A 91,627-nucleotide genomic window follows, 5' to 3' on the forward strand; every position below is an offset into this window, starting at 1 on the left:
ACACTTTCTAAAGGAACTGGAGGAGTATATAWATTACTACAATAATATTAGAATAAAGACTCATTTAAACGGATTGAGTCCGGTAAAATACCGAACTCAATATCATTAACTTATTTTATAACCGTCCAATATTTGGGGTTCACTTCAGATAAGTAAATGGCTTCCTTTTATCTTTTTAATGGCTTAGAATCCCAATCCGAATTTTCCCCAATATTCATTTTCAAGCTCTTTCCAACGTAACATTGTTGCACCGGTAAAATCTTTTGTAAACTTATTCAAAAGCTCTGTTGCTTCTTCTTTCTTTCCTTCTTTCAGAAGTTTTTCGATTTTCGCCTCGAAATACTCAGCATCATCAAAACCTTTGTCTTCAAAGTAAGCAACTTCTTCCATCATGCCTTTTCTGGTATTCTGCCACTGCAAGGTAGCCAACTTATTGGCTTTACGATATTGCCAGATGGCTGCATCTTCGCGATAACGTTTTTGTCCACAATAGTTAAAGCTCTCAGGTAATTCTGTTGTACCAGAATAGATAGGTACACGTGGACTTTGGCCCGGGTTATCGAATGAGAACCAAGCTCTACCACCAATTTCATCAGGCAACCAACCTCTTAACTGAATAATGTGTGAATAAGAACACCATGCAACAGCAACCGTTCTCTGATACTCAACACTACCCTCTTTCAGGTAATTGTTCAAGTTTCTGGAATCTCTGGTTGGCCAAGGGTGAGCATTAGGAGCAATTACTGTATCGGCACCAATCTCTTCTTTCTTATCGTTGTATTTTTTCTTAATAACCTTTAAGTTTTGAGTCATATCATACTCAGTTCCTTCATATGTTTCACGATACAGCGCAATTACGTCACGTACAGAAACTTTTTTATCCGGTTTAACCGAGAAAGGAAGTTCGTCTGCCTCAAAATCTAAATTTAATGATGGTGCCAAAGCATTTAGAATGAAAAATTCACGAATCTTGAATGGTTTTTCAACCTTACCATATGCTTTCCAGAATTTAAATTCTTCTTTTCCATCCCATCTTCCAAGCTCTTTAGCTACAGAAAAAACATTATCGGAATACATGAAATAATCCTTGTTCTTCTTATCGATTTTTCCAATTCTTGCAATATTTGCCGATACCCCAACATGATCATCCGGAATACGCTGAGCAGCCCAAACACCCCCGATATTATCAGGACCTTCACCGAAAATCTCCAACTGCCATACTTCATTTTTGTCGGCTATGGTGATACACTCACCCCAATCGCCATATCCATATTCCTTAATCAGTTCACCAATTAGTTTGATGGCATCGCGAGCAGTTGAACAACGCTGTAAAGCAATTCTTTCCAACTCTTCAATCAGGAACATTCCTTTTTCGTTTACAAGTTCTTTTGGACCAACAATAGTAGTTTCGCCAATTGCCAGCTGTTTTTCATTTAAACATGGGTAAGCCGTATTTAAATAAGCAAAGGTCTCTTTTGCTTGTGGAATGCTTCCGACTACGTTCATTTTTCGTCTGTCCCAGGCGGTTTCTGTTTTCAAACTTCCTTTGTAAACATCCATGGTAGTATCGTTCTCAAACTTTTGCCCTTTCTCTACTTCCAACCATGTTCTGTATCTTCCGTCGCAGGTATGACTTGTAATGACAGAACCGTCGGTTGAGGCTTTCTTACCTACCAAAATACTGGTACAACTTTCTCCAAAAAATGGATCGTTTACCTGATCTAATACTCCTTGCGCAACAATACTTGCCGGGTACATTGTTAGCAAGGCAAATACTGCTAATAATAACTTCTTCATTGGTTTGTTGTTTTAATGTGTTCTTATACGACTTTATACCCTATTATACATCTTCGTATAATCTCGATAGTTTGCTTACACTCAATCAAAAGAAAAGCTTCGAATGATTCATTTGGCAAGCCATCGATATCAGATTTAAAATTGAGTCCTAAAATTAATTTATTCTGCGATATTATATAGAAAATGTGAACTATTTAAAAACAGTAAAGAAAGCAATCGCTCTTTCATCCATGTAAAAATCAGTTTGTACCTTTGAACACAAATTCAAAATTGATGTCGAAACACAGGTATTTTTTCCATATCGCCTATAAAGGCAGCGAATACAGAGGTTGGCAAAAGCAAGTTAATGCCAAAAGTGTACAGGAAACCATTGAGGAGGTCCTTAGTAAATTCCTGAAAGAGAAGGTTCATTGTATTGGCTGTGGGAGAACCGATGCTGGTGTTCATGCCTCGCAATACTATTTTCACATTGATGTGAGCAGGGAAATTTCTCAAAATCTACTTTTTGCCTTCAATCGAATGTTGCCACCAGATATTTCTATTTTCGACTTCAGAAAGGTAGAGGCAAAGAATCATGCCCAACACAGTGCAAATTTAAGAACCTACAATTACTTTATTCACATCAGTAAAAATCCTTATTTAGGTGATATCAGCTCCCTTTATTCGCTCGATCTGAATTGCGAAAAAATGCAAGATGCAGCAAATCTACTGGTAGGCGAGCAAGATTTTCGAGCATTCTGTAAAACGCCCGACCGCCACAATCATACTATCTGTAAGATGGAGAAAGTTCAGCTTTATCAAACCATCGATCGTCAGTTTTTTCGCATCGAATTCAAAGCCAATCGTTTCTTAAAAGGAATGATTCGAATTATTGTCCATCAATTATTGGAAGTAGGACAAGGTAAATTGAGTGTAGAAGAGTTTAAAAATCAGCTCAATCGTATGATCACACCCAAGCCATTGGTTTTTGCTTACCCACAAGGCTTGTATCTTTCAGAAATTAAATATCCATTTATTTCGAATGAATGTGTAAGCAACCAGTGCTTACTGCTCGATTTAAAAGAGTGGATTGCTGTATCAACTAGTTCGCATATTTCTCCAACTTCAGATACAACTCTTCCGGGTTAATTGGCTTAGTCACAAAATCAGTCATGCCTGAACCAATTACCTTAGCTCGAATTTCGTTAAATGCCGAGGCTGTAACAGCAATAATAGGTATTCTTTTGTACTTCTCATCTTTAAGTTTTCGAATATTCTGAGCAGCATCGTAACCATCCATTACAGGCATTTGCAAATCCATTAGAACCATATTGTAATCTTCTTCTTGCACTTTCTCTAATGCAATTTTCCCATTTTTTGCAATTTCATAAGTTACATCCCATTTTTTCAAAAATTGCTTGATGATCAGTACATTCATAGGATTGTCTTCGGCAACCAATACATGCATGCCTTTAATTCTTTCACAATCAGTAAAGTGTTCATCGGTAAAGGTCACTTTTGGTTTTGATTGGATACTGATTTTTAGGTCAACATTTACAAAGAAAGAAGTTCCTTTACCCGCTTCGCTTTCCACATTAATATTACCATTCATCAGCTCCACCAGTTTTCCTGTAATGGCAAGTCCTAAACCTGTTCCACCATACAAACGTGTGGTATTGGAATCTGCCTGTGAAAATGATTCAAAAATCTGATCTTTTTTATCCAATGGTATACCAATTCCGGTATCGCTAATTTCAAACTGAAGTTTCACTCTGTCATCTGAATTTCCTTTAAAATCAGCTTTCAATGTGACTCTTCCCTGATCGGTAAATTTGATAGCATTGCAACAAAGGTTGGTGATAACTTGTGATAGCCTGGTAGGATCACCTGTGAGGTGAGCCGGAATTTTTGGATCAACCTCAACAATAAAATCCAGATTCTTCTCTTTTGCTTTCATGTAGAATCCCGCAGTTATATTGTTGATGAAGTTTCTAAAGTTAAAATCGATATTCTCTAACTCAATTTTACCGGCCTCAATCTTACTAAAGTCTAAAATATCATTTATCAAAGTAAGCAAGTTATCAGCCGAAAGCTTTAAAATATTTAAATTGCTCAACTGGTCTTCCCTTGGATTATTTTCTGACAACAAGTGAGTTACCCCAATTACAGCATTCATTGGAGTACGAATTTCATGCGACATGGTAGAAAGAAACTGGGCTTTGGCTTTGGTAGCTTCTTCGGCTTTTTCCTTGGCCATAATTAACTCCGATTCTACCCTCTTTCGTTCCGACAAGTCGTTTAGAGCAACAAAAAGGATATTCCCTTCGGCCAACTGAACTGGATTCAAACTCACCTCTACAGGGAATTCGCTTCCATCTTCCTTAATATGCATCCAGTCGAATTTATTGAAACCCTTATCGCGAGCTTCACGAATCACTTCCATTGCTTTGTCCGATGATTTCATTCCATCGGGCTGAAATTCCGGTGAAAAATCACGTACAAACTTTCCGATAAAATTTTCACGTTTTTCTACGCCATACAAATCCAGACAAGCCTGGTTACAATCCAGGAATCTTGATTCTTTGATAATTAAATAAGCCACCGATGATTTCTCAAATATCAATCTAAATTTTTCGGCCGTTAAATTCTTTTCCTCTTCAAGGCTTTTGCGTTCCGAAATGTCTTTTATAAATCCTGATAATCCCGTGGCTTTACCGTCTTCACCAATTATTAATCGTTCTTCAATCTCGCACCACTTGTAGCTTCCCGATTTGGTTACAAAACGCACTTCGAAATGATTGGTTTTTTCCTTGTGCTCAAGCAAATACCTTAATTTTAATTTGCACAATTCAATATCGTCGGGGTGCACAAATTCAAAAACATTGGTACCAATACTCGACCACAAATCAAAGCCGGTAATCTTTGTCCATGCCGGATTCAGATACATCCATTCGCCTTCGATATTTGCCTGAAATATAATTTCATTAATATTATCTACTATTGATTCCAATCTGGAACTGGTAGATTCTATTTCACGACTTTTAGATTCGATTCTACGTTCGAGCTCCCGATTTGCATTAAACAATTCCTGTGAGCTCTCTTCCAGAATATTTTCAATTTGCTTGATATCAGAATCAAAATCAACATATGCATCATTGATCACCTCAAGAAAACCTTTCATTTTTTCCTGATCATCTTCTGATAAAAACTTACGTATTTGCCTTTTTAATAATCGATGCATACACTTACTTTTCAGAAATTGTTGTGATTGTCATGGTCTGATTATGCAACATACATGGCGTATTTTTGCGGAATGGAGAAATTTCTCCATAAGAGTAAAATCCGGTAATACATACATCATTACCTATCACATCAGAAACAGCCTCTACTTCTTCTTCTATCAGTTGTTTTAGTACAAGTTTACGTCCAACGCAGCTAATTAATATGGCCAACTCAGCCTTGCCTTTAGGCAGTAATTCCGTAGTGGTTATGGCCGAATTTTCGGCTCCGTTAATCAATCGGTCAACATTAGCTTTCATTAACTTCACATAGGAACCTTCCGGGATATTTCCTGCAAAAGTCATAGACTGATCTTCTTCATTCACTCCTAAAATGGTACGCACAACTGGTTCCTGTACTCCATTTTCTCTAAGGCTTAAAGGAAATAACAAGCCTGCCGCCGGTAATCCTTCCGCCCTTTCTCCTAAAAATTGTTTGTACAATTGCAATGCTGGTTTTCCATCTAACTCGTATAAAATATTGGCTTTCGATTTTGTCACCAATCTTTCCAGTCCGAAGCTATCCCAACCTCCGTTTGATCCGTAACCAACAGAGATCCTGTCACCATAAAATCCCAAAGCAGCAATACAATTCTTTATGGCTTTACCATGTCGATCGAACACAACTGTTTCGTTAAAATCGGTTCCATCTCCTGCCAAACCACCTGTAATGGTTACTCCTTCTGGTAACTCATCATCTAAACCTTGTACCAATTCAGCACCGTTAATATTTAAACCATCCGATAAAATCATAACATGTTTTAGTTGCTCTTTATCGAATTGTTCCAATAAACTTGATCCCAACTGATGATCATCAATTTGATTATCGATTGAAATGGATTCCATTTTTACTTCGGAACACTCCAATTCAACCGCGGTTAAAACAATACTGTCGTCTACCACTTCGACATCCGAAATTTCTCCTGACGATGAGCAGCCAAATAAGATTGCACCCGGAAAAGTATCAATTAGCATTTCTGATAGGCTATTCTCTACCAACATGTTTCTCGACCCAAAGAGAAAAATTAAATTCGGTTTTATCCGGATATTTTTTATGCGATCAAATTCCTCTTTCGATTGTAATAACAGTTTGTCAATTTTCATATGTCAGTATATAAGTAGTAGTCGTTTAAATCAATTTTTTATTTACTGATAGAATTTTATCAGCTATTCGTCAACAGTTTAATACGATTCATAACATATACTGTTACATAATTCGACGAGTTTTTTAGAATTTATGCCTATTTTTGAATACTATAAATATAAATTCGACGAGTTTCATATAATCTTTGAAGTAATTATTCGTTGATAATAGAATACCACCTTTTATATACAGTATGGTAAAGTCAAGAAAAACAAGTAACAAAAAGACAACATCAAAGAAAAAAGTAGCGAAAAAACGGAAATCAAAAAAAAGAAGCTTCAAATCTTATATCATTCGCTTTGGTTTGCTGTCGATAGCACTTCTTGTTGTTGCGCTTGGATTATTATTCTCTAGCGTTTATTTAGGTTTCTGGGGCAAATTGCCCGATTATTATACACTCAGAAATATTAAAAATGCCGATGCTTCAGAAATTTATTCAGAGGATGGTGCCATATTGGGTCGGGTTTATTCCGAGAACAGAACCAATGTTAACTTTAAAGATATTTCGCCCAATGTAATCAACTCGCTAATTGCAACCGAAGATGCCAGGTTTTACGAACACCAGGGTGTTGATCAGAGAAGCATGTTACGAGTTCTCGTAAAATCGTTGATTATGGGCGACAGAAGTTCTGGTGGTGGAAGCACATTAAGTCAGCAATTGGCTAAAAACTTATATCCGCGTAAGCGTTATGGTGCATTAACAATGCCGATTAATAAAATTCGCGAAGCCATTACAGCCTCAAGACTGGAAAAAATCTACTCTAAAAAAGAGATTCTTCAATTGTATTTAAATACGGTATCTTTTGGGGAAAATGTGTTTGGAATTGAAAGTGCCTCGCGACAATTTTTCAGTAAACCGGCATCGGCATTAAAAACTCATGAATGTGCCGTTTTAATAGGAATGCTGAAAGCTCCAACCTACTATAACCCGCGTTTACATCCAGAAAGATCAAAGCAGAGGCGAAATGTGGTCTTGAACCAAATGGCCAAATATGAATACATTTCGGACAACAAAGCCAAGCAGTTAAAAAAATTACCTTTAGGATTGCAATACAATAACCAGGCTTCAAGAGTTGGCCTGGCGCCTTACCTTAGAGAAAAAATCAGGATCGAAGCCAATCGTATTCTAAAAGATTATCCAAAGGAAGATGGAAGCTATTACGACATTTATAAAGATGGTTTAAAAATTACTACAACACTTGACTCCAAGTTGCAGGCTTATGCAGAACAATCGGTTGGCGAACATCTGAAACAATTGCAAAATTTATTTTACAAGCACTGGGGAAATTCCAAACCCTGGGACAATAAAAAGGAGATCTTAAGTGATGCCAAACGCAGGTCGGAACGATATAAAAAGTTGAAAAAGGCAGGCAAATCGGAACAGGATATCAACAAAATTTTCAATAAAAAGGTAGACATGAAAATTTTCACCTGGGCAGGTGAGAAAAATGTAAACATGTCGCCCAACGATTCGATCAAACACTACGTTCAGTTATTGAACACTGGCTTTTTAGCTATGGAGCCAAAATCAGGAAAAATAAAAGCCTGGGTCGGAGGAATCGATTTTAATCATTTCAAATACGATCATGTAACTGCTAAAAGACAAGTTGGTTCTGTGTTTAAACCTGTGGTATTTTCGGCAGCTTTAGAAGAGGGTTTATCGCCTTTTGAGTTCTTCCCCAATGAGAGGAAAATTTACGAAGAATACGACAATTGGTCGCCTCGTAATGCCGACAATATGTACGAAGGAAGCTATAGCATGGAAGGTGCCCTGGCCGAATCGGTGAATACCATTGCGGTGGATGTATTGTTGCAAACCGGAATTAGAGATGCCATTGTTCTGGCAGAAGAAATGGGCGTTGAAAGTAATTTGCCTAAGGTTCCATCTTTGGCACTGGGAACGGCTAACATTTCATTGCTTGAAATGATGCAAGTATATGCCACTCTTGCCAACCGCGGAGTTCATGTTGATCCTTATTACCTGGTAAAAATTGAAGATAAGCGTGGTAATCTTATTGCGGATTTATCGAAAGAAAGAGAGGAAAACAGGTTTGTGATGTCGCCTCAAAATGCGGATATCATCAATCACATGTTACAGTCGGTGGTGAACCAGGGAACAGGAAAAACCTTAAGAAATATTTATGGACTGGAAGGTGATTTAGCTGGCAAAACAGGAACAACCAATTCTCATGCCGATGGCTGGTATATTGGCTACAATTCTCAATTGGTTGCCGGTGCCTGGGTTGGTGCAGACGATATGCGGGTTCATTTCCGTTCGCTCACATTAGGTCAAGGCGCGAGCATGGCTTTGCCGATTTACGGTAAATTTATGAAGAAAATCAGCAGAAATCGAAAATATACAAATTACAGCTATGCCAGCATTACCAAACCCGATCGTGAGATTCTTGCACAGTTGAATATTCCTCATTATGTACCCAAAGATTCGGGCTTCTTACAAAAAATGTTTGGTGTTCAGGCCAGAGATCGAGATAAACTTATGGAACGTAAACTAAGACGTGAAAAAAGAAAATCTGAGAGAAAATCGATTTATCAGCGAATTAAAAACATTTTTAGAAAGAAGAAAGACAAGAATTAACTCTTTAAGAAGTTGGTTAGCATTTGTTGTTTAAAACTCTTAACGAAAGCATTCTTTTCGCTTCTGTTTTTATTTTTGATTTCACGAACCAATGATTTAAATTCTGGATTTGGAGCAAACTTTTGAATTTTGGCTAGCTTCTTATCCAGAACATCCCTATCGTGCCAATCGCCCAAAATGGTTTCGGTGTCGTTTACAATTTTGTATTCTCTTTCCAAATCAGGAGAGGTTTCAACAGCAATTAACAATTGAAGCAATGATTTAATAATTTTAAAAAACTTGCGGATATCATGGTAGTGTTCCTCTCCTCGCGATGAGGCCCACAATTTGTAAATCAAATCAAGCTCATCATGGATAATTTTATCTGCTTTATCCCTTAAGTCAGGCGGTGTAATTTCATCTAAAACCTGGTACAGTTTAGCAATTCTTTTTTGAAATTTTTCAGGTTTGAATTTCTCCATGGCCAAAACAAATTCCTGGGAAACCTGATCTTTGGTTTCTTCAAGAATCTTAACAACCTTCTCTTGATTTTTAATATCGTGTTGTTCCACCAGTTTTTTACACACCTGTATCGTTCTTAAACGACCAGAATATTTAAAAATGGGTCGAAGTTGTTTTAATAATTTACCTACGATATTGGCCCCCAAATTTAATGCGTCTACCAACAAAAGCAGACTACGCATATTTTTAATATCAACACGTAATTTGTGAACATTCTCTTCATCCAGATTTTTGGCCTCTGTTAAGTGCGTTAAAAATCCATCAAACCTTTTCTTGTAAAATGCGCTTAATTTATTCATATCACTACTATAAATCCCCTAACAATCATATACAAGATACACAAAATCAAATTATTAGTAAAATGTAATTTAAGAAAAGACTTTTTGTTTAATTTAAAATAATATTATTAAAATGATACAAATAAAAAGGCCACCCATAATGAGTGGCCTCAGCATAAACAATGTATGTATTCACTTGGAGAGATCATCATCACTCTCCTTTTCTTCTTTTAATCTTCCAGCGTCCTTAAGTGCTTTATTCAGAATCCATTCGATTTGACCGTTTGTACTTCGAAATTCATCAACAGCCCATTTTTCGAGCTTCTTAAACATCTCGGGACTTAAACGCAGAACAAATGATTTCTTTTTTGTCATATTCAATCTATTATTGATACAAACTTCCGGTATTTAATACTGGTGTTGCATCCTTATCTGAACAAAGTACTACCATTAAATTGCTTACCATGGTCGCTTTTTTATCTTCATCCAAATCTACAATATCTTTATCGGCAAGTTCTTCCAAAGCCATTTCAACCATGCTTACCGCACCCTCTACAATTTTGTAACGTGCCGCAACTACTGCAGTAGCTTGTTGACGACGTAGCATGGCTCCAGCAATTTCAGAAGCATATGCAAGGTAATTAATTCTTGCTTCCATCACTTCAATTCCAGCAATTGCCAATCGGTCGGTTAGTTCCTGCTCCAACAATTCGCAAACTTCGTTTCCACCAGATCTTAAAGTAATTTCGGCCTTTTCATCTTCGAAATTATCGTAAGGATATGCGCCAGCCATGTGACGAATTGCCGCCTCCGATTGTATGGAAACAAAGTTCTCATAGTCGTTCACATCAAATGCTGCTTTATAGGTATCCTTCACTCTCCAAACCAAAACAACACCAATCATGATCGGGTTACCAATTTTATCGTTCACCTTAAGTGGGTCGCTGTCCAGGTTTCTTGCACGCAAAGATATCTTCTTTTTTACAAATAACGGATTTACCCAGAAAAAACCGTTGCTTAAAATGGTTCCCTTGTAAGCCCCAAAAAGAATTAATACCATCGATTGATTTGGATTTACCACCGTAAAACCCGGCAGACAAATCACAAATGTAAAAATGAGGAGCACAAAAATTGGGTTTCTTAGAAAAATGATACCAAGTACTCCTGCCGATAAAAGCAGAAAACATACAAATACCATTGCAAAACCCGAGATTGCCGAAAAACTTTTTTCCTGTTTCATACTATAATTATTTTGATATTATTTTGATATCAATTTACAATTAAATTTTAACACAGGCAAAAAAAAATCGGAACGATTATCGCTCCGATTGGAATTAATTCAACATCAACTCCCGTATATCCGGGATTCTAAGATCAACATTAAGGGTTGATCGATTAAAAGTTTGTATGCGCTCTACCAATTCACCTGATGCTTTAATTTTGAATTCATCTAATAATTGGTATAAATCCGATGATTCAAATAGGTTTAGATCCGAAATTGTATCAAGCAAGCTAAGCATCTCGTCAGGTGAAAATAAAACATCATGTTGTAATAAAGAGTAAATTTCATTCATAGGCATTTTTTGCTGATTTATTTTACTCTAAAACGCCGCTGAATTTGTTTTAGTATCTCAAAAACAAAAAAAGCCGGAAAATAATTCCGGCCTACTAAAATCAAATAAAAAACTACTGAAAAGTTAAACTCATATTTCGCTCTTCGATAATCTTTCTCATGTTAATTAAAGCATATCGCATCCTGCCCAAAGCTGTGTTAATACTAACATCAGTCTGGTCAGCGATATCTTTAAAACTTAAACCTTTATAGTGTCTTAATATCACCACTTCCCGCTGGTCTGGAGGCAATTCCTCCACCAATTCCCTGATATCATCATGAATTTGATCCCGAATCAGATCATCTTCACAATTCCCTTCACAAAATTTATTGGAATTGAAGATGTCCAATTCATAATCATCTTTCGAGAAAGTATTATTTTGCTTTTCTCTCCTGAAATGATCAATGATCAGATTGTGTGCAATTCGTAACACCCAGGCTAAAAATTTGCCATTGTCTTGATATTTGCCTAAACGCAAAGATCGGATCACTTTAATAAAAGTGTCCTGAAAGATGTCCTCGCTAAGCTGATGATTTTTTACGATAAGATAGATGTAGGTATAAATTCTATCCTTATGACGATTGATTAAAATATCAATACTATCATGATTACCATCAATATACTGCTTCACGAGATCATAATCGGTAGGATTTTGTCTCAACTTCACAACTATTTATTTTTTAAACAGCGTAAATTTTTTCTATAAGCAGTATCTCCTTTTGTTTGGGTTTATTAATGGTAACTGTATGCAATAAACTAATTTTTCCTGAGATTTGAAAATCTTTAGAAGTTAAATAACTTTGGAAATTCATTTTCAAGATATAAATTCAACTCCAATTTGGAGCAGATATAATACAAATGGCAGAGAAATTTTCAGAAGATTTTATTCATATAAAAGGTGCAAGAGTTCACAATTTAAAGAACATCGATTTAAAGATTCCTCGTAATCAGTTTATTGTAATTACGGGACTTTCAGGATCGGGGAAATCTTCGCTTGCATTTGATACTTTATATGCCGAGGGACAAAGAAGATACGTGGAAAGTTTATCGGCCTATGCACGCCAGTTTTTGGGCAGGATAGATAAACCTGAGGTTGATTTCATCAAAGGAATACCTCCGGCAATTGCCATTGAACAAAAGGTAAACACCCGAAACCCAAGATCTACTGTAGGAACATCTACCGAGATTTACGACTACCTAAAGCTTTTATTTGCAAGAATTGGGAAAACTTATTCGCCTGTTTCCAATACAATGGTAAAGCGTCATAGCATTACCGATGTTGTTAATTTTATTTTACAGCAAAAGGAAGATCTGCCAGTAATGATTTTGGCAGAAATGCTAAATGGCGAAAGAAGCAAAAAAGAGCAATTGGAGGTATTATCGAAGCAAGGTTTTTCCAGAATAGAAATTGATGGGAAAATTCATAAAATTTTCGATGCCCTCGAAGCTCCCGAAATTATTCCTGCCGATAAAGCCATTCATATCGTAATCGACCGAATTCGTGTTTCTTCGGATGAAGATACTCAGAACAGGATGGCCGACTCCTTACAAACTGCATTTTACGAAGGAAAAGGTGAATGTTTGGTCATGTTTGATGGTAAAACACATCGTTTCTCAAATCGCTTCGAAGCCGACGGAATAGAGTTCGAAGACCCGAATGTCCATACTTTCAGTTTTAACAATCCGGTAGGAGCTTGTCCTAAATGTGAAGGTTTCGGAAAAGTGATTGGAATTGATGAAGATCTTGTAATTCCTAACAAAACCATGAGTATTTACGATGACGCAGTGGTTTGTTGGAAGGGTGAAAAAATGCAGGAGTGGAAAAACCAATTGATTTATGCAGCCGATCAGTTCGATTTTCCGATTCATCGACCTTATTTTGAACTAAGCGATGAGCAAAAACTACTGTTGTGGACCGGAAATCGTCATTTTAAAGGCTTAAATGCATTCTTTAAATACCTGGAATCAAAACAATACAAAATCCAATATCGCGTAATGCTATCGAGATACCGTGGTAAAACTACCTGTCCCGATTGTCGCGGAACCCGATTAAAGAAGGAAGCTGGTTACATTAAAATTGCAGGCAAAAACATTCAGGATTTGGTATTAATGCCAATTGTGGAACTCAACAATTTCTTCCAGGACCTGGAGCTTAGCAAAACCGAAGAGCAAATTGCAAAAAGACTCTTAGTTGATATTCGAAACAGACTACAATTTCTTTCTGATGTTGGCTTGGGATATCTTACCTTAAACCGATTATCGAGTAGTTTATCTGGTGGTGAATCGCAACGAATTAACCTGGCAACCTCATTGGGAAGTAGCCTTGTAGGGTCATTGTATATTCTCGATGAACCAAGTATTGGCCTTCACTCGCGCGATACCGATTTACTAATTAAAGTATTGAAACAACTTCGAGATCTTGGCAACACGGTAATCGTGGTTGAACATGATGAAGATATAATTCTTGCTGCCGATCATGTGATCGATATTGGTCCACATGCGGGAAGACTTGGTGGTGAGGTAGTATTTCAAGGAGATCTGCTTGAATTGAAAAAATCAAACGAAAGTTTAACTTCCCAATACATCTCGCAAGAGAGAAATATTCCTGTTCCTGATAAAAGGAAAAAATGGAACAATTTTATCGAAATTGTTGGTGCCAGAGAAAATAACCTAAAGGGTTTAAATATCAAGTTTCCACTTAACGTGATGTCGGTAATTACAGGTGTGAGTGGTTCAGGAAAATCATCACTGGTAAAAACCATACTATATCCAGCCTTAAAGAAACACTATGGTGGATATTCCGATAAAAGTGGTCATTTCGACCTTCTGAAAGGGGATTTGCAATTGGTAAAAAATATCGAGTTTGTCGATCAGAATCCGATTGGTAAATCGTCCCGTTCGAACCCGGTTACCTATCTTAAGGCTTATGATGAAATCAGGAAACTTTATGCCGATCAGAAAGCATCGCAATATGCAGGTTTTAAGGCATCGCATTTTTCATTTAATATCGATGGCGGAAGATGTGATGAATGCCAGGGAGAAGGGATCATTAAGGTTGAAATGCAGTTTATGGCTGATATTTACCTGCAATGCGAAAGCTGTAAAGGCAGAAGGTTTAAAGACGATATTTTAGACATACGTTATAAGAATAAAAACATTCATGATGTACTGGAAATGACGGTAAATGAAGCCACCGAGTTTTTTAGTGAATCGAAAGGCAATATCGAAAAGAAAATTGCCCAACGTTTAAAACCATTGGTTGATGTTGGTTTGGGATATGTCAAGCTGGGACAATCGTCGAGTACATTAAGTGGTGGCGAAAGTCAAAGGGTAAAATTGGCTTCTTTCCTTGCTAAGGAAAAGGCTGAACCTTGTTTGTTTATTTTCGATGAACCAACAACGGGTCTTCATTTTCATGATATCCATAAATTAATGGATGCTTTCAATGCCTTAATATCAAGAGGTCACACTTTAATTATTATTGAGCACAATATGGAAATTATTAAGAGTGCCGACTGGTTAATCGATCTTGGTCCTGAAGGAGGTAATAAAGGAGGTGAAATTGTTTTTGAAGGTACACCAGAGGGTGCTGCTAAATGCAAACAATCATACACAGGAAAATACCTGAAAGAAAAGTTATAATCAAAAAAAGGCTCCTTAAAAGGAGCCTTTTTTATATCGTGGCATTTACATTTTTAATCCAAATAATATCACAACACAGCCATTCATACTTTTGTCGTAATCTTCACCGTCGTTAACAAATTTCATAGATATAATTAGTGTTTCCGATTTTTCCAACTCAAAATCATAAGTATTGGCAAATCCAGCCTCCTGATTATCGTAGAGCACTTCAAAATCCGAGTTAAGAAGCTTAAAATGAATGGGAGGAAGATAATCTTCCCGGCATACTACCATTCTATATTTTTGCCCACCGAAAAAGGCCTTGTGTAGTTCCACATCCTCATCGATGTTTAAAACAACTCCGTTGTAATTCCCATCATGCATATAACCTTCGAGCATAGGTTTACATTCATTCTTGGCAAATTCCTTGCATTGCGAAAAAACAGTATTCGAGCTGGAAAAAAAGAATAGAACAGTAATAAATAATAAGATTCTCATGTATAGATTTTAGTTGTTAATCGACTAAGTAATCTCTTATATCGTTTACTTTCAAAATAAGTTGCTCAAAACCCACTAAATTTATTTTATCGTAGAAATCGAGATCTTTATTTTCTGATACAAGCGATTTTTCAAATAATCGCTCTAAATGTAATAAATCTTTGTAAATAGGTTGTATCACTGGGTGAGATTGATTCTCGCTAAGTACAGCTTTAACACTTTCGAGTGACAATTGTTGATCTAATATTCGTTCGATTAAAATCTGGTGCCTTACATCGTTAACCTGTACACTTTGAGTGGCCAAATACAAACTTTCTACCCATCCTCCAATCATCATTAAGGAAGCAAGCATGTATCTATCCTGCTCCCTTAACTGTTCGTGCGATTCCATATAAATTTCGGAAATAACATCTACGATTAACTCTTTATTGGTCAGGTTTTCTTCTAATAATTTGATCTTTTCAGGATCTACAGCCTTTAAAATCCCTAAAGATTCCGCCAGGTTTCGAGCAACGTTTAAATATTCAATCGAGGTTTGATATTGTTCATTTAAGCCTGAATAACTTAAATCGGCACAATATACACCCAATGCAATGGCTCTTGAAGTGCTTGTGGAATAACCTGCCAGGTTTTCGGTAGAGTTTAAAAGATCTTCACGAAATACAACCCCTGTTTTTTTTATCAACAATGAAGTTTCGATTGGACTCGGTAAAACAAAAAAGATTCTCTTCATCTTATTGGTATTTTCAGCCATAAGCTGATATTCAAGATGATTAGATCTTACCTCTTTTTTTTTCTTATTGGAGGTATTCCAACTGCAAGAAGCAAAAAGAGCAACAAGTAGGATGCAAATGAAGTGCTTTCTCATAAATAACAATAACGAGTTAATATTTATAGTCGTATTGAAAATACAATTTTTTATCTATTCCGTTAGGCGATTTAGGACATTAATTGGCTCCAAACTCCCTGTTCATACAAGAAATAAGTTTAATTATTATTAAAAAAGTATTTTTCATCAAAGACTAAATAAGATCGAACTTAGCCTAAGTATAAGCGTAGTTTTTTTTAATTTTGCGATGAACAAAAGGAATTAAAATGACCGATAAAGCAAAAAAAGCATTACACGATAAGCTGGTATCAGGTTTACAATCTTCGGATCCTAAAACTGTTACCGACTCAATTAACCAGTTGAGAGAAGAAGGGCAGTTAGACGACATTGTTATTCTCTTTGACTTGCTTGTAAAAAGCGATGATGATTCACTAAAAGATACCATTCTTAAATTCCTGGCAGACATTAAGGATAAAAAAGCAGATGCTATTTTTATTGATGCCATTTTGAATGAGAAATACAAAAGTATCAGAAAGGATTTAACAGGTATTTGCTGGCAATCGAGCATCGATTTTACAAATCACGTAAGTGTATTTACCGATTTATTGGTGGAATCTGATTTTGAAACTGCCTTTGAAGCCTTTACCGTAATTGAGAATTTTACGGGAAAATTGGAAGAAAATAAAAAGATTGAAGAACAAGATAAACTGAAAGATGCAATACCAAATGCAGCTGAAGAAGTGAAAGGAATGATTCATGAATGCATTCACATTCTGGATCAATTTTAAAAAGAAAGGCTGAATCAATTGATTCAGCCTTTTTTATTTTTAGATCATTACATCTTTTTCATTATTCGAAAAGTACTTCATGAACTGAGCTCTTTCGTACATTGCCGAATCAGGAATGTTACCATAATTCAGTTTTCCTCTGAACTCATCAACCGATTTGAATTCTTTTCTACTCATCCACTCCGAAATTTCTTCCAGAATTTTTGTTACCTGATCGAAACCATGTTCGTAAACTGTAGAACAAATTTGAACAGTTTTAGCTCCTGCCAATAATTGCTTGATAGCCGCTTCGCCACTATGAATACCTGTCGATGCAGAAACATCCAGGCCTCTGATTTTATCAGTGATCATACCTACCCAACGTAAAGATCTGCGAATATCGCCAGCATTACTTAATACTTCTGCACTTGTAATATTCATTTCTTCGATATCAATATCAGGCTCATAGAATCGGTTGAATAAAACTACAGAATCGGCACCATCAGCATTTAATCTGTTTGCAACTGAGAATAGGTTGGTAAAATACATCCCCAACTTCATCGAAATTGGAATATTTACTTCCTTTTTAACTGCATTAAAAATTTCATAATACAACTGCTCATACTCTGTTGAGCTCATATTTCTATCGTTAGGAACTACGAATGCATTCAGTTCAATTGCATCGGCACCAGCCTTTTCAATTTCCTTTGCAAAATGAGTCCAATCCGAAGATGAAACACAGTTAATACTTGCAATAATAGGAATCGAAACTGCTTCTTTAGCTTCCTTAATTAATGTCAAATAATTTGAAACCGAGTTCCCCTTAATATAGTTTTGGATGTAGTCCTCAGCTTCAGGGTATCCAACATTTGTAGGATCTTTACTAATCAAATGGCGAGCTTCGTTAGTAATCTGTTCTTCGAATAAAGATTTTAGAACAACAGCACCAGCTCCCTTTTCTTCGATAATCTTTATTTTTCTTACCGAATTGGTTAAACCAGAACTACTAACAATCACGGGATTCTTTAGAGGCAATCCCATATAAGTGGTTTCAAGATTTATCATAGTATTTTGATTTTATTGTATTTCAAACGTTGACGAACAAATATAATCATTTAAAAATATAATTGCGATTCATCAACAAAGGACTTTCAGCAATTCTTATTTATTTGCATAGTTTCGGGCTCCAAAGATGGTACTACCCACACGAATCATTGAGCTTCCCTCTTCTATGGCTAAATTGTAATCGCCTGACATTCCCATCGATATTTCGGCAAACCCATCCTCATCGGCATAGTATTCTTCTTTTAGCGTCGAATAAATGCTTTTAAGGTTCTTAAATTCCGATCGAATCTGAGTTTCGTCATCGGTATAAGTTGCCATTCCCATCACGCCAACTATGCGAATATTTTGCAGATTTTTATAGTCGTCAGAATTGAAAATTTCCCTGGCTTCATTAATATCCAAACCAAATTTTGTTTCCTCATCGGCGATATGGAACTGCATTAAACAATCGATTACTCGTTCATTTTTTGCGGCTTGCTTGTTTATTTCCTTCAGCAACTTAAAACTATCAACAGCATGAATCAAACTCACAAAAGGTGCAATGTATTTTACTTTATTGCTTTGCAAGTGACCAATCATGTGCCATTTTATATCCTTTGGCAATTCGTTGTATTTCCTTGTTAACTCCTGTGGTTTATTTTCACCAAAAATACGATACCCGCTATTATATGCTTCCAAAATATCCTCATTAGGCTTGGTTTTGGACACAGCTACAAGTGTAACATTTTCGGGAATAGTATCTAAAATTTCTTGTATTCTCTGAGGTATGCTCATACCAATCTTGTGTTTTGAATTGTAAAATCCAAAATTACAATTTTTCAGGTTTAAGTCTTAGCAAGATTTTAAATTAATTGTCATCCGATAAGATAAAACCTACCCCATGAACATTTTCGATTTTTACTTGTGGATCGGGCTTTAGGTGTTTTCTTAATTTGGTGATAAAAACGTCCAAACTTCTGCCCATAAAGTAATCATTTTCGCCCCACACTTTTACAAGGATATCTTCGCGGCGCACAACATTATTCTTCGATTGAAGTAACATGAAAAGCACTTCCCCCTCCTTCTGGGTAATTCTCGATTCCTGTCCGCTAATATTTAAGGTGAGATTTACATGATTGTATACAAAATTACCAAGTTTATATTGTAGTTCCGACACATCGGAAACCACTGCTGTTCTTTTTAAAATGGCATTTATTCTTCGAACCAACTCATCTTCATCAAATGGTTTGGTAATATAATCATCTCCACCTAAGTCGAAACCTTTAAGCTTATCTTCCTTTAAGGATTTTGCGGTGAGAAAAATGATAGGAATATCCTTGTCCTTTTTTCGAATCTTTTTCCCTAATGAGAATCCATCCATTTTTGGAAGCATCACATCCAGTAGACAAATATTAAATTTTGATTTTGAGAATTCTTCAAATCCCGCTTCTCCATCGCGGGCAAGTGTCACATTGAAACCTTCCAGTTCAAGAAAATCATTTAATACCTGGCCTAAATTCGGATCATCTTCGACCAGCAATATATTTTTAGTAGTAAGTGTAGACATAAATTTATGATTGTGGAATTATAACGGTAAAGGTACTACCATAATTTTTCTTGCTCCAAACATTTATTGATCCTTTATGTGCATCAATAATCATTCGTGAGTATGATAAACCTATCCCAAATCCTTTCACATCATGGCGATCGCCCGTAGGAGCACGGTAATATCTCTCGAATACATGCTTTTGCTCTTCTTTATTCATGCCAATACCTTTATCGGATACCAAAACATGTAAACTGCCATTTATATTTTTTGTTTCGATTGATAATTCTGGTTTTCCTGGAGAGTACTTAATGGCATTATCGAGTAAATTGAGAAATACATTTTGGATCAATTCCCGATCACCTGTAATTAAATCGTTCGAGGCCTTATTATTTATTAATAGATCTCCTTCCCTTTCAGAAATACTTACCGATAAAGTTTCGATACATTCCGAAAGTAAATCGTGAACTTTAAACTGATTAGAATTCAGTTGCAACTCTCCTCTATCGATGCACGATAACTTTAGCAATTGATCGATTTGCTTTTTTAACCTGTTATTTTCAGAGGTGATTACATTGGCATAATGTTTCACCTGCTCACTCTGAGAATATACTTTTTCGCGACCCAACATTTTCCCCGCCAAAGCAATGGTAGCCATAGGAGTTTTAAATTCGTGGGCAATATTATTAATCAAATCTGTGGTGCGTCCCAGTATTTTCTTATCCTTAAATAAGGAAAGAACTGTAATCCCAAAAAACACGAACAGGATCAGGATTAATATCATCGATAGAATAAACATACTGCCCATACTATCAAGAATGCTTTGTTCCCTTTTTTGAAAATATACATTCAGCACAGCCTTGTCGTGACTTAAGGCCTTTCGTAAACTATAATAGAAACATTTACTTCTGGGTTGCTCGTCGGCCGAACTTAATACCTCAATATTATACGGCGATTGAATTTGGTAATTTTTAAATTGTTGCTTAATAATGGAATCCAAACGCTCCACCTCGCTTTCCAATTGTGCACTGTCGTTGGCATCGAATTTCGACTTGTTCATACAGGCACTCATGGTTTCGCAACTCTCCCTGTCTTTCATGAATTCATCCACCGATTCGTGCAATGCCATACCAACCCTATGATTAAATTGTTCTTCATTTAAATCACGGGCCCGGTTAATCCATCTTATCTGTATTAAAAGAAGAGTAATAAGAACTACAATCGATACTCCAAGCAAGATTTGGATTCGATAATGATTAATTCTGTTAATTAATGTTTGAACTTTTTTTCTCATTCAATTTCTTCTGTACTCCTTTAGTTTTCGGTCAATTAAACACCTCAAAGGTAATTTATTTTTTAAAAAATTAAACTTCTTTAACAATTCATTAACAGCAGATAAAAAGATCTTTTACGTTCTTTATCATACAATTCAATTAAAACAAAACGGATTAATTAACATTTTAAATTTAAAACGATGAAGAAATTATTATTGAGCCTATTATTTGTTTTCGCAATTAGCGCGGTGAGTATTGCAAGTGTACCAGTTAACATTACTGTAGATAACGATATCGTACTTACTCAGGATTTCGATCAGGATCAGGAACAAGATAAGAAGAAAGTTAAAAAAGAAGCTAAAGCTGATAAAAAAGCATGTTGCTCTGATAAAAAAGCTTGTTCTGATAAAAAAGAATGTTCAAGCAAAAAAGAGTGCTGTAAAGGCAAAAAAGAAGCTAGCGCTAAAAAATGTGGTTCTGACTGCAAAAAAGGTTGTAGCAAAAAAGAAGCTAGCGCAAAAAAATGTGACGGTAAGTGCAAAAAAGAAGCAAGCGAGAAAAAATCATAAGTTTTTATCAATTTACTGCTAAACCCTTCGAAAAAACCGAAGGGTTTTTTTATGCAGTTTGGTACAATTTATGTTGCCTTCTTTTCGTTCAGATTAAAAATGCTATCCATAATGAAAACAGCAATAATTGTACTCGTAAATGTTCTACTGACCTTTGCACTGCAAGCTCAAAATGTAGAACGCTATATGAAATATCACGACAAGGGAAGAATGTTAATTCTGGAAGGAAAATACAATGATGCCATTCCACAGTTGGATACTGCAATTCGCATTATGCCATATTACCCAACAATATTTCAGGACAGAGGCTATGCCTACATGCAGCTAAAAAAATACGATAAAGCCATTCTCGATTTCGATCATGTACTGCAAAAGAAACCATATATGACCGAAGTTAGACTTCAAAGAGGCATGGCTTATTACCATTTGAATCGATTAAATGAATCGGAACAAGATTTAATTGCAGTTGCCAATTCAAACCCTCAAAAAAGCAGGGAGGCTCTCATTTACCTGGATAATATCAGGAAAGAAAAAGAGTTGGCCTATATCGAAAACCAACAACAGCTTGAATATCTGCGCTTGCAGGTGGAAAATGAAAGGCTCCAGAGAGCCCGTCATCGGGAGGAAGTGATTTGGAATACCGTTGTTCCCCTGGCATTTTGGACCACTGTTTTTCTAACCTGGTAAATCAGTATCAGGCTTGATCTGCCTTCTTCTGAATGAAATTGTTTTCCCGGCAAATCGTATTTTTTTGAAATCAGGTGTATCTGTATTTTCCAGTTTCAGCCTTAATTTATCTATACTATCAATCGATCCAACAACCGTTAATACATCACCCAGTCTTAACCTGGTAAAACCTGTAGAAATTAATGTATTCTGATTGCGTTTGGTAGCCAGAATAATTAAATCTGTAGGCATTTGAATATCGCGAATGGCAACTCCATGCAATTCTGAGTTTTGCATTTCAATATCTACAGTGTCCTGATTTTCTTCCATACCTAGAAGTAGCGATGTAGCAACTGGTGAACGCACCAGGTGGTCCATTAAACTTACCATTACAGTAGATGGTTCTACAATTAAAGCTCCCAACTCGTGGAATTTCTTAATGAAACTTCTGTCGTGAACCCTAACAACAATATCTCTTGTTCCAAAGTGCTCGTAGGCAAGCTCACATACCATTAAATTTTCTTTGTCCTTATTCAATAGAATCAATGCATCAACTTTATGGGCATTTGCCTTTTGAAGTTCTTCCAAATTGTATTCGGGAACATGAATTACATCTACCCCATGATATTCAAGTTTCGATTTCTCTAAATCTCGCGTAACCAGTTTTACTTTCCAGTCGTGATCGCTAAGCTGTCGTGCCAAAGCCAATGATTGTCCTTCAAGGCCAAAAATGAAGGCTTTTTGCACTTTATTTTCATGCTGAAGCTCTCTTTGTTTATGGCTCTCTCCTACCAACAAAATAGACCATTTAAATAATGGTGGGCCAAAAATTTCATTGAGTACGATTACCGCAATCAAAATGGTGGCAAACTCATCGCCCCAGCCCGGGTATTTTGCCGAAACTACCGAAACGAGTCCCAATGCAACTCCTGCTTGTGTAACAAATGGCATCCACGATATTCTATTGTATCTTAATGGATCGCCACCTAGCGTACCACCAATAAAAGCACCAATAGCCATACTTCCCAATCGCACAACAAAGAAAAGCAATGCAATAGACCAAACATTTTGCAGGATATCAATTTTTACAGAAGCTCCTGTTAAGGTGTAGAAAAGCACATATATTGAGGGAACTACAAGCTCGATAATTCGATTGAACTCTCTGCGATTTTTCCCAAAATTAACCACCACAAAACTGCCCAGAATACAGATTAATAAGGGCTCAATATACAAGTCAAATCCAAACCATTCGATACTTTTATGATGCACCAAACTGGCCAGTAAGTATACACTATATCCCGTAAGGACAATAACCACAGCTTTTATCTGTGTGTAAAGGCGAATTGCCAAAATTACATTTAACAAATACCCCAGAGCGAATCCAAGTAATACCGACAAACAAAGTTCTCCAAACAAAATAACCACCAACCAGATATCGAAAGGGATCTTGGAGATTAATGCATCAGCAACAGCAAAACAGATGGTAAAGAGAATAATTACCAAAACATCTTTAATTACTGTTACGCCAATGGCCATTTGTGTAAAGGGACCTTTGGCTCTCATTTCATTAATTACTGCAATGGCCGAAACGGGAGACCTGGTAACAAACACGGTTCCAATTAACAGAGCAATGGCTAATTGGTATTCGAATGACATTTCGGACAAAAACTGAATTCTCTCGGAAACCAGCAGAACAAAGGATACACTGATGCTAAAAGTAAAAACCAACTGACCAAAAGTCATCCACTTAATGCTTTTCATCCTGCCTTTCAGCTCTTTGAGAAACAATTCAGCTCCAGCAGCAAAAGCAATAAAGGCCAATGATACTTCGTTCACAAAGCCAAGTTTTTCGATCGAACTTTTAGGCAAAAGGTTTAGCACATAAGGCCCCGATAAAATTCCAATAAACAACAAACCTGTAATGATTGGTAATTTTATTTTCGGAAAGTAGAGTGAAATTCGATTTGCACCAACTGCAATAATTAAAAATCCCACCACTACCATTACTATTTCAAGGTATCCATTCATTCAGTTTAATTTTAGTGTGTTGCAGAAACGACTGATTATAAAACATATCAAAGCAACATGTTTAAATAACATTATTTAAGATACAGAATTCTCTTATTAGTTCCAATTTGTCTGCTTGCTGTTAAATAAATGTAAACACTGCACACTAACGAACACCAACTGTACGACATGAAACAATAATTACTGATTTTCAATCGTTCACAACTCACCCTACAACACTATTAATGTGACTATTACAACTCTTGGCATAATAACTGATTATAAACTCATGAACCTATTAACCAAAGACAAGATGAATACCATAAAGAATATTGCAATTGGGGGAGCAATTTTTATGATGAGCATCGCGAATTCTCTCGCAGGCAATCAAATTGAATCTCCAAGAGACATCAAATCTATTTTTGATGAAACCAAAGAGCTTTGCTCTAAAGACAATGGGCTTTTGTGGGGACATAGCCTTGATGTTCCAATTCTCTTTATCGATGAAGAAAATGGTGTAATTTATTCCAATAAAAACAGTTCAAAACTAGAGCTTACCGAAGAGAACAACATGTATGTTGGTGCGCTTCCAGATTTTATTGAAGTAAAAAAAGGCCCACAAAAAATCGACAAAAGAAACTGGGCCGTAATACCTCTTCCATTGCCTGAAAATAAAATTGAACAACAATGCCTGATTCTTCATGAAGCATTTCATTGTTTGCAACCTCAAATCGATTTAAAGCCATTACCATACAATAACAATCATATGGAAGAAATGGAAGCACGTTTGTGGTTAAAACTAGAATGGAAAGCTCTTGAGTTTGCCTTACAAAGCGAAGGTGAAGATAGAAAGCAGGCCATTATTGATGCGATCTGCTTTCGAAAATATCGAAGAGCTTTATTCTCAGATTGCGATGGTTGTGAAAACCGATTTGAAATTCATGAAGGAATGGCAGAATACACTGCTAATAAAATCTGTAGAACACCAAATGAGTTCAAATCGTATCTTCAAACAAAATTAACTGCACTTTGGGAAAGCAAATCGTATGTAGACTGTTTTGCTTATTATACCGGACCTGTATATGCCTACCTTCTTGATGAAACGGAAGCAAACTGGAGAAACCAACTGGGTTCGAAAGATGATATTTCCATTTTGGTTCAGACTGCATATAACATAGCGCTGCCATTTGATGTGTATATGGAAGCCGAAGAAAGATCCGTCTTGTACAGCGGTGCAAAAATTATGGGAGAAGAGCTCGATCGCGAAATTGCATTATAATTTTTTTATATATCTGATATCAAATCATTACAAAAGGATGGCCCGAGGCTGTCCTTTTCTATTTACATTACAATTTTGTTTCCTTAACTTTATATATCAAAAAAGAAAAATATGAATATTTTATTGGAACAAGGCTGGAGCGAAATTGATAGTAAACTGGTAAAAAACTATGTCTTATCAGGTTTTAAGCAAGCAGTTCATTTTATCAACCTGATTGCAGAAGATGCTGAAAAAGCTGATCATCACCCCGACATTAAATTGTATAAGTACAAAAATGTCAGAGTGATTTTAACAACTCATTCAAAAAGAAGAATTACCGAGAAGGATATCTCCCTGGCCAAAAAAGTGGATCAAATTTTTGACTCCCTAAATCAGAATTAGCGGATTTCGATACCCTTGTTGTAAGTCCCTAAGATTTTCATCCCCCTGGCCTTTTCAGAAATTTTGTTCATGGCATTTTTAAATTGCAATGGCGTTTCGAACTCTAAATCCACATGGAAAAAGTATTGCCAATTGACACCTGGAATAGGGTGTGATTGAATTTTTGAAAGGTTAATTCGTTCTTCAGCAAAACATTCTAAAATATAAGACAGGCTGCCAGGCTCGTGGCTAGTACTAAAATAAAGCGATGCCTTAGTATATCCGCCATTCGGACCAACATCCTTTTTGCGCTTTAAAAGAAAAAACCTGGTTTGATTATTCTTAATGCTCTCTATCTCTTCAGCCAGTATTTCAAGCTCGTACAAACTTGCTGGCAAATCGCCGGCAATGGCTCCAATTCCATGCAATTCTTTTTCACGAATGTTTCTGGCACTAATGGCGGTATCTTCAGTTTCGACCAGGCGTATGTGTGGGTATTTGCGAAAAAATGCTCTACATTGGTTTATTGCCATTGGATGTGAATGCACCTCTTTCAAATCTTCGATTTTCTGCCCTGGCAAGGACATTAAATTTTGTTTTACTCTAAGGAAAATTTCACCTTCTACCACGAGTCCTGAATCTTGAAGAAGTCCATAATTTTGAAGTATACTTCCAGCAATGGAATTTTCTATGGCCATGATGCCCGCATCGCAAACACTTTCATCATTCACAAGGTCGACCAGTTTTGCAAAGTTTTCTGCCGGAATAATTTCAACATCTTCTCCGTAATAGGCATTGGCAGCAATATGATGAAAGCAGCCTTCCACTCCCTGAATTACAATTCTTCTTTTATCCATTTTATTTTGGTTTTTGTTAGATTTTTATCAAAAAAAAAGTCCTGATTAATCAGGACTCTCATTTACTTTATGCTGTATTTAAACCATAAGAATCCTGTCCTTCTCGTCTCCAAAAAAGAAAAAGCTAAAAAAGAAGCTAAAGAAAAATATGGTTCTCATTTTATCGTAAAAAAAAAGAGCCTTAAAAAAGGCTCAGTTAATATTTTAGATTACACAAAACCTTCTTAGCATGATCTGCTAAAAAAGAAAAAAAACTGATTTGTGTAATTTCTGTTCATCATCTATAATTTGCTTTGTTTGAGTCAAAGGTAAAAAAATATTTTAAAATCCGACTTTCCCGCAATATTAATATTGAGTTAAGAACATCAATTTTCATTTAACAATTCTTAGTTTTAAATCAGTTTCTCACACTTTTTTAATATCTTTTATGCTCATTCACCATACTTTAAGAGGAAACCACATGAGAAGAAACATCCTATTACTTTACTTATTGTTATGCTGCAGCATGATTTCTGCTCAAAATGGCAAGGAATATTCCATTGCAATTTTGGGAGACAAATACATCCACGATACCGATTCTATCCTGAATCGTCTGCAATCGGAGATAAAATCAGTAGTTGCACAGGAAGCAAAAGTTGTATTCAAAGAACAGTATTTTCTGTTGAACGAACTCAACAAAGAAAAAGCAAAACAGAATTACGAAAAGGCAATTCAAGCCAATGATGTAGATTTAATTCTATCCTTTGGCTCTATCAATAATTTTGTAATCGCCCAATCAAATAACTTCCCAAAACCAGTGGTATTATTTGGTGTAATCAACGATGATTTCATCGAGTTTCCCGAAGGTCAGAAAAGTTCAAAAATTGAGAATCTAACCTATATTCTTACCCCACAATCTTATCAGAAGGATTTAAGTGAATTTCGGGAAATGTATCCCTACAAGAAGGTTGGAATTATTGTAGATCAATATTTAAGCGAAATTTATCCTGTCGAAGAAACTTTAGGCAAAATTCTCAAAGATAGTAATGCTGATTTCAAACTTATCTCACTCTCTTCTGTTGATGATTTGAGTTCAGAGCTTGATGATGTAGATGCGGTATACCTTTCTGGTGGACAATTTTATTCTGAAGAAGATCAGCAAAGAATGATCAACATGATCAATGACCGAAAATTACCATCCTATACATCCATGGATCAGAGATTTTCCGATTTTGGTATACTATTCAATTCTCAACCCGTGAATGAGCTCGATCAGTTTTTCAGAAGAATTGCCCTTACCATTGAAGCGGCTGTGATGGGAAAGAAATTATCCGAACTTCCTATTTATTTGGATTTTGAGTCGAAACTTTTACTCAATATCGAAACATCGTTTAAAATTGAGTTTCCATTAAAATACAGCTTTCTGATTCGTACCAATATCGTAGGTAGTGCTCAGAATATTCCTTTCCAAAAAAAATATTACCTCGACGATGTGGTTTATCAATTATTGGAGAGTAACCTCAGTTTAAAGGCAAGTAAATACGATGTTGATTTGGCAAAAAAAGATGTTAAACTTGCAAACAGTGAATATTTGCCTAACCTATCTTCTTCTCTTACGGGTTCTCATATCGATCCGGATCTTGCCAAAGCTTCCAATGGATCAAATCCAGAATTTTCGACCAGTGGAAATATTAGCTTGGAACAGGTTTTATTTTCGGAACAGGCAAGTGCCAATATCAAAATTCAGAAAGAACTGGAACAGGCTAGCCAGGAAAACTACAATGCAACAGAAAAGGATGCCATTTTGGATGCTGGTATCACCTTTTACAATGCGCTTATCGCGAAAGCAAATTTTCTGATAAATGATGAAAACCTAAGGGTTACCCGAAAGAATTTTGAAATCGCAAAACAAAACTATTCCGTAGGACAAACCGGAAAATCTGATGTTCTAAGATGGCGAAGTGAACTTGCCCTGGCCACCCAAAACATTGTAAATGCCTATACCAACTATGTGCAAACCATACATGCACTAAACCAGGTTTTAAATAATCCTATCGATTTTAAAATTGATATTGCCCACGCTCTTGTTGATGAAGAAGCTGTAGATCAATTTGATTACAAAGGCTTGATTCAACTGATTGACGATCCGATTCTAAGAAGCAAATTGCTAAACTTCCTGGAGCAGGTTGCAATTGAAAATGCTCATGAGTTAAAATCACTTCAGTTTAATATTTCGGCAAGTGAGCGTTCGGCCAAACTGTACCAACGCAGTAAGTTTTTGCCAACAGTGGCATTACAAGGAGCTTATAATCATACGTTCACACGCGACGGAGAAGGCAGTTCATATCCTACAGGTTTTACTGCTCCTCCTGATGGATATTACAATGTAGGCGTTCAGCTGAGCCTGCCTCTTTTCAATAAAAATCAGCGTAATATCAATCGCCAAAAATCCCTAATTCAACAGGATCAGTTAAAACTACAGAAAGAAAATACCGAAAGTATAATTCGCCAGAATGTTAATGATATCGTTTATTCCATTTTGAACCTGTACACCAATATAGAATTGTCGAACCTGACAACCAAAACAGCAAAGGAAAGTTTGGACTTAATGCAAATCTCTTACCTAAATGGTGCCGTGAGTATTACCAGCTTAATTGATGCTCAGCAAGCTTATTTTCAGGCTCAACAGCAACAGGCAAGTGCTGGTTATAACTTTTACCTAAGCCTGTTACAAATGGAAAGAATTTTATCCTATTATTTCTTCCTGAACCCTGATGAAGAGAATCAAAACTTTATTCAGAACCTTCAGAATTATCTTATATCAAACAATCAGTAAAGAAAAACCATATCATTATGAAATCATTATACACATTTCCAATTGCACTATTATTCGTTCTGTTTAGCGCATGCTCTGGTGGCGAAAAGGATCAAAAAACAGAGCGATTCCGACCCGTAAAATACCAGGAAGTAAACTATTCCGGAATTGGCCAGGTTCGATCCTTTAATGGTACCGCCCGATCTGACAAGGAAATCAACCTTAGCTTTAGAACAGCCGGAATTCTTACTGTTTTAAATATTGCCAATGGTCAAAGCGTAAACAAAGGCGATTTATTGGCCAGAATCGATAACTCGGAAGCCCAGCTATCTTTGGAACAGTCTATTTCAACCTTGAGTAGCTCAAAGGCCAATTTAAATACGGCCACATCAACACTGGAACGAACCAGAACCCTTTTCGAAAAAGGAAGTGCCTCGCTAAGTGATTATGAGAACGCAAAAGCATCTTATGCTTCGGCCGAAGCCAATTATGAATCGGCCAAACGAAGTGTTGAAATTCAGGAGAAGCAAGTGGGATATGGTATTATTAATGCGCCGGCCAATGGAGTAATTGCATCCAAAAATGTTGAAAACAACGAGAATGTAAGTGCCGGACAAATTATTGCCGTTCTAAATGCAGGAAGCTTTATGGAGGTAAGCCTGGGACTGCCCGAAAATGTAATCAACAGGGTGAATAAAGGGATGAATGTTACGGCTACTTTTCCAGCACTTCAAGGAAAAGAATATGAAGGAATTGTAAATGAAGTTTCTCCATCCATTAGTGAAGGTTCTGCTACCTATCCGGTACGAATCAAATTAACTGGTGAAACATCCGAAGTAAAATCGGGAATGGCTGCACACATTAAATTTAAATTTGGTAAAACCGATAAAGGCGATAGTCTTATTGTTCCGATATCAGCCGTAGGCGAAGATAGCAAAGGAAATTTTGTTTTTGTAATTGTAAAAGAGAACGAAAATGTTGGAGTGATTAAAAAGCAACATTTTACGGTTGGAGAACTTTCTCCCGTTGGATTTGAAGTAAAAAGTGGTTTAAAACCAGGTCAACTGGTAGCAACTGCTGGTTTACAAACCCTGCTCGACGGACAAAAAGTTAGCTTAAAATAGTATTCACCCCTTAACAATGCAATTATGAACCTTACAAAATTTGCTATTGAAAAAAGCCGAATCACATTTACATTGCTAGCTGTGGTGGTGATACTAGGTTTGGCTCTATACGAAACATTGCCCAGGGACAGTATGCCACCTTATACCGTAAGAGTTGCAACTGTGGTTTCATCTTTTCCTGGTGCCGGGCCAGAACGAGTAGAACTTTTGGTTACAGATAAAATTGAAAAGAAAGCCCAGGAAATTCCTGAGGTAAAAGAAATCAACAGTACATCAAGAACAGGATTATCGGTGGTTACTGTAACACTGAAAGATGAAGTTGCGCCGGAAGATCTTCAATCCATATGGGACAAGCTAAGAAGAAAATTAAATGACTTGCGTGACCTTCCACAAGGTGTTAATCCGAACCTTAACGACGATGATGTTGGTGTGGTTTATGGTATAATGGTTGGCCTGATAAGTGATGGTTACTCCTATGTTGAAATGAAGGAGTTTGCCGATGATTTAAGAGATGCCTTAATTAAACTTGATGATGCTGCCAAAGTAGAACTTGGCGGCGTTCAGGACGAAAGGGTATTTATCGAGTTCGATGAATCCCAATTAAAAGAATATGGATTAACATCCTCCATGCTTCAAAATATTATTGCTTCTACAAACATTTTGGATTCGGGAGGTGAAGTGAACCTGGAATCGGAAAGAATTATACTTGAGCCAACCGGGAACTATGAATCACTGGAAAGCATTGAAAACACCCTGATTCCTGTAGGAGATGGAAGCCAGGTGGTACAATTAAGAGATATTACCAGCATCAGGAAAGCTTATGTGGAACCTGCCAGCACCATTGTGCATGTGAATGGGCAACCTGCCATCTCTTTATCGATTTCACTAATGGATGGAGCCAATATCATTAAACTTGGCCAAGATGTAGATAAGGTATTAGCAGATTGGAACGAACGCTTGCCTATTGGCCTCGACGTTCAAAGATTGACTTCCTTAGATCACTATGTAGATAAAAGTATTGATAACTTTATCGGCAACCTGGTTCAATCTATCGTAATTGTATTGGTTGTAATGCTGATATTTCTGGGTTTGAGAACCGGTTTGATTATTTCCAGTCTGATACCAATTGTTACCATTATGACTTTAATGCTAATGGGTTTAATCAATATGGGTTTAAACCAGGTAACTTTAGCAGCTTTAATCATGGCGCTTGGAATGATGGTTGATAATGCCATCGTGGTTTCTGAATCTATTATGGTAAAAATGGAAAAAGGCATGTCGGTGAAAGATGCTGCTGTTTCTTCCTGTTCGGAGTTAATTGTTCCACTTCTGATTTCGACATTGACCACATCGGTAGCATTTCTCTCTTTCTATTTGGCCGAATCGACCATGGGTGATATTGTTGGACCTATTTTCGTAGTCATTACACTGGCGTTGATCTCATCATGGATTGTTTCGCTTACCATTATAACGATGCTTTGCTATTATTTCCTTAAGGTGAAACCTAAGGACGAGTCGAAGCCTAACTTCATGGATCGAATTTTTGGTACCCTAAAAGTATATTACAAATCGATTATTCTCTCGGCTCTAAACCGAAAAGGAATGGTAATTGGTGGCATTGTACTCTTATTTATTTTATCCTTAAAGGGATTTAGTTTGGTACCTTTCATTTTCTTCCCCGATAGTGATCGAAACATGATTACCGTTGATATCAACCTGCCATTGGGTACAAAGATTGAACAGACCGAGAAGGTGGTTAAAAGAATAGAAGGTTATATCACCAGTGATTTATTGGTGAACAATGATAGGGATAAAGGCATAATCGACTGGTCCTCCTTTATCGGTCAGGGTCCGGAATCTTATGACCTGGGTTACTCTCAGGATGAAGCAAATTCGAGCTATGCCCACATTCTTGTTAATACCAGCTCCTTCGAAGAAAACGCCGAAGTAATTCGAAAACTGGATGAATTTAGCTACCAAAGTTTCCCAAATGCTGATGTAAAAGTATCTGCCTTAGGATCGGGAGGTAGTGGCACTCCTATCGAAATAAAGGTAAAAGGAAATAATCCTGATATTCTTGCCGAGCTATCTGAAAAAATAAAATCGAAACTTTCACAGGTTCAGGGAACCAAAAATGTAAAGGACGATTGGGGTCCAAAAACCAAAAAGTTTGTGATCAATATTGATCAGAACAATGCACAAATTGCAGGAATTACAAACCAGGATATTGCCACATCTTTAAAAACCGTGTTGGATGGTTTCCAAACGGGTGAATATCGCGAAGAAGATAAAAACATTCCAATTTTATTGAGAGGTTTCTCCAGTCAGAATCAAAGCTATGAAACCATAGAAACCATGAATGTATTTTCGCAGAGCTCTGGAAAGAGTGTGCCGCTTTCGCAGGTAGCCAGCATTATTCCGCAATGGCAATATGCCAAAATTAAGCGACTGGATTTGGCCCGAAGCATTAATGTTTCCAGTGAAATAACCGAAGAGGGAAATGCATCTGCAATTATGGACGAAGTATTGCCATGGCTGGAAGAAGATGTAAAAACCTGGCCTGCCGGTTACAACTATGAGCTGGGAGGTGAAAGTAAGAATACAGCTGAAAATATGGGTGCTGTAATTGCTTATTTACCATTGTCGGCATTTTTAATCCTGCTTCTTTTGGTGATCCAATTCAATTCATTCCGTAAAACCACCATGGTGGTTAGTACCATTCCTTTGGGTGTAATTGGTGTGGTTATTGGTTTAATAGCCCTTCGCTCCTACTTTGGCTTTATGGCCTTTTTAGGTGTTATTTCTCTTGCCGGAATTGTAATTAACAATGCCATTGTATTAATCGACAGAATAGAAATTGAACTTACCGAACTCAAACGGACTCCACAAGATGCAGTGATAGCAGCTTGTTTGCAGCGTTTCAGACCAATTCTTTTAACTACCTTCACTACATCATTAGGATTAATTCCATTGTATCTTGGAGGTGGATTAATGTGGGAACCAATGGCTGCATCAATCATGATAGGGCTCCTGTTTGGTACAGTAATTACATTAATATTTATCCCTGCTTTATATAGTGTGTTCTATAAAGTAAATTACAAGGATTATGAATTTAACGAAGCTCTTTTAAGCGACTAAATAATTTACAAATTAGAAGCCTGTCACAAAACGACAGGCTTTTTCTTTATCCCATTTTTAACAAATCAATAACAAGCCAGATTATTCTGTTTCAACGATTAATGGTATATTTAATACTCACAAGTCTTATTTGTACATGATGATGAAACAACGATTATTTTACTTGTTGATTGTTTTAATATCCATTAGCCTAAATGGCAATTCCCAGGATTTTAAAACCATGGATTACGAAGCTTTAAAGCCAAGTTTTCATCAACAAAACGATACCACATATGTTATTAACTTCTGGGCCATGTGGTGTAAACCATGCGTGGAAGAACTTCCCGAATTTGAACACATCAGAAAATCTTACGAAAACAAAAAAGTAAAAATCCTACTGGTAAGTTTGGATTTTGGTTCGAATGTAAAGGAACGTCTCACAAAATTCCTCAAGAAAAAAAACATCAATGCCGAAGTGGTAATCCTCGATGACCCCGATTCAAACGCCTGGATCGGTAAAGTTGATCAAAGTTGGGATGGTGCATTACCGGCAACGGTTGTTTATAAAAAAGAAAATCGAAAATTCTTTGCCGGAAAAATTACCTACTCAGAACTGGCAGAGACCATTGATAATTTTAACAGATAAAATTTTAGTATTAACCAATTTTTATAAAAATGAAAAAAGTATTATTACTATGCTTCCTACTCATATCATCTGTAGCAATTATGGCTCAGGGATATAAAGTTGGAGATTCAGCTGAAGATTTCAAGCTGAAAAACATCGATGGCAAACACATTTCTCTTTCAGATTACTCTGATGCCAAAGGATTTGTAGTAATCTTTACCTGTAACCACTGTCCATATGCAGTGGCTTATGAGGATCGAATTATTGATTTCGATAAGAAGTATAAGAAAAAAGGCTTTCCTGTAATTGCAATTAATCCAAACGATCCTGCTGTTGTTCCAGGAGATTCGTTTGAAGGAATGCAAAAAAGAGCAAAGGAAAAAGGATTCACATTTCCTTATTTATTTGATGCAAAACAGGAAGTTTACAAGAACTTTGGTGCAACTAAAACTCCTCATGTTTACGTATTAAGTAAGGATAAAAGTAAATTAACTGTTGAGTATATTGGTACAATAGATAATAATTACAAAGATGCTTCTAAAGTGAGTACAAGGTATTTAGAAGATGCAGTTAATTCTCTGTTAATGAACAAAAAACCTGAAGTGACTTATACAAAGGCAATTGGATGTTCCATTAAGACAAAAGGATGAGTATAGAGTATTCTTAATAATAAAAAAAACACAGCCAATTAGCTGTGTTTTTTTGTCTTTAAATCCGAAACTTACTCCGTAATTTTCAACGACAATTTTCCAACTACTCTGCCCGATTCGCTATATTGATGCGCTTTTGCAATATCGTCTAACTCATAAGATTTATCGATATGGGTTTTTAATAAACCTGCATCCACAAAATCGGCCAATAGTTCAAGGTCTTTTTTGCTTTCCTGCACAAATATCTTTTTCATTTTCTTAGAGCTAACCATGTTATGAATAGAACCTAGTAAAAGAATATTAAATGAAGGCAAAGTTGTAACATAAACACCGCCACGTTGTAACAAGTGTTTTACTTTCGAATATTCAAGATTTCCAACAACATCGAAAAAAATGTCGTATTCTTCCTGTATTTCAAACAGATTCTCGTTTTGATAATCGACTACCCTATCGGCTCCCAACTCTTTTGCAAATTCTAGATTTTTCGTGCTACACACTCCTGTTGCCTTACACTGAAAAGCTTTTGCCAACTGCAAGGCAAACGAACCAACTCCTCCGGAACATCCATTCACCAATACACTCATTCCCTTTTTAATGCCGCCCATATCACGCAAAGCTTGTAAGGCTGTTAAACCTGCCAAGGGTAAAGTTGCTGCTTCCTCAAAATTCATATTCTGCGGCTTAAGAGCAAGATGATCGGGTGTAGTGGCAACATATTCGGCATATGCACCATTTTTAATGATATCTACCTTACCATACACCTCATCGCCAACACGATAAAACTGCACTTTTTTACCTACTTCCAAAATTCTGCCTGCAATATCGCCACCTAAAACACAAGGTAATTTTTTTCGCATGAACAGTTTCAGCATGCCTTTTCTAATCTTCCAATCAACAGGATTAACCGAAGATGCGTATACCTCTACCAATACCTGGTTGTCTTTTATTTTGGGTCGATCCAGATTTGCAATTTCCAACACATCCGGAGAACCATATTTCCTCATTACAATAGCTTTCATCGTCGTTTTCTTTCAGTTAGGTTGAATCTTTTGTAAGTATAAAACTCACTATTCAAGTTACGACAAGTTTGGCTCAATTTCAAGGCGTTAGAAGAACGCAAGCTTATTGTGTATCTAGCAGAAGATATGTGATTTCAACATGGTCCGTAAGAACAATAGGATCTGGATTTGTGAATGATTGTGCCCCAGTGTATCCGGCCTTATCCATTCTCATTTCAGCCATATGCTGTTTAGGACCGTAAATGGTTTTTACCGTTCCGTAATTAATATTCTGAATGCTTCCCAATTGTACTTCTGCTGATTCGGCCAGCACCTTAGCTTTTGTTTTAGCATCCTTTACGGCCAATGCAATCAACTTGGCTTCTGTCGATTTAATCAATTCAGGACTTAGGCCATAGTTGGCATTATAATTCAAATCAACATTCGCCGATTTTAGGACTTCAAGGCATGAATGAATGGTTTTAGGCTTCGCTTCCAACTTCAGCTTAAGGCTGTAAATAACCCGATAGCCATCTGGTATTTGTCTGCCCGACTGGTAGGTTCTCTCTTCATTTACTCTCTGGCCTGAGTCGAAAATTTTCAAACTTTTAATTTTAGCAGATTCCAATGACTTTTTCAAACCATCCACATCAGAAAAGTTTTTATTTAAACAAGCCTCATATTCACTGGCCTTTGTACTTATAGTAAGCGATATTTCAACAATATCAGGCTGTTGAAAAATCTTACTTTCCCCTTTCACATGAAGTGTTGGCATTTCTGATTGGGCTGCAGCAGCAATCGCTATAAATAGCATAAATACAATTGGAATTAACTTTTTCATCTCTTATTTTTTATTGATTTATTGCCTCATTATCGAAGTCAAATGAATTATTACATAAAAAGCCACATCAATTAAAGATGTTTTAGTCTTTTTTTCATTATCTTGCGCCTTCTTTAATTCAAAATCACGATTGAATTAAAATTGATAGAAAATATCACATAAATTATCAGCAAAAAAGGCTCTTCTTTGGAGAGCCTTTTTTATTTATCTCATTTTCTCCCAATCGCCATCAAACAACAATTGGGCCAGATTTTTTCTATCGCGTGTTGGCGATTCCATTTCCTTCATACTATCAGGTAGTTGATCAGGATCACCCAAGTACCCAACAGCAATCATGGTAACAGGCTCAAAATCCTCAGGAATATCGAACACCTCTCGCGCTTTTTCGGTTGAAAAACCAGCCATCTGATGCATATACAAATCCATACTCAAAGCCTGTAGTGACATGTTGCCAATTGCCAGGCCTAAATCGTGTCGGGCATGATCGTTCGGATTTTGATTTCGCCCAAACTTTTTGGAAACAACGGTTAAAATAATCATTGGAGCGGTCTTCACCCACATCTGGTTAAACTCGCCCAAACATGAAAACAGCTGATCGTATCGTTCCGGATAATCTTTTGTAGCGTATACAAAACGCCAAGGCTGCTCGTTGAAACATGATGCAGCATAAGAGGCTGCCTGAAATAGTTTTTCTATTTTTTCCTCATCAATGGACTGATTCGAAAATGCTCTCGGACTCCATCTTTTATCGATTAATTCGTGTATTTGTTGTGTCATATGAATTGATTTAATGAAATCTACTCGGTTTTTTATAAACAAATCACAATTGCCATTTGTTTCAATCTTAAAATCTATTTTTTGTTGCCCGATAATGAATATAGCTCTTTTTTAACAATTATTAAGGACTAGGTAGTATTTTATTCTATATATTTGGAGCTGATTTAGAACAGATTGAAGGAATCTTTGAAACAAGAATGAGAGCAAGCGTTTATTTGTTAATACCTCTACTATTATTTATGCTGCTGGTTGATATTTATACCTATCGTGGCATAAAACCTCTGATTGCAAGAATTAAGTATTCATTTGCACGACACACACTAACTGCTTTATTTTGGGGCATATCGGTTTTTATTTTTGCAGCATTTACCACATTCATGTTTGGTATTAAACATGTACAAAAATCCGAGGCCTACATTTATTCAGGCTACCTGGTAGCAGGCTTTGCCTTGTTCTATTTTCCAAAGTTCATATTCATATTTTTCGTCTTAATAAAGGATATACAAGGGGCGATAAGAAGAACCATTTCCTGGTTCAGAGAGAGAAAGAATAAAAGTGTACCACAGTTTAATTCGAAGAGAAAGATGGAGAGATCCGAGTTTTTGTACCAAATGGGATTGATATTGGCTGCCATTCCGTTTGCATCTATCCTTTATGGAGTAACCAAAGGGAAATTCAATTATCGGGTAATGCGCGAAAGAATTAGTTTCAACAATCTTCCGAAAGCATTTAAAGGATTAAAAATTGTTCAGATATCTGACATGCACCTGGGAAGTTTTAACAAGAACTTCGAGAAGGTAGAAAAAGCCGTTGAGTTAATTAATGAACAAGAACCAGATTTGATTGTTTTTACCGGCGACCTTGTAAATAATTTTGCCGAAGAAACCGACGGATGGGCTCCTGTTCTGGGCAAGATGAAAGCTAAAATTGGCAAATATTCCATTTTGGGAAATCACGATTATGGCGATTACTCCTATTGGCGATCGGAAGAAGATAAGGCCAAAAACCTTGCTGCCATTAAGCATTTTCACAAGCAAATGGGTTTTCGCTTGTTGCTGAACGAAACAGAAACGATAAATATTAAAGGTGAAGAAATTGCCCTGGTTGGTGTCGAAAATTGGGGTAAACCTCCATTTCCGCAGCATGGCGATTTAAACAAAGCAACCGAGGGCAAAGAGCATTTGCCTTTTAAAATATTATTAAGTCACGACCCTTCGCATTGGGACGAAGAGGTAATTAAAAATTCGGATATCGACCTAACCTTCGCAGGACACACACATGGAATGCAGTTTGGAATTGAGCGTGCCGGAATCAAATGGAGTCCGGTACAGTACAAATACCCACGCTGGGGCGGATTATATCGCGAGGGAGATCAGTACCTCTATGTAAACCGAGGCTTTGGATACATCGGTTTCCCGGGTAGAATAGGAATGCCACCGGAAATTACTGTGGTAGAATTGGCATAGGAAATAAATAAATTAGATAGAATAAGGACACGTTTTTTCGTGTCCTTTTTTTGTACCATCCCTTTCTTTTAGAAACTACAACACTCTTATTTTTAATGATAATGAATTAGCTCTACCATTATTACAGTAAATATTTTATAGTTAAATTTAACTGTATTAGTTCCTAATCCCTATCCAATGAAAACAATCACATTTTTATTATTACTAATTTCAACATCATTAATTGGACAAGAATATCAACCTAAGCTTATTGTATTGGATCCATATGAAAAAGTTATAGATGAAAAGTTCGAAAAGGAAATTAGAAAATATGAAATGAAACTAATTACCACTCCCGAGTACGATGAAAACATTCTTTCTTCAATAAAACAAAAAGCCAAGCAGGAAAATGAAGTTGTAATGGAATACAAAGACTATCTTTTTGCTAAAGAGATGAATTATTTCTCTAGAGTTAGTATTGGATTTTCGGGCTTTATCACTTATAAACTTTACAATTACAATTCTAATTGCCTGGTATTCTCAGTTCATGAATCATCGAATGAAAGTATCGAAAACTATAAAAACATCACCAAAAAACACAAGGTAGATTGGCTGATCAATCCTATTTTGGTGAGAACATATATTGACGAAGGACAAACGTACACCGATATCCGAATCCAGCTTTACAATCGAAAAAAGAATAAAATCCAATTGGATTGCACTTATACGGGTAATTCAAAAAATCCTGGTTTTGAATGGGCATGTGAAGATGGATCGATTAATTGTACAGTAAATAATGCCCAAGCCCAAGCTATTAATGAAATCATGAAATTTTTAATAAATAAATAAATAAATGTGGCTTACTGATAAGATCATTCATATCTTGAGTTCCATTATCCCAGAATACAAAATAGAGCATCAAATTTTGGGAAAGAAAGAATCATGCCATTGTAAGAGTGGTGATCTATATTGGCACTGTTGTCATGATCGCGATACCCAAAAAAATGTTAAAGCTGTAATTGTTATCAAGACAAATATCAGGACAAATAATTCCAAGCAAACAGTCAAATTATTCCCACTTCCCAGAAGAGGTATATTACATGTAAAAAAAGGTGATATTAACCCTCTTAACAAAAGAGGGAATTATCAGCAAATTGGAATAGATAATGATTATTGATAATGTACCAGCAAATCAGATTTGTAATTGTAAACTTAATATGCAATAAACTCCATTTGTAACTTTTACCCCAAAATCTATGAAACGTTTTTTTTACCTACTTCTACTTTTCTCTGTATTATTCAGTTCCTGCGATGAAGGTTGCGATAAAATTGACCTGACATTAGTCAACTGGAACGGATGTGGAGACTTTATCGTTTTTGATACGATCACACTTCCAAATCATGAGTTTACCTATATCAATGTGACTGTTGACCGGGAAAAATTGAATTTAAGTGGCAACTATAAGTCTTTCGAGATTCATCAAAACGAACACATCTTTTCGGATATTACGAAGTACAATAAGCAAAGTCATGATTTCTGTAAAGATTACCCGGTGGACGGACTAGAAGTAGAAAACCTATGGTGGACCAAAGAAGGTACAGTTGAAATCAGGATTGTTCACGACAAAAATGAGTGTGAAGACAACTATGTCGTCACTTTAATTCTTAAAAATGTGACCTATATCGATTCTAATGGCCATGAAATAATCCTTAAAGAAAAAATAATTGAAAATGTTCTTGCAGGATATAAAGTTGGATAAGCCCCTTTTACCAATGCATCAAATCAACTTCAAAACCTTCGAACTGATAGCCATTATCCTCACCGTATTGGGAAAATTCCTGTTTATGGATTACCTAAACTGGCGTTTCCCCTTTGTGTTGAGTGCAACGATATTGTGGTGCGCCTACATTTGGTACCGAAGCAAAACAAATAAAGGCATCTTAAAATACTGGGGCTTCCGAACCGATAATTTTACCAAGGTATTAAAAGTGGTTCTCCCCTTTGGTTTAACTGCAATTCTTGCATTCTTTGTGATTGGTGGAATTCAGGGAAGCATCAATCCTACCTGGCACATCATTCCAGTTTTGTTATTTTATCCTCTTTGGGGCAGCATACAACAATTCCTGTTGATTGGTTTGGTGGCTGGAAATCTGTACGACAATCCCAACAGAAAGCTTAGTAAGCATGCAATTGTTTTATTTGCCGCTGTTTTGTTTGCCTTGGTTCATTATCCCGATTATTGGTTAATTGGTGGCACTTTTATACTTGCCATCTTCTATGGCTATGTATACCTAAAAGAGAAAAATTTATACGTATTAGGAATTTTTCATGGCTGGTTGGGTGCACTGTTTTACTATACGGTCTTAGATCAAGATCCTTTCCTAGAAATCTTTGGAAAACTTTTGAATCTATAGATGTTTAGTATTTGTAAGAATTAAAGGTTTATTTTCTCTTTTAATTCTTTTCGATACGACCTCCCTATTGGTAAAGCAATATCGCCAAGAGAAAGTGTATTGCCTGATATCGATTCTATTTTTCCTATTGGCACAATAAACTGTCGATGAATACGAATAAAACGATCGGAAGGAAGCAGTTCCATTAAATGAGACATGGTTTCACGACTAATGTATTTCGTATCATCACACCTGCAGATGGCGTAATCTCCAAAACTTTCGAAATACTTAATTTTATGCAAGGACAGACGCACAATCTTTTTATCTACTTTTAAATTAATTACCTCTTCGCTAGGCGAGCAACTACCTTCAGTAAAGCCATTTTCCCGATAACGGTCGTGATAACGATTTACGGCCCTCGCCATTCTCTCGAGCGAGATGGGTTTCATTAAATAATCAACTACATCTAAATCAAAAGCCTCAACAGCATAATTTCGATAAGCAGTGGTAAAAATCAGTGCAGGTGGATTTTGTAATGATTTCAGGAATTGCAAACCATTTATCTGCGGCATTTCTATATCAGAAAATATCAGATCAACCTCGTTCCCTCTCAAAAAACTCATTGCTGGTGGTGCAGAATGAAAACATCCAACTACTTCAATTTCGGGGAAGTTTTCCAGGTGTCTTTCAATAATTCTGATGGCAATGGGCTCATCATCCAATAACAAACATTTTACCTTTTGCATGTCTTTTAATTTAATATCATCAGGCTCAATTCAACCTCGTAATCTTGTTCGCTTTCGCGGATTTCCAAGCCATATTGCTCAGGATAAATCAGATCCAGGCGCTTCCTCAAATTGTCAATTCCAATTCCTCCATTTTTTTGACTCTTTCTTCCCAATCCAAGGGGATTTTTAATCTGAAATATCAGGCTGTTATCTACTTTCATACGAATTGATATTTTGCTTGCCTCATTCTCTTTACGGGCAGCATATTTAAAACAATTCTCAACCAATGGAAGAAAAAGCAATGGTGCAATCGAGAGATTCAATTGCCTGGCTTCATGCATATCAATTTCTATGTCGAAGGAGTTAGCAAACCTTCCCTTCTGTATGGCCGCATAATTCTCTATTAATTCAATTTCCTGATTCAGATCTACAAAATCGGAAGAACAACCATAAAGCGTATAATCTAAAATCTCGGAAAGCAGCATGATCATTTTTGGAGTTTCTTCCGATTTTTCAAGACTCAATCCGTAAATACTGTTCAAAGAATTGAACAAAAAATGAGGATTTACCTGTGCTTTTAATAAACTCAATTCTGCCTCTTTTAATCGAAGCTCTGTTTCCACTTTCATTTTATCCTGAAGCTCGCGCATTCTTTGTTCATTTAATATTCTCTGAAGTTGTCGGTAGGCTACTCCTACAATAATAATAAAGTACAAGCCAACCAGCAGAAAGCGAATATCCATTGTTGCCGGGTCGATTCCTACAAGCGAATAATCCCAAACCAATATAAAAAGCCCGGCAATAATTAAAGTGGCAAGCCCAAGGCTAGCGCACAAAAGATAAAAAAGGAACAGCCAAAACCTGAAATATCTCTTTTTGAGTAGGTATTTGGGTATCAGGAAATCGTTTAAAAAACGGGTACAAACATAAGCTAGTGGCACAAAACACAAGCAGAACACAAAGGCCGAGTAGTAATCCTGACTCGAAAGTCCAAAAAATACAGTGACAAATAAAATTGCCATAGACCAGCTCGAGATCGGTAGAATGATCTTCCTCCAGATTTTTGCTGCTTTTATTGTAAGTACCGTGTTTTGAGTCATAATCATTACGAAAATAAATAAATTAAAAATAAGCACACCTCTTTCTTTTTGATATACGATAAACAGTTCAAATAATGCGATAAATGACCATATGTTTTTGCTTCACAAGACAAATCTTAATATCGTTTCTACTGATATAACAGGCATTTAGAAGCATAGCACAGAAACTTTCCAAAGAATGAGATCTTTGTAATGATCATTGAACTGAAATCCCCTGTCGTTTATCGCAAGTATAGATCTACTTATCGCATTTAATTTGAAAAGAAAAGAACAGCTAATAAGTTTGATTTGTATTTTTGTTTAACCAAAACCTATTAAAACATGTTTGATTTTATTATTGAAGGTGGTGTTATTGGAATGAGCACCGTTATGATATCGGGATTAGGAGCAATTGTGTGGTCAATTATTTCGGCTGCAAAATTTTCGAAAGCAGGTTGTATCACCAAAAGACACCTCGATGCCATTCTTTTTTTGGGAAGCTTAAGTTTTTTCTTAGGAGTACTATGGCAAGGTGTTGGACTATCCCAAGCCTTAAGCGTTATCCAGGAATATCCAGGAATTTCGCCTGCAGCCATTGCCGGAGGAATTAGGGTAAGTATGATTTCACCACTTACCGGGGCGGTTCTGTTTGCCATTTCCGGAATTTTCTGGATGAGCCTTCGTTATATGAATGCAAAAAAAGCTGAATCTTAAAATGATATTTGTCTTGTAATACCTATAAAGCCACAACCTCTGTTTAGAAATTGTGGCTTTTTTATTGTGATAAAATGACTTTAGTAAGCTGTAAGACTAAACGAAATCAGGAAGTCAGCAAAAACTCCTTTACTTTGATTTTCATAACCAACACGAACCCCCAAATCAACAGGAGCTGAAAATCGCAAAACATGCAAATCAGTTCTTAATTCAAGTCCACCAGATATAAAGTCATCTTTAAACTGGAACAGTCCTTCTTCGTTTTCTATCCTTCTGTCCTGATATCCATAATCGATAAAGGCATTCATTTTTAAACGCTTAAAATATGCCAATGGTCCAAGGTTCCAGTCCGGATAAAAAAGTGGCATGGCATAATCGGCACCAAGTGTTCCGATGTGTTTTCCGTACAAATCAAACATCCCTCTCGGACTTTTAATACTATTGGAAAATCTTGAGTTGTTTAGCGATCTGTACTGATACCCTCCATACAATTTAATTCCATGATGCTTTACAAAGCCCGGGAAATACAAGTGAGCTTCTGCCGACCAGGTATTGCCCAAATCTCTATCTCCCCAAGGAGTATTACGATAGTTCAGCTCAAAAATTTGCGCCCATTGGTACTGCACATCTCTGGGTGCTGTTCGGGCAATATTGTATCCAAAAAGCTGGTACTCCATAATTTCCTGCGTAAACGACTCATCGATAAAATTGTAATTGCCCAATCCTAATGAATTGTTTGGAGTTGTTGCCAGGGCACGCGTATTTAAATCGGCAAATTTTACAAGACTGTAGGTGAATTTTGGAACGAGTTTTCTGCTATACTGCCCACTCGAAAAATTAAATGGCAAACTAATGCTGTTTTCCCACTCCCATTGTCTCCACTCTGTATTTACCTGTAGGGTATCAACCTGCTCAGGCTGCTCACGTTGTGCCAAAGTAAGATAAGTACTGTTTCGGTCGCCAATAGAAAATTTCGAATCGACAATTGGAAACCATCCACGATAGGAAAGGTTGGCATACAATTGTCCGTTATCGAATCCCTCTTCACGCTTGTACCCAATCGTACTAAACAAAGTGCTTAATTTATTCTGGCTTGCAATGGATACACCTATATCGGCTTCAGCCTCCAATCCATCGATAAACACTGGTGCCCATGAATGGAAGTGAAAAAGGTTTGCAAGCTTCGAGTAGTTTTTAACTTCGAAACGATCCAGATTACTCGTATCAGCCTTCAATTTTCCCTCTTCTTGTTCAGAAAGTTTTTCCGCAATTGGATACTCATAATAGTCACCATTCCATTCTTTCCAATTCTCTTGATTGACAACAGTTTTTGCGATAAGATAACCATCCGATGTATAATCAGAATAATACAGCTGCTGATCTTCTCCGACAAAAGCATCTCTTGCTCCAAATCGCGAAGAGCTAAGCTGATAAAGCTTATTTGAACCTAGTTGCAATGCAAACAGGTTATCAATACCAGCAAATGAGGCATTAAAATAAATGGTATTGCCATTAGGCACAGGGCGCGACATATCGGCAAAACCCGAACTAAAAAGCACTTCCTTTTTTTGAGTGTTCAAATTCATTTTCACCAGGTGTTTTCCCTGCTGATTCAACAAAATTAAAACCACATGCTCATTATCTATAAAGCGAGGCGATTGATAATATTCATTTTTACCCGCCAAAATCCTTTGCCCAATTAATCCAGTTTCGGTGTCAATGGTCAATAAACTGTTATCGCCTTTATGATCGGAACCTACAGCTACAATCTTTTTCCCATCTCTGCTAAATGAGGGCGAGAAAAGAGAGATATTATGCTGATATGTCCTCCTCTCTTTTGAATTGATATTGTAGCTTACAACAACACTCTTGTCAGCATGTTCCCATCGGATATCTTGTTTGTATTCGGCCCACAACAAATGATCTTTTCTTGCGTCGAAATCAGTATTCGATAAATAGCCTGGCGTAAACAACTTTTCTGTTTTTCCATCAGGAGAAAGCATTTCGAAATGCATCTCATCCGATAGACCTTGTTTTAAATATATCAGTTTACCTTCGCTTATTGAAGTAGGAATACGCTTGTTTGTATAATACTTTTCTCTCTCGCTTAACAGTTGTACTTCTGACAATTGCAATTCAGAATCTTTTATTTTCCATTCAAGCAATAACTCCTTCATACTATCGAAATAGAGCATCAATTTGCCATCGCTATACTCATTGGTATACTGTAGCGATTTTAAATCGATACCTTCAATCTTAAACTTCGCAGATTCCAGTTTCTCCTGCATTTTCAAATAAACTTTCTCTCTTTTATTTGTCATACTTTCTTTAATACCATTTGAAAAAGAGACAATGCCAAGAGGTTTACGAGCAACATTTGTAAGTGTCTTCTCCCAAATCTGATCGCCATAATTAATTCTGGCTTTAGAAACCAAATAATATCCCAACTTATATCGGTCTGTGACATAATTTTTATAGGACCCATTTATGGCCTTATCGTATGAAAATTCACCTTTCTCCAGCAACTGAGCTCTTAGCTCCTGTTCAAATTGCGGCAACCTGCCCCTTCCCGAAAAACTCAAAGATGTTTCAAGACCAACTGCATCGCCTTCCAAAAACCACGGAGGAAGATATAAACCTACAACAACAGCAGTTGCCTGCTGACCAAATATATAGTTTAATACTCGTGTAAAACCTTGTTCGATTTTATCCAATTGTACCACATGACGATATTCATGAGTAGCAAGGTGGTCCAGCCAAATCTGTGCATCATTATCTGCCGATGATGTTGTATACAACTCTATACGCTTTGGAGCCCAGGCCACAAGACCATTTGAAGTACTACTATGAGTATGAAGTACAACTGAAAATCTTTTTGGCTTTCTTTGAAGACTTTCTCCACCTTTTTCCATTAAATCTTCGAATAGTGCTGCCACATAACGTGCCTTTTCTTCCGATTCTTGTGGGAAAATAATTTGAAAATCGTCGGTTTTGATTTGTTTCCATTTGATGGAAGCAGGATCTTGCCCGGTATTGAAATATTGCGAATATCCAATGAGAGATAACAGTGTTAACAATACTGATATGGTCAAACTTTTAATCATAAATTCAGTTTTTTATTGAACGCCTTAAAATACCAAACTAATACACTGTAAACAAAATTAATTTACGGATGTTTTATACCTGTAATTTGATAAGTAATTTTCCATTTGCAAAAGTCAATTGCAATGCAGACCTTTGCCTCCTTAATAAAATTGATTAAATATATCTGAATAGATTTACACTATGGGTAAAATTGTAATCAAAACACCGGAACAAATTGAAGGAATCAGAAAGAGTTCCCAATTGGCCGGTAACACTTTAAAATATATCAGTAATTACGTTGAAGAAGGCGTATCAACACTTAAGCTTGATCAATTAATCGAAGAGTACATTCGTGATCATGGAGCCATTCCTGCTCCATTAAATTATCATGGGTTTCCCAAATCGTGCTGTATCTCATTAAACGATGTAATTTGTCACGGTATACCGGATGAAAAAACCATCCTGAAGGAAGGCGATATTTTAAATATTGACGTAACTACCATTTTGGATGGCTATTACGGTGATACCAGCACCATGTTTACCATTGGTGATATTAGCGAAGAAGCTGCACGATTGGTAGAAGATACCGAACATGCTTTGTATTTGGGCATTGAACAGGTTCGACCGGGCAATTACTTTGGAAACATTGGCTTTATGATTGGTCGTTTTGCGCAATCGAAACGATACAGCGTTGTGTATGAATTTTGCGGTCATGGAATTGGTTTAGAATTTCATGAAGAACCACAGGTAGAACATATTGCAGCAAGAAATTCAGGTCCAAAAATGAAAGAGGGCATGATTTTTACAATCGAGCCAATGATAAACCTTGGCAAGGCACGTGCTGTAGTTGACGAAAACGATGGATGGACTGCCAGAACCATTGATCAAAAGCTTTCGGCTCAATTTGAGCATACCATTTTGGTAACAAAAGATGGGTACGACATCTTAACAGATGTTGGTGATTATGAAATCTTCAGATAGATAAAATTTCCCACTTATTGGAATATAGACCGTCTTAAATAAAATTTGGGACGGTTATTTTTTTTCACTTTCGCAATGAAAGAATTTGTATTAATTTAGCTCATCACTAAACTTTAAACTATGAAGAAGGTTGCAGTTCTGTTGGCAGGCGGAAGCGGTAAAAGAATGGGAAGTGCTCTACCGAAACAATTCCTTACAATTGGAGATAAGCCAATTATTCAACACAGCATTGAAGCATTCGAAAAGCACGATAATATCGATGAAATTTGCATTGTAATTCATGCCGATTATCATTCTGAAATAAACGAATTAATTTCCAAATACAACTACTCCAAAGTTCGCTATGTTTTAAGCGGTGGCAAAGAGAGAAGCGATTCGAGCCTGGCTGCAATCAATGCATATGAGCGTGAACAAAATGTTTACCTCATCTTCCACGATGCTGTTCGTCCATTTGTGTCATCTCGCATTATTAATGATGTAATTAGCGAATTGCAATCAGGCAAATCAGTCGCTGTTGCGATTCCAACTACCGATACCATCTTCTGTCTTACTCAGGATGAAACCATCGAATCGGTCCCGAATCGTAATTTATTAAGAAGGGCGCAAACTCCGCAGGCTTTTTCGTATAAGGTCATAAAAAGAGCGTACGACATAGCCATGGCCGATGAAAATTTTGTGGCAACAGATGATTGTGGCGTTGTGCTTAAATATCTACCAAAAGAAGCCATTCATATTGTTGAAGGTGATGAATCGAACATCAAAATTACTTTCGAACAAGATTTGCTGCAAGGCGCACAAATTGCTGATAAAAAATAGACCTTTCCCCACAATTTCAGGATTAAAGCCAGAGCCTGGTTTAATTTTTGGTAAAAAAAAGTACCTTTACGCCTATTAATCAACAAACAGATAGCAGAGATGGGCAAAAATCAGATAATCGTATATACATCAGGCACTTTTGACATGTTTCATAGCAATCATTTAAAAATGATTAATTATGCCAAAGGACTAGGTGATGTTTTAATTGTAGGCGTAAGTACCGATGAGTTGGTAAGTTCGTATAAAGCTCCTCCTATTGTACCATTCGAAGAGCGTCTGGCCATTGTCGAGGGACTTAAAAATCCTGATATTGTAATCCCGCAAAGATCTTTAGATCACAAGGAAATCGTCAAAAAATTGCATATCGATATTTTTGTTGTTGGTGACGACTGGACAGGAAAGTATGACTATTTGGAAGAATATGGAGTAAAAGTATTCTATTTTCCATATGGAGCAGGAACCAGTTCAACTGCACTAAAAAAGAAAATCTACGATAGTTATGCCGAGATTAAAAAACGCATTGATAATCATGCAAATCCGGACATAGTTCCAAGTAACGGACAAACGAAATAATTAGATCACCTCATAATACACAGCATATGAAATACGCTTTTGTTAGCGGTTCTACCAAAGGAATCGGAAAAGCAATTGGTGTAAAACTTTTAAAGGAAGGATATTTCGTTTTATTCAATTACTCGAATTCAGAAGAAGCTTCAAATGCCTTAAGAAAAGAATTGAATGTCGACTTCCAAGGTCGTTTTGAAATTTTAAAGGCAGACTTGTCGGATGTACTGAAAATAAAAGAAGTAGGCAATCAAATTAGCGAGATTTTGCCACAAATAGACCTTTTGGTTTTTAATACAGGCCTAACCGATAGATCCCTTTATGGAGAAATAGAGATTGAGAATTGGATGAAAGTTTTCAATGCCAATTTAAATGTTCCATTCTTTTTAATGCAGGAACTAAAAGAGAAAATGACGAATGGTTCCAACATCGTTTTTATAGGTTCGATGCTAGGAAATATCCCACACTCGGTTTCTATTGCCTATGGTGTCAGCAAAAGTGCAATCCACTCCTTGGTGCAAAACATGGTTAAATTTCTGTCGAAAGATCAGATTCGAATCAATGCCATTGCTCCAGGCTTTGTAGATACAGATTGGCAAAAAGATAAGCCTGACTGGTTGAGAGATAAGATAAAAGGAAAAATTGCCCTGAACAGATTTGCAGAAGAAAATGAAGTTGCCGAACTCTGTTGGCACATCACGAATAATCAATATCTAACCGGACAAATAATTCAAATGGATGGTGGATATTGCAGTGCATAAAAAAAGAGGGCTAAACCCTCTTTTTTTATGCTCTTATTTCATGTTGCTTCATCTTAGATGCATTTATCGAATGAAGATTTTCCAATAAATCCACCATTCGAACCGACACCTTTCCGTCTACAGGGCCAATAATTTCATGAGTACATTCTGCTCTTCGATCCTTGTAGTTACAAGGATTTATTAATTCCTCTTCAACAGCTGCCTTTAGGTCTTTATAACGCCAGATGTTCTCGCCCAAATTTCGAAACTGATCCATAGCTGGTTCCATTCTTTTCTTGAACTTACGTTGTCCAAATAATCTATATGTAAGTCGTAATTTCAAGAAACGATTCAGAATCACAGGTTTATCCAATGCTGCAAATTCAAATACCACCGAAGACTCATCAGAAATCAACAGGTCTGCCAATGCATAAAATGGTACAATATTGTAATCGTCGAATCCAGCCACATAAACATTATCATACTTAGCCCAATGCTCCAGCTTTCTTCTTTGGTTCTTATATTTTTTGCGAATATAAGAGAAGAAATGAGGTTTAATAATCAGGTTATAGTCTTTAAATTGCTCAGGAAAGTTATCAGGCATTTTTTCCAAAGAGCTTGGATAAAAGGTAGGAGCATAAAGAATCGTCTTTTTGTTCTGGTCTAAACCGTAATGATTATACAGTTTCTTAATTTCACCAGGTTTGTATGCCAAAACATCATCCAGCTTTGAAAAACCAACATTCTCCCATATGGTTTTTGCATCGGGGTAGAGTTCATTCAATCTTCTTAAACGAAAATCTCCTTCAACAAATCGAATATCAAATTTATTTTTCTCTTCGGTAAAAGCACTTAATTTGGTTCCAATACCATGAACAATTAGAACTGATTTTTTGTACGAAATATCAACATTTGGGTGTTCATCTCCCCCACATATTAGATATTCAACATTTGCATTCTCTAATCCTTTTGTTCCAAGTTGAAAAGGCTGATTCTCAAGTTCGCATATCTTTACAATTTTACTGTTCTGATCAAAGATGTCTCTACTGGTAGTTCCCTTCAAAACAATTAAATATGATAAGCCTCGCCTTTGCAACTCTTTAGCCACAGGTAAAAATTGTGGCAAAAAGTAAATTTGCTCAGTATAAAACACTGCAAAATACTTTGTCACACTCATAAATACGTTAATTAGTTGTAAGTAAGCGATCTTTCTACAAAGCATTCAGTATTAAATTCATAAGTAGTCGGATCGGCCCAAAGATAAACAACTGATTGAATATATTACATTTTTGTTTCCTTTTTATTGCTCTATGGCCTTAATTCAATCGGATTTTAAATTAAGAAACTGTCTCGATAAGTTATTTATAGAAGGCTTGCGGAGTTTAATAATTAAATTTTGAGATTGGAATTATTAATTAATAAATCACTTATATTTGCAAGCTTTAACACGACAAACATAAATTGTATTTAACAGAATTACATTCGCATATGAATAAAAATATTAGCGTATCACTTTTAATTACCACCTACAATAGCCCAAAATTTTTAGACCTGGTTTTTAGAAGCATTCTTAAGCAAACTGTTCAGCCTGATGAAATTGTAATTGGTGATGACGGATCGAAGGAAGACACAAAAGAGTTGATTGATTCATACCGAGAAAAGTTCAGCTGTAAATTGAAACATGTATGGCAGGAGGATGATGGCTTCCAAAGGTGCAGAATCTTAAATAAAGCAATAGCTGCGGTTAGTTCTGATTATATCCTTCAGCTCGATGGAGATGTAATGCTCCACCCTCAATTTATCGAAGATCACCTAAGTGTTGTTCAAGAAAAGCAATTTGTGTGTGGCAACAGGTGTTTTGTATTAAAATCTAAAACCGAAAAACTGGTGGCAGGTCCTTCTGATATTGGTTTAAACCTATTTAATATCAAAAAAAGAAAAAGATTTTTCAGAATTCCTGCCCTGTCACCTTTATACAGAAATAAACGAAACAATACCTCCAGAAAAGGGAATGTGGGATGTCATATGGCTTATTGGAAAAAGGATATGGTTGCAATAAATGGGTACAACGAAGATTTTGTAGGCTGGGGATATGAAGACATTGAAATGGTGGAAAGATTGATGAATTCAGGAGTTAAAAAAACAACATTATTGATGATGGCTCTTCAATATCATTTATGGCATCCAAAAAGTTCACGTGCTTTTTCTGCCAAAAACAAAAGCATGTATTACGACTGTAAAAACAATAAACTAGCTCATTGCCCAAAAGGAATTGACCAGTATTTATAAAGTAAATAGAATTAAAAAAGCGCTCCAAGGAAGCGCTTTTTTTATGTCTTTTGCTCAATAATGAGAACATCTGTTGGGTGAATTAAAACAAAGGCTCATCCCAAAAATTAGATGATCTTTTACCCTTTCCATAAACATGAAAATGCTGATTTTCGAATAATCGATGTCCGCTAATTCTCTCAAACCACATTAAAAATCGCTCTTTCGACTTGTAGTTTTTTATTTTGGGATTGATATCGACTTTCCAGTCGATTTGCTTCATGCGATCTGTCATTACCGAAGGGTGTATTCCATCATATTCCACCACACAATCATAATCCCTACTAAAATCGAATTCGCTTTCCTGTACCTTTCCTTTTCCCCAGAATCTCTTGTTCCAAAGCGAATTGTTTACCTTTTTCTTCATCAGTTTAGGCGATCGTACCCATCCATAATGATATACAAAAGCCTTTAATGGAACACCTATTGGTTTTTCTCCATCAACTTTTCGAAAGCCCTGTGCATCGTGCCACGAACGCACTTTTTTGTTGTTTCTAATGATTCTGGTATCCCTGCGATACCACTTTCGTCCGTAAGCCAGGTAATCGTAACTTCCCCAAAAATGCTTCCAATTGAATAAGAATCCATCTACTTCTAAATCATCTTTGTATTTTTCCATGGCTTCCCTGATTTCCGAATAGTCATCTTCATGAAGTACCTCATCGGATTGAAGATAAAGACACCAGGTATAATCATCGCTAATGCGATCTAAAGCTTTATTGGTTTCATCGCCTAAAAAGTGACCATTTTTATTATTGGTAGGCCAAACCGAATAGATGTATTCAATTTTATCTGACTGAATGCTGCGAATTAATTCTTCAGTTTCATCATCGCTATCCCCAAGGGCAACTACGAATTTATCTACCAATGGCAAAGCCGATTTTATCGATTCCAATACCGGATAATCATACTTAACTGCATTCTTAACAATTGTAAATCCGCAAACTTTCATAGGGGGTGTGATTTTAGGGTAAAACTTCTTCTTTCTGCTTATGCACTATCAACGATAATTCATGTATTATTTGAGTCGGTGATATCTGAGATATAAATTTATCAACTTCAATTAAACTGTTTTCATTCTTTAGAAATCTGCCAAAATCCACTTTGGGTTGAACCGTGCAAAACGGACTGGTTGAACGTCCTAATAAAACTATAAATGGGATATTACACGCTGCAGCGATGTGCATTCCGGAGGAATCAACAGTAATTAAAGCATCTGCTGCCTTGATAAGATTAATGTGAGTATCCACATCGGTTTTGCCAGAGTAATTTCTCACATATTTTTTATCTTCAACAGATAAATTAGATTCGTACTCATTGTTCCTTTCTGCATCTTTTGCATCTCCAACAAATACCAAATTGTATCGCCTGCTCTTTACCAATTGCTGAATTAATTCCCAGGACAGCTTTTGGGGATAGGCACGATTCATCTGTGCATCATTTCCTAAGCTCAAGGCAATTACCGGTAAATTATTGTCAAAATCCCATTTTTTAACCTCTCCTCCATTCCAAACGCGAAGAGCCGGTAACTTTTTGAATTTATTATTAAGATAATTATTTACAAGACCAGCAAATCTATTGATATAGTGAATATTGCGATCCAATACAAATGAGCTATCTAAAAGAATGCCTCGAAGATCATTTTTATAGCCCACTAAGTTTCGAATTCTGCAGAAGCGAAATATAATGGCATTGGCAAGGCTATTTTGAAAGAGAATTCCAAGCTCGTATTTATTTTTTCTTATTTCTTTGATTAAACGAATGGCTTTAAAAATTCTATTTCCACCATTTTTTGTATCGTCAATAATTACTCTTTCCAGATTGGGTAATTTCTTAAAAACATCCTTTATTGGAGCTTTACAAACCAGGGTCAGACTTGCATTTGGATAATTCTCTAACAACAAGCGTATTGCAGGGGTAGCCATAATCGAATCACCCAGAAAATTAGGAAGTCTGATAATAATTTTATTTGCGCTATGTAATGGTTTTTTATTGCCCATTGCTTTTTTTCGAGTTTCGTAGTTTTGCTTTCAAAGCCAGTTTCTTGTTAATTTTGGCTTTGTGCTCCTTATCAAACTGGATTAATAGTCTTACGGCTTCCTCTTCATCTTTATCATTCAGTTTGGCATATTCTCGCGCCACAACCTCTAACTCCTCTTCACTTGCCCATATTTGAGAAAAATTCTTAAGCCCTTTAAGATAAGGCATCTTCTCAAACTTCATTCTATTAATGTCAACAACACTAAATCCATATCCATCTTCTTTTTTTGATATCAGGATATTACCTCTGGAATAGTCCAAATGGTGAATGCTGTTTTTGTGTAATTTCTGATATGTATATTCAGCAAAATATTTCAGTATATTGTCCTTATCCGGGAACTCAAATCCTATTAAATCACGAATGGTAAAGTCATATTCATGATGAATACTCACATAATAACTTCTATTAAACAATCCATTTTTAAGAGTTTCAACACAAGCTACAGGCTCTGGTGTATCAGCTCCCAGGCGGATCATTTTCATGGCATACTCAAATGAATGCTTTGCCTTCGATCCCCTAATCCAGGCATAGGCAATTTTGTTAATCAAATGTGGAATTTTAAAAGACTTCACATTCAATTTTATCCCATTGCAATGGAAAACCTTTATTTCGTTTCTTCCTTTGTAAATCGACTCACCTGTATTTTCAAAGTTTTCAGGCAAATTTTTCACAAAAGATTCCAGCGATTTATATTTAGGGTTAAGTACTATTCTCATTATTGCTTTGAATTTACAAAAGCTTTCACAATTTCTTTCATCGACACAGAACCAATCTCATTCAATGGAATTTCTTCTGGCTGATAAAATTCGAAAGCAGAAATATCATCTTTGGCTTGTATGCTCTCAAAAGAATCGATTTGGCAGATAAAAGCCAAATCTGTTGTGAAAACCGATAAACCACCAAAGACATATTCATTTGGAAATGACATAAAATAATTCATCTCCCTGATCTTTAGATTTAATTCTTCCTTTATTTCTCTATGTATTGCGTTCTCCGCTGTTTCCATTACGTCTACAAAGCCCCCTGGCAAATCGAGCATACCAAACTGTGGCTCGATGGCTCTGCGGGTTAGCAACAACTCTCCTGCTTCATTTACAATTAAGGCAGCAACCGCTGCAGCTGAATTAATGTACAGGTGAAACGAACATATACCGCACAAAAAGGAGTTATCCCTATTAAAATTAAAATCGATACTCCCACATTTAGGACAATATCTTATTACTTTTTGCGGAAATGTTGGACTCATAATTAAGTTTGTTACTGTGGAACAGAATGTTAACTTGACTGCACAACCTAAAATTCATCTATCCTAATAAATTCAGGCATACAAAGAAAAAGCAAATCTAACTTATTGTGATTTCTTTCCCAATATTCAGTCCTTAATTTTAACAGAAATCGATAAACATCGTGAATTATTCTTGCCAAAACAGTACTCAAATTTAGTGTTCGAGCTTATTTGGATTAATCCCAAATTACCTTTTAAATCGATTGCAAGACTTTGATTATACCAAAATCTTATTACTTTTAGTGCCGAAGCAAATAACAATGGGTAGGGCTAAGCTTAACAATCAAATATCCTGACGAAAAAAAGCTTATATCTTATTCAAATCAAATGGTCGCTAATTTTACTTGAACAAGGTATCCAGGCCTCCCATTAATTTTGATTCTAACCCAAATACCATATATAAAGAGAGGCATTTCGAAATGAAATGCCTCTTTTGTTTTTAGTATCCACTTGCCTTGCTATCCTTGTGTCGAAGTGTATCGGCCGCTCCAATTCGTATTTCTCCTGGTTTTACGGAGATATTTGCCATCATACCAATCCTGGACTGATCGGCAATTTTATGACCCGCTTTTATCAGCTGATTTCTGACCGAATCAGTTAATAAATCCTTTTCGGCATATATTTTATCGGGTAGCCATTGTGAATGAACTCTTGCTGCATTCACACACTCCTGTGGCGACATTTCAAATTCAATGGCATTTATCACATTTTGAAATACCGAGGTAATAATTGTTGAGCCTCCCGGTGATCCGGTAAGCATAAAAAGCTTGCCATTTCTTTCAATAATTGTTGGGGTCATACTGCTCAACATCCTTTTTTCGGGTTGAATGGCATTGGCCGTTCCCCCTACCAAACCATATTGATTAGGAACTCCAGGTTTAATGCTGAAATCATCCATTTCGTTGTTCAGGAAAAATCCTCCTCCGGCTACAATTACCTTACTGCCATAATTCCCGTTTAAAGTCGTAGTGATTGCAATTGCATTTCCCCAACGATCTACCACCGAAAAATGAGTTGTTTCAAAGCTTTCAATAATTTCAACATTTCCGGCTTTTATATCCTGAGAATCCGATTTTTTTTCTAGACTGATATCCGAAAATCTTTCATCTAAATATTCATTGCTCAATAGTTTTTCGCATGGTACACAGCAATAATCGGGATCGCCAAGCCAGGTTGCTCTATCTGCATATACTCTTCTTTCCAGCTCTACCATTAAATGAATGTGTTCAAATGATCCAAACTCATATTGACTGAAATTAAATTTCTCTGCTCCCTTTAACAATTGAATCAAGGCTATTCCACCACTCGAAGGAGGAGGCATTGAAATGATTTTACAGTCGCGATATTTTCCATTGATTGTAGGGCGCCATACAGACTCATATTGCAATAAGTCTTCTTTAGAAATTAAACCCTTTCCTTTTTGCATTTCGTTTAGAATAAGCTGGGCGGTTTCTCCTTCATAAAAACCGCTTCTGCCTTCCTCTTTAATTCGTTCTAATACTTCAGCCAATTCGGTGTTAACAATCAACTCTCCTTCTTCAAAATCTGATTTGCGCACATAGCAACAGCCCTCTTTATTGGCGTTTACTTTGTAAATTCTCTCCCTGTAGGCATTCAGTTTCTCAGCTTCCAGTTTGCTTAAGCGAACACCTTCCCTGGCTAATTTTACTGATGGTTGAACAAGATCTTCCCAATTCAATTTGCCATATTTTTTGTGCAAGTTTACCATTCCATCAACACTTCCGGGAACTCCTACTGCCAAATGACCAGTTTCGCTCAAATCCTCAATAACATTTCCCTTACTATCTAAATACATCTTCTCCGATGCTGTTTTTGGTGCTTTTTCTCTAAAGTCCAGACTCGTTGTTTCGCCACCGGCAGTTCGAATTACAGCAAAACCTCCTCCACCAATATTCCCGGCTCTAGGATATACCACCGCCAGGGCAAATTGCACAGCAACTGCTGCATCGAAAGCATTGCCTCCTTTTTGTAAAATTTCATTTCCAACTTCGGACGCTACAAAATGTGCTGTAACTACAACGCCATTCTTAAAAGCATTTTCCGACTTCGATTTGTTAGGTTGGGTACATGCTACAAAGAATATCATAGCAAGAAGTACCGTAAGAGTTTTGTTTAGCTTCATGGGTTTTAAGTTTGTGAAGCATAAAGATAGAAAAGATCAACTTATGTATACAAAAAAAGCGGCTGCAATTGCAACCGCTTTCTATATTTATCTGAAATGATTTTAGTTAAAAATATAACGCAAACCTATTTGTAACTGCCACTTCGATCTTACAGAAACATCATCAATGTATGAATCCTGTAGGTTCTTATCGAACTGCATCCAAGGTGTACCGTTATTGTCAACTCCGTTAACTGTAATTGGACGAGTTGTAGTTGCAAACTGACGAACTCCCCAATCAGAGCTAATCATATTTCCTAAGTTCAGAACGTCAATTGAGAATTGAAGTGTATTCTTCTTGCCTCCAACTTCAAAATTATAATCCTGCATGAAACGGAAATCTAATTGTCCGTACCAAGGTAACATTGCACCGTTTCTTTGGGCATATTGTCCTCTGCGATCTTTCAGGTAATCATCCTGGCTAATGAAAGCATCTAATGCCGCCCATTGTTCAGCTGCATCAGCAGCTTCAATACCATTTCCACTACCATCCAGTGTACCAAAGTTGATATCTGCAGAGTTTCTCGGAACATAAATCAGGTCATTATTGCTAATTGCATCGCCGTTTACATCGCCTGTGTAGGTATAAGAATAACGATTTCCTTTACCTGCTTCGTAGAACATTGCAAACGAAGAAGCAAATTTACCATAGTTCACTCTATACATTGCAGAAGCAATAACTCTGTGCTTTAATCCGTAACGAGACCATGAGTAAGCAGGGTTGTTAGGATTGCCTACAACAGGATTTCTTTGGAAAGCATCTGCAGCAATTTCTGCAGGAATAGAGGTTAAATCTTTTGCGTTCAAATAGGTATAGGCCACATCTGCCGATAGTCCCCAATCCCATTTCTTGGCCAATTTACCTGTCATTGTAAATTGATATCCTTTACTTGTGTTATCCATTACAATGGCACCAGCATCAAGAAAGGCTTCAGAACCTGGATCTGCAGAATAAATATTTACTTCGTTAAAACCTGCGAATCGCTGGCGGTTGTCACCAGTACCCGTTAACTGACCTGTTGGAGGTAGCATGTTATAGTTTCTATGAACTACAGCATTTACATCTTTCGAATAAATTCCCTCAACAGTTGCCAACCAACCATCGCCAAATTTCATATCCATAGCCACATTGTTTTTCCAAACTTGTGGGAATTTGAAATTATCAGCCGTAGCGTTTAACTGGAATTCATAACCTGCATCAATTCTCGCATTCGACGATTGGTTTCCTAACCATACAAATGGGATACGACCAGTAAAGATACCAGATCCACCTCGCAATTGCATGGTGTTATCGCCTTTTACATCCCAGTTGAAACCAAATCTTGGAGACCACATTACTTTTGAATCCGGCCAGGTTGCAGGATCCAGTCTTACAGAGTTTCCTTTTTCATCAACCCATCCGTCGAAGTCTCTACCTCTGTTGGTAGCTTCGTCTTGTGGAATATCATTATAGTATTTAGGAAGATCTACACGCAAACCAAGAGTCAATTTTAAATCGTCGTTTACCTGGAATTCATCCTGGGCGTAAAACGCGATTTGTGCCACATCAACATCCGACCATGCATATGCATTCTGGTTCGCATCTGTAACATCCTGATTCAGATCATTAGTAGGGTTTCCTACGAAATAAGCAAAGTTATCATCCAGGAAGTTCTGAGCACTAAATGCTGTAACCCAAGGATAGTAGAATAAATTAAACGAGTTTTCGAACTTGAATCTTTCATAGTTAAAACCAACCGTAATGGCATGACGATCTGAATAGTAAGTCAGGTTATCGGAAATTTGCCATACATCCTGGTTCAATCGGTTGTGAGTAGAGAACATTTCAGAACCAGCTGTTAATGCTACATTTCCACTTGCATCAAGAATATCAATTACTGGGAATGGTTCTGAATGAGGATTACGCTTATCGCGGAAAGCGGTAAAACCAACCATTAACTTGTTTGATATTTTACTTGAGAACATAGAGTGCAATTCTCCAACCACCGAATGAATTTTATTAAAAATTCGATAGGATGAGTTCTCGAAAGGCAGACGGAAACTTGTTGGTCCACGACCACCTACTGCCTCAGGGTGAGGAAGAATATCTTTCCAGGCATCCAACATGTTGTAACGAATTACCATATTGTGTTTTCTGGATAAATTTGCATCCAGTTTAATCAGGAATTTATCGTTAGAAGTTTCATGATTGTATCCCTGGTAAGCTCCCGGATCGTAACCCCAACGGTTAATCAAGTGTTGCTGAACTGCAATTGCATCAGCTTCCGAAACGCTGGTTGTATTTGAGTTTCCAGTATTCGATCCGTTATCGGCAACAAAACCATGAGCCAATTGATCTCTTCTTTCCTGCTCGTAATTCACGAAGAAGAACAATTTATTTTTAATGATTGGACCTCCAAGACTAATACCATATTGCTTGGTGCTAAAATCAAGATTTTCAACTTTCAGTCCACTTACTTTATCTCCAATCATATTTTCGTTACGGAAATAATAGTAGGTAGAACCTTTAAATTCGTTGGTACCCGATTTTGTTACAGCATTTACACCAGCTCCGGTAAAACCACCCTCGCGAACGTCAAATGGAGCAAGAGATACCTGGATTTGATCGATTGCATCCAGCGAAACTGGCTGAGCGTCGGCCTGACCTCCAGGAGTTGCAACATCCAATCCAAAGGAGTTGTTGAAAATCGAACCATCCAGTGAGAAGTTGTTGTACAAGTTGTTTCTACCACCAAAGCTGTTTCCATCCGACTCAGGAGTTAACCTGGTCATGTCCGACTGACTTCTGGAGATGGTAGGTAAAGCAGCAATTCTTTCACGATTCACATTGGTTTGTGCACCTGTTCTGTCCTGACTGATCACATCGTTTTTATCGTAAACAACAGTGATCTCATCAATTTGAACATTGTCTTCGTGAAGAATTAAATTGATTTCCGCAGATTTATTCAACTGCAAGTAGATGTTCTCCTGCTTGGTTTCTTTATAACCAATAAAAGTAACTGTTACAGTGTAAGGCCCACCAATTTTCATGTTTCGAATATCGAATCGGCCATCATCTTGCGTAATGGTACCATATTGTGTACCTGTTGGTGTATGTGTTGCCACAACAGTTGCCGCAAAAACTGGTACATTCTGAGGGTCAACAATTTTTCCGCGCATAGACGAAGTTGTTACCCCCTGTGAAAAGGCATTGGGCAAATAGGCTGCCAATGCCATTACAAGAAATAAAAATTTTAATTTCTTCATTTGAACAAAGATTAGATTATAATTAGGTAGGCCTCAAAAATAGAAAAAATCGAAAAACAAACCTAAAGGTCTGTTAAGCAAATTTATTAACAATCAACACAATAGAGGCTTCTAGGATTATCTTATTGTTCAATTTGTAGATTTTTCAAAAACAAAAATGTTAAAATTTGTTAAAGAAATCAGCGCATTACAAGACATGAACTTATCTTAAGTATAAGTTCAAAATTTACATACTGTTATATGTATTTTTTTTAATTCAAATCCAGAAAAATATTTGTAGCATTTCGATTATTCCGACCAAATTTTGCTTTCCTGATTGATGTACCAGTTTTTTCCACTTTCACCTTTAATGGATATTAAAAATTGTCTGCTGGTGGTTTCTATGCTAATCTCATGATCCGAAGTAATCTTATCGAAGTACTTGCCATACTTTTTAAACATTTTTTTCTCTAGATAGTACAGCCTTATCAACTCCTTCTTTGTAGGATAATCCAAATCTTTTTTGGGAGACATCGATTTTTCCCCAACAGCCTGGTCCGAAAACTCTACATACCCCCAGGTTTCTGGCTGATGCATAGCTATTACCCCTTGTGGCGACCACACCCAATTGTGCTCGGGATAGGCTTTGCCAGTATCTGGATTGATTTTTTTCTGATATTTTCCATCTACAATTTCAATATCCCAGTTCACACGGGAAAAGTTCACTCTCCATTGCTCCCCCGATTTTGGCTTTCTTCCCTGGTAGGCACATTCTTTAAGCACCTGCCATGGAAATGCCATTTCGATGCACCATTTTTTATCCTTATCCGAAGGGTCGTTAAGCGTACCATAAACTTTTACAGCCGATTTCATCCCTTTAATATCCCAGGCATTAATGGCTGGAGCACCATCTCTGTATGGCTTGGCAATCAACAAATCCCATATGGTATTTAAGGCATTTACCTCAAACTCATAATAGTTGTGGTTATCTCCTTGCGGATCAATAAAAACCTCAAAATCGTTATCGTAAAAAATCACGGTATCTCTTTGCTTTAGTTTGGCCCAAATATGAGGTTCCTCAAGTTCCGCTGCGATATAAAAGTAGTCCTCATCCCACAGCATTTTTACCCTGGTTTTATAGGTAGGCTTGGGCTTGGCATCTCCTTCAATATCTACAAATTTATTTGACCACTTTGCTTTTCCCCACTCTTCCTGCGAAAGCAAACCATCAATTTTCATTTCGGTATTGGTTTTAAAACACATATAAGATTCGGGATAATCTTGTGCACAAACACCAAAGGCAACAAGTATCAAAAACATTGAGAAAAAGCGCTTCATAAGTCTATTTTTTATCAGATTTAGGATAAAAATAATGAATATTTTCTCTTCTCTGTCATGAGACATTGCCATAGAAAGATGTATTTAGAACATACGATTTCTGTACCCTTAAAACTAAACAGGTTTAGTTTATATTTTTTATTTTTGAAATGATTTAAAAGAAAATTACCATGCTTGATATATTATACAAAAGAAGAAGTGTAAGAAGGTTTACATCTGAAGAAGTAGAAAAAGAAAAAATCGAAAGAATTTTACATGCAGGCCTACTGGCTCCATCGTCAAAAAGCAAATATCCATGTGAGTTTATTGTTTGCGATCAAGCTGAGCTTAATCAGAATTTGGCTGCAAGCAAACCCGGTGGTGCCAATTTCTTAAAATATGCACCTGTATCGATAGTAATTACCGGCGATGAGGAAAAAAGTGATGTGTGGATAGAAGATTGTTCCATTGCTGCCGCATACATGTTGCTTCAGGCAGAAAAGGAAAATCTGGGTGCCTGTTGGGTGCAAATCAGAGAACGAAAATACGACGAAGATCAGTTGGCGGAAGCTTACATCAGGGAAGTACTTCAAATTCCAGAAAACCAGAAGGTATTGGCCATTATTGGTTTGGGAAAGAAGGATGGTGAGAAAGAAGGCAGAGATGAATCATTCCTGATGAAAGAAAAAATTCACTGGAATAAATTCTAAAGGCAAATATTATAAAAGTAAAGCTTGTGGAAACCGTGTTTTTCACAAGCTTTTTTTTATGAATTTATTGTTTGGATCTTTTCAATAAGGGTAGATAAAGGGTAAAGTGTGATACTTGATAGGAAAGTAAAATATGAAAAATAAAGAAGTTCATAGAAACACAATATCGCAGTTCAACACCTAAACCAATCAAATCATTTTTCTCATCTGTATGATTTTTCATTAAAATTATTTATTTTGAGTGTTCAAATTTTCTTGCAGCATGATCCGAATAAAGCTCCTGATATTTACACTCTTTTCCCTTATCATTGCCATTTCTTGTTCAAGAAAGAAAAGCGATATTTTAACCTTTAAAGAGCGTCAGTGGCTGGAAGATAATCCGCATGTAACAATTGCCATTTCTTCAGTTTTCCCGCCTTTTCAATATCTCGATGATGAAGGAAAACCAGTTGGAATCTCCATTGATATCCTAAAACTATTAGAGGAAAAACTCAATCACAATTTCGACAAAATTGTATTCGACAATTGGAAAAACATTTTGCAGGCTGGCTACAACAAAGAAGTTGATATCATACTGGAAATTCAGGAAACTCCCGAAAGGCGCAAATACTTTTTCTTTACTGAACCCTTTATATCGATCCCACATGTGATCTTTATGCGTGATGATGCACCGGATCATGTTAAAATTGAGGACCTGGAAAATTTAAAGGTTGGCGTGGTTGACCATTACGCCATACAAGAGCACCTAAAAGTGATGTACCCAGAGCTAAGTTTGGTACCAGTAAAAGATGATTTAGAATGTCTTCAACAACTATCTGCAAAAAAAATTGATGCGGTAATTACCCAGCAAGGATATGGTGTACAAATTATACACAACAAATTAATTCCCAATGTAAAAATTGTTGGCGATGCTAAATACGACAACAAACTTGGCTTTGCCGTAAGAAATGATCAACCCATGCTGGCCAGAATCATTTCTAAAGGCCTTGCTCAAATTACTCCTCAAGAACAGAGCCAGATTTACAATCATTACATCCAAATTAATTCCAGACCATTTTGGCAAAAAGCAATATTCTGGATTGTGATTGGAATTGTTGTTTTGATACTTGGTTTAAGCCTCCTGTTTATGTGGATATGGAACAAAGCCCTTAGAAGAAATGTTGCCAAACAAACCAAAGAACTGCAGGAAGCAAAAGACAAAGCTGAGGAGAGCAACAAATTAAAAAGTTCATTTTTGGCCAATATGTCTCACGAAATCAGAACTCCTTTAAACGCCATTCAAGGTTTTTCTGAACTTTTAACAGCCAAAGATTTAAATCCTGAAAAGACAGAACTTTTTGCAAATATTATTAAGACCAATTGTCATGATTTAACCCATTTAATCGACGAAATCCTTGACCTTTCAAAAATTGAATCCGGACAGATCAACCTGATCAAACAAAAGTTTGATCTCGTTCAGTTAATCCATGAAATTATTGAAGTACAAAGTAAAAACATCCCTGAAAATAAAGAGGTTAAGCTTTTATTTGTGAATCAGCTGAATGAAAGTGAATTTTATATGACTGCCGATCCGATTCGCTTGAAGCAAATTTTTAACAACCTGATTGAAAACGCTATTAAATTTACAGCAAACGGAAGCATTAAAATTTATGCCAATTACAACAGCAGCAGAGAGCTTATTTTTTGCGTAGAAGATACCGGAATTGGAATAGAAACTTCTTCTTTAAATTTTATTTTTGACAGGTTCCGTAAGGTAGAAATTGACAAAACTGTTCTCTACCGTGGCTCAGGTTTAGGATTGAATATCTGTAAAAAATTACTGAATATTATGGATGGACAAATTTGGGTAAAATCCATATATGGAGAAGGCTCTTCCTTCTATTTCACCCTCCCCATACATTAAATTGCTTAGTTCGAATGCCTTTGTTCCAATAAAGCCACGACCTGTTCAAGACTGTATCCTTTTGCCGACAATAAAACCAAATAGTGAAACATCAAATCAGCCGCTTCACCCATAAATAGTTCTTCATTCTCATCTTTGGCTTCAATCACCAGCTCAACGGCTTCCTCACCCACTTTCTGGGCAATTTTATTAATTCCTTTCTGGAACAAACTTGCCGTATACGATTTCTCCGACAGATTCTTCTTTCTCTCGCCAATTACTTGTTGCAGCTGCAAAAGAAAATCAATGGAACTGGCCTCATTCTGCTCTTCCCAGCAGGTATCAGTTCCTTTGTGACAAACAGGACCAACAGGATCGACCTTAATCAGAAGTGTATCCTTATCGCAATCCAGGCTCAGGTCTTTCAATTCAAGAAAATTTCCACTCTCTTCACCCTTTGTCCACAAGCGCTCTTTACTTCGGCTATAAAATGTCACTTTTCCGGTTTCGATCGTCTTTTCGTACGACTCCTTATTCATATAACCCAACATCAATACTTTTTGGGTTTTTACATCTTGTATAATGGCAGGAACTAATCCATCTCCCTTGTTAAAATCAATTTGGTTTGTTAGATCTTTAAAATTCATTGCTTACAATATTTAATATGAAAATGCAGTCAACATGCATCTGTTATATTCTTACAGGTATATTTTTTGTTTTCAGATATTTTTTCAGTTCCGGAATTTCGATTTCCTTAAAATGAAATACGCTGGCAGCAAGGGCGGCATCGGCTTTTCCATCAATAAATGTATCCGCGAAATGTTCCATATTCCCCGCTCCGCCTGATGCAATAACCGGGATATTTACCATCTCCGAAATTCGGACCAATGTTTCGTTGGCAAACCCATTTTTCGTGCCATCATGATTCATGGATGTAAACAGAATTTCGCCGGCTCCTAACTTTTCCGCTTTACGAATCCATTCAAACAGATCAATTCCGGTTGGCACACGACCTCCGTTCAAATACACTTCCCACTTCCCATCAACACATTTGGCATCAACAGCCAAAACAACACACTGGCTTCCAAATCTTTTCGCAAGATCAGAAATCAACTGTGGGTTTCTGACGGCCGATGAATTAATTGACACTTTATCGGCACCAGCATTCAAAAGAATTCCAACATCCTCGGGCGTTGAAATACCACCTCCTACAGTAAAAGGGATATTCAATTCTTTGGCTACTTTTTGCACCAGGTCAACCAGGGTTTTTCTCTTTTCGTGTGTCGCCGTAATATCCAGGAAAACCAACTCATCGGCTCCCTGTTCTGCGTAGTAGGCTGCCAATTCCACTGCATCACCTGCATCACGCAAATCAACAAAATTCACTCCTTTCACAGTTCTGCCATCTTTCACATCCAGGCAGGGTATAATTCTTTTCGATAGCATAACTTACAATATAAATTCATTTACCAATTGATTCAAATCAATTCGCTCCTCGTAAATGGCCTTGCCAATAATCACACCCCAACAGCCGATTTCATCCAAAATCCGCACATCTTCGATATTGCTAACACCGCCACTGGCAATCAGTTCCAGTTCCGGAAATTCTTTTAAAATCCCCTGGTAAAGCTCAACAGCCGGCCCCTGTAGCATTCCATCTTTCGAAATATCTGTACATATAATGCTTTTCACTCCTTTAGCCTGATATTTTTCCAGAAACTTGTACAGGTGATAATCCGAATCTTTTTGCCAGCCAGAAATGGAAACCATCTCATTTCTAACATCTGCTCCCAGAATGATTTTTTCCGCTCCATACTTTTCCAGCCAACTTTCCATTAGTTCAGGATTCGATACAGCAATACTTCCTCCTGTTACCTGGTTTGCGCCCCACTGAAAGGCCAATTCAATATCTTTATCAGACTTTACACCGCCACCAAAATCTATCTTCAATTTGGTCCCAGATGCCACGCGTTGCAATACTTTAGCATTACAAATGTGTCCCGACTTCGCACCTTCCAAATCAACCAAATGCAGTCGGGTAATTCCCAATTCTTCAAATTTCCTGGCTACTTCCAAAGGATCTTCACTGTATACCTTTTCCGTGTCGTAATCTCCTTTCGTGAGTCTAACACACCTTCCCTTTATGGTATCTATTGCAGGTATTATTTTAATTTTTGCCATGCTTTTTTCTTATAAATTGATAAAGTTTTTGAGAATTTTCACCCCTACTTCACCCGACTTTTCAGGGTGAAACTGACAGGCATAAAAATTATCCTTTTGTAAAGCTGCACTAAAGGGCAAAATATAATCACAGGCAGCTATTGTTTCGTTTACAATGGGTACATAGTAAGAATGAACAAAGTAGGTAAATTCTGCTGCATCAATTCCTTTTAGCAAATCCCCTTTCAGTTCACTTAACTGATTCCATCCCATGTGAGGGACTTTCATTTCATTGGTAAATCGCTTTACCTTCACAGGAAAAATTCCCAGTGCCTTTGTATCACTTTCCTCAGTGCTTTCACACATCAATTGCATACCCAAACATATTCCCAAAACTGGTTGCTTCAGTTCCGGAATTAAATCGATTAAATCGTTCTCCCTAAGGGAATTCATGGCCCAGGAAGCTTCTCCTACCCCTGGAAAAATCACTTTATCAGCCTTTCTAATCAATTCTTTATCCTTGCTTACAACAGGTGTAATGCCCAATCGTTCAAATGCATATTTTACCGATTGTATATTACCCGCATCGTAATCTATGATTACAATATTTTGATTTTTCATTCTTTATAGTTTTCCTTTGGTTGATGGCAGCTGCAAACAGTTTACATCTCTTCTGATCGCCATGCGAATGGCTCGTGCCAATGCCTTAAATATGCCTTCGATTTTATGGTGTTCGTTTTGTCCTTCTGCCTTTATATTTAAATTACAAGCCGCACCATCCGAAAATGATTTGAAAAAATGAAAGAACATTTCGGTGGGCATTCCACCAATCATTTCGCGCTTGAATTCAGCCTCCCAAACCAGCCAGTTTCTTCCTCCAAAATCAAGAGCTACTTGTGCAAAACAATCATCCATGGGCAGAGAAAAACCATAACGATCCAATCCCAACTTCGAACCTAATGCCTGTTTAAAAGCCTCGCCCAGTGCAATGGCAGTATCTTCAATGGTATGGTGCTCATCCACCTCTAAATCACCATTTACTTTTACCGATAAATCTACACCTGCATGTTTTGCAATCTGATCTAACATGTGATCGAAAAATCCGATTCCTGTTTCAAACTGCCCTTTCCCTTCCCCATCCAAATCCAATTTAATTTCGATTTGCGTTTCTTTTGTATCTCTTGTAACTGTAGCAGTTCGCTGCTCCAATCGAAGATATTCGTATATCTTCATCCAATTGTCAGTTGCAAGTGAGATACAAGCCTCAAGTTCAGTCTTTGATTCTTTCAGTTCATCATCGCCAATATTTCCACTCGAGGTGATAAAAATGGCTTGAGCTCCCAGGTTTTTCGCCAGTTCTACATCGGTCCACCGATCCCCAATTACAAAAGAGTTTTCCAGGTCATAATCTTGCGAAAAATATTTTGTCAACAAAGCAGTTCCCGGCTTTCTTGTAGGTGCGTTTTCCTCTGGAAAAGTTTTATCTATGCAGATTTCATCAAATTCGATTCCTTCACCTGAAAATGTTTTCAGCATCTTATTTTGTGCGGGCCAAAAAGTTTCTTCAGGATAAGATTCAGTACCCAATCCATCCTGGTTGGTTACCATCACCAATTCAAAATCCAACTGATCAACAATTTTCGATAAGGCTCGAAACACACCCGGGTAAAATTCAAGTTTTTCCAAACTATCCACCTGGTAATCTACAGGTGGTTCTAAAATTAATGTCCCATCCCTATCAATAAAAAGAACTTTCTTTTTCGATTCCATAGTTTACGATTTTGAATTGTATTCAATTAATGATTCACACAAAAGTTGATTTTCCTTTTCGGTACCTATGCTGATTCTCACACAATTTTCAAGTCCGGCAATTTTTGAACGATCCCTGATGATTATTCCCTTATCCAATAGAAAACTGTATAGTAGCTTTGCATCATCCACCTTTACTAAAATAAAGTTGGCATCCGATTCGTACACTTTTTGTACACAGGATAAACTCGCAAGAAATTCACTCATTTTTACCCTGTCCTTTAGAATGCCATTTACCTGATTCAAATATTTCGCCTCATCATCGAGCAAATCGAGAGCCCTTTCCTGGCTTAATGAATTCACATTATAAGGAGGCTTGATACGATTTAAAATCTCTATAATTTCTTCAGAGGCAAAGCCAATCCCAAGGCGAATACCTGCCATTCCCCATGCTTTCGATAAAGTCTGGAGAATTACCAGGTTGGGATATTTTTCAAGTTTATCGATGAGTGATTTGCCTGGCGCAAAATCAATATAGGCCTCATCTACAATCACAATACCTGGGAAAGTCTCCAGCAAGCTAATCATTTTGTCTTCATTATAAAGATTGGCTGTTGGGTTATTTGGAGAGCATAAAAACAGCATTTTTGAATACTCATTCATGGCTTTTTGTACTTCCTGAACATCGGGCTGAAAGTTCTCATCCAATGCCACCTCTTTTATTTCTATTGCATTAACTCCTGCGGCCACCTCATACATTCCATAAGTTGGAGTGCAGATGACCACATTATCGCGATTGGGCTCACAAAAAGCCCTAAACAAAAGGTCGATTACCTCATCGCTTCCATTGCCCAATATCATTCTGCTTGGCGAAATTCCTTTAATCTGAGTCAGGCGCTTCTTCAATTCATTTTGCAAAGGGTCCGGATATCGGTTCACACCGTTTTCATATGGGTTTTCATTGGCATCTAAAAAAACAGAACCATTACCCGAAAACTCATCACGTGCTGAAGAATAAGGAACCAATTGTTTCACATTCTCCCGGGTAAGTTGGTCTAAAGAAAATATCGAATTCATAATTAAGATTGCTTTTTTAATTTTTGTAAACGAACACTTACCGCATTACAGTGAGCATCTAACTGCTCAGCTCGAGCCATTACCTCTATAACAGGTCCCAACTCCAGAAGGCCATTCTCACTAATTTTCTGAAAAGAAATGCTCTTCATAAAAGATTCAAGATTCACGCCTGAATAGGATTTCGCAAAACCATTAGTTGGCAGAGTGTGATTTGTTCCCGAGGCATAATCACCAGCGCTTTCAGGCGTATAGTTTCCAAGGAAAACCGAGCCGGCATTGGTAATTTTATTCACACAAGTATCTTCATTTTCCACCGAAACAATAAGGTGTTCAGGAGCATATTCATTAGATAATTCCAAAGCCTCTTCAAGAGAATTCATAACAATGATTTTGGAATTCTTCAAGGCCAAGGCAGCAACTTCCTTTCTCGACAAATCTTGTAATTGCTTTTCCACTGCCTCCTGAACTCTTGCCACCAATTCAGGCATCCAGGTCACCAACACTACCTGGCTATCTGCACCATGTTCAGCCTGCGAAAGCAAGTCTGCAGCAATAAATTCAGGATCTGCACTTTTATCGGCCAAAACCAACACTTCTGAAGGACCTGCAGGCATATCAATGGCAACTCCAAGTTTGTTTACTCTCTGTTTTGCAGCTGTTACATATTGATTTCCCGGACCAAAAATCTTATATACATTGGGTATACTTTCAGTTCCAAATGCCATTCCTCCAATGGCTTGAATGCCTCCTACCTTAAACACTCGATCAACTCCAACCAACTTGCTGGCGTATAGAATAGCCGGATCTATTTTGCCATCTTCGCCCGGCGGTGTACAAAGAACGATTTCCTTACACCCTGCAATTTTGGCAGGTATTCCAAGCATTAATACAGTCGAGAACAAAGGCGCACTTCCACCAGGCACATATAAGCCAACACGTTCGATAGGTGTAGATTTTCTCCAGCAATTCACCCCTTTGCTTGTTTCAATTTTGTCCGATTCCTGAAATTGGGCAGCATGAAACTTTTCCACATTCTTAGCAGCAATGGCTAAAGCATTTTTTAGATCTTCACCAACAAGGCTCTCTGCTTCCTCCATCTCTTCCTCACTCACCAGGAGGTCATCCACTTTTATCTTATCGTACAGCCATGTATATTTTTTCAATGCCTTGTCGCCATCAATTTTAATCTCATTAAAAACCTGGCTCACCACTCCTTCCAACTCCTCTGTATCAATCGTCGGTCGTTCGAGAATAGTATTCCATTCGGTCTTATTGGGGTAGTTTATTACTTCCATGATTAAATAAATTGCAGTTAACAGTTTGTTTCAAACAAGAATTACAATACCATTTTTTGAATTGGAATAATCAGAATTCCTTCAGCACCATTCAATTTAAGCTGATCTATTACTCCCCAAAAATCATTTTCATTGATAACGGAGTGCAATGAACTCCAACCTTCTTCGGCCAATGGCATAATGGTTGGGCTTTTCATTCCTGGCAATACCTCAATGATATCATCAATTTTATCATTTGGTGCATTCAGCAATATGTACTTGTTATTTTTTGCTGCCAACACCGATTTCAATCGGAATAGAAGTCGATCCAAAATGGCCTGCTTAATCCCATCTATATTGTTATTGGCTACCAAGCATGCCTCAGATACAAGAATTTCTTCTACCTCTTTCAAACCATTTTTAAACAATGTACTGCCCGAGCTTACCAAATCACAAATGCCATCGGCCAAACCAATATTTGGTGCAATTTCTACCGATCCCGAAATAACGTGTATTTCACTATTCAGATTATTCTTGTCTAAAAACTGTTGCAAAGAATTCGGATAAGAAGTAGCCAGTTTTTTACCATTGAAATACTCCAAACCATTGTATTCAACATCTTTAGGAAGAGCCATTGCCAATCTGCATTTCGAGAACCCGAGCTTTTGTAGAATCTGCAACTCTTTCTGCTTTTCGATGATTACATTTTCACCAACTATGGCAATATCTGCAACTCCATCTTCCACATACTGAGGAATATCTGAATTTCTAAGATACAAAACTTCCAATGGAAAATTAAAAGCACTGGCTTTTAGTTGATCTTTTCCATTATCGATAGAAATTCCACACTCTTTAAGGATTTTTAGGGAATCTTCTTTTAATCTTCCCGATTTTTGAACAGCAATCTTTAATTTTTCACCCATGATTTAAAATTTTGAGACCACCTGATTCGTCACGGGTAAAAAAAATGCCCACCTGAATCAGGCGGGCATTAATAATGTTAGTTAAATATCTTTTAGATTAAGGCATAACATCGTCAGCTCACCTGTTGGTAAGTAAAATGATGATGACGATGATGTAATGCAATAAACTTCATTTTTTTCTTCTTTAATCTGTGGCAAAGATTAGCATTAATTTGTTTCCACGCAAATCTTTCTTAAAAAAAATAAAACTCATTTTTTCCTTCACCCATTAAAAAACACCATGTCGTGAAACAACAATTTGCATTTTTTTGAAATCAGGTGTCATTTTCAACGGGCAAAAAGTTTAAAAAAGAATATTTTTTCCATGCACCCCCTCTCCGAAAACGTTGCAAATTAAAAAAATGCAATTTTTCAAACATTACCCCCTCTTTTTTATTGCTTCGTTTTAATTTTTTAATACTTTTACGAAATCAACCCCTAAATATGGCGGTTGGATTTTAAAATAATACACTTTTTTACAAAACCACCCCCTTATTATTTAAAAGGGTATCGAAAAAAAGACCATTTATTACTAACTATTATAAAAACCAAAATTAAACCACATGAAAGTCAATTTTCTTTCCTCACATGAAAAAGCTCTCATGCTTTTGATGAACAAACAAGAACAAAAAATTTCTTCAATTTTTCGACAACGGTCGAATTTACGCTTGGTCTAAACGAAACCCGGGATTCCTTAATCCGGGGGATCCCGGTGTTTTAAACAGCAGAAGAAAAATCGTATAAAAACCTAATAAACAAACTAGTTTATGAAAAAGATCGAAGCAATTATTCGCAAAACAAAATTTGAAGACGTTAAGAAAGGCCTACACGAAATAGGTATCGACTACCTAACATTCTGGGATGTAAGAGGTGTAGGAAAATCGGTAGAAGAAAGAGTATACCGTGGTATTAAATACGATACAAGTAGTATCGAGAGAACACTGGTCTCGTTTATTGTAAGAGACAAATTTGTAGACAGTTGTATTGTAAGCATTCGCGAAAATGCTTTCACAGGTGAAATTGGCGATGGAAGGATATTCATTTATGATGTTCTTGATGCCTATAGAATCAGAACGGGAGACTCAGGTGATCGCTCATTGTACGACGAAGAGTAGATCGACAAACAACTATTAGCCACTTAAAAATTTTTATCATGGAAGAAACACTTACTTTACATACAATTGAATCTACAGTCGCAGCTACAGGCCATTCTCTGGATGTAGTATGGGTATTATTATCTGCTGCATTGGTTATGTTTATGCAGCCTGGCTTTGCAATGGCGGAGGCTGGTTTTACGCGAGCAAAAAATACAGCCAATATCTTAATGAAAAACATGCTTGATTTTGGAGTTGGATCCATTTCATTCTTCTTAATCGGTTACGCATTGATGTTTGGAACCGACCTAGGTGGCTTCATTGGTAAATTACCTTTCCTGGAAGAGTCAAGCGCAGAAATCGACTACTCTTTTTTAATGTTCCAGACTGTTTTTGCAGCAACAGCCGCAACCATAGTTTCGGGTGCTGTAGCGGAACGAACAGAATTTAAAACCTACTTATTCTTTAGCATTATAACAACAGCTCTTATTTACCCGATATCAGGACACTGGATTTGGGGTGGCGGATGGTTAAGCGATTTGGGATTCCATGATTTCGCAGGGTCAACGGTAGTTCACTCAGTGGGTGCCTGGATGGGATTGGTAGGAGCAGCACTAATTGGACCACGTATTGGAAAATACAACGGAAAAGCAAATGCAATACCTGGACATAACTTAACTTTTGCGGCTCTGGGTGTATTTATCCTGTGGTTTGGATGGTTCGGTTTTAATGCTGGGTCTCAGCTGGCTGCGGCAGGTAAAGAAAACACTGTTGCCATTTCTCATATCTTTCTAACGACTAACCTGTCGGCAGCTGGTGGAACCCTTGCAGCACTTGCTGTAAGTTGGCTAAGGTATAAACGTCCGACTTTATCTCTTACTTTGAATGGTGCATTAGCGGGTTTAGTAGCCATAACAGCAGGTTGTGATATTGTAAGTCCACATGCTGCAATCATTATTGGAATTCTTGCTGGGATCACTTTGGTATTTTCTGTTGAATTTATCGATAAGAAGTTACGCATTGACGATCCGGTTGGTGCCATTACAGTTCATGGTGTAAACGGAGCTTTAGGCACAATCCTGGTTGGTGTATTTGCTACCGATGGTGGATTGCTTTACGGAGGTGGATTCGGCCTTTTGGGAATACAGGTACTAGGTGTAGTAGCCGTTGCTGCCTGGGCTTTGGGAACTGCATATGTCCTTTTCAAAATATTGGACAAGGCCATTGGTTTACGAGTTCCTTCAATTGTTGAAGAGGAAGGTCTGGACATTTACGAGCACGGAGAAAAAGCATACCATTAATTACTACACAATAAATGAGTTCGATAATTAATTCTATCTACAGAAAGTTAGCCTTGTAATTGAATACATACTCGTTTCTCAATTAAGATGATGTGAAGATCTTTCTTCCATCATCTTTTTTTTGCTTAAAAATACTTTGTAATTTCATAAATCGAATAATGGGCGCTAACCACAATATTTTATACAGATAACCCGTTCTTCGCAAAAAGTAAGAATCATTAAGAGCAAATAATATTTATTTTAAACCGATTATCATGAAAAAGATTAATGTTTTTCTATTAGCCTGCTTGTTTTTTACACTTAGCATTGGACAAACCGGATGTTACGGACCCTTTAGGTTGACCAAAAACCTACATGAATGGAACAGTACTGTTGGTGATAAGTTTACAAATGCACTTGTATTTTTTGCATTTGTGATTATTCCGGTTTACCCGATTGCAGTATTGGCTGATGGCATTGTATTAAATACCATTGAATTTTGGTCTGGAGATAATCCTGTTGCAATGAAAGATGGTGAAAAGGATGTACAAATTGTACAAAAGGATGGCAAAAAATACAGAATTACTGCCACAAAAAACAAATTCCACATTGAACAGATTAAAGGTCCGGACAAAGGCCAGTTTGCAGAATTGATATTCGATCCGATTACAAAAAGCTGGAACCTAAAAGATGGTGACAAAGAACTGCAAAAACTGGTTAGCTTTAATGAACAAGCTGAAACCATAGAAATCTACAAGCCAAACGGCGATGTAATTCTGGTGAATCCATACGATTATGATTTAGCCGAGCTCAAAAAGCAAATAAATGCCACGCCAGCAAACTGGGCAATGAAATAAAAAATGATCCCTGGTTACAAAATAACCAGGGATTTTTTTTGCTCTTATTTACTTATAGATGTAACTTTAATGAGAGTGTGTAAAATGCTGTTACTATGACCAAAACTCTCCGAAAAAACCCTTTTTATCATCTGGTTTTAATCCTGGTACTTCAATTGGCGTCGGTAGTTGCATTTGCCAATACAAGCAATAAAGTACCAAGTAACAGTAAAATTCGTGTACAACTTAAGTACTATCACCAATTCCAATTTGCAGGCTACTACGCCGCTCTTCATAAAGGTTTTTACCAAAACGAAGGTCTCGATATTGAATTAATTGAAGGAGGAACTGTTAATGCGGTTGACATTGTATTAAACGGAGATGCAGAATATGGAATCAGTGCTAACGACATTTTGATAGAAAGAATTAATAACAAGCCCGTTGTACTATTGGCTTCCATCTTTCAAAGTTCACCTTCTATTTTCCTAAGCTTAAAGAAATCGAATATTAATACGGCTCACGACCTAATCAACAAAAGAGTAATGTTACTCGACGAGTTTCGAGATCCCGAACTATTGGCCATCTTTTACAAAGAAGGAATCAAGCTGGATAATGTACTACGCATTACCACCACCTATGATATTAAAGACTTGCTGGAAGGGAAAACAGATGTTCTAAATGCCTATTCTACAAATGAACCTTATTTCCTAAAAGAGCAGAACATAGCCTACTCCATTATTTTTCCCCAGAATTATGGAATTGATTTTTATGGCGATGGAATATTTACCACCGAAAAAGAAATTGAAGAGAATCCTGAAAGAGTAGATGCTTTTCTTCGTGCCAGTAAACAGGGTTGGGAGTATGCCCTACAAAATCCTGATGAAATTATCGACATCCTGATTAAGCAATATGGTGTAAAAAAAAGTAAGGAACACTTACGATTCGAAGCTGAAGAAATCAGAAAACTGATCTTAAACGATTATGTGGAAATTGGGCACATTAATCCGGGAAGATTGGACAATATTGCCAGGATTTGCGCACAAATGGGAATGATTCCTCCCAATTACGACCTAAGTGGATTTGTTTATAAACCAGAACTTTTCAGAACACCAAAATGGTTAAAATGGGCTTTAATTGTTTCGATAATTATCATATCAATTATACTCATTATCCTATCCTATTTGTACCTTTTTACCAAACAATTAAAAAAAGCGGTTGATCGACAAACTGCTGATATTAGCAGAAAAAATGAAGAGTTGATTACATCTGAAAAACGATTTAGAGAGGTGATTGAAAATCTACCTTCGGGCGCTATTTTGGTGGAAGGCGAAAAGCTGTTTACCAACAAAAAAGTATTCGAAATTACGGAATATTTGAATGATGAAACACCTAATGTGAACACTTGGTTCAGCACATTGTACCATGAGAACAAAGATCTAAACTATCAGATCTATAAAAACAGCAAACAAGAGAATTTTAAAAGCCCTACAATCACGTCTATTAGAACAAAATCGGGACAAATTAAACAAGTAGAGTTTCACGCCTATAGTTTCGACAGCAAAGAAATCTGGCTGATGAACGATATCAGCAAAAGAATTGAAACTGAACAAGCATTAATTGCAAGCGAGTACAAACTACGAACCTACATTGACGAGTCGCCAAATGGGCTGGTGATTTTCAACAGCAATACAAAAGTGAAATTTGCCAACCCTGCATTCCTGCAACTTTTAGATATCGATTCAAGCACCGAAACAGAGTTCTACATCCGGGATTTCTTTTCGCCTCTCCAACTTGCCAAAAATATTGAGATGATGGAACAACTCATCAGCACTGGTAAAGTGCAAGGGGAAGTAATGGTTAAATCGATTCAAAACAAAAACTTCCCAGCTTTTATTAGTGCAGTTAAGTTACACGAAGATGAATTCCTGGGATTTGTAATGGATACCTCATCGCTGAAAAAAGCAGAAAACGAGCTTAAAATTGCTTTGGAGAAAGCAGAAGAGAGCGACCGGTTAAAATCTGCCTTTCTTGCCAATATGAGCCATGAAATTCGAACTCCAATGAATGGAATACTTGGCTTTAGTCAGCTATTACTTAAAGAAAATTTAGAACAGGCCAAGAAAGAACAATACATCGATATTTTAAATCAGAATGGAAGGCAACTCCTGGAAATCATTAATAATATCATCGATATCTCATACCTTGAGGTGAGACAACTCAAAGTCTTCAACAGTTCTTTTTCTATCGCGAAATTATTTAGAGACCTGGACACCTTTTTTAAAGTGGAGAAACAAAAGTATCATAAAGAAAAACTTGACATTAGCTTTACCAACAAAGTTCCGGAACAACTCGATATCATTGAATCTGATATTGGTAAGATTAAACAAGTGTTAATTAACCTTGTAAACAATGCGCTTAAATTCACCAAAGAAGGATACATCAAAGTGAGCGTGAACCTTATTGAATCAGAGTTACAATTTGCAGTTGAAGATTCTGGCATCGGAATACCAAAAGAGAAGCATGATATCATATTTGAGCGTTTTGGACAAATCGAAAATGTATACACGCGGCAATTTGGTGGCGCAGGCCTTGGACTCCCTATTTCGAAAGGAATTATAGAATTGATGGGTGGCAAGTTAGAACTTCGCTCTGATGAAAATAAAGGTTCTACTTTTCTATTTAATATCCCTGTAAAGGAAACTGAAATAGAAGTGCCTGCTAAAAGTGAAGAGCTTAATAAATTTGCCTGGAAAGGAAAAAACATCCTTATTGTTGAAGATGTGGATATCAACATTAGTTTTTTAGAGGAACTAATGGATAACACCAATGCCAATGTTAGCATCTGTAAAAATGGCAAAGAGGCAGTTGACTTATGCGAGTCGGGCTATCTGCCTGATTTAATCTTAATGGATATACAAATGCCCGAAATGAATGGCATTGAGGCCACAAAAGAAATTCGTAAAATTTTACCATCTACGCCTATTATTGCCCAAACGGCTTATGCGTCCGAAAACGACAGGGAGTTAGCCTTATCCGCAGGTTGCGACGAATTTTTCTCGAAACCTCTTAACTCCGATAAATTAATGAACAGGATGGATCAGTTCTTATTGGCAAGCAGCTGAACCTTTGATTTTCGTCCGTTTTTATGTCTAAAGCCACGGCGCTCCATTTTACCCCAGTTTCTATTCCCCCTGGCATATTGTATGTTCCCTTTTATGGAGAAAAAGAGTGATATTGGATGCAGGATAAATGGCTCAAGCACTGCTGCAATCCATAGTCTGAATACATCACCTTTTCGTTCGTACCTATGGAAAGTTAACTCCTCGTACAAGATGGCCCAGGTGGTAAAAAACAGGGCGAAAGTATACACAAAAAGAAAGGTGATTAAGATAAAGTTTAAGCTTAAATTTCCGGTGGCATAAAGTACAATTGCATAAATGATACCAATGAGCTCAACCAATGGAGCCAACCACTCAAACAAAAACCAAAATGGATAACCCAACATGCCCATTGCCCCATAACGCGGCGAAAAGAAAATTTTAGAATGATCGGTTAAGGTTTCGATGGTTCCTCTTGTCCACCTGCTTCTCTGGCGACCAAAAGTTGAAATATTACTTGGTGCCTCGGTCCAGCATAAAGGATCGGGCACATATTCAATTTTGTACTTTTCTCTTTGTTCCGACATGTAACGACGAATACGAACCACCAGCTCCATATCTTCTCCAATGGTATGTGCATAACCACCACTTTGCACCACCACATCGCGATCGAACATTCCCATGGCTCCTGAAATAATAATCAGACCATCGAGCTTGGCCCATGCCATTCGTCCCATTAAAAATGACCGGGTATACTCCAAAACCTGCATACGTGCCAATAAATTTTTAGGCACACAAACTTCTGCAATACGACCATTTTCTATCACACAAGAATTGGCAATACGTACCACTCCACCCGCAGCAATAACTCTCCTGTCCGTTCTTTCCAGGAAAGGCTTCACAAGCTTTAGCACAGCATCAGGTTCAAGTATCGAATCGGCATCAATGGCCATAAACAAGTCTTTATCCGAAACATTAATAGCAACATTCAATGCATCTGCCTTCCCACCATTTTCTTTATCAACAACAATTAAATTCGAATAAGTTTCAATTTTCGATTTGTAAACTCCACGAACCTCTTTGGTTTCAATTTCATGATTTAATGCGAAATTTACCTTCTCCAGATCGAAGGCTTTTTGAAGCTCTTCAAAAGTTTCATCAGTACTGCCATCGTTCACAACAATCACATCGAAATTATTGTAATGAATGGTGTATATCGATTCCACATTATCGACAATGGTTTTGGCCTCGTTAAAAGCGGGCACCAATACCGAAACCGATGGTGCAAGAGGAGAATCCAGAATTACGCTGTAGTCAACAAAACTATTCTTCTTTAGGTAATGATTTAAAGCAATACCCGACACAATACTTAGTGCTGTATAACTAAATACCAAGAGAAATGCATAAGATATAAATACCTTATCCAGAAAATAGCTTATAAATCTTATTAACTCGTCGTAATTCATATTCTAGGATCTAATACGTGGTTGATAATCCCTTTTAGTTCTTCATCGGCATTTACTGCCAATGCATTTAATCTATTTATTCCTGTTTCACCCAATTTTGCAATAGACTTACAGGCTTCCATTCTAATTTTAAACTCTTCGTTTTTTAGTTTGTCTTCCAAAAAGTTAAGCTCGGTATCCATTTTCAATTGACCGATAGATTTCAAAATATTCAATTGATTTGGCAATTCTTCGAGATGATAAATTTCTTTCAGCTTGGCAATGGCCTCGTAACTCTCCAGGTCTACAAGAGTTTTTATCACTTTTCCCTTCACATAATCATTGTCATGATTGATCAGTTCAAGTACATATGGTGCAGCCTGTTTCTGCTTCAAAATCCTAATCATATCCAAACTAAACATCACTACCGAATCGTTCCAATGATTGAGCCACAAATGAAATTCAGGAATCTCGATTCTGTTCTTTCGAATCAGGTCGAACACATTAATTTGCTCCCAAACCGTAAAAGGCTTTTCCTGCGAATCCAAAAAGGCAAAAGGAACAAATGGCAGTAATTTAATCAAGCCCATTTGCGATTCGATTCGTAAAATATCGTTATTCTTTTGTTGGAAGGATATGATTTTTTGATTCTCAGATTTAACCCTCATATGACTCAATTCGCGAATTCCAAAAATCTTCTTGTTCCAGGCAAACTTGCCCAGCTTTCGAATCGATTCCTTATCGAGCTTAAAATCCACATACAAGTTCCTGATTTTATCGCTCACCTCTTTATTTTCTGCCTTATCAATCGCCATAAGTACATCAATCAATACATTTCGATGAAAACGACTTGATTTCAGTTTTTCCTTATCGGCAACCTCATTCTCCTCTTTGCTCCCAATTAAATATCCGATCACTGCCTGTGAATACTTTACGTGCAATTTATTGTACTTGGTTTTTCTGTACGCCAGGTACAATTTAGATATAATAATGGTTGGCAAGAGCAGAACCAAAGCCACAAAGAATATCATGATCATGTAAATAATCATTCTATTCAAAGCATTATAAGGCAGTCTCTCGAAGGTATAGTTAATCACTGATTGAAAGAACTCAACAATGCCTTTCAGAAAATCTATGACAATAAACAAGAGATCAGGAGCTACTCTAAGCCATTCCTGCAATTCAATCTGGATGATATGTTCATTAAATATCAACATCTTACTTATTTCTCTTGTTCTTTATATTCAACTCTTTCTTCACAGCTTTAATTCTCTTGTGCGTAAACTTCTTTAATCCCGGCACAAAGGCTCCCGGGTCATTTTCATCTCCCAAATGCGAGTGCAGGTTTTTTTCAAAATCGGCATTGCTATACATTTTCATGCTGTCCTGGTATACAAACTTTCGAATCATAAGCGAAAGCCGATCAATTTCTGCACTCATCGCATCATCAGTAAATTTGCTTTCCAGTAATTCTCCAATGTATTTTGAATAAAAATCTCTGTATTTCTTTATCCCAAACAAGGTCTTCATTAAGGTATTCTCATACCTGTCGTTCAGGAAAAACACGCTTAAATTCTCAGCCTCGTCCATGGTAAAAACCGGACTAAAGGCACAAAATGCATAATTACCATCGTATGGAATCCATTCAAACCTATTATCATGAGTATTTTTATACAAGTAATAATTATGGCGATACAAGAGGTTCATGGCATCTATATTCATGAACAAACTTGTGATGGCAAATATTTTTAAACATTCCGGCACATTAAAGATCTGTTGAAAATGCTCCTGGGCATCCTCATCCATCTTCACACTTCTGTCCAGTGTTTTAATCAAATCCATTAACTCATGGTAATGATTCTCATCCTTCGATTTTAACTTGTAGGCGCGTGCATACTTACTTCTCTCTTCACCTTGATAAAGCAAAGTTGCCTTGGGTTCACCTTTAAAAAATGCTCCTGTTTTGTTCCCGAAATTTCTTTGCACAAAGCCCTTATTAATCTCCTCTACCAAAACATATAAGCCGAAAAGCTCACCGTTCACATACACATTCGCATATGCAGCTCTTGGAACCGGCAATCCTTCCGATCGCATAAAATCGAGGTACAATTTCTCACGCATAAAACTCGGGTCTTTAAAAGCATTGTTCAGGTTGATGGTTTTTAATCCATCCAATTTTTGCTTTTTCACGAACTCCCCAAAGTTTATTTTTATAGACTTCTTCCTTCCGGGATAATAGTCGTAAGACGACTCCCCTTTGATTCTAACTCCGCATGAATAGTACTTTTTCCCGTTGACCTCAACATTTCCCTGCAAGTATCTTTTTTTGCGCATTGAATCGCGCATCTCCTTATGATTCACCAATGAATCCCATGCTGAGCACTGCAGAAAACTTATCCTGATCTCATGCACTTTATCCTCTCCAAACAGTTCACTTCCAGCCATACTCTTCCCCTTATCCTCTTTGCCTGTAGCCAGCAAAACAGGAAGGAACATCGCAATGCATATTGATATGAGTACAACTTTCCGCATTATTCTTTAGAGTTGATATGATAATTTTATTGAAAGCGTTACAATTCTTCTTTTCTCATCCACCTGGTACTCTTCTTTTTCATAGCCTGCACGAAGCAGGTAGGTCAGGCGCTTGTCAATCAACTGATCCTGGTAAGCCAATCGCACTTTCCAGCTATCGTATTTATAGGTGTCAAAATTGGAAACATTGCCTCGAGCCTCATCTGGCGAAGTACCGGTTCCCAACTCCAGGCCTATGTATTGTTTTGCATCTCTCAAATACCTTCGGGTAATTAAAAACACCGATCTTGAAACATCGCTATCCTTTGGCGTAAAGTATCCTCTCAGGGAAAACCAGTAATTGCGATAATATTTTCCCACCGATCCGGTATAGATGTACACATTTTTATGTCCTGAACTCCCATCGAATCGTAAGAATCTCGCACCAGCCGACACTTCAAATTTGGCAGGTAATTTTTGATAGAATTCCGCTCCTGCACGATGCTCCGGGAACAAATCATCAGCCGAATATCCATAATTCAGATACAAATAATTGGTTGCTGATACTCTTGGATAGGCATCAATTTCAAATTGTTTTGAAATTTCATTCGACCATAAGGCTTCTCCATCTTTTACCAAATCACCAAAATTCACTTTCCCGGTAAGGCTTCCCCATGAATTTCTTCTTTGCAATTGAACTGAAGTAACATGCCAGCGTCTAACGTAAGGCTCTTCGAAATGTTCAAAATCATGTTTCAGAATCAGAGAATACTTTCTTTTAGCAGATTTATAGGCTTTAAAAAGTTTGATCCCTTCCTCGCTGCCCGGGTTAATTTCAAGAAGTTCGTTAATGGTTTGTAATGATTTTGCCTCCAGTCCCTTCTCCTGCTGTATCTTAATTTTCTTTAGCAGGATATCCTCTTCTCTTGGGTAGAACGACTGACCATAATCGCAATAAAACAGAGCCTGCGACAGATCACCAGCCCATTTTTCCAAATCGATAATGGCAAGTATTGCATCTTTATTGTCGTAATCATTCTCCAAAACAAGTTGCAGTTCTTTTCTTCCTTTCTCATAAGATTTCTCCCAGGCATGGGTTCTCCCAATTAAAATTCGGGCATCATGATAATTGGGATCTTCTTCCAAAATTTTATAGCAAATTTTCCTGGCTTCTTCTTTTTCTCCATTAAATGCGAGTTGTTGAGCTTTTCTAAATTCAAGCGTCACTGGTCGCGACTGAAGCGAATCAATTTCCTGTGCACTCAATAAATGTGAGCACAATAACAGCAGGCACAGGCTAATGGTTAGAGGTAAATATTTTGCCATATTAATGTAAACTACAATTTGGTTTTTATCTGGTTAATCCAGGTATTTTTTCTTTCTTTCTTGCTTCGCAGATATACTGTCCATAACAGTTTCCATAAAGGGTCGATAATATTTCCAGAAAAACATTTTTCTGTCTTTTACTTGGTTTGGACTGTAAAATGCACCACTAATGGTCTCAATTCCTCTGAAATACGATGAATAAATCCCCATTGGATTATCCGAAAAATCGCAGGCAAAATACAGGAATCGATAATCCTTATCGTGCTCGATAATCGCAGGGAATTGACTTGGCACTTTTAAGGAATCCATCAATTTTCTGCCATCGGCATTCACATCAATTTCGAAATTTGCCAGCACATGATTCCTTTCATCCGTACTGTTAATATCGAACCAATAAGGATAATACACTTTCTCAGGAACATTATATTCGAGTTGAGTACTCAGCTCCGATCTCAAAATTGGAAATTTATCATTCAGATGAGTTTTATCCTCAAGAATAATGATCCGTTCCCTGTTATCCACCAATACAATTCCTCCCTTTTTGAAATTGTACTTTTCTTTATAATTCTTTTCATACAAATCCGGAATCCATTTCGGAATCTCAGGATCCAAAACGGTATCCAATGTTGAGTAGTATTTTCCGACCCAACCAGTCCATTTTACACCCAGCAATTCCTCGGTTTGTCTTCTAATTACCGAAGAAGTTGGAGATGCAAACAAATTAAATTCAGCAATAATGGTTTTGCCTTTTCGCTTTAATTCCCTCAAAAGATTAAACTCATTGGCTTGCAATCCTCCATAAAACAAGGAAATTGTATCCTTGCCATAATCGGGATGATCTTTCCAGTTGGAATTGTAAATGCCATAAGTATCAGCAAAAAACACTACATCCAGCGAATCTGCCAGTCTTTCACTGCTTCCTTCACCATAAATTTTCAGGTCCTTAATTACGTATTCTCCATCCTTATCGGGATGAAAACCAAGAAAATCTTCCGCAAAATCGTACTCCTCTCCCGTGCTCTTCACCCATTTGTTTTGGTTGGCAAGCCAGAAAAATGACAAATGCTCCGAAAAGTTCTTTTCCGGAGTGGTTTTATCGATTACGAGCAAATTGATGGGAATGTCTTTCTCCATCTTCCAGACAATCCATGAGATGACCGGAATAAGTAGAATCAGAAAAACAAATACCCTGACTAACTTCCACATTCGCGTTTTTTACTTTAAAATTACTTATTATTCACCCTTATAACGGGAATGGCAACAAATAAGTTATACTTTTTTGATAAGTATTTTTAATTAATCCATATAATGCCTATTTTCCTATTTGATTAGATTGACAGATTTTTTATAACTCTCAATTTTTTATATGAATATTACTTTTTGATTTATTAATTAAAATTAATCATCCATGAAGAAGTTTTTAATTGTTTTTGTGATTGCAGGTTTTATCTCTACAATTTCATTCGTAAATTGTAAGGCGAAAGAAGTGGAAAAACCAAAAGGTCAGACAGAAATGGAACAGGGCAAAAAACTCGCTGTAGTTTGGACAAGTGGCGACAAGGAAGTTGCTGAAAAAATGGTATTTATGTACACTTTTAATGCTAAAAAGTTTAATTGGTGGGATGAAATCAATTTTATTATTTGGGGACCTTCCTCTAAACTTTTAAGCCAGGACAAAGACTTACAGGAGTACATTGCCAAAATGAAAGAAGTTGGAATTAAGGTTTATGCCTGTAAAGCTTGCGCTGATATGTATGGTGTTTCCGCAGATTTGGAAAAAATTGGAGCCGAAGTAAAATACATGGGAAAACCCTTAACAGAATACCTTCAGAGCGATTATAAGGTAATTACATTTTAAAAGAATAATTCAATGCTTAATCAATCAATACTTGATTTCTTAACCGAACTGAGAGAGAATAACAATCGTGAGTGGTTTCATGCCAACAAGAAGAAATATAATGCTGCAAAAAAGGATTTTGAGCTCTTCGTTGAGTTAAGCATCGAGCAAATTAAGGCTTTCGATCCGGGCATATCAGGTGTGAATGCCAAAGATTGTTTGTTCAGGATTTTTAGAGATGTCCGCTTCTCGCAAGACAAGCGTCCGTACAAAACAAATTTTGGCGCTTTTTTAGCAAAAAATGGCAGAAAAAGTCGCTATGGCGGATATTACATACACATCGAACCCGACAATTGCTTTCTGGGTGGCGGTTGTTATATGCCTGAATCCAATGTTTTAAAAGCCATACGTACCGAAATTTTTCATCACCCTGAAGAATTCAAGGGCATAATCGAAAACCCTAAATTCAAGAAACATTTCCCAGAGATGTACGGCGATAAACTAAAAACTGCTCCACGAGGTTTTCCTAAAGATTTTGAGCACATCGATCTACTGAATTACAAACACTATGCAGTTGGTAAAATGATCTCAAATGAGATTGTACAGTCGGATCAATTTGTGAGCGAAATTGATGAAAGTTTCAAAGCACTTTATCCATTGAATCGATTTTTAAACGAAATTGTTCAAGATTTATAAAACAAAATAAAAAAAATGTCGTTTCAATAGCGAGACGACATTTTTTTTGATTTGGATTAACAAAGAATAACATCTTTTAAAACATTTCATTTTTTTGTTTCCACGATCATTCCTTACTTCGCAGAGTAATACTTAATGAATGTATCAAAGCAGTAAATACATAGCAAAAGTAGAAGAGTTTGTGAGTGAATTACTTTGTGATTTGCCGGATAACCTGTGCTATCACAATTTAAAGCATACAAAGGAAGTGGTCGAGGCATGTAAAACCATCGCTAAAAACTGCAAATTGTCTGCCTCTGATACCGAAATTGTTATCATTGCCGCCTGGTTCCACGATTCGGGACATGCTATAACCTATTTTGGGCACGAGGAGGCGGGAACAAAAATTGCCACAGATTTTTTACAGGAAATCAATTATCCAGGTTCAAAAATCAACAAAGTTGTGGATTGTATCCTGGCTACGCATTATCCTCCCAAACCCAAAAACGAACTGCAACGCATCCTGTGCGATGCCGATATGTATCACTTGAGTCTGGAAGATTACGAATCGCGTAGTTTTTCGCTTTTAAAGGAACTGGAAACCGTTACATCTACCGAGATTCCAAAGCAATATTGGTGCGATAAAAATGTAGAATTCCTGAAAGATCATTGCTACTTCACCAATTATGGTAAAAAGGTTTTACAGTTCCTGAAAGAAAAAAACATCAAAAAATACTTCACTTCTCATTGTAAAAATTGCTGACCCCCTATTCATCAAGGTTTCAGAATGACTGGATAAATTAGGACAATTAATCTAAATTCATTCTTAAAGCTTACTTTACTATATTATCCGCATTGTAAACTAAGCCTAAATCTTAATGAAAAACTTTACTATGATTAGAACATTCGCCCTGGCGATCACGATTTTTTTCGTGAGTAACCTGGCTATTGCCCAGAAAGCCCCTATTAAATACGGCAAGGTTAGTATGGATGAACTATTAATGAAAACTTATGAGAAAGACACCTCAGCCGTTGCAGTTTACCTGTGTGATTATGGTGTAAGCGAAATTCCGTTTATGACCACTACTTTCAGTTTCGATTACAAACACACCCGAATCATGAGAATTAAAATCCTGAAAGATGAAGGTCTTGACTATGGTGATTTGGAATTCTCCTTTTACAAAGGCAGTTCAAATGTAGGTTCGGTTAAAGCCTGTACCTACAACCTGGAAAATGGCAAAATTGTAAAAACAAAAATCAGTGCGAAAGACAGGATACTGGAAAAGTCTTCGGATGATGTTTATACCTACAAACTGGCATGCCCGAATGTGAAACCAGGCTCGGTTGTTGAGTTCATGTATTCCATTTCTTCGGATATTCCACCATATAAAATGGGTCCTTGGTATTTCCAAAAAAGTATTCCAATTGTTTGGAGCGAGTTCAGGGTAAATGTACCTGAATATTTCCATTACAAAAAAAATGGAAAGGGTTACCTGACTTTTGATGTAAACGAACACACTTATGGCAACGGAAGTATTGCTCCACAGGAGCAATTTAGTATCGATAGATATCGCTTTGTGGTAAAAGATGCACCAGCATTTAAAAAAGAGCCATATACCACATCGAGCAAAAACTACATGTCGGCCGTAGAATTTGAACTTGCCGGCGTACAGGAGATCAGAGGTCCATATCACGATAGAATCGGTAGCTGGGAACAAATCAATAAAGATTTGATGGAGAATCAATACTTTGGTGTTCAGCTAAAATCTGGTGGTTTCCTAAAAGATGTTGTAGCCGAAATCAGCGCCAAAGCAGAAACAGATGAAGAAAAAATTCTGGCTGCCTTTAACTATATCAAGGCAAATATGAAGTGGAACGATTACTATGGCAAGTATGTGACAACCAGTTTACGAGCTGCCTTTAAAGAGAAAAAAGGGAATGTTGCAGATATCAATCTCATGCTGGTTGTTTTACTGAATAAATTAGGTCTTAAGGCCGATCCGGTAATTCTTAGTACCCGAAGCAATGGTTTGTTAAGCTTGTTCTCGCCTAGCGAAAGAAAGTTTAACTATGTAATTGCCAGCTGTAAGCTAGGCGAAAACAGAATTTACCTGGATGCTACAGATGCAAACTGTCCGTGTAATCTTTTGCCGGAGCGTTGTATCAACGATAAAGGTAGAGTTATCAGTAGTGCTGGTTCCTTTTTTGTAGACATCGAATCGAAAAGTGTTTCGAAATCGGCAACCATTGCAAAATTAAACTTGAGTGAAGATGGAATGGTTAGCGGAAATGTAGATCTATCGCTGAATGGATTTACTGCACTACAGTTTAGAGATGCTATTCAAAATAAGAGCGAAGACGAACTTCTGGAAACCATGGATGAAGCTTATGAGCTGATTGATGTTGAAAGTGTAGAGCTTGAAAACCTTAAAAATGTTGAAAAAAACGTGGTTTCAAAAATGGAAGTGGAACTGAGCGAAGAGGTAGAAAGTGTAAATGACCTGATTTACTTCAATCCTTTTGTTATCAACAAAATTGATGAAAATCCTTTCACACTGGAAGAGAGAAAATACCCAGTTGATTTTACCTATCCAATGGACAGAACATTTATGCTTGAACTTACTGTTCCTGAAGGATACACATTGGAAAGCAAACCGGCTCCGGCAAGAATTAACCTTCCTGAAAAATCAGGTCAGTTCATGTATTCAGTAAATCAGACTGGTAACAAAATTATGGTAGTAAGCCGTTTTAAAATTAACAAACGCACCTTCTTTTTTGACGAATATGCCAACCTGAAAGAGTTCTACAATCTTGTTGTAGCAAAACATGCTGAAATGCTTGTTCTGAAAAAAATCTAATTAAATAATACTTCATGATATCAATGCTTGGGCTTAGGCTTAAGCCTTGATATCATTCAATTCATAGCCCAACTAAGCCTAAATTTAAACTATGAAACTACATTACTTTTATTTCCTGATTGCCGCCTTGTTGTTCTCAACAAACCTATCGGCAAAAAAAACACCCATGTACCCGGTGAGCGATATCCCCGAAGAATTAAAAGAAGGTGCCAATGCGGTGATTCGTTTAGACAGAACCAATATCAAAATTAATTCGATTTACGATATTGACTACAGGCACGAAACCGCCATTACAATTTTGAACGAATCTGGCGATTCTTATGCCGATGTGATGGTTGGATACAGCAAAACCATATCGCTTAGCAACCTACAAATTGCTTTGTACGATGCACAAGGTGCATTGATTGAAAGGATAAAAAATCATGAAATTAATGATTACTCTGCCTCTGGTGAATCCATGTTTTCGGATGACAGGGTAAAACACTATGAACCCATTCAAAAGAATTATCCTTATACCATAGTGTATTCGTACACCCAGAAATTAAACGAATACACAACTATCGCTGGTTGGTATCCATATGCAGGCTCTAAATGTTCTGTGCAGAAAAGTTCGTATACCATTAGTTCGGCCAATCCTGAATTGTTCAAGTACAAAATGTACAATTCAGATCAAAAACCAATTATCCGTAAAGCAAGTGGAATCACTAACTATTCCTGGGAAGCCAATGATTTGAAAGCATACAAATATGAACCCTATGCATCTCCGTACTCATTAAGAGGTCCGTTTTTGCGTGTTGCTCCTACCACTTTCCAATATGATAAAATCAATGGAAGTACGGCATCGTGGAACGATTTGGCAAAATGGTTTTCAAAACTAAATGAAGGAAGAGATGTGCTGGATGAAAATACCATCGCCGAAGTTAAGAATATGGTAAAGGACTGCCCTACAGATTTCGAGAAAGTGAAAAAGCTGTATGAATACATGCAGAATAAAACCCGCTACGTGAGTATACAGGTAGGTCTGGGAAGTCAGCAGCCTTTCCCTGCACAGTATGTGCAAGATAAATCGTATGGAGATTGTAAGGCACTATCGAACTACATGAAATCCATTTTAAAAATTGTTGAAATTCCTTCATACTATACCATTATTACTTCGGCAAATAAACAAAGAGATCTTGACACAACCTTTGTTCGTAACTTTGGAAACCACATTGTACTGATGGTGCCAATGCAAAAAGATACGGTTTGGCTGGAGTGTACCAGCAAGTTTAGCCCCTGTGGTTTTCTGGGTTCAAGTACCGACGACAGAACAGTTCTTGCCATTAATGAAAATGGTGGGAAGCTTGTAAGAACATCGGTATATAAAATGGAAGACAATACCCAGGAGAAAAGAGGTGAGATTATCGTAAAGGCAGATGGTACTGCCGAGGCACACATCACCGAAGTATGCAGAGGTCTTCAATATTCATACCTGGCCGGCATGTCGCACCTGAGTCCCGAAGACCAGAAGAAAAAGATTTACAGCGACCTGGAACTTCCAGACTTCAAAATTAAGAGTCATGCGGTATCGAAAGAACTTACAAGGATACCAAGCTCAACTCTGGAACTTGATTTAGACATTAGAAATTATGCTTCCAAATCGGGAGACAGACTCTTCATTCCTCTGAACCTGATCAACAGGAGAAGCAATGTTCCCAAAAAAGTGAAAAATCGAGAAACAGACATTTATTACAAACGCGAATATTGCGATACCGACACCATCCATTTTAGCCTTCCTGAAGGTTATGAAATGGAAAGTATACCGGAAAAAAAGGTGATTGAATCAGATTTTGGAAGCTACACGAGCGAAGCAATAAAGGATGGCAATAAAGTCACCTATATCCGCAAGATGGTCTACAAAAAATTCGAATACCCGGCAGAACGCTACGACGAGCTCAGAACCTACATCAAAGCAGTGGTAAGAGCTGACAAGGCGAAGTTGGTGTTGAAGAGAAAAGTCTAAAAGTCCAAAGGTCAAATAGTCTAAAAGTCCAAAGGTCGAATAGTCGAATAGTCGAAAAGTCTATGGGTCCATTGGTTGTTGATAGGTGACTAAAAAATAGAATATTAAAAAAGCACAGTGCAAGTCGTAAGATTTTGCATTGTGCTTTTTTTTTATTTGTTAAGGTTTTGCTCAAAGCTTATTAAAAGCCGCTGTGAAGGCAGCTAGTTTAAAAGGTCCAATAACTTCTCGCCGATATTCGCTGATTAATTCGCAGAGTTTCGCAGAGTGGCATCCGAATTGCACAACCAAGGGTTCCTGAGCGGAGTCGAAGGACCCGGTATAAACTACTAGAATCAACAATTAAGAGATGTAGAAGTTCATAYTGAATTCAGGCTCATCAATGGTTTTAAAGGTACAATAACTTCTCGCAGATATTCGCTGATTAATTCGCAGAGTTTCGCAGAGTGGCATCCGAATTGCACAACCAAGGGTTCCTGAGCGGAGTCGAAGGACCCGG

General features: G+C 37.0%; 78 protein-coding genes. 35 read left to right on the forward strand and 43 right to left on the reverse strand.

The features are described 5' to 3' along the window. A partial coding sequence (locus ELS83_RS12395) for an IS3 family transposase (RefSeq protein WP_171595875.1) occupies positions 1-109 on the forward strand: 109 nt, incomplete at its 5' end. 74 nt (positions 110-183) lie between these two features. Here ELS83_RS12395 and ELS83_RS12400 read toward each other — a convergent pair. Beyond that, positions 184-1,797: a dipeptidase gene (locus tag ELS83_RS12400; RefSeq protein WP_171595876.1), complete on the reverse strand. Its 1,614-nt coding sequence runs from the start codon at positions 1,795-1,797 to the stop codon at positions 184-186. A gap of 273 nt (positions 1,798-2,070) precedes the next feature. Here ELS83_RS12400 and truA point away from each other — a divergent pair, with 273 nt between their 5' ends. Beyond that, positions 2,071-2,925, forward strand: a complete 855-nt coding sequence (gene truA / locus ELS83_RS12405) for a tRNA pseudouridine(38-40) synthase TruA (protein ID WP_171595877.1) — start codon at positions 2,071-2,073, stop codon at positions 2,923-2,925. Here the strand turns inward: truA and ELS83_RS12410 are convergent. Both ELS83_RS12410 and ELS83_RS12415 read right to left on the reverse strand, forming a co-directional pair. Then, the gene (locus tag ELS83_RS12410) at positions 2,879-5,017 is read right to left on the reverse strand and encodes a PAS domain S-box protein (protein WP_171595878.1); all 2,139 of its coding nucleotides are present in this window, start codon (positions 5,015-5,017) and stop codon (positions 2,879-2,881) included. The two genes, truA and ELS83_RS12410, sit on opposite strands and share 47 nt — an antisense overlap. Before the next feature lie 4 nt (positions 5,018-5,021). Continuing rightward, a complete protein-coding gene (locus ELS83_RS12415; RefSeq protein WP_171595879.1) occupies positions 5,022-6,158 on the reverse strand; it encodes an FIST signal transduction protein in 1,137 nt (378 codons plus the stop codon). A 233-nt stretch (positions 6,159-6,391) separates the two neighbouring features. Between ELS83_RS12415 and ELS83_RS12420 the strand changes: the two genes are divergently transcribed. After that, the gene (locus ELS83_RS12420; protein WP_171595880.1) at positions 6,392-8,794 is read left to right on the forward strand and encodes a penicillin-binding protein 1A; all 2,403 of its coding nucleotides are present in this window, start codon (positions 6,392-6,394) and stop codon (positions 8,792-8,794) included. Here ELS83_RS12420 and ELS83_RS12425 read toward each other — a convergent pair. The 5 genes from ELS83_RS12425 to ELS83_RS12445 form a co-directional block, all read right to left on the reverse strand. Continuing rightward, complete coding sequence (locus ELS83_RS12425) at positions 8,791-9,594, reverse strand: CHAD domain-containing protein (protein ID WP_171595881.1); 804 nt, start codon at positions 9,592-9,594, stop codon at positions 8,791-8,793. The two genes, ELS83_RS12420 and ELS83_RS12425, sit on opposite strands and share 4 nt — an antisense overlap. Before the next feature lie 171 nt (positions 9,595-9,765). Continuing rightward, a complete protein-coding gene (locus ELS83_RS12430; protein ID WP_171595882.1) occupies positions 9,766-9,948 on the reverse strand; it encodes a type II toxin-antitoxin system antitoxin in 183 nt (60 codons plus the stop codon). Positions 9,949-9,958: 10 nt separating this feature from the next. Then, on the reverse strand, positions 9,959-10,813 hold the full coding sequence (locus ELS83_RS12435) for an SPFH domain-containing protein (RefSeq protein ID WP_171595883.1): 855 nt from the start codon (positions 10,811-10,813) through the stop codon (positions 9,959-9,961). A gap of 94 nt (positions 10,814-10,907) precedes the next feature. After that, positions 10,908-11,153 carry a hypothetical protein gene (locus ELS83_RS12440; RefSeq protein ID WP_171595884.1) on the reverse strand — a complete coding sequence of 82 codons (246 nt, stop codon included), beginning with the start codon at positions 11,151-11,153 and terminating at the stop codon, positions 10,908-10,910. Between the two features lie 106 nt (positions 11,154-11,259). Then, on the reverse strand, positions 11,260-11,853 hold the full coding sequence (locus ELS83_RS12445) for a sigma-70 family RNA polymerase sigma factor (protein ID WP_171595885.1): 594 nt from the start codon (positions 11,851-11,853) through the stop codon (positions 11,260-11,262). Between the two features lie 191 nt (positions 11,854-12,044). On the opposite strand from ELS83_RS12445, the gene uvrA reads away from it, so the two are divergent. Then, positions 12,045-14,828: an excinuclease ABC subunit UvrA gene (gene uvrA, locus ELS83_RS12450; protein ID WP_171595886.1), complete on the forward strand. Its 2,784-nt coding sequence runs from the start codon at positions 12,045-12,047 to the stop codon at positions 14,826-14,828. 45 nt (positions 14,829-14,873) lie between these two features. On the opposite strand, the gene ELS83_RS12455 is transcribed toward uvrA, so the two are convergent. Further along, positions 14,874-15,305 carry a hypothetical protein gene (locus ELS83_RS12455; protein ID WP_171595887.1) on the reverse strand — a complete coding sequence of 144 codons (432 nt, stop codon included), beginning with the start codon at positions 15,303-15,305 and terminating at the stop codon, positions 14,874-14,876. Positions 15,306-15,321: 16 nt separating this feature from the next. Beyond that, entirely contained in the window at positions 15,322-16,038 is a 717-nt protein-coding gene (locus ELS83_RS12460) for a hypothetical protein (RefSeq protein ID WP_171595888.1), read from the reverse strand. A 362-nt stretch (positions 16,039-16,400) separates the two neighbouring features. On the opposite strand from ELS83_RS12460, the gene ELS83_RS12465 reads away from it, so the two are divergent. After that, positions 16,401-16,922 carry a hypothetical protein gene (locus tag ELS83_RS12465; protein ID WP_171595889.1) on the forward strand — a complete coding sequence of 174 codons (522 nt, stop codon included), beginning with the start codon at positions 16,401-16,403 and terminating at the stop codon, positions 16,920-16,922. 39 nt (positions 16,923-16,961) lie between these two features. On the opposite strand, the gene ELS83_RS12470 is transcribed toward ELS83_RS12465, so the two are convergent. From ELS83_RS12470 to ELS83_RS12485, 4 genes are all read right to left on the reverse strand, one after another. Then, positions 16,962-17,966, reverse strand: a complete 1,005-nt coding sequence (locus tag ELS83_RS12470) for a dihydroorotate dehydrogenase-like protein (RefSeq protein ID WP_171595890.1) — start codon at positions 17,964-17,966, stop codon at positions 16,962-16,964. A gap of 96 nt (positions 17,967-18,062) precedes the next feature. Further along, the gene (locus ELS83_RS12475; RefSeq protein WP_171595891.1) at positions 18,063-18,740 is read right to left on the reverse strand and encodes a YggS family pyridoxal phosphate-dependent enzyme; all 678 of its coding nucleotides are present in this window, start codon (positions 18,738-18,740) and stop codon (positions 18,063-18,065) included. 73 nt (positions 18,741-18,813) lie between these two features. Then, the gene (locus ELS83_RS12480; RefSeq protein WP_171595892.1) at positions 18,814-19,512 is read right to left on the reverse strand and encodes a response regulator transcription factor; all 699 of its coding nucleotides are present in this window, start codon (positions 19,510-19,512) and stop codon (positions 18,814-18,816) included. A gap of 4 nt (positions 19,513-19,516) precedes the next feature. Beyond that, entirely contained in the window at positions 19,517-20,785 is a 1,269-nt protein-coding gene (locus ELS83_RS12485; RefSeq protein WP_171595893.1) for a sensor histidine kinase, read from the reverse strand. Positions 20,786-20,965: 180 nt separating this feature from the next. On the opposite strand from ELS83_RS12485, the gene ELS83_RS12490 reads away from it, so the two are divergent. Both ELS83_RS12490 and ELS83_RS12495 read left to right on the forward strand, forming a co-directional pair. Beyond that, a complete protein-coding gene (locus ELS83_RS12490; RefSeq protein ID WP_171595894.1) occupies positions 20,966-21,334 on the forward strand; it encodes a hypothetical protein in 369 nt (122 codons plus the stop codon). 111 nt (positions 21,335-21,445) lie between these two features. After that, entirely contained in the window at positions 21,446-22,021 is a 576-nt protein-coding gene (locus ELS83_RS12495; RefSeq protein WP_171595895.1) for a tetratricopeptide repeat protein, read from the forward strand. Here the strand turns inward: ELS83_RS12495 and ELS83_RS12500 are convergent. Continuing rightward, entirely contained in the window at positions 22,010-24,028 is a 2,019-nt protein-coding gene (locus tag ELS83_RS12500; protein ID WP_171595896.1) for a monovalent cation:proton antiporter family protein, read from the reverse strand. The genes ELS83_RS12495 and ELS83_RS12500 overlap by 12 nt on opposite strands. 268 nt (positions 24,029-24,296) lie before the next feature. Between ELS83_RS12500 and ELS83_RS12505 the strand changes: the two genes are divergently transcribed. Further along, entirely contained in the window at positions 24,297-25,286 is a 990-nt protein-coding gene (locus ELS83_RS12505; protein WP_171595897.1) for a hypothetical protein, read from the forward strand. A 111-nt stretch (positions 25,287-25,397) separates the two neighbouring features. After that, positions 25,398-25,667 carry a 4a-hydroxytetrahydrobiopterin dehydratase gene (locus ELS83_RS12510; protein ID WP_171595898.1) on the forward strand — a complete coding sequence of 90 codons (270 nt, stop codon included), beginning with the start codon at positions 25,398-25,400 and terminating at the stop codon, positions 25,665-25,667. On the opposite strand, the gene ELS83_RS12515 is transcribed toward ELS83_RS12510, so the two are convergent. After that, positions 25,664-26,503 (reverse strand): prephenate dehydratase, encoded by an 840-nt coding sequence (locus ELS83_RS12515; protein ID WP_171595899.1) that lies wholly within the window; start codon positions 26,501-26,503, stop codon positions 25,664-25,666. The two genes, ELS83_RS12510 and ELS83_RS12515, sit on opposite strands and share 4 nt — an antisense overlap. A gap of 460 nt (positions 26,504-26,963) precedes the next feature. Here ELS83_RS12515 and ELS83_RS12520 point away from each other — a divergent pair, with 460 nt between their 5' ends. The 5 genes from ELS83_RS12520 (at position 26,964) to ELS83_RS12540 (ending at position 34,813) form a co-directional block, all read left to right on the forward strand. After that, on the forward strand, positions 26,964-29,318 hold the full coding sequence (locus ELS83_RS12520; RefSeq protein WP_171595900.1) for a TolC family protein: 2,355 nt from the start codon (positions 26,964-26,966) through the stop codon (positions 29,316-29,318). 17 nt (positions 29,319-29,335) lie between these two features. After that, complete coding sequence (locus ELS83_RS12525) at positions 29,336-30,421, forward strand: efflux RND transporter periplasmic adaptor subunit (RefSeq protein WP_171595901.1); 1,086 nt, start codon at positions 29,336-29,338, stop codon at positions 30,419-30,421. Between the two features lie 24 nt (positions 30,422-30,445). Next, positions 30,446-33,559, forward strand: a complete 3,114-nt coding sequence (locus tag ELS83_RS12530) for an efflux RND transporter permease subunit (RefSeq protein WP_171595902.1) — start codon at positions 30,446-30,448, stop codon at positions 33,557-33,559. Between the two features lie 142 nt (positions 33,560-33,701). Next, positions 33,702-34,184 (forward strand): TlpA disulfide reductase family protein, encoded by a 483-nt coding sequence (locus ELS83_RS12535; RefSeq protein ID WP_171595903.1) that lies wholly within the window; start codon positions 33,702-33,704, stop codon positions 34,182-34,184. Between the two features lie 29 nt (positions 34,185-34,213). Then, positions 34,214-34,813 carry a thioredoxin family protein gene (locus ELS83_RS12540; protein ID WP_171595904.1) on the forward strand — a complete coding sequence of 200 codons (600 nt, stop codon included), beginning with the start codon at positions 34,214-34,216 and terminating at the stop codon, positions 34,811-34,813. A gap of 71 nt (positions 34,814-34,884) precedes the next feature. On the opposite strand, the gene ELS83_RS12545 is transcribed toward ELS83_RS12540, so the two are convergent. From ELS83_RS12545 to ELS83_RS12555, 3 genes are all read right to left on the reverse strand, one after another. After that, positions 34,885-35,832: an NAD(P)-dependent alcohol dehydrogenase gene (locus ELS83_RS12545; protein WP_171595905.1), complete on the reverse strand. Its 948-nt coding sequence runs from the start codon at positions 35,830-35,832 to the stop codon at positions 34,885-34,887. 103 nt (positions 35,833-35,935) lie between these two features. Continuing rightward, on the reverse strand, positions 35,936-36,652 hold the full coding sequence (locus ELS83_RS12550) for an SIMPL domain-containing protein (protein WP_171595906.1): 717 nt from the start codon (positions 36,650-36,652) through the stop codon (positions 35,936-35,938). Between the two features lie 204 nt (positions 36,653-36,856). Then, positions 36,857-37,429 carry a nitroreductase family protein gene (locus tag ELS83_RS12555; protein ID WP_171595907.1) on the reverse strand — a complete coding sequence of 191 codons (573 nt, stop codon included), beginning with the start codon at positions 37,427-37,429 and terminating at the stop codon, positions 36,857-36,859. Between the two features lie 197 nt (positions 37,430-37,626). On the opposite strand from ELS83_RS12555, the gene ELS83_RS12560 reads away from it, so the two are divergent. From ELS83_RS12560 to ELS83_RS12575, 4 genes are all read left to right on the forward strand, one after another. After that, positions 37,627-38,895, forward strand: a complete 1,269-nt coding sequence (locus ELS83_RS12560; protein WP_171595908.1) for a metallophosphoesterase — start codon at positions 37,627-37,629, stop codon at positions 38,893-38,895. A gap of 177 nt (positions 38,896-39,072) precedes the next feature. Then, complete coding sequence (locus ELS83_RS12565; protein WP_171595909.1) at positions 39,073-39,723, forward strand: hypothetical protein; 651 nt, start codon at positions 39,073-39,075, stop codon at positions 39,721-39,723. A gap of 407 nt (positions 39,724-40,130) precedes the next feature. Beyond that, positions 40,131-40,634, forward strand: a complete 504-nt coding sequence (locus ELS83_RS12570) for a hypothetical protein (RefSeq protein ID WP_171595910.1) — start codon at positions 40,131-40,133, stop codon at positions 40,632-40,634. 13 nt (positions 40,635-40,647) lie between these two features. Next, a complete protein-coding gene (locus ELS83_RS12575; RefSeq protein WP_171595911.1) occupies positions 40,648-41,289 on the forward strand; it encodes a CPBP family intramembrane glutamic endopeptidase in 642 nt (213 codons plus the stop codon). Positions 41,290-41,309: 20 nt separating this feature from the next. Here the strand turns inward: ELS83_RS12575 and ELS83_RS12580 are convergent, their stop codons facing one another. Both ELS83_RS12580 and ELS83_RS12585 read right to left on the reverse strand, forming a co-directional pair. Continuing rightward, positions 41,310-42,014, reverse strand: coding sequence for a LytR/AlgR family response regulator transcription factor (locus ELS83_RS12580; protein WP_171595912.1), 705 nt, complete (start codon positions 42,012-42,014; stop codon positions 41,310-41,312). A 5-nt stretch (positions 42,015-42,019) separates the two neighbouring features. Then, positions 42,020-43,018 carry a sensor histidine kinase gene (locus tag ELS83_RS12585; RefSeq protein WP_171595913.1) on the reverse strand — a complete coding sequence of 333 codons (999 nt, stop codon included), beginning with the start codon at positions 43,016-43,018 and terminating at the stop codon, positions 42,020-42,022. A 399-nt stretch (positions 43,019-43,417) separates the two neighbouring features. Between ELS83_RS12585 and ELS83_RS12590 the strand changes: the two genes are divergently transcribed. Then, positions 43,418-43,789 carry a hypothetical protein gene (locus ELS83_RS12590; protein WP_171595914.1) on the forward strand — a complete coding sequence of 124 codons (372 nt, stop codon included), beginning with the start codon at positions 43,418-43,420 and terminating at the stop codon, positions 43,787-43,789. Positions 43,790-43,869: 80 nt separating this feature from the next. On the opposite strand, the gene ELS83_RS12595 is transcribed toward ELS83_RS12590, so the two are convergent. Then, positions 43,870-46,893 carry a DUF2268 domain-containing putative Zn-dependent protease gene (locus ELS83_RS12595; protein ID WP_171595915.1) on the reverse strand — a complete coding sequence of 1,008 codons (3,024 nt, stop codon included), beginning with the start codon at positions 46,891-46,893 and terminating at the stop codon, positions 43,870-43,872. 181 nt (positions 46,894-47,074) lie between these two features. On the opposite strand from ELS83_RS12595, the gene map reads away from it, so the two are divergent. From map to ELS83_RS12615, 4 genes are all read left to right on the forward strand, one after another. Beyond that, entirely contained in the window at positions 47,075-47,854 is a 780-nt protein-coding gene (gene map, locus ELS83_RS12600; protein WP_171595916.1) for a type I methionyl aminopeptidase, read from the forward strand. 120 nt (positions 47,855-47,974) lie between these two features. Further along, positions 47,975-48,670 (forward strand): 2-C-methyl-D-erythritol 4-phosphate cytidylyltransferase, encoded by a 696-nt coding sequence (ispD, locus tag ELS83_RS12605; protein ID WP_171595917.1) that lies wholly within the window; start codon positions 47,975-47,977, stop codon positions 48,668-48,670. Between the two features lie 99 nt (positions 48,671-48,769). Continuing rightward, entirely contained in the window at positions 48,770-49,243 is a 474-nt protein-coding gene (locus tag ELS83_RS12610; protein ID WP_171595918.1) for an FAD synthase family protein, read from the forward strand. Between the two features lie 26 nt (positions 49,244-49,269). Then, positions 49,270-49,995, forward strand: coding sequence for an SDR family NAD(P)-dependent oxidoreductase (locus ELS83_RS12615; RefSeq protein ID WP_171595919.1), 726 nt, complete (start codon positions 49,270-49,272; stop codon positions 49,993-49,995). 25 nt (positions 49,996-50,020) lie between these two features. Here ELS83_RS12615 and ELS83_RS12620 read toward each other — a convergent pair whose 3' ends face one another. After that, positions 50,021-51,151, reverse strand: a complete 1,131-nt coding sequence (locus tag ELS83_RS12620; protein WP_171595920.1) for a CDP-glycerol glycerophosphotransferase family protein — start codon at positions 51,149-51,151, stop codon at positions 50,021-50,023. A gap of 311 nt (positions 51,152-51,462) precedes the next feature. On the opposite strand from ELS83_RS12620, the gene ELS83_RS12625 reads away from it, so the two are divergent. Beyond that, positions 51,463-52,263 (forward strand): glycosyltransferase family 2 protein, encoded by an 801-nt coding sequence (locus tag ELS83_RS12625; protein ID WP_171595921.1) that lies wholly within the window; start codon positions 51,463-51,465, stop codon positions 52,261-52,263. 82 nt (positions 52,264-52,345) lie between these two features. On the opposite strand, the gene ELS83_RS12630 is transcribed toward ELS83_RS12625, so the two are convergent. From ELS83_RS12630 to ELS83_RS12660, 7 genes are all read right to left on the reverse strand, one after another. Then, positions 52,346-53,254, reverse strand: a complete 909-nt coding sequence (locus ELS83_RS12630) for a glycosyltransferase (RefSeq protein WP_171595922.1) — start codon at positions 53,252-53,254, stop codon at positions 52,346-52,348. A gap of 13 nt (positions 53,255-53,267) precedes the next feature. Beyond that, positions 53,268-54,302: a glycosyltransferase family 9 protein gene (locus ELS83_RS12635; RefSeq protein ID WP_171595923.1), complete on the reverse strand. Its 1,035-nt coding sequence runs from the start codon at positions 54,300-54,302 to the stop codon at positions 53,268-53,270. Continuing rightward, positions 54,292-55,059: a hypothetical protein gene (locus ELS83_RS12640; protein ID WP_171595924.1), complete on the reverse strand. Its 768-nt coding sequence runs from the start codon at positions 55,057-55,059 to the stop codon at positions 54,292-54,294. The genes ELS83_RS12635 and ELS83_RS12640 overlap by 11 nt, the downstream gene beginning before the upstream one ends. After that, a complete protein-coding gene (locus ELS83_RS12645; RefSeq protein WP_171595925.1) occupies positions 55,059-55,589 on the reverse strand; it encodes an NUDIX hydrolase in 531 nt (176 codons plus the stop codon). The genes ELS83_RS12640 and ELS83_RS12645 overlap by 1 nt, the downstream gene beginning before the upstream one ends. Before the next feature lie 478 nt (positions 55,590-56,067). Further along, on the reverse strand, positions 56,068-57,771 hold the full coding sequence (ggt, locus tag ELS83_RS12650; protein ID WP_171595926.1) for a gamma-glutamyltransferase: 1,704 nt from the start codon (positions 57,769-57,771) through the stop codon (positions 56,068-56,070). Positions 57,772-57,873: 102 nt separating this feature from the next. Beyond that, entirely contained in the window at positions 57,874-61,056 is a 3,183-nt protein-coding gene (locus ELS83_RS12655) for a TonB-dependent receptor (protein WP_171595927.1), read from the reverse strand. 288 nt (positions 61,057-61,344) lie between these two features. Next, positions 61,345-62,373 (reverse strand): carbohydrate-binding family 9-like protein, encoded by a 1,029-nt coding sequence (locus ELS83_RS12660; protein WP_216616532.1) that lies wholly within the window; start codon positions 62,371-62,373, stop codon positions 61,345-61,347. A 170-nt stretch (positions 62,374-62,543) separates the two neighbouring features. Here ELS83_RS12660 and ELS83_RS12665 point away from each other — a divergent pair, with 170 nt between their 5' ends. Continuing rightward, the gene (locus tag ELS83_RS12665) at positions 62,544-63,062 is read left to right on the forward strand and encodes a nitroreductase family protein (protein WP_171595928.1); all 519 of its coding nucleotides are present in this window, start codon (positions 62,544-62,546) and stop codon (positions 63,060-63,062) included. A 262-nt stretch (positions 63,063-63,324) separates the two neighbouring features. Beyond that, positions 63,325-64,965, forward strand: a complete 1,641-nt coding sequence (locus ELS83_RS12670; RefSeq protein WP_171595929.1) for an ATP-binding protein — start codon at positions 63,325-63,327, stop codon at positions 64,963-64,965. Between the two features lie 5 nt (positions 64,966-64,970). On the opposite strand, the gene hisIE is transcribed toward ELS83_RS12670, so the two are convergent. The 8 genes from hisIE to hisG are packed head-to-tail and all read right to left on the reverse strand — an operon-like array spanning position 64,971 to position 72,127. Continuing rightward, entirely contained in the window at positions 64,971-65,591 is a 621-nt protein-coding gene (gene hisIE, locus ELS83_RS12675) for a bifunctional phosphoribosyl-AMP cyclohydrolase/phosphoribosyl-ATP diphosphatase HisIE (RefSeq protein WP_171595930.1), read from the reverse strand. 43 nt (positions 65,592-65,634) lie between these two features. Continuing rightward, positions 65,635-66,390, reverse strand: a complete 756-nt coding sequence (hisF, locus tag ELS83_RS12680; RefSeq protein WP_171595931.1) for an imidazole glycerol phosphate synthase subunit HisF — start codon at positions 66,388-66,390, stop codon at positions 65,635-65,637. A 3-nt stretch (positions 66,391-66,393) separates the two neighbouring features. Further along, a complete protein-coding gene (gene hisA / locus ELS83_RS12685; RefSeq protein WP_216616533.1) occupies positions 66,394-67,125 on the reverse strand; it encodes a 1-(5-phosphoribosyl)-5-[(5-phosphoribosylamino)methylideneamino]imidazole-4-carboxamide isomerase in 732 nt (243 codons plus the stop codon). Between the two features lie 9 nt (positions 67,126-67,134). Then, positions 67,135-67,725, reverse strand: coding sequence for an imidazole glycerol phosphate synthase subunit HisH (gene hisH / locus ELS83_RS12690; RefSeq protein ID WP_171595932.1), 591 nt, complete (start codon positions 67,723-67,725; stop codon positions 67,135-67,137). A 3-nt stretch (positions 67,726-67,728) separates the two neighbouring features. Beyond that, complete coding sequence (gene hisB / locus ELS83_RS12695) at positions 67,729-68,874, reverse strand: bifunctional histidinol-phosphatase/imidazoleglycerol-phosphate dehydratase HisB (RefSeq protein ID WP_171595933.1); 1,146 nt, start codon at positions 68,872-68,874, stop codon at positions 67,729-67,731. Positions 68,875-68,877: 3 nt separating this feature from the next. After that, positions 68,878-69,930 (reverse strand): histidinol-phosphate transaminase, encoded by a 1,053-nt coding sequence (gene hisC, locus ELS83_RS12700; RefSeq protein WP_171595934.1) that lies wholly within the window; start codon positions 69,928-69,930, stop codon positions 68,878-68,880. Positions 69,931-69,932: 2 nt separating this feature from the next. Then, positions 69,933-71,225, reverse strand: coding sequence for a histidinol dehydrogenase (gene hisD / locus ELS83_RS12705; RefSeq protein WP_171595935.1), 1,293 nt, complete (start codon positions 71,223-71,225; stop codon positions 69,933-69,935). Between the two features lie 41 nt (positions 71,226-71,266). Then, positions 71,267-72,127, reverse strand: coding sequence for an ATP phosphoribosyltransferase (hisG, locus tag ELS83_RS12710; RefSeq protein ID WP_171595936.1), 861 nt, complete (start codon positions 72,125-72,127; stop codon positions 71,267-71,269). Positions 72,128-72,933: 806 nt separating this feature from the next. Between hisG and ELS83_RS12715 the strand changes: the two genes are divergently transcribed. From ELS83_RS12715 to ELS83_RS12730, 4 genes are all read left to right on the forward strand, one after another. Further along, entirely contained in the window at positions 72,934-73,281 is a 348-nt protein-coding gene (locus ELS83_RS12715) for a P-II family nitrogen regulator (protein ID WP_171595937.1), read from the forward strand. Positions 73,282-73,319: 38 nt separating this feature from the next. Further along, positions 73,320-74,561: an ammonium transporter gene (locus ELS83_RS12720; protein ID WP_171595938.1), complete on the forward strand. Its 1,242-nt coding sequence runs from the start codon at positions 73,320-73,322 to the stop codon at positions 74,559-74,561. 254 nt (positions 74,562-74,815) lie between these two features. Then, positions 74,816-75,397 (forward strand): DUF3332 domain-containing protein, encoded by a 582-nt coding sequence (locus tag ELS83_RS12725; protein ID WP_171595939.1) that lies wholly within the window; start codon positions 74,816-74,818, stop codon positions 75,395-75,397. Between the two features lie 95 nt (positions 75,398-75,492). Next, entirely contained in the window at positions 75,493-78,498 is a 3,006-nt protein-coding gene (locus ELS83_RS12730; RefSeq protein ID WP_171595940.1) for an ABC transporter substrate-binding protein, read from the forward strand. Here ELS83_RS12730 and ELS83_RS12735 read toward each other — a convergent pair. The 5 genes from ELS83_RS12735 to ELS83_RS12755 are packed head-to-tail and all read right to left on the reverse strand — an operon-like array spanning position 78,474 to position 84,962. Beyond that, the gene (locus ELS83_RS12735; protein ID WP_171595941.1) at positions 78,474-79,940 is read right to left on the reverse strand and encodes a glycosyltransferase family 2 protein; all 1,467 of its coding nucleotides are present in this window, start codon (positions 79,938-79,940) and stop codon (positions 78,474-78,476) included. The genes ELS83_RS12730 and ELS83_RS12735 overlap by 25 nt on opposite strands. Next, complete coding sequence (locus ELS83_RS12740) at positions 79,937-81,136, reverse strand: HEAT repeat domain-containing protein (protein ID WP_171595942.1); 1,200 nt, start codon at positions 81,134-81,136, stop codon at positions 79,937-79,939. The genes ELS83_RS12735 and ELS83_RS12740 overlap by 4 nt, the downstream gene beginning before the upstream one ends. Before the next feature lies 1 nt (position 81,137). Beyond that, positions 81,138-82,451, reverse strand: a complete 1,314-nt coding sequence (locus ELS83_RS12745) for a CotH kinase family protein (protein ID WP_171595943.1) — start codon at positions 82,449-82,451, stop codon at positions 81,138-81,140. A gap of 6 nt (positions 82,452-82,457) precedes the next feature. Next, positions 82,458-83,756 carry a YaiO family outer membrane beta-barrel protein gene (locus ELS83_RS12750; protein ID WP_171595944.1) on the reverse strand — a complete coding sequence of 433 codons (1,299 nt, stop codon included), beginning with the start codon at positions 83,754-83,756 and terminating at the stop codon, positions 82,458-82,460. Between the two features lie 33 nt (positions 83,757-83,789). Next, entirely contained in the window at positions 83,790-84,962 is a 1,173-nt protein-coding gene (locus ELS83_RS12755; RefSeq protein WP_171595945.1) for a hypothetical protein, read from the reverse strand. A gap of 202 nt (positions 84,963-85,164) precedes the next feature. Here ELS83_RS12755 and ELS83_RS12760 point away from each other — a divergent pair, with 202 nt between their 5' ends. From ELS83_RS12760 to ELS83_RS12780, 5 genes are all read left to right on the forward strand, one after another. Beyond that, the gene (locus ELS83_RS12760) at positions 85,165-85,614 is read left to right on the forward strand and encodes a DsrE family protein (protein WP_249414449.1); all 450 of its coding nucleotides are present in this window, start codon (positions 85,165-85,167) and stop codon (positions 85,612-85,614) included. A 12-nt stretch (positions 85,615-85,626) separates the two neighbouring features. Then, the gene (locus tag ELS83_RS12765; protein WP_171595946.1) at positions 85,627-86,289 is read left to right on the forward strand and encodes a DUF2461 domain-containing protein; all 663 of its coding nucleotides are present in this window, start codon (positions 85,627-85,629) and stop codon (positions 86,287-86,289) included. Positions 86,290-86,428: 139 nt separating this feature from the next. After that, entirely contained in the window at positions 86,429-87,031 is a 603-nt protein-coding gene (locus ELS83_RS12770) for an HD domain-containing protein (RefSeq protein ID WP_171595947.1), read from the forward strand. 130 nt (positions 87,032-87,161) lie between these two features. After that, entirely contained in the window at positions 87,162-89,126 is a 1,965-nt protein-coding gene (locus ELS83_RS12775; protein WP_171595948.1) for a DUF3858 domain-containing protein, read from the forward strand. Positions 89,127-89,217: 91 nt separating this feature from the next. Next, complete coding sequence (locus ELS83_RS12780) at positions 89,218-91,128, forward strand: DUF3858 domain-containing protein (RefSeq protein ID WP_171595949.1); 1,911 nt, start codon at positions 89,218-89,220, stop codon at positions 91,126-91,128. Positions 91,129-91,627 lie beyond the last annotated feature (499 nt).

Origin of the sequence: Marinifilum caeruleilacunae, assembly GCF_013141825.1 — a bacterium.
In the GTDB taxonomy this organism is placed as follows: domain Bacteria; phylum Bacteroidota; class Bacteroidia; order Bacteroidales; family Marinifilaceae; genus Marinifilum; species Marinifilum caeruleilacunae.

Excerpts from the sequence above, each read along its gene's own strand:
- ELS83_RS12400 (WP_171595876.1), bottom strand. The coding sequence starts at position 1,797 with ATGAAGAAGTTATTATTAGCAGTATTTGCCTTGCTAACAATGTACCCG.
- truA (WP_171595877.1), top strand. The coding sequence starts at position 2,071 with ATGTCGAAACACAGGTATTTTTTCCATATCGCCTATAAAGGCAGCGAA.
- ELS83_RS12410 (WP_171595878.1), bottom strand. The coding sequence starts at position 5,017 with ATGCATCGATTATTAAAAAGGCAAATACGTAAGTTTTTATCAGAAGAT.
- ELS83_RS12415 (WP_171595879.1), bottom strand. The coding sequence starts at position 6,158 with ATGAAAATTGACAAACTGTTATTACAATCGAAAGAGGAATTTGATCGC.
- ELS83_RS12420 (WP_171595880.1), top strand. The coding sequence starts at position 6,392 with ATGGTAAAGTCAAGAAAAACAAGTAACAAAAAGACAACATCAAAGAAA.
- ELS83_RS12425 (WP_171595881.1), bottom strand. The coding sequence starts at position 9,594 with ATGAATAAATTAAGCGCATTTTACAAGAAAAGGTTTGATGGATTTTTA.
- ELS83_RS12430 (WP_171595882.1), bottom strand. The coding sequence starts at position 9,948 with ATGACAAAAAAGAAATCATTTGTTCTGCGTTTAAGTCCCGAGATGTTT.
- ELS83_RS12435 (WP_171595883.1), bottom strand. The coding sequence starts at position 10,813 with ATGAAACAGGAAAAAAGTTTTTCGGCAATCTCGGGTTTTGCAATGGTA.
- ELS83_RS12440 (WP_171595884.1), bottom strand. The coding sequence starts at position 11,153 with ATGCCTATGAATGAAATTTACTCTTTATTACAACATGATGTTTTATTT.
- uvrA (WP_171595886.1), top strand. The coding sequence starts at position 12,045 with ATGGCAGAGAAATTTTCAGAAGATTTTATTCATATAAAAGGTGCAAGA.
- ELS83_RS12455 (WP_171595887.1), bottom strand. The coding sequence starts at position 15,305 with ATGAGAATCTTATTATTTATTACTGTTCTATTCTTTTTTTCCAGCTCG.
- ELS83_RS12460 (WP_171595888.1), bottom strand. The coding sequence starts at position 16,038 with ATGAAGAGAATCTTTTTTGTTTTACCGAGTCCAATCGAAACTTCATTG.
- ELS83_RS12465 (WP_171595889.1), top strand. The coding sequence starts at position 16,401 with ATGACCGATAAAGCAAAAAAAGCATTACACGATAAGCTGGTATCAGGT.
- ELS83_RS12470 (WP_171595890.1), bottom strand. The coding sequence starts at position 17,966 with ATGATAAATCTTGAAACCACTTATATGGGATTGCCTCTAAAGAATCCC.
- ELS83_RS12475 (WP_171595891.1), bottom strand. The coding sequence starts at position 18,740 with ATGAGCATACCTCAGAGAATACAAGAAATTTTAGATACTATTCCCGAA.
- ELS83_RS12480 (WP_171595892.1), bottom strand. The coding sequence starts at position 19,512 with ATGTCTACACTTACTACTAAAAATATATTGCTGGTCGAAGATGATCCG.
- ELS83_RS12485 (WP_171595893.1), bottom strand. The coding sequence starts at position 20,785 with ATGAGAAAAAAAGTTCAAACATTAATTAACAGAATTAATCATTATCGA.
- ELS83_RS12490 (WP_171595894.1), top strand. The coding sequence starts at position 20,966 with ATGAAGAAATTATTATTGAGCCTATTATTTGTTTTCGCAATTAGCGCG.
- ELS83_RS12495 (WP_171595895.1), top strand. The coding sequence starts at position 21,446 with ATGAAAACAGCAATAATTGTACTCGTAAATGTTCTACTGACCTTTGCA.
- ELS83_RS12500 (WP_171595896.1), bottom strand. The coding sequence starts at position 24,028 with ATGAATGGATACCTTGAAATAGTAATGGTAGTGGTGGGATTTTTAATT.
- ELS83_RS12505 (WP_171595897.1), top strand. The coding sequence starts at position 24,297 with ATGAACCTATTAACCAAAGACAAGATGAATACCATAAAGAATATTGCA.
- ELS83_RS12510 (WP_171595898.1), top strand. The coding sequence starts at position 25,398 with ATGAATATTTTATTGGAACAAGGCTGGAGCGAAATTGATAGTAAACTG.
- ELS83_RS12515 (WP_171595899.1), bottom strand. The coding sequence starts at position 26,503 with ATGGATAAAAGAAGAATTGTAATTCAGGGAGTGGAAGGCTGCTTTCAT.
- ELS83_RS12520 (WP_171595900.1), top strand. The coding sequence starts at position 26,964 with ATGAGAAGAAACATCCTATTACTTTACTTATTGTTATGCTGCAGCATG.
- ELS83_RS12525 (WP_171595901.1), top strand. The coding sequence starts at position 29,336 with ATGAAATCATTATACACATTTCCAATTGCACTATTATTCGTTCTGTTT.
- ELS83_RS12530 (WP_171595902.1), top strand. The coding sequence starts at position 30,446 with ATGAACCTTACAAAATTTGCTATTGAAAAAAGCCGAATCACATTTACA.
- ELS83_RS12535 (WP_171595903.1), top strand. The coding sequence starts at position 33,702 with ATGAAACAACGATTATTTTACTTGTTGATTGTTTTAATATCCATTAGC.
- ELS83_RS12540 (WP_171595904.1), top strand. The coding sequence starts at position 34,214 with ATGAAAAAAGTATTATTACTATGCTTCCTACTCATATCATCTGTAGCA.
- ELS83_RS12545 (WP_171595905.1), bottom strand. The coding sequence starts at position 35,832 with ATGAAAGCTATTGTAATGAGGAAATATGGTTCTCCGGATGTGTTGGAA.
- ELS83_RS12550 (WP_171595906.1), bottom strand. The coding sequence starts at position 36,652 with ATGAAAAAGTTAATTCCAATTGTATTTATGCTATTTATAGCGATTGCT.
- ELS83_RS12555 (WP_171595907.1), bottom strand. The coding sequence starts at position 37,429 with ATGACACAACAAATACACGAATTAATCGATAAAAGATGGAGTCCGAGA.
- ELS83_RS12560 (WP_171595908.1), top strand. The coding sequence starts at position 37,627 with ATGAGAGCAAGCGTTTATTTGTTAATACCTCTACTATTATTTATGCTG.
- ELS83_RS12565 (WP_171595909.1), top strand. The coding sequence starts at position 39,073 with ATGAAAACAATCACATTTTTATTATTACTAATTTCAACATCATTAATT.
- ELS83_RS12570 (WP_171595910.1), top strand. The coding sequence starts at position 40,131 with ATGAAACGTTTTTTTTACCTACTTCTACTTTTCTCTGTATTATTCAGT.
- ELS83_RS12575 (WP_171595911.1), top strand. The coding sequence starts at position 40,648 with ATGCATCAAATCAACTTCAAAACCTTCGAACTGATAGCCATTATCCTC.
- ELS83_RS12580 (WP_171595912.1), bottom strand. The coding sequence starts at position 42,014 with ATGCAAAAGGTAAAATGTTTGTTATTGGATGATGAGCCCATTGCCATC.
- ELS83_RS12585 (WP_171595913.1), bottom strand. The coding sequence starts at position 43,018 with ATGGCAATTTTATTTGTCACTGTATTTTTTGGACTTTCGAGTCAGGAT.
- ELS83_RS12590 (WP_171595914.1), top strand. The coding sequence starts at position 43,418 with ATGTTTGATTTTATTATTGAAGGTGGTGTTATTGGAATGAGCACCGTT.
- ELS83_RS12595 (WP_171595915.1), bottom strand. The coding sequence starts at position 46,893 with ATGATTAAAAGTTTGACCATATCAGTATTGTTAACACTGTTATCTCTC.
- map (WP_171595916.1), top strand. The coding sequence starts at position 47,075 with ATGGGTAAAATTGTAATCAAAACACCGGAACAAATTGAAGGAATCAGA.
- ispD (WP_171595917.1), top strand. The coding sequence starts at position 47,975 with ATGAAGAAGGTTGCAGTTCTGTTGGCAGGCGGAAGCGGTAAAAGAATG.
- ELS83_RS12610 (WP_171595918.1), top strand. The coding sequence starts at position 48,770 with ATGGGCAAAAATCAGATAATCGTATATACATCAGGCACTTTTGACATG.
- ELS83_RS12615 (WP_171595919.1), top strand. The coding sequence starts at position 49,270 with ATGAAATACGCTTTTGTTAGCGGTTCTACCAAAGGAATCGGAAAAGCA.
- ELS83_RS12620 (WP_171595920.1), bottom strand. The coding sequence starts at position 51,151 with ATGAGTGTGACAAAGTATTTTGCAGTGTTTTATACTGAGCAAATTTAC.
- ELS83_RS12625 (WP_171595921.1), top strand. The coding sequence starts at position 51,463 with ATGAATAAAAATATTAGCGTATCACTTTTAATTACCACCTACAATAGC.
- ELS83_RS12630 (WP_171595922.1), bottom strand. The coding sequence starts at position 53,254 with ATGAAAGTTTGCGGATTTACAATTGTTAAGAATGCAGTTAAGTATGAT.
- ELS83_RS12635 (WP_171595923.1), bottom strand. The coding sequence starts at position 54,302 with ATGGGCAATAAAAAACCATTACATAGCGCAAATAAAATTATTATCAGA.
- ELS83_RS12640 (WP_171595924.1), bottom strand. The coding sequence starts at position 55,059 with ATGAGAATAGTACTTAACCCTAAATATAAATCGCTGGAATCTTTTGTG.
- ELS83_RS12645 (WP_171595925.1), bottom strand. The coding sequence starts at position 55,589 with ATGAGTCCAACATTTCCGCAAAAAGTAATAAGATATTGTCCTAAATGT.
- ggt (WP_171595926.1), bottom strand. The coding sequence starts at position 57,771 with ATGAAGCTAAACAAAACTCTTACGGTACTTCTTGCTATGATATTCTTT.
- ELS83_RS12655 (WP_171595927.1), bottom strand. The coding sequence starts at position 61,056 with ATGAAGAAATTAAAATTTTTATTTCTTGTAATGGCATTGGCAGCCTAT.
- ELS83_RS12660 (WP_216616532.1), bottom strand. The coding sequence starts at position 62,373 with ATGAAGCGCTTTTTCTCAATGTTTTTGATACTTGTTGCCTTTGGTGTT.
- ELS83_RS12665 (WP_171595928.1), top strand. The coding sequence starts at position 62,544 with ATGCTTGATATATTATACAAAAGAAGAAGTGTAAGAAGGTTTACATCT.
- ELS83_RS12670 (WP_171595929.1), top strand. The coding sequence starts at position 63,325 with ATGATCCGAATAAAGCTCCTGATATTTACACTCTTTTCCCTTATCATT.
- hisIE (WP_171595930.1), bottom strand. The coding sequence starts at position 65,591 with ATGAATTTTAAAGATCTAACAAACCAAATTGATTTTAACAAGGGAGAT.
- hisF (WP_171595931.1), bottom strand. The coding sequence starts at position 66,390 with ATGCTATCGAAAAGAATTATACCCTGCCTGGATGTGAAAGATGGCAGA.
- hisA (WP_216616533.1), bottom strand. The coding sequence starts at position 67,125 with ATGGCAAAAATTAAAATAATACCTGCAATAGATACCATAAAGGGAAGG.
- hisH (WP_171595932.1), bottom strand. The coding sequence starts at position 67,725 with ATGAAAAATCAAAATATTGTAATCATAGATTACGATGCGGGTAATATA.
- hisB (WP_171595933.1), bottom strand. The coding sequence starts at position 68,874 with ATGGAATCGAAAAAGAAAGTTCTTTTTATTGATAGGGATGGGACATTA.
- hisC (WP_171595934.1), bottom strand. The coding sequence starts at position 69,930 with ATGAATTCGATATTTTCTTTAGACCAACTTACCCGGGAGAATGTGAAA.
- hisD (WP_171595935.1), bottom strand. The coding sequence starts at position 71,225 with ATGGAAGTAATAAACTACCCCAATAAGACCGAATGGAATACTATTCTC.
- hisG (WP_171595936.1), bottom strand. The coding sequence starts at position 72,127 with ATGGGTGAAAAATTAAAGATTGCTGTTCAAAAATCGGGAAGATTAAAA.
- ELS83_RS12715 (WP_171595937.1), top strand. The coding sequence starts at position 72,934 with ATGAAAAAGATCGAAGCAATTATTCGCAAAACAAAATTTGAAGACGTT.
- ELS83_RS12720 (WP_171595938.1), top strand. The coding sequence starts at position 73,320 with ATGGAAGAAACACTTACTTTACATACAATTGAATCTACAGTCGCAGCT.
- ELS83_RS12725 (WP_171595939.1), top strand. The coding sequence starts at position 74,816 with ATGAAAAAGATTAATGTTTTTCTATTAGCCTGCTTGTTTTTTACACTT.
- ELS83_RS12730 (WP_171595940.1), top strand. The coding sequence starts at position 75,493 with ATGACCAAAACTCTCCGAAAAAACCCTTTTTATCATCTGGTTTTAATC.
- ELS83_RS12735 (WP_171595941.1), bottom strand. The coding sequence starts at position 79,940 with ATGAATTACGACGAGTTAATAAGATTTATAAGCTATTTTCTGGATAAG.
- ELS83_RS12740 (WP_171595942.1), bottom strand. The coding sequence starts at position 81,136 with ATGTTGATATTTAATGAACATATCATCCAGATTGAATTGCAGGAATGG.
- ELS83_RS12745 (WP_171595943.1), bottom strand. The coding sequence starts at position 82,451 with ATGCGGAAAGTTGTACTCATATCAATATGCATTGCGATGTTCCTTCCT.
- ELS83_RS12750 (WP_171595944.1), bottom strand. The coding sequence starts at position 83,756 with ATGGCAAAATATTTACCTCTAACCATTAGCCTGTGCCTGCTGTTATTG.
- ELS83_RS12755 (WP_171595945.1), bottom strand. The coding sequence starts at position 84,962 with ATGTGGAAGTTAGTCAGGGTATTTGTTTTTCTGATTCTACTTATTCCG.
- ELS83_RS12760 (WP_249414449.1), top strand. The coding sequence starts at position 85,165 with ATGAAGAAGTTTTTAATTGTTTTTGTGATTGCAGGTTTTATCTCTACA.
- ELS83_RS12765 (WP_171595946.1), top strand. The coding sequence starts at position 85,627 with ATGCTTAATCAATCAATACTTGATTTCTTAACCGAACTGAGAGAGAAT.
- ELS83_RS12770 (WP_171595947.1), top strand. The coding sequence starts at position 86,429 with ATGTATCAAAGCAGTAAATACATAGCAAAAGTAGAAGAGTTTGTGAGT.
- ELS83_RS12775 (WP_171595948.1), top strand. The coding sequence starts at position 87,162 with ATGATTAGAACATTCGCCCTGGCGATCACGATTTTTTTCGTGAGTAAC.
- ELS83_RS12780 (WP_171595949.1), top strand. The coding sequence starts at position 89,218 with ATGAAACTACATTACTTTTATTTCCTGATTGCCGCCTTGTTGTTCTCA.